The organism is Streptomyces yokosukanensis, from assembly GCF_001514035.1.
GTDB classification, from domain to species: domain Bacteria; phylum Actinomycetota; class Actinomycetes; order Streptomycetales; family Streptomycetaceae; genus Streptomyces; species Streptomyces yokosukanensis.
Map to the genome: position 1 here is coordinate 1 of NZ_KQ948221.1, position 114,693 is coordinate 114,693.

The 114,693-nt window shown below is 71.3% G+C and carries 98 protein-coding genes, 1 rRNA gene and 1 pseudogene (1 of these 100 only partly in view); 63 read left to right on the forward strand and 37 right to left on the reverse strand.

The genetic code is table 11. The features are described from left to right. The first annotated feature begins 74 nt into the window (after positions 1-74). Positions 75-191, forward strand: a 5S ribosomal RNA gene (gene rrf / locus AQI95_RS32950). Positions 192-1,153: 962 nt separating this feature from the next. Next, the gene (locus AQI95_RS45375; protein WP_208614328.1) at positions 1,154-2,014 is read left to right on the forward strand and encodes a tetratricopeptide repeat protein; all 861 of its coding nucleotides are present in this window, start codon (positions 1,154-1,156) and stop codon (positions 2,012-2,014) included. A 91-nt stretch (positions 2,015-2,105) separates the two neighbouring features. On the opposite strand, the gene AQI95_RS32960 is transcribed toward AQI95_RS45375, so the two are convergent. Then, positions 2,106-3,389: a DUF1015 domain-containing protein gene (locus AQI95_RS32960; RefSeq protein WP_067132474.1), complete on the reverse strand. Its 1,284-nt coding sequence runs from the start codon at positions 3,387-3,389 to the stop codon at positions 2,106-2,108. Between the two features lie 73 nt (positions 3,390-3,462). Here AQI95_RS32960 and AQI95_RS32965 point away from each other — a divergent pair, with 73 nt between their 5' ends. From AQI95_RS32965 to AQI95_RS32980, 4 genes are read left to right on the forward strand one after another with little or no spacing between them, the layout of a single operon-like run. Further along, complete coding sequence (locus tag AQI95_RS32965; RefSeq protein WP_067132477.1) at positions 3,463-4,491, forward strand: HAD hydrolase-like protein; 1,029 nt, start codon at positions 3,463-3,465, stop codon at positions 4,489-4,491. 58 nt (positions 4,492-4,549) lie between these two features. Next, positions 4,550-5,593 carry a FecCD family ABC transporter permease gene (locus tag AQI95_RS32970; RefSeq protein WP_067132481.1) on the forward strand — a complete coding sequence of 348 codons (1,044 nt, stop codon included), beginning with the start codon at positions 4,550-4,552 and terminating at the stop codon, positions 5,591-5,593. Positions 5,594-5,604: 11 nt separating this feature from the next. Continuing rightward, entirely contained in the window at positions 5,605-6,636 is a 1,032-nt protein-coding gene (locus AQI95_RS32975) for a FecCD family ABC transporter permease (RefSeq protein ID WP_107121827.1), read from the forward strand. After that, positions 6,633-7,490 (forward strand): ABC transporter ATP-binding protein, encoded by an 858-nt coding sequence (locus tag AQI95_RS32980; protein WP_107121820.1) that lies wholly within the window; start codon positions 6,633-6,635, stop codon positions 7,488-7,490. Before AQI95_RS32975 ends, AQI95_RS32980 begins: the two co-directional genes overlap by 4 nt. Before the next feature lie 6 nt (positions 7,491-7,496). Here the strand turns inward: AQI95_RS32980 and AQI95_RS32985 are convergent, their stop codons facing one another. Beyond that, positions 7,497-7,844 (reverse strand): sterol-binding protein, encoded by a 348-nt coding sequence (locus tag AQI95_RS32985; protein ID WP_067132488.1) that lies wholly within the window; start codon positions 7,842-7,844, stop codon positions 7,497-7,499. Positions 7,845-7,886: 42 nt separating this feature from the next. On the opposite strand from AQI95_RS32985, the gene AQI95_RS32990 reads away from it, so the two are divergent. The 8 genes from AQI95_RS32990 (at position 7,887) to AQI95_RS33025 (ending at position 15,686) form a co-directional block, all read left to right on the forward strand. Further along, the gene (locus AQI95_RS32990) at positions 7,887-8,174 is read left to right on the forward strand and encodes a hypothetical protein (RefSeq protein WP_067132491.1); all 288 of its coding nucleotides are present in this window, start codon (positions 7,887-7,889) and stop codon (positions 8,172-8,174) included. A gap of 7 nt (positions 8,175-8,181) precedes the next feature. Further along, positions 8,182-8,997 carry a TlyA family RNA methyltransferase gene (locus tag AQI95_RS32995; RefSeq protein WP_067132494.1) on the forward strand — a complete coding sequence of 272 codons (816 nt, stop codon included), beginning with the start codon at positions 8,182-8,184 and terminating at the stop codon, positions 8,995-8,997. Further along, positions 8,994-9,899 (forward strand): NAD kinase, encoded by a 906-nt coding sequence (locus AQI95_RS33000; RefSeq protein ID WP_067132498.1) that lies wholly within the window; start codon positions 8,994-8,996, stop codon positions 9,897-9,899. The genes AQI95_RS32995 and AQI95_RS33000 overlap by 4 nt, the downstream gene beginning before the upstream one ends. Positions 9,900-10,078: 179 nt before the next feature. Further along, a complete protein-coding gene (locus tag AQI95_RS33005; RefSeq protein WP_067132501.1) occupies positions 10,079-11,101 on the forward strand; it encodes a protease pro-enzyme activation domain-containing protein in 1,023 nt (340 codons plus the stop codon). Positions 11,102-11,115: 14 nt separating this feature from the next. Then, on the forward strand, positions 11,116-11,637 hold the full coding sequence (locus AQI95_RS33010; protein ID WP_067132504.1) for a S8/S53 family peptidase: 522 nt from the start codon (positions 11,116-11,118) through the stop codon (positions 11,635-11,637). Positions 11,638-11,809: 172 nt separating this feature from the next. Beyond that, positions 11,810-13,528 (forward strand): DNA repair protein RecN, encoded by a 1,719-nt coding sequence (gene recN / locus AQI95_RS33015; protein WP_067132507.1) that lies wholly within the window; start codon positions 11,810-11,812, stop codon positions 13,526-13,528. Beyond that, positions 13,525-14,283, forward strand: a complete 759-nt coding sequence (locus AQI95_RS33020; protein ID WP_067132510.1) for a hypothetical protein — start codon at positions 13,525-13,527, stop codon at positions 14,281-14,283. The genes recN and AQI95_RS33020 overlap by 4 nt, the downstream gene beginning before the upstream one ends. A gap of 266 nt (positions 14,284-14,549) precedes the next feature. After that, a complete protein-coding gene (locus AQI95_RS33025) occupies positions 14,550-15,686 on the forward strand; it encodes a glycosyltransferase family 4 protein (RefSeq protein ID WP_067132513.1) in 1,137 nt (378 codons plus the stop codon). Here the strand turns inward: AQI95_RS33025 and AQI95_RS33030 are convergent. Both AQI95_RS33030 and AQI95_RS33035 read right to left on the reverse strand, forming a co-directional pair. Then, a complete protein-coding gene (locus AQI95_RS33030; RefSeq protein ID WP_067132515.1) occupies positions 15,683-17,329 on the reverse strand; it encodes a PucR family transcriptional regulator in 1,647 nt (548 codons plus the stop codon). The genes AQI95_RS33025 and AQI95_RS33030 overlap by 4 nt on opposite strands. A gap of 69 nt (positions 17,330-17,398) precedes the next feature. Beyond that, positions 17,399-18,781, reverse strand: a complete 1,383-nt coding sequence (locus tag AQI95_RS33035) for an FAD-binding oxidoreductase (RefSeq protein ID WP_067132518.1) — start codon at positions 18,779-18,781, stop codon at positions 17,399-17,401. 158 nt (positions 18,782-18,939) lie between these two features. On the opposite strand from AQI95_RS33035, the gene AQI95_RS33040 reads away from it, so the two are divergent. Together AQI95_RS33040 and AQI95_RS33045 are read left to right on the forward strand one after the other, a co-directional pair. Continuing rightward, positions 18,940-19,530: a TetR/AcrR family transcriptional regulator gene (locus AQI95_RS33040; RefSeq protein WP_067132521.1), complete on the forward strand. Its 591-nt coding sequence runs from the start codon at positions 18,940-18,942 to the stop codon at positions 19,528-19,530. Then, a complete protein-coding gene (locus tag AQI95_RS33045; protein WP_067132530.1) occupies positions 19,527-20,237 on the forward strand; it encodes a response regulator in 711 nt (236 codons plus the stop codon). Before AQI95_RS33040 ends, AQI95_RS33045 begins: the two co-directional genes overlap by 4 nt. Positions 20,238-20,276: 39 nt before the next feature. Here AQI95_RS33045 and AQI95_RS33050 read toward each other — a convergent pair whose 3' ends face one another. Beyond that, positions 20,277-21,476 carry a sensor histidine kinase gene (locus tag AQI95_RS33050; protein WP_067132532.1) on the reverse strand — a complete coding sequence of 400 codons (1,200 nt, stop codon included), beginning with the start codon at positions 21,474-21,476 and terminating at the stop codon, positions 20,277-20,279. A gap of 272 nt (positions 21,477-21,748) precedes the next feature. Between AQI95_RS33050 and AQI95_RS33055 the strand changes: the two genes are divergently transcribed. Next, positions 21,749-23,965 (forward strand): MMPL family transporter, encoded by a 2,217-nt coding sequence (locus AQI95_RS33055; RefSeq protein WP_067132924.1) that lies wholly within the window; start codon positions 21,749-21,751, stop codon positions 23,963-23,965. 83 nt (positions 23,966-24,048) lie between these two features. Beyond that, a complete protein-coding gene (locus tag AQI95_RS33060) occupies positions 24,049-24,384 on the forward strand; it encodes a hypothetical protein (RefSeq protein WP_067132533.1) in 336 nt (111 codons plus the stop codon). On the opposite strand, the gene AQI95_RS33065 is transcribed toward AQI95_RS33060, so the two are convergent. Further along, the gene (locus AQI95_RS33065) at positions 24,372-26,174 is read right to left on the reverse strand and encodes a glycoside hydrolase family 15 protein (protein WP_067132534.1); all 1,803 of its coding nucleotides are present in this window, start codon (positions 26,172-26,174) and stop codon (positions 24,372-24,374) included. The genes AQI95_RS33060 and AQI95_RS33065 overlap by 13 nt on opposite strands. Before the next feature lie 568 nt (positions 26,175-26,742). Here AQI95_RS33065 and AQI95_RS33070 point away from each other — a divergent pair. The 10 genes from AQI95_RS33070 to AQI95_RS33115 all read left to right on the forward strand — a co-directional run bounded on the left by AQI95_RS33070 (position 26,743) and on the right by AQI95_RS33115 (position 38,427). Then, positions 26,743-28,410, forward strand: coding sequence for a CTP synthase (locus AQI95_RS33070; protein WP_067132537.1), 1,668 nt, complete (start codon positions 26,743-26,745; stop codon positions 28,408-28,410). Positions 28,411-28,493: 83 nt separating this feature from the next. After that, positions 28,494-29,120 carry an NUDIX domain-containing protein gene (locus AQI95_RS33075; protein WP_067132540.1) on the forward strand — a complete coding sequence of 209 codons (627 nt, stop codon included), beginning with the start codon at positions 28,494-28,496 and terminating at the stop codon, positions 29,118-29,120. A gap of 164 nt (positions 29,121-29,284) precedes the next feature. Then, positions 29,285-31,351, forward strand: a complete 2,067-nt coding sequence (locus AQI95_RS33080) for a tetratricopeptide repeat protein (protein ID WP_067132543.1) — start codon at positions 29,285-29,287, stop codon at positions 31,349-31,351. A 147-nt stretch (positions 31,352-31,498) separates the two neighbouring features. Further along, positions 31,499-32,614, forward strand: coding sequence for an alanine dehydrogenase (gene ald / locus AQI95_RS33085; RefSeq protein ID WP_159056622.1), 1,116 nt, complete (start codon positions 31,499-31,501; stop codon positions 32,612-32,614). 423 nt (positions 32,615-33,037) lie between these two features. After that, the gene (locus AQI95_RS33090) at positions 33,038-34,171 is read left to right on the forward strand and encodes a ParA family protein (protein ID WP_079071616.1); all 1,134 of its coding nucleotides are present in this window, start codon (positions 33,038-33,040) and stop codon (positions 34,169-34,171) included. Next, a complete protein-coding gene (locus tag AQI95_RS33095; RefSeq protein WP_079071619.1) occupies positions 34,156-34,707 on the forward strand; it encodes a hypothetical protein in 552 nt (183 codons plus the stop codon). Before AQI95_RS33090 ends, AQI95_RS33095 begins: the two co-directional genes overlap by 16 nt. Before the next feature lie 18 nt (positions 34,708-34,725). Further along, a complete protein-coding gene (locus tag AQI95_RS33100; RefSeq protein ID WP_067132555.1) occupies positions 34,726-35,754 on the forward strand; it encodes a segregation and condensation protein A in 1,029 nt (342 codons plus the stop codon). Next, positions 35,751-36,401, forward strand: coding sequence for an SMC-Scp complex subunit ScpB (scpB, locus tag AQI95_RS33105; RefSeq protein WP_067132558.1), 651 nt, complete (start codon positions 35,751-35,753; stop codon positions 36,399-36,401). The genes AQI95_RS33100 and scpB overlap by 4 nt, the downstream gene beginning before the upstream one ends. A gap of 12 nt (positions 36,402-36,413) precedes the next feature. After that, entirely contained in the window at positions 36,414-37,484 is a 1,071-nt protein-coding gene (locus tag AQI95_RS33110; RefSeq protein WP_067132561.1) for a pseudouridine synthase, read from the forward strand. 199 nt (positions 37,485-37,683) lie between these two features. Continuing rightward, positions 37,684-38,427 carry a nucleotidyltransferase domain-containing protein gene (locus AQI95_RS33115; RefSeq protein ID WP_067132568.1) on the forward strand — a complete coding sequence of 248 codons (744 nt, stop codon included), beginning with the start codon at positions 37,684-37,686 and terminating at the stop codon, positions 38,425-38,427. Here AQI95_RS33115 and AQI95_RS33120 read toward each other — a convergent pair. Together AQI95_RS33120 and AQI95_RS33125 are read right to left on the reverse strand one after the other, a co-directional pair. Continuing rightward, positions 38,353-39,096 carry a nucleotidyltransferase domain-containing protein gene (locus AQI95_RS33120; protein WP_067132571.1) on the reverse strand — a complete coding sequence of 248 codons (744 nt, stop codon included), beginning with the start codon at positions 39,094-39,096 and terminating at the stop codon, positions 38,353-38,355. The genes AQI95_RS33115 and AQI95_RS33120 overlap by 75 nt on opposite strands. A 22-nt stretch (positions 39,097-39,118) precedes the next feature. Next, positions 39,119-39,502, reverse strand: a complete 384-nt coding sequence (locus AQI95_RS33125) for a Rieske (2Fe-2S) protein (RefSeq protein ID WP_067132572.1) — start codon at positions 39,500-39,502, stop codon at positions 39,119-39,121. Between the two features lie 145 nt (positions 39,503-39,647). Between AQI95_RS33125 and aroH the strand changes: the two genes are divergently transcribed. The 5 genes from aroH (at position 39,648) to der (ending at position 44,215) form a co-directional block, all read left to right on the forward strand. Continuing rightward, complete coding sequence (aroH, locus tag AQI95_RS33130) at positions 39,648-40,010, forward strand: chorismate mutase (protein ID WP_067132575.1); 363 nt, start codon at positions 39,648-39,650, stop codon at positions 40,008-40,010. Beyond that, positions 40,007-41,092 (forward strand): prephenate dehydrogenase, encoded by a 1,086-nt coding sequence (locus AQI95_RS33135; RefSeq protein WP_067132578.1) that lies wholly within the window; start codon positions 40,007-40,009, stop codon positions 41,090-41,092. Before aroH ends, AQI95_RS33135 begins: the two co-directional genes overlap by 4 nt. Positions 41,093-41,195: 103 nt before the next feature. Next, positions 41,196-41,891 carry a (d)CMP kinase gene (cmk, locus tag AQI95_RS33140; RefSeq protein WP_067132580.1) on the forward strand — a complete coding sequence of 232 codons (696 nt, stop codon included), beginning with the start codon at positions 41,196-41,198 and terminating at the stop codon, positions 41,889-41,891. After that, positions 41,849-42,556 (forward strand): lysophospholipid acyltransferase family protein, encoded by a 708-nt coding sequence (locus AQI95_RS33145; protein ID WP_079071621.1) that lies wholly within the window; start codon positions 41,849-41,851, stop codon positions 42,554-42,556. The genes cmk and AQI95_RS33145 overlap by 43 nt, the downstream gene beginning before the upstream one ends. A gap of 165 nt (positions 42,557-42,721) precedes the next feature. Further along, positions 42,722-44,215, forward strand: coding sequence for a ribosome biogenesis GTPase Der (gene der / locus AQI95_RS33150; protein WP_067132581.1), 1,494 nt, complete (start codon positions 42,722-42,724; stop codon positions 44,213-44,215). A gap of 85 nt (positions 44,216-44,300) precedes the next feature. Here der and AQI95_RS33155 read toward each other — a convergent pair whose 3' ends face one another. Continuing rightward, the gene (locus tag AQI95_RS33155; protein ID WP_067132584.1) at positions 44,301-44,711 is read right to left on the reverse strand and encodes a hypothetical protein; all 411 of its coding nucleotides are present in this window, start codon (positions 44,709-44,711) and stop codon (positions 44,301-44,303) included. A 131-nt stretch (positions 44,712-44,842) separates the two neighbouring features. Next, the gene (locus AQI95_RS33160) at positions 44,843-45,634 is read right to left on the reverse strand and encodes a hypothetical protein (protein WP_067132587.1); all 792 of its coding nucleotides are present in this window, start codon (positions 45,632-45,634) and stop codon (positions 44,843-44,845) included. A 538-nt stretch (positions 45,635-46,172) separates the two neighbouring features. Between AQI95_RS33160 and AQI95_RS33165 the strand changes: the two genes are divergently transcribed. The 3 genes from AQI95_RS33165 (at position 46,173) to AQI95_RS33175 (ending at position 48,525) form a co-directional block, all read left to right on the forward strand. Beyond that, positions 46,173-46,898 (forward strand): transglycosylase family protein, encoded by a 726-nt coding sequence (locus tag AQI95_RS33165; RefSeq protein ID WP_067132590.1) that lies wholly within the window; start codon positions 46,173-46,175, stop codon positions 46,896-46,898. An 81-nt stretch (positions 46,899-46,979) separates the two neighbouring features. Then, on the forward strand, positions 46,980-48,005 hold the full coding sequence (locus AQI95_RS33170; protein WP_067132593.1) for a helix-turn-helix transcriptional regulator: 1,026 nt from the start codon (positions 46,980-46,982) through the stop codon (positions 48,003-48,005). Between the two features lie 304 nt (positions 48,006-48,309). After that, positions 48,310-48,525, forward strand: coding sequence for an I78 family peptidase inhibitor (locus AQI95_RS33175; protein WP_067132596.1), 216 nt, complete (start codon positions 48,310-48,312; stop codon positions 48,523-48,525). 119 nt (positions 48,526-48,644) lie between these two features. On the opposite strand, the gene AQI95_RS33180 is transcribed toward AQI95_RS33175, so the two are convergent. Beyond that, entirely contained in the window at positions 48,645-49,670 is a 1,026-nt protein-coding gene (locus AQI95_RS33180) for a phosphatase PAP2 family protein (protein WP_067132598.1), read from the reverse strand. Positions 49,671-49,908: 238 nt separating this feature from the next. Continuing rightward, positions 49,909-51,264 carry a mannosyltransferase family protein gene (locus AQI95_RS33185; protein ID WP_067132601.1) on the reverse strand — a complete coding sequence of 452 codons (1,356 nt, stop codon included), beginning with the start codon at positions 51,262-51,264 and terminating at the stop codon, positions 49,909-49,911. 259 nt (positions 51,265-51,523) lie between these two features. On the opposite strand from AQI95_RS33185, the gene AQI95_RS33190 reads away from it, so the two are divergent. Together AQI95_RS33190 and AQI95_RS33195 are read left to right on the forward strand one after the other, a co-directional pair. Beyond that, positions 51,524-53,131 (forward strand): MFS transporter, encoded by a 1,608-nt coding sequence (locus tag AQI95_RS33190; protein ID WP_067132604.1) that lies wholly within the window; start codon positions 51,524-51,526, stop codon positions 53,129-53,131. Between the two features lie 89 nt (positions 53,132-53,220). Continuing rightward, the gene (locus AQI95_RS33195; protein WP_067132607.1) at positions 53,221-54,414 is read left to right on the forward strand and encodes an acyl-CoA dehydrogenase family protein; all 1,194 of its coding nucleotides are present in this window, start codon (positions 53,221-53,223) and stop codon (positions 54,412-54,414) included. A gap of 36 nt (positions 54,415-54,450) precedes the next feature. Here AQI95_RS33195 and AQI95_RS33200 read toward each other — a convergent pair whose 3' ends face one another. Next, positions 54,451-54,888, reverse strand: a complete 438-nt coding sequence (locus AQI95_RS33200; RefSeq protein WP_067132618.1) for a cell division protein SepF — start codon at positions 54,886-54,888, stop codon at positions 54,451-54,453. A gap of 266 nt (positions 54,889-55,154) precedes the next feature. On the opposite strand from AQI95_RS33200, the gene AQI95_RS33205 reads away from it, so the two are divergent. Next, positions 55,155-56,336 (forward strand): DUF5685 family protein, encoded by a 1,182-nt coding sequence (locus tag AQI95_RS33205; protein WP_079071625.1) that lies wholly within the window; start codon positions 55,155-55,157, stop codon positions 56,334-56,336. A gap of 32 nt (positions 56,337-56,368) precedes the next feature. Here AQI95_RS33205 and AQI95_RS33210 read toward each other — a convergent pair whose 3' ends face one another. Further along, entirely contained in the window at positions 56,369-57,307 is a 939-nt protein-coding gene (locus AQI95_RS33210) for an ABC transporter substrate-binding protein (RefSeq protein ID WP_208614327.1), read from the reverse strand. 451 nt (positions 57,308-57,758) lie between these two features. Between AQI95_RS33210 and AQI95_RS33215 the strand changes: the two genes are divergently transcribed. From AQI95_RS33215 to AQI95_RS33255, 9 genes are all read left to right on the forward strand, one after another. Beyond that, entirely contained in the window at positions 57,759-58,616 is an 858-nt protein-coding gene (locus AQI95_RS33215) for an amino acid ABC transporter permease (RefSeq protein WP_067132624.1), read from the forward strand. Next, the gene (locus AQI95_RS33220) at positions 58,613-60,373 is read left to right on the forward strand and encodes an FAD/NAD(P)-binding protein (protein WP_067132627.1); all 1,761 of its coding nucleotides are present in this window, start codon (positions 58,613-58,615) and stop codon (positions 60,371-60,373) included. The genes AQI95_RS33215 and AQI95_RS33220 overlap by 4 nt, the downstream gene beginning before the upstream one ends. Beyond that, a complete protein-coding gene (locus AQI95_RS33225; RefSeq protein ID WP_067132630.1) occupies positions 60,370-61,131 on the forward strand; it encodes an amino acid ABC transporter ATP-binding protein in 762 nt (253 codons plus the stop codon). Before AQI95_RS33220 ends, AQI95_RS33225 begins: the two co-directional genes overlap by 4 nt. A 109-nt stretch (positions 61,132-61,240) precedes the next feature. Next, positions 61,241-62,305: an LLM class flavin-dependent oxidoreductase gene (locus AQI95_RS33230; protein ID WP_067132634.1), complete on the forward strand. Its 1,065-nt coding sequence runs from the start codon at positions 61,241-61,243 to the stop codon at positions 62,303-62,305. Beyond that, positions 62,302-63,546: an NtaA/DmoA family FMN-dependent monooxygenase gene (locus AQI95_RS33235; protein ID WP_067132637.1), complete on the forward strand. Its 1,245-nt coding sequence runs from the start codon at positions 62,302-62,304 to the stop codon at positions 63,544-63,546. Before AQI95_RS33230 ends, AQI95_RS33235 begins: the two co-directional genes overlap by 4 nt. Positions 63,547-63,830: 284 nt before the next feature. Beyond that, on the forward strand, positions 63,831-64,730 hold the full coding sequence (locus AQI95_RS33240) for a S1 family peptidase (protein ID WP_067132639.1): 900 nt from the start codon (positions 63,831-63,833) through the stop codon (positions 64,728-64,730). Positions 64,731-65,062: 332 nt separating this feature from the next. After that, complete coding sequence (locus AQI95_RS33245; protein WP_067132642.1) at positions 65,063-66,145, forward strand: S1 family peptidase; 1,083 nt, start codon at positions 65,063-65,065, stop codon at positions 66,143-66,145. Between the two features lie 202 nt (positions 66,146-66,347). Beyond that, complete coding sequence (locus tag AQI95_RS33250; RefSeq protein WP_067132936.1) at positions 66,348-69,803, forward strand: DNA polymerase III subunit alpha; 3,456 nt, start codon at positions 66,348-66,350, stop codon at positions 69,801-69,803. Then, the gene (locus AQI95_RS33255) at positions 69,800-70,774 is read left to right on the forward strand and encodes a DNA polymerase Y family protein (protein WP_067132645.1); all 975 of its coding nucleotides are present in this window, start codon (positions 69,800-69,802) and stop codon (positions 70,772-70,774) included. The genes AQI95_RS33250 and AQI95_RS33255 overlap by 4 nt, the downstream gene beginning before the upstream one ends. A gap of 54 nt (positions 70,775-70,828) precedes the next feature. Here the strand turns inward: AQI95_RS33255 and AQI95_RS33260 are convergent, their stop codons facing one another. Beyond that, the gene (locus tag AQI95_RS33260; protein ID WP_067132649.1) at positions 70,829-71,203 is read right to left on the reverse strand and encodes a cupin domain-containing protein; all 375 of its coding nucleotides are present in this window, start codon (positions 71,201-71,203) and stop codon (positions 70,829-70,831) included. Positions 71,204-71,290: 87 nt separating this feature from the next. Here AQI95_RS33260 and AQI95_RS33265 point away from each other — a divergent pair, with 87 nt between their 5' ends. Together AQI95_RS33265 and AQI95_RS33270 are read left to right on the forward strand one after the other, a co-directional pair. Beyond that, complete coding sequence (locus AQI95_RS33265) at positions 71,291-71,737, forward strand: MarR family winged helix-turn-helix transcriptional regulator (protein ID WP_067132651.1); 447 nt, start codon at positions 71,291-71,293, stop codon at positions 71,735-71,737. 179 nt (positions 71,738-71,916) lie between these two features. After that, complete coding sequence (locus AQI95_RS33270) at positions 71,917-72,780, forward strand: esterase/lipase family protein (RefSeq protein ID WP_067132654.1); 864 nt, start codon at positions 71,917-71,919, stop codon at positions 72,778-72,780. A 51-nt stretch (positions 72,781-72,831) separates the two neighbouring features. Here the strand turns inward: AQI95_RS33270 and AQI95_RS33275 are convergent, their stop codons facing one another. From AQI95_RS33275 to AQI95_RS45385, 3 genes are all read right to left on the reverse strand, one after another. Further along, positions 72,832-73,821, reverse strand: a complete 990-nt coding sequence (locus AQI95_RS33275) for a lytic polysaccharide monooxygenase auxiliary activity family 9 protein (RefSeq protein ID WP_067132657.1) — start codon at positions 73,819-73,821, stop codon at positions 72,832-72,834. 1,032 nt (positions 73,822-74,853) lie between these two features. Continuing rightward, complete coding sequence (locus tag AQI95_RS47530) at positions 74,854-75,030, reverse strand: hypothetical protein (RefSeq protein WP_159056620.1); 177 nt, start codon at positions 75,028-75,030, stop codon at positions 74,854-74,856. A 252-nt stretch (positions 75,031-75,282) separates the two neighbouring features. Then, positions 75,283-77,808, reverse strand: coding sequence for a tetratricopeptide repeat protein (locus tag AQI95_RS45385; protein WP_159056621.1), 2,526 nt, complete (start codon positions 77,806-77,808; stop codon positions 75,283-75,285). 551 nt (positions 77,809-78,359) lie between these two features. Here AQI95_RS45385 and AQI95_RS33280 point away from each other — a divergent pair. Beyond that, positions 78,360-78,893 carry a GntR family transcriptional regulator gene (locus tag AQI95_RS33280; RefSeq protein ID WP_425264937.1) on the forward strand — a complete coding sequence of 178 codons (534 nt, stop codon included), beginning with the start codon at positions 78,360-78,362 and terminating at the stop codon, positions 78,891-78,893. 118 nt (positions 78,894-79,011) lie between these two features. Here AQI95_RS33280 and AQI95_RS33285 read toward each other — a convergent pair whose 3' ends face one another. Beyond that, on the reverse strand, positions 79,012-79,812 hold the full coding sequence (locus AQI95_RS33285) for an FkbM family methyltransferase (RefSeq protein WP_067132663.1): 801 nt from the start codon (positions 79,810-79,812) through the stop codon (positions 79,012-79,014). Between the two features lie 374 nt (positions 79,813-80,186). Between AQI95_RS33285 and AQI95_RS45390 the strand changes: the two are divergent. From AQI95_RS45390 to AQI95_RS33300, 4 genes and pseudogenes are all read left to right on the forward strand, one after another. Then, positions 80,187-80,348, forward strand: a pseudogene (locus AQI95_RS45390) (IS5/IS1182 family transposase); the annotation flags it as partial. A gap of 1,376 nt (positions 80,349-81,724) precedes the next feature. Then, entirely contained in the window at positions 81,725-82,606 is an 882-nt protein-coding gene (locus AQI95_RS45400) for an IS5 family transposase (protein WP_079071650.1), read from the forward strand. 366 nt (positions 82,607-82,972) lie between these two features. Then, on the forward strand, positions 82,973-84,076 hold the full coding sequence (locus AQI95_RS33295; protein WP_067132669.1) for a glycosyltransferase family 4 protein: 1,104 nt from the start codon (positions 82,973-82,975) through the stop codon (positions 84,074-84,076). A 373-nt stretch (positions 84,077-84,449) separates the two neighbouring features. Continuing rightward, positions 84,450-86,441 carry a hypothetical protein gene (locus tag AQI95_RS33300; protein ID WP_067132672.1) on the forward strand — a complete coding sequence of 664 codons (1,992 nt, stop codon included), beginning with the start codon at positions 84,450-84,452 and terminating at the stop codon, positions 86,439-86,441. A gap of 715 nt (positions 86,442-87,156) precedes the next feature. On the opposite strand, the gene AQI95_RS49930 is transcribed toward AQI95_RS33300, so the two are convergent. After that, the gene (locus AQI95_RS49930; protein WP_107121823.1) at positions 87,157-87,291 is read right to left on the reverse strand and encodes a hypothetical protein; all 135 of its coding nucleotides are present in this window, start codon (positions 87,289-87,291) and stop codon (positions 87,157-87,159) included. A 111-nt stretch (positions 87,292-87,402) separates the two neighbouring features. Here AQI95_RS49930 and AQI95_RS33305 point away from each other — a divergent pair, with 111 nt between their 5' ends. Continuing rightward, positions 87,403-88,026 carry a class I SAM-dependent methyltransferase gene (locus tag AQI95_RS33305; RefSeq protein WP_067132675.1) on the forward strand — a complete coding sequence of 208 codons (624 nt, stop codon included), beginning with the start codon at positions 87,403-87,405 and terminating at the stop codon, positions 88,024-88,026. Positions 88,027-88,039: 13 nt separating this feature from the next. On the opposite strand, the gene AQI95_RS33310 is transcribed toward AQI95_RS33305, so the two are convergent. Further along, positions 88,040-88,543 carry a ribonuclease FAU-1 family protein gene (locus tag AQI95_RS33310; protein ID WP_067132678.1) on the reverse strand — a complete coding sequence of 168 codons (504 nt, stop codon included), beginning with the start codon at positions 88,541-88,543 and terminating at the stop codon, positions 88,040-88,042. Beyond that, complete coding sequence (locus AQI95_RS33315) at positions 88,524-89,489, reverse strand: GNAT family N-acetyltransferase (RefSeq protein ID WP_067132939.1); 966 nt, start codon at positions 89,487-89,489, stop codon at positions 88,524-88,526. The genes AQI95_RS33310 and AQI95_RS33315 overlap by 20 nt, the downstream gene beginning before the upstream one ends. Positions 89,490-89,560: 71 nt before the next feature. Here AQI95_RS33315 and AQI95_RS33320 point away from each other — a divergent pair, with 71 nt between their 5' ends. Further along, positions 89,561-89,929, forward strand: coding sequence for a GntR family transcriptional regulator (locus AQI95_RS33320; RefSeq protein WP_067132681.1), 369 nt, complete (start codon positions 89,561-89,563; stop codon positions 89,927-89,929). Positions 89,930-90,021: 92 nt separating this feature from the next. Here AQI95_RS33320 and AQI95_RS33325 read toward each other — a convergent pair whose 3' ends face one another. Together AQI95_RS33325 and AQI95_RS33330 are read right to left on the reverse strand one after the other, a co-directional pair. Beyond that, entirely contained in the window at positions 90,022-90,792 is a 771-nt protein-coding gene (locus AQI95_RS33325) for a DUF72 domain-containing protein (RefSeq protein ID WP_067132684.1), read from the reverse strand. Between the two features lie 15 nt (positions 90,793-90,807). After that, positions 90,808-91,902, reverse strand: coding sequence for a DUF5925 domain-containing protein (locus AQI95_RS33330; protein WP_067132687.1), 1,095 nt, complete (start codon positions 91,900-91,902; stop codon positions 90,808-90,810). Between the two features lie 130 nt (positions 91,903-92,032). On the opposite strand from AQI95_RS33330, the gene AQI95_RS33335 reads away from it, so the two are divergent. Continuing rightward, complete coding sequence (locus tag AQI95_RS33335; protein WP_067132690.1) at positions 92,033-93,451, forward strand: GH39 family glycosyl hydrolase; 1,419 nt, start codon at positions 92,033-92,035, stop codon at positions 93,449-93,451. 15 nt (positions 93,452-93,466) lie between these two features. Here the strand turns inward: AQI95_RS33335 and AQI95_RS33340 are convergent, their stop codons facing one another. From AQI95_RS33340 to AQI95_RS33360, 5 genes are all read right to left on the reverse strand, one after another. Beyond that, positions 93,467-97,435: a hypothetical protein gene (locus AQI95_RS33340; RefSeq protein WP_067132693.1), complete on the reverse strand. Its 3,969-nt coding sequence runs from the start codon at positions 97,433-97,435 to the stop codon at positions 93,467-93,469. Further along, positions 97,428-98,228 carry a polysaccharide deacetylase family protein gene (locus AQI95_RS33345; protein WP_067132696.1) on the reverse strand — a complete coding sequence of 267 codons (801 nt, stop codon included), beginning with the start codon at positions 98,226-98,228 and terminating at the stop codon, positions 97,428-97,430. Before AQI95_RS33345 ends, AQI95_RS33340 begins: the two co-directional genes overlap by 8 nt. Continuing rightward, complete coding sequence (locus AQI95_RS33350; protein ID WP_067132700.1) at positions 98,221-99,240, reverse strand: glycosyltransferase family 2 protein; 1,020 nt, start codon at positions 99,238-99,240, stop codon at positions 98,221-98,223. The genes AQI95_RS33345 and AQI95_RS33350 overlap by 8 nt, the downstream gene beginning before the upstream one ends. Then, entirely contained in the window at positions 99,237-100,058 is an 822-nt protein-coding gene (locus AQI95_RS33355; protein WP_067132703.1) for a glycosyltransferase family 2 protein, read from the reverse strand. Before AQI95_RS33355 ends, AQI95_RS33350 begins: the two co-directional genes overlap by 4 nt. Positions 100,059-100,463: 405 nt before the next feature. Beyond that, positions 100,464-100,778, reverse strand: coding sequence for a hypothetical protein (locus tag AQI95_RS33360; protein WP_244188924.1), 315 nt, complete (start codon positions 100,776-100,778; stop codon positions 100,464-100,466). 391 nt (positions 100,779-101,169) lie between these two features. On the opposite strand from AQI95_RS33360, the gene AQI95_RS33365 reads away from it, so the two are divergent. Continuing rightward, positions 101,170-101,976, forward strand: coding sequence for an SGNH/GDSL hydrolase family protein (locus AQI95_RS33365; protein ID WP_067132704.1), 807 nt, complete (start codon positions 101,170-101,172; stop codon positions 101,974-101,976). 18 nt (positions 101,977-101,994) lie between these two features. On the opposite strand, the gene AQI95_RS33370 is transcribed toward AQI95_RS33365, so the two are convergent. The 4 genes from AQI95_RS33370 to AQI95_RS33385 form a co-directional block, all read right to left on the reverse strand. Beyond that, positions 101,995-103,629: a serine/threonine-protein kinase gene (locus AQI95_RS33370; protein ID WP_067132707.1), complete on the reverse strand. Its 1,635-nt coding sequence runs from the start codon at positions 103,627-103,629 to the stop codon at positions 101,995-101,997. A gap of 44 nt (positions 103,630-103,673) precedes the next feature. Further along, positions 103,674-105,143 (reverse strand): nickel transporter, encoded by a 1,470-nt coding sequence (locus tag AQI95_RS33375; RefSeq protein ID WP_067132710.1) that lies wholly within the window; start codon positions 105,141-105,143, stop codon positions 103,674-103,676. Further along, complete coding sequence (locus AQI95_RS33380; RefSeq protein WP_244188925.1) at positions 105,140-106,672, reverse strand: tetratricopeptide repeat protein; 1,533 nt, start codon at positions 106,670-106,672, stop codon at positions 105,140-105,142. The genes AQI95_RS33375 and AQI95_RS33380 overlap by 4 nt, the downstream gene beginning before the upstream one ends. Before the next feature lie 103 nt (positions 106,673-106,775). After that, positions 106,776-108,320: a DUF4331 domain-containing protein gene (locus AQI95_RS33385; protein ID WP_067132713.1), complete on the reverse strand. Its 1,545-nt coding sequence runs from the start codon at positions 108,318-108,320 to the stop codon at positions 106,776-106,778. A 159-nt stretch (positions 108,321-108,479) separates the two neighbouring features. On the opposite strand from AQI95_RS33385, the gene AQI95_RS33390 reads away from it, so the two are divergent. From AQI95_RS33390 to AQI95_RS33400, 3 genes are all read left to right on the forward strand, one after another. Further along, positions 108,480-109,073 (forward strand): sigma-70 family RNA polymerase sigma factor, encoded by a 594-nt coding sequence (locus AQI95_RS33390; RefSeq protein WP_279617035.1) that lies wholly within the window; start codon positions 108,480-108,482, stop codon positions 109,071-109,073. Then, positions 109,070-109,918 carry an anti-sigma factor gene (locus AQI95_RS33395; protein ID WP_067132719.1) on the forward strand — a complete coding sequence of 283 codons (849 nt, stop codon included), beginning with the start codon at positions 109,070-109,072 and terminating at the stop codon, positions 109,916-109,918. Before AQI95_RS33390 ends, AQI95_RS33395 begins: the two co-directional genes overlap by 4 nt. Positions 109,919-110,044: 126 nt before the next feature. Then, entirely contained in the window at positions 110,045-110,314 is a 270-nt protein-coding gene (locus AQI95_RS33400) for a hypothetical protein (RefSeq protein ID WP_079071635.1), read from the forward strand. A gap of 366 nt (positions 110,315-110,680) precedes the next feature. Here the strand turns inward: AQI95_RS33400 and AQI95_RS33405 are convergent, their stop codons facing one another. Both AQI95_RS33405 and AQI95_RS33410 read right to left on the reverse strand, forming a co-directional pair. Beyond that, positions 110,681-111,460: an ABC transporter permease gene (locus AQI95_RS33405; RefSeq protein WP_067132725.1), complete on the reverse strand. Its 780-nt coding sequence runs from the start codon at positions 111,458-111,460 to the stop codon at positions 110,681-110,683. Continuing rightward, positions 111,457-112,413 carry an ATP-binding cassette domain-containing protein gene (locus AQI95_RS33410; protein WP_067132728.1) on the reverse strand — a complete coding sequence of 319 codons (957 nt, stop codon included), beginning with the start codon at positions 112,411-112,413 and terminating at the stop codon, positions 111,457-111,459. Before AQI95_RS33410 ends, AQI95_RS33405 begins: the two co-directional genes overlap by 4 nt. A gap of 63 nt (positions 112,414-112,476) precedes the next feature. On the opposite strand from AQI95_RS33410, the gene AQI95_RS33415 reads away from it, so the two are divergent. Continuing rightward, on the forward strand, positions 112,477-113,187 hold the full coding sequence (locus AQI95_RS33415) for a TetR/AcrR family transcriptional regulator (RefSeq protein WP_067132733.1): 711 nt from the start codon (positions 112,477-112,479) through the stop codon (positions 113,185-113,187). Positions 113,188-113,224: 37 nt separating this feature from the next. Here AQI95_RS33415 and AQI95_RS33420 read toward each other — a convergent pair whose 3' ends face one another. Next, positions 113,225-114,379: a type ISP restriction/modification enzyme gene (locus AQI95_RS33420; RefSeq protein WP_067132735.1), complete on the reverse strand. Its 1,155-nt coding sequence runs from the start codon at positions 114,377-114,379 to the stop codon at positions 113,225-113,227. Positions 114,380-114,404: 25 nt separating this feature from the next. After that, positions 114,405-114,693 carry the final stretch of a GntR family transcriptional regulator gene (locus AQI95_RS33425; RefSeq protein ID WP_067132738.1) on the reverse strand. Its footprint extends 461 nt past the window's final position, so only the last 289 of its 750 coding nucleotides appear in the window; its start codon lies off the right edge, out of view; the stop codon is at positions 114,405-114,407.

A 114,693-nucleotide genomic window follows, 5' to 3' on the forward strand; every position in this document is an offset into this window, starting at 1 on the left:
GGCAACGACCGTTGCCGGTTCAGAGCAGAACGCATAACTACAAAGTGTGCTTGTTCGCTCGAAACCATTAGGGTTTCGGTGGTCATAGCGTGAGGGAAACGCCCGGTTACATTCCGAACCCGGAAGCTAAGCCTCACAGCGCCGATGGTACTGCAGGGGGGACCCTGTGGGAGAGTAGGAAGCCGCCGAACAATCTTTGGAGGACCCCTGGTCCCAGCGTTCAGCTGGGACCAGGGGTCCTTTTGTTTTTACAATGCTTGAGGTACCGAAGACAGGAGTCACCATGTCCACCAACTCTCCCGACGAGCGACCGGAGCGCGACCAGCGGCGACGGGACAGTGGTGACCGCGGTGAACGTGGCGGCGGCTACCGAGGCGACCGTGGCGGCTTCCGCCGTGACAACGACCGTGGTGGCTACGGCCGTCGTGACGACAACCGTGGCGGTGGCTACGGCGAGCGTCGTGACGACCGCCGCGATGACCGCCGCGATGACCGTCGTGACGATCGGGGTGGCTTCCGCCGGGACGACCGCCGCGACGACCGGCGTGACGACCGCCGTGGTGCCGGTTACGGCGACCGTGGTGAGCGCGGCGGTTTCGGCCGCCGTGACGACCGCCGTGAGGGCGATCGGGGTCCGCGTCCGGCGTTCCAGCGGGACGACCGCGACCGTGGGCCGCGCCGCGACGACCGTCGGGACGATCGTGGTTTCCGGCGTGACGACCGTGGTGGCGACCGTCCCCCGTTCCGTCGTGACGACCGTGGTGGGGACCGTCCTGCCTTCCGCCGCGACGACGACCGTGGTGGCTACGGCCGTCGTGACGACAACCGTGGCGGTGGCTACGGCGAGCGTCGTGACGACCGCCGTGACGATCGGGGTGGCTTCCGCCGGGACGACCGCCGCGATGACAGGCGTGACGACCGTCGTGACGACAACCGGGGCGAGCGCGGTGGGTTCCGCGGCCGGGACGACCGTGGTGGCTACGGCCGCAGGGACGACCGCGACCGCGGGCCGCGCCGCGACGACCGCGGTGGCAGGCCCGGCGGCTTCCGGGGGCGCGACGACCGTCGTGACGACCGGCGGGACGACCGGCGTGGCGGTGGCCGCTTCCGTGACGAGCGGGACAGGGACCGCGACCGCGAGCCGATCAAGCGGCTGCCGATCCCGGAGGACGTCACCGGTGACGAGATCGACAGTGACGTCCGGCAGGAGCTGCTGAGCCTGCCCAAGACGCTCGCGGAGGACGTCGCCAAGAACCTGGTGATGGTCGCCCGACTCATCGACGAGGACCCGGAGGGCGCCTACGGCTACTCCAAGGTGGCCCTGCGTCTGGCGTCCCGCGTGGCCGCCGTACGCGAGGCCGCCGGGTTCGCGGCGTACGCCAGCCAGAAGTACAGCGAGGCCCTCGCGGAGTTCCGGGCCGCGCGGCGGATGACCGGCACCGTGGAGCTGTGGCCGGTGATGGCCGACTGCGAGCGTGGGCTCGGCCGGCCGGAGAAGGCGCTGGACATGGCCGGTGCCCCGGAGGTGCACAAGCTGGACAAGGCCGGTCAGGTCGAGATGCGGCTCGTCGCGGCCGGTGCCCGGCGTGACATGGGCCAGCTGGACGCCGCCATCGTGACCCTGCAGAGCCCGGAGCTGGCCTCCAACTCCGTTCAGCCGTGGACCGCGCGCCTGCGGTACGCCTACGCGGACGCCCTGCTGGCCGTCGGCCGGGAGGGCGAGGCGCGGGAGTGGTTCGCCAAGGCCGTGGAGGCCGACCGGGACGGCAGCACCGACGCCTCCGACCGGCTCGCCGAGCTGGACGGCGTGGAGTTCGTCGACGCGCTGGACGAGAGCGAGGGTGCGGCCGAGCGCAGCTCGTCGCAGGACGCGCCGCAGGACGACATCGACGGTGACGACGACATCGACGGCGACATCGACGGTGACGCCGACATCGACGCCGACGCCGACATCGACGGTGACGGCGAAGCCGACAGGGGCGGCGAAGGGGACCGGGACGGCGACAAGGGCTGACGCCTGGTCGATCGGGCGATCGGCGGGATGATGAAGAGGGCAGGCGCCTTGCGGCGCCTGCCCTCTTTCGCGTTCCGGGGAGCGGGACGGCTCAGATCTCCAGGGCCCGCAGCACAAGTCCGGACGCCGGCTTCGGGCCGAACGAGGTCGACTTGCGCGGCATCATCACGCCCTGGCGGGCCAGGTCGCGTACGACCTCCTCGCGGACGGGGTGCATCAGGACCGCCGTACCGCCGTCGCGTTCCGCCTTGGCGACCGTCGCGGCCGTGTCGTGGATGTAGGCGATATGGGCCGGGGAGTCCTCGGGGATGTGCCAGACGTGCTCCAGGAGCGCGGCGTGCAGGACCGTGGCGTCCAGGGAGCGCCAGGCGGCCGGGCGGTCGGCCGGGATCGTCCGGGCCAGCAGGTCCGGGTCCGGGTGGTCGAGCAGATGGAAGGCGCCGTCGCCGGCCAGCAGGAAGGCGTTGCCCGCGCAGGACGCGTCCGCCAGCACCGCCAGGGCCTCGGCGAGCGGCGTGTCCAGGCGCCGTACCCGGAACAGGCCCCGCACCGCCGTGAGGGCGTCCGCGACGGGCAGGCCGTGCAGCAGGCGGTGGATGGCGCGCACCCGCAACGGGTAGCGGACGGTGTCGACGAGCAGGACCAGGCCGTGGTCCCAGGGGCTGGGGGAGGGGTGCTCGGCGCGCAGTCGCAGGTAGGTGGCCCAGCGGTGGTGGCCGTCGGCGATCAGGGCCTGCTGATGGGCGAGGTCGGAGTGGATGCGGGCCAGGTCGGTGGGGTCGGTGATGGACCAGAGCTGGTGGTGGAAGCCGTCCTCGGTGGTCGTGGCCAGGAGCGGGGGCTTCTCCGTGGTGCGTTCGACGACCTCGGCCGCCGTTCCGTCGCCGCGGTAGGTCAGCAGCAGGGGCTCCAGGTTCGCGCGCGTGGCGCGCATCAGGGCGGCACGGTCGGCGACCACGGGCGGCATGACGTCCTCGTGCGGCAGCACCACGCCCTCGGCGGGCTCCGAGACCCGCAGCGCGCCGATGATTCCGCGCTGGAGCATGCCGCCCCCGTCCCGCTGCTCGTAGACGTACAGGCCGGGCTCCGGGTCCGCGGCGAGGATGCCCTCGTCCAGCCAGCGGCGCAGGGTGTCGGCGGCCTGCTCGGTGCCGGCGCTCGGGGTGCCGGCCTGGGGGAGGATCAGGCGGACGATGTTGTGCGGGTCGGCAGACTGGAGGTGGTGTACTCCGTCGGGGCGTACGACGACGTCGTACGGCGGAGAGGTGACGGCGGCGAGGCTGCCGACCCGGTCGGGGTCGTAGCGAAGGCCGCGGAACGTGGTGAGTTCCAGGCCTCGGGGCGCCGTTGCTTCCGAGTGACCTGCAGTGTTCATCCCGGCATCGTACGTGTGTCAGTGCTGTGCGGGATGATCGGGGGAAAGGCCTTCGAACGAGGAGCGATGTGGAATGAGCCAGGCGGTCAGGACGAGTCCCGAGGGCAGTGGGCAGCCCCTGAGCGAGGCGTACGACACGGCGCTGCTCGATCTGGACGGGGTGGTGTACGCGGGCGGTGACGCCATCGCGCACGCGGTCGACTCGCTGGCCCTGGCGCGCTCCGGCGGCATGCGTCTGGCGTACGTCACGAACAACGCGCTGCGGACCCCGGACACGGTGGCCGACCATCTGACGGAGCTGGGCATACCGACGGGCGCCGATGACGTCATCACCTCCGCGCAGGCGGTCGCGCGGCTGATCAGCGAGCAGGTGCCGGCCGGGGCGCGGGTGCTGGTCATCGGTGGCGAGGGGCTGCGGGTGGCGCTGCGCGAGCGGGGGCTGACCCCCGTGGACTCGGCGGACGACGATCCGGCCGCGGTCGTGCAGGGGTACGGCGGGCCCGATCTGACCTGGGGGCGGTTCGCGGAGGCGTCGTACGCGGTGGCGCGTGGGGTGCCGTGGTTCGCCTCCAACACCGATCTGACGATTCCGAGCGGGCGGGGCATCGCGCCGGGCAACGGCGCGGCCGTTCAGGTCGTTCGGATCGCGACCGGTGCGGAGCCGCAGGTGGCGGGCAAGCCGTTGCCGCCGATGCACAAGGAGACGATCATCCGTACCGGTGCCGAGCGGCCCCTGGTGGTCGGGGACCGGCTGGACACGGACATCGAGGGTGCCGGCAACGGCGGGGTGGACTCGCTGCTGGTGCTCACCGGCGTCACCGACGGCGCCCAGCTGCTCGCGGCGCCGCCGCGGCACCGGCCGACGTATGTGGACGCGGATCTGCGCGGCCTGCTCACCGGGCAGCCGGAGGTCGTCCGGCAGGGTGGCGGTTTCCGCTGCGGCGGGTTCACGGCGACGGCCGGGGCGGACCGTGTGGAGTTGGAGGGCGACGGGGAGGCGCTGGACGGGCTGCGGGCGCTGTGCGCGGCGGCCTGGACGGCGGCCGGGGAGGGCTCCTGCGAGCTGGACGGGGGGAAGGCGCTGGCGCGTCTCGGACTGTGAGGCGGACCGGGACCCCCAGGGATCGAATTCAAGAGCGAGGGTAGGCTAACCTAACCTCGTGTTGGTCGACAGTCCTCCGGAACAGTGCGCGGAGACCGCCCCCGCGCCCCCAACCCGCCGGGCGGCAAGGGCCTTTGGGCTCCTGCTCTCCGCCGCGATCCTGGTGCTCGTCGCTCTGGCGAGCATCGCGATCGGGGCGAAATCGCTGTCGCTGGACCAGGTCTGGCACGGCCTGTTCCACGGCACGGGCACCTACGGCGACGTCGTCGTCGACGAGCGGCTCGCGCGCACGGTCCTCGGCCTGCTCGCCGGTGCCGCGCTCGGCCTCTCGGGCGCGGTGCTGCAGGCGCTCACCCGCAATCCGCTGGCCGACCCCGGGCTGCTCGGGATCAACGCCGGAGCCTCCGCCGCCGTCGTCACCGCCATCACCTACTTCGGTGTCACCAGCCTCACCGGCTATGTGTGGTTCGCCTTCTTCGGGGCGGCGGCGGTCGGCGCGCTGGTGTGGCTCCTCGGCGGCAGCAGAGGCGCCACCCCGGTGCGGCTCGCGCTCGCCGGCACGGCGATCAGCGCCGCCCTGTACGGCTATCTCCAGGCCGTGATGATCACGGATGACGCGGCGCTGGGCACGATGCGCTTCTGGACGGTGGGTTCGCTGGCCTCGGCCACGAACTCGACCATCCTTCAGGTGCTGCCGTTCCTCGCGGTCGGCACGGCCTTGGCGCTCGGGCTGGCCCGGCCGCTGAACGCCGTCGCGATGGGCGACGACACCGCCCGCGCCCTCGGCGCCAACCTGGGCCGCACCCGGGCGCTCGCCATGCTGGCCGCCACCGTGCTGTGCGGTGCCGCCACCGCCGCCTGCGGACCGATCGTGTTCGTCGGCCTGATGGTCCCGCACGTCGTGCGCTCCTTCACCGGCCCCGACCTGCGCTGGATCCTGCCGTACGCCACGGTCCTGTCGCCCGTGCTGCTGCTCGGCGCCGATGTCGCCGGCCGGGTCGTGGCCCGCCCCTCGGAGCTTCAGGTCGGCATCGTCACCGCGATCATCGGGGGCCCGGTCTTCATCTTTCTCGTACGACGGCGGAGGACGGCCCAACTGTGAAGACCCGATCCATGAACCGGGCCGTACGCGCTCCCGGCGGGCTCTCCCTGCGCCTGGACCTGCGGGCCCTGATCGTCGTCGCCTTGCTGCTGGTCGCCGCCTGCGCGGCCGGCGTGGCGCTGATCGGCACCGGCGACGCGAAGATCCCGGCGGCCGACGTGCTCCGGACCCTCGCCGGGCACGGCACCGCCTACCAGGACTTCATCGTCAACGAGCTGCGGCTGCCGCGGGTCCTGGTCGGGCTGCTGGTCGGTGCCTCGCTCGGCCTCGGCGGCGCCCTGTTCCAGTCGGTCTCGCGCAATCCGCTCGGCAGCCCGGACGTCCTCGGCCTCTCCCAGGGGTCGACCGCCGGCGCGCTGGTCGTGATCGTGCTGATGTCCGGCAGCACGACGCAGGTCACCGTCGGCGCCCTGATCGGCGGCCTCGCGACCGGCCTCGCCATCTATCTGCTCGCGTGGAAGCAGGGCGTGCACGGATACCGGCTGGTCCTGGTCGGCATCGGAGTCTCCGCGATCGCCACCGCCGTCAACGGCTATCTGCTCACCAAGGCCGACATGGTCGACGCGGCGCGGGCCGTCGTGTGGATGACCGGCTCCCTCGACGGCCGTGACTGGGACCAGGTCTGGCCGCTGCTCGCGCTGTGCGCCGTCCTCGTCCCGGTGGTCCTCGCGGGCGCCCGCGGCCTGCGGATGACGGAGATGGGCGACGACGTCGCGAACGCCCTCGGGGTGCCGGTGCAGCGGGTGCGGCTGGTGCTGATGGTGTGTGCCGTCCTGCTCGTCGCGGCCGCTACGGCCGCCGCCGGGCCCGTCTCCTTCGTCGCGCTCACCGCGCCCCAGCTCGCCCGGCGCCTGACCCGCTCGCCGGGCCCCAACCTGGTGCCCTCGCTGTGCATGGGCGCCGCCCTGCTGGTCGCCGCCGACTGGGCCTCCCAGCGCGCCTTCGGCGCCGACCAGCTGCCCGTCGGCGTGGTCACCGGCGTCCTCGGCGGCGGCTATCTGCTGTGGCTGCTGGTCACCGAGCGCAGGGCGGGCCGGATATGAGCGCCGTCGCCGAGTCAGTCAGCAAGAGGAGCACTGTGAACCGCCTGTCCGCCGAGAACGTCACCCTCGCCTACGACCAGCGCGTCATCGCCGAGCAGTTGTCGGTGGAGATCCCCGACAACTCCTTCACGGTGATCGTCGGCCCGAACGCGTGCGGCAAGTCGACGCTGCTGCGGGCGCTGTCGCGGATGCTCAGGCCGAGCGAGGGCCGGGTGCTGCTCGACGGGCAGGTCATCCAGTCGATGCCCGCCAAGAAGGTCGCGCGCACCCTCGGCCTGCTGCCGCAGTCGTCCATCGCGCCCGACGGCATCACCGTCGCCGACCTCGTCGGCCGGGGCCGCTACCCGCATCAGGGGCTGCTGCGCCAGTGGTCGGCCGAGGACGAGCGGGTCGTCCAGGAGTCGATGCGGCAGACCGGCGTCGCCGAGCTGGCCGACCGGTACGTGGACGAGTTGTCCGGCGGACAGCGGCAGCGGGTGTGGATCGCCATGGCGCTCGCCCAGCAGACGCCGCTGCTCCTGCTGGACGAGCCGACCACCTACCTGGACATCCAGCACCAGATCGACGTCCTCGACCTGTGCGCCGAGTTGCACGAGACCCAGGGCCGCACCCTGGTCGCCGTACTGCACGACCTCAACCACGCCGCCCGCTACGCCACCCACCTCATCGCGCTGCGCGGCGGCGAGGTGATCGCCGAGGGCGCCCCGAACGACATCGTCACCGCCGAGCTGGTGGAGCAGGTGTTCGGGCTCCGCTGTCAGGTCATCGACGACCCGGAGACCGGTACGCCGCTGGTGGTGCCGGCCGCGCGCAAGGCACGCGCCGAGCGGCAGCGGCTCACCACGGCTTCCTGAGGAGGGTCACAGCAGCTTCCGGAGCCGGAACAGATCCAGCAGGCTCGCCTCCAGCTTCACCCGGCCCGTGCCCCAGGCGGTCGCGAAGTTCAGCTCTCCGCCCACCAGGGCCACCAGGTCGTCCCCGGCCATGGCGAGCCTGATCTGCGCCTTCTCCCGCGGCGGACCGGGGTGCGTGTCGTCGACGTCGATCCGCCCGCCCGTCATCCGGCCGGCGAAGGTGATGTCCAGATCGGTGATGTGACAGCTCACCGACCGGTCCAGGGCGGCGGCCGCGCCGACGTCGCCATCGGCCCCCTGCATATTGTCCGAAAGCTTTCCCAGTGCGGCGCGGCACTCCTCGATCGTGGCCATCGCCCACGACGGTACCCCAGCGGTTCGGGGTAGCGTCGGGGCATGAGCGACTCGGTTCCGCAGACGGCCGTCCAGGCGGAGGCGGCACAGGCCGCGGAGGCCTACGACCCCGCCGCGCCCGCCCCCCTGGACGTCCCTCGCACCCCCACCGGCAACGCCGACGTCGACGCCCAGCTGGAGCGGCTGGCCGACGCCGACCACCTCGCCGCCGACGGACACGTCGAGGTGTACGAGGATGTACACCGGGGGTTGCGTGACGCGCTCACCGCGCTCGACGCCCGCCCGGGACCCCCGGCCCCCACACCCTCGTACCACCGAAGCAGGAGCTGAACCGAACGTGGCAGGAGTCGCACGCCGCCGTCTGGACACGGAGCTGGTCCGCCGGAAGCTGGCGCGCTCGCGTGAGCACGCCAGCCAGCTGATCGCCGCCGGACGGGTCACCGTCGGCAAGACCGTGGCGACCAAGCCGGCCACCCAGGTGGAGACCGCCGTCGCGATCGTGGTCCAGGCCGACGACGGCGATCCCGACTACGTCTCCCGGGGCGGCCACAAGCTGGCCGGCGCGCTCGAGGTCTTCGTGCCGCAGGGGCTCGTGGTCGAGGGCCGGCGAGCGCTGGACGCCGGGGCTTCCACCGGCGGCTTCACCGATGTCCTGCTGCGTGCGGGCGCCACCCGTGTCGTCGCGGTGGACGTCGGGTACGGACAGCTCGCCTGGTCTCTGCAGAGCGATGAACGCGTCACCGTCAAGGACCGTACGAACGTACGCGAGTTGACGCTCGAAGCGATCGACGGGGAACCTGTGGATCTTGTCGTGGGCGATCTGTCCTTCATCCCGCTCGGGCTGGTGCTGCCGGCCCTGAAGCGGTGCGTGAAGCCCGACGCCGACCTGGTGATGATGGTCAAGCCGCAGTTCGAGGTGGGGAAGGAGCGGCTCGGCAGCGGGGGTGTCGTACGGAGTCCGCAGCTGCGGGCGGAGGCCGTGCGGGCAGTGGCCGAGAAGGCCTGGGAGCTGGGGCTCGGGGTGCGTTCGGTCACCGCCAGTCCGCTGCCCGGGCCCTCGGGGAACGTCGAGTACTTTCTCTGGCTGCGGGCGGGGGCACCCCAGGTGGACCCGGCCGAAGTCGACCGTGCAGTGGCGGAGGGGCCGCGTTGACACAGAACCTGGCGCGTACTGTTTTCCTGCTCGCCCACACCGGGCGGCCCGCGGCGATCCGCAGTGCGGAACTCGTCGTCAAGGGCCTGCTGCGGCATGGCATCGGGGTGCGGGTGCTGGAGGAGGAAGCGCGCGACCTGCCGTTGCCCGACGAGGTGGGGCTGGTCAAGGAGGCGACTCCGCAGTGCCTCGACGGATGCGAGCTGCTGATCGTGCTCGGCGGCGACGGCACGCTGCTGCGGGGGGCGGAGTTCGCACGGGCCTCCGGGGTGCCGATGCTCGGCGTCAACCTCGGCCGGGTCGGGTTCCTCGCGGAGGCCGAGCGGGACGACCTCGACCGGGTGGTCGACCGGGTGGTGGCACGGTCGTACGAGGTCGAGGAGCGGATGACCGTCGATGTCGTCGTGCATCGCAACGGCGACATCGTGCACACGGACTGGGCGCTGAACGAGGCGGCCGTGCAGAAGGCGGGCGCCGAGAAGCTGCTGGAAGTCGTGCTGGAGATCGACGGGCGGCCGGTGACGGGGTTCGGGTGCGACGGGGTCGTCCTGTCGACCCCCACCGGGTCGACGGCGTACGCGTTCTCCGCGGGCGGGCCCGTGGTGTGGCCCGAGGTCGAGGCGCTGCTGATGGTGCCGATCAGCGCGCACGCGCTGTTCGCCAAGCCGCTGGTCACCTCGCCGGACTCGGTGCTCGCGGTGGAGGTGCTGCCGCACATTCCGCCGGGCGTGCTGTGGTGCGACGGGCGGCGGACCATCGAGCTGCCGCCGGGGGCGCGGGTGGAGGTGCGGCGGGGGGCGGTCCCGGTGCGGCTGGCCCGGTTGCACCACTCGTCCTTCACGGACCGGCTCGTGGCCAAGTTCGCGCTGCCGACCACCGGATGGCGCGGGGCGCCGCACTGAGCCGTCGGTGACGGCCTTCGCGCGTACTCCATCCCGGGCAGGCCGTGCCCTGTCCGGGTGGACGGAGTCGGCTTGGCATATTTTTCCGGCATAGACCGGATATATCTCGCTGTGCATCGCAGTTCCGACCCGAGCTGGCAGGCCCGGCTGTGCGGCAGGCCGGCACCAAGGAGACGCCGATGAATCAGCAGCACGTGGCCTTGGCCGGCAGCACACGCCCGGCCAAGGCCGACGCGACCCGGCTGCGGGACGCCGACCCCCAGCACCGGGTGAACGTGACCATCACCCTCCGTGGCAAGGTGGCCCCCGCCGACCAGATCCCGGTCGAGCGGCGCCAGGACGCCGAGACGACGAAGGCGGTCCTCGAACGGTACGGCCTCACCGTCGACCAGGTCCGGCTCTCACCCGGCAGCATCGTGGTCAGCGGCCCCGTCGCCGCCATGGACGCCGCCTTCAAGGCGAACCTCGGCATCTACCACAGCGCCACCCAGGGCGACTTCCGCGGCCGCGAGGGCGAACTGCAGATCCCCGCCGACCTCGAGGGCATCGTGACCGGCGTCTTCGGCCTGGACGAGCGGCAGATGGCCCGGCGCAAGTCGGGCCGGGGCTCCGGCTTCCAGGGGGCGATGACACCGGACGACCTGGAGCGGCTGTACAACTTCCCGGCCGGTGACGGGGACGGGCAGGGCATCGGCGTCGCCGAGTTCGGCGGCTTCTACTTCCAGGAGGACCTGCAGGCCTTCTGCAGCGCGCACAACCGGCCGACGCCGCAGGTCGCGGTGGTGCCCCTGAGCTACGACCCGCCGAGGTCGGTGCAGGAACTCCAGCAGCTGCCACCCGACCAGCAGCAGTTCGCGGCCGAGGCGGGCGGCGAGGTGATGATGGACGTGCAGATCGTCGCCGGCCTCTGCCCGGCGGCCCGGATCTCCGTCTACTTCGCCATGTTCGACCAACGAGGCTGGATCGAGCTGCTCGACCGGGTCATCGCCGACCGGCCGGTGAGCGTGCCCATCAGCTGGGGCCTGACCGAGGACCACCCCAGCTGGTCGGCCAACGCGCTCCGGGAGATCAACAAGCGCCTCGAGGGGCGGCGGACGCGGGCATCACGGTCTGTGTCGCCTCCGGCGACGACGGCTCGGGCGACCAGATCCCGGACGGCCGGGCGCATGTCGACTTCCCCAGCTCCAGCCCCTTCGTACTGAGCGCCGGCGGCACGATGATCGACGAGTCCGGCCAGGAAGTCGCCTGGTGGCAGGCGCCCGGGCACCGCACCCGGCACGGGGGCGGCGCCAGCGGCGGCGGAGTCTCCACGACGTTCGACCGCCCGGCCTACCAGCGGAACATCAACATCGACTCCCTGAACCCGGGCAGTATCAAGGGGCGGGTCCTGCCGGACGTCGCGGCGCTCGCCGGGCCGCCGTTCTACGACCTGACGCTCCTCGGCAGGCCGGCGCCCAACGGCGGCACCAGCGCCTCCGCGCCGTTGTGGGGCGCCCTGATCGCCCGGATCAACGCCTTGCTGCCCTCGGACAAGCGCCAGCGTTTCCTCACACCGCTGCTCTACGACAGCGGCACCAACGGCCGCCCGCTCGGCGAGGTCGCCTGCCGTGACATCGCGGTCGGCCACGACAACGGCTCCCACCCGCCGGCGGTGGGCTACCCGGTCAAGGCGGGGTACGACGCGGTCACCGGGTACGGCGTGTGCGACGGTGTCGCCCTGCTCAAGGGGCTGCACTGAGGGCACCGCACTGAGGGCGCCGCGCAGGAGCATCGTGCGGACGGCCCTGCACTCGCCCGGGTGACACCGCGCGGCCCGGACGCCTGCGTCACCTGCTTCTTCACACAACCGGGCCGGGGCCCGTCGCACTCCCGGCCCAAGACCTCGTAAGGTCTTGTCCGTGTTGGAGGAGATGCGGATACGGTCGCTCGGGGTCATCGACGATGCCGTCGTCGAGCTGTCACCCGGGTTCACCGCCGTCACCGGTGAGACGGGTGCGGGCAAGACCATGGTGGTCACCAGCCTCGGGCTGCTGCTCGGCGGGCGGGCGGACCCGGCGCTCGTGCGGATCGGGGCCGAGAAGGCGGTCGTGGAGGGACGGGTCACCCTTCCCGCGGACGCCGGCGCCGTCGTACGCGCCGAGGAGGCCGGGGCGGAGCTGGACGACGGGACCCTGCTGATCAGCCGTACCGTTTCCGCCGAGGGACGGTCCCGGGCACATCTGGGCGGGCGGTCGGTGCCGGTCGGGCTGCTCGCCGAGCTGGCCGACGACCTGGCGGCCGTGCACGGGCAGACCGACCAGCAGGGCCTGCTGAAGCTGTCCCGGCAGCGGCAGGCGCTGGACCGGTACGCGGGCGACACCGTCGCCGTGCCCCTCACCAAGTACACCGAGGCCTACCGTCGGCTGCGCGCCGTCTCCGCCGAGCTGGAGGAGATCACCACGCGCGCGCGTGAGCGGGCGCAGGAAGCCGACATGCTGCGGTACGGGCTCGATGAGATCGCCGCCGTCGAGCCACGGGCCGGCGAGGACGTCGAGCTGGCCGAGGAGGCCGAGCGGCTCGGGCACGCCGAGGCGCTGTCGTCGGCCGCCACGGCCGGGCACGCCGCCCTCGCGGGCAATCCCGAGGACCCCGAGGGGATCGACGCCTCGACCCTCGTCGCCGGTGCCCATCGGGCCCTGGAGGCCGTGCGCTCGCACGATCCGGCGCTGGCCTCCCTCGCCGACCGGATCGGCGAGATCGGGATCCTGCTCGGCGACGTCGCCGGGGAGCTGGCCGGGTACGCCGACGATCTCGACGCCGATCCGCTGCGGCTGGCCGCCGTGGAGGAGCGCAGGGCGGCCCTGACCGCCCTCACCCGCAAGTACGGGGACGACGTCAACGCCGTGCTGGCGTGGGCCGAGCACAGCGCCGCCCGGCTCACCGAGCTGGACGGCGACGACGAGCGGCTCGGGGAGCTGACCGCGGAGCGGGACGCGCTCCGTACCGAACTGGGCGCACTCGCCCAGGCGTTGACGGACGCGCGGACCGAGGCGGCCGCGCGGTTCGCCGCCGCCGTGACGGCCGAGCTGGCCTCGCTGGCGATGCCCCACGCGCGCGTGTCCTTCGACCTCCGGCAGACCGAGGACCCGGAGGGCGTCGAGGTCGGCGGCCGGGCCGTCGCGTACGGGCCGTCGGGCGTGGACGAGGTCGAGCTGCTGCTCGCCCCGCACCCGGGCGCCCCGCCCCGGCCCATCGCCAAGGGTGCCTCCGGCGGTGAGCTGTCCCGCGTGATGCTCGCCGTCGAGGTCGTGTTCGCGGGCACGGACCCTGTGCCGACCTACCTCTTCGACGAGGTCGACGCAGGTGTGGGCGGCAAGGCCGCGGTCGAGATCGGGCGGCGGCTGGCGAAGCTCGCCAGGACCGCGCAGGTCGTGGTCGTCACCCATCTGCCCCAGGTCGCCGCGTTCGCCGACCGGCAGCTGCTGGTCGAGAAGACCAACGACGGCTCGGTCACCCGGTCCGGCGTGAAGGTGCTGGAGGGCGAGGAGCGGATCCGCGAGCTGTCGCGGATGCTGGCCGGCCAGGAGGACTCCGAGACGGCCCGCGCGCACGCGGAGGAACTGCTGGCGACGGCACGGGCGGACGGGTGAGGGGGAGGAGCAGGGCGGGCGCCTTCGTGCTGGCCGCCGCCGTCACCGGCGCGGGCCTGGCCGCCCTGCGCCGCAACGCGCCCGGTTCGCGGGCGGATTGGGAGCGGAAGAACCACGCCGGGCGGACCGTCGAGCTGTACGCCGGGCCCGCATCCGCCGTCGGCGTGGCGCTCTCCGCCGCCCGGGTGCATCCCGCCGCCGGCGCCGCCGTGCTGGCCGCCGGCGCCTGCGGGGCCTACGACGACGTCGCCGGGCATGTCCGCGGGGACACCCGGCGCGGCTTCCGGGCGCATCTCGGGGCGCTGAGGAACGGCGAAGTCACCAGCGGCGCCGTGAAGTTGTTCGGGATCTCGGCCGCCGGGCTGGTCGCGGGAGCGCTCATGAAGGAGCGCCCGCTCGACAAGCTCCTCGCCGGGATCGTGATCGCCGGTGGGGCGCACTTCGTCAACCTCGTCGACGTACGGCCCGGACGGGCCGTCGGCGCGGTGCTCGCGCTCGGCGCGCCGGGACTGCTGCGCAAGGGGCCCGGGGCCGAGCTGTCGGCCGCCGCGATGGGTGCCGCCGCGGCCGTCCTGCCCGAGGATCTCGCGGAGCGCATGATGATCGGGGACACGGGGGCGCACGCGCTCGGCGCGGCGCTGGGGGCGGCCGTCGTGGCCGGAAACCGGCGCCCCGGCCTGCTGGTGCACGCCGTCGCGGTGGTGGCCGCCGCCGTGTACGGCGACCGGGTGACCGCCTTTGCGCGCTCGCTGTGACCGTCTGACCTCGCGGGACGCGGTCGTACGGGGTTCGGCCGGGCCGTTTCGACTCACCCGTGTGGGTGACGTGCTCCGGCGCATTGCCCCGGCCCGCCGCACTGTGCGCCCTCCGGATTTCCCGTAACGGCCCGTCGCCCTGGCATGCTTGAGGGACCACGGTCCGCGCAGGAGGCGCGCGGGGTACGCCCGTCCGCCCCCGTGAGCCCGCTACCTTCTGTACGTTTCCTCGTGACCGCCCACGTCGAACCAGGAGCCCCGGCCCCGTGAGCCCCCTGAGCAGCAACGCGCCGCACGGCCAGTCGACGCTGCGCACCGTGCAGGTGCTGGGCGGAGGCAACGCCGGCAGCAGCGCGCATGTGCGCTCGCTGGCCGAGGGGCTCGTGGCAAGGGGCGTACGGGTCACGGTGTGCGCCCCCGTCGAGGCGGATCGCGCCTACGACTTCACCGGCGCCGGTGCCGAGCACGTGCATGTGCCGCGCAGCAGCGACCCGGCCTCCGTGGCCGCGCTGCGGGCGGCCTGCACCCACGCCGACCTGGTGCACGCGCACGGACTGCACGCCTCCTTCCGGGCCGTGCTGGCGCTCAGCGGCCGGCGCACCCCGCTGGTGGTCACCTGGCACGACCGGGCCCAGGCGCAGGGCGCGCGGGCGCAGTTCCTGCGGTTGCTGGAGCGGCGGGTGGTGCGCACGGCGGCCGTGGTCCTCGGCGCCAGCTCGGATCTGGTGGACCGGGCCCGGAGCACGGGGGCGCGGGACGCCCGGCTCGCCGCCGTCGGCCTGCCGGGGTACCGGCGGCCCGTCCCCCTCGACGACCCCGACCGGCTGCGCCCCAAGGTCCGGGCCGAACTCGGCGCCACCGGGCGTCCGTTGCTCATCGCGGTCGGCTCCCTCGACCGGCACCGCGGCTACGACGTCCTGCTCGACGCGGCCCGCGCCTGGCGGGACCTCGATCCGGCGCCGCTGGTCGTCATCGCCGGGGAGGGACCGCAGCGGCCGGTCATACAGCGGCGGATCGAGGACGAGGGGCTGCCGGTGCGGCTCATCGGCCGCCGCGAGGACGTGCCCGAACTGCTCGCCGCCGCCGATCTGGCGCTGCTGACGAGCAGTTGGGAGTCGCGCTCCGTCCTCGCCCAGGAGGCGATGTACGCACGCGTGCCGCTGGTCGCCACCCGGGTCGGCGGCATCCCCGACCTCGTGGGCGACGCCGCCGAACTCGTGCCGTACGGCGACCCGGAGGCGCTCGCGGACACCGTCGTACGGCTCCTCGCGGATTCCGCGCGCCGGGAGGCGCTGCGCGAGTCGGGGGTACGGCAGACCGCCGGCTGGCCGACCGAGGACGAGACGGTCGCCCAAGTGCTCAGCGTGTACGACGAGTTGACCCAGCCCCGCCCGCTCGCCTAGAGCACGTGACGGCGGGCCCGGAGGGCCAGGCTCAGTGCCAGGACCGTCTGCGGGTCGTCGAGGTCCGTGCCGAGCAACTCACCGATGCGGGCGAGCCGGTTGTAGAGGGTCTGCCGGTTCAGATGCAGTTCGCGGGCCGTCTCCGCCTTGCGCCCGGCGTGGGCCAGATAGGTCTCCAGGGTCGGCAGCAGCGGCGGCTTGGAGCGGTGGTCGTGGTCGCGCAGCGGGCCGATGGCGCGGTCCACGAACGCGGCGAGGTCCGGATGGTCGCGCAGCCGCCACAGCAGCAGGTCGATGTCGAGGCGGCGGGCGTCGTACCAGGGCCGGTCGGTCAGGCCCTGTGCGGCGGTCGCCGTCTCCGCCGCGTGCCGCAGCCCGGCCGAGGCGGCGGCCCAGCCGCCCGCCACGCCGACGACCACGACCGGCGGCGGCGAGCCCGGCCGGCGCATCCCGGCTCGCTCCACGCCCGCCCGCAGCGCCGCCGCGACCCGGTCGGCGACCGCCGAGCGCTCCGACTCCGAACGCAGTCCGAGCAGCACCAGCACCCGGCCCTCCACCGGCCGAACCCCCAGCAGCACCGGCACCCCCACCGCCGCCAGCTCCTCGGACACCGCCCGCGCCAGCACGGCCCAACCCCCGCCGGGGGAGAGGGAGTCGCCGATCCGCATCACCACCGGCAGCAGCGGGCTGTCACCGGGCTTGAAGCCGAGGACCCGGGCCTGCGCCGGGGCGTCCTCCGCGGTGATCCGGCCCTCGGCGAGATCGGTGAGGAAGTCACCGCGTCCGCGGGCCGCCAGCTCCTCCTCCTGGCGGGCCTGCATCAGCACCACGGCAAGGATGCCCGCGGCCCGCTCGGCGGCGATCCGGTGCACGGGCGCCAGCGGTGCGCGCACCGGCAGCAGAACGAGGCGGGCGCGGACCGAGCCCGCCGTACCGGGGCCGCCGCCGGGCACGTCCACCAGTACCGAACCGGTGGGCGGCGGCGCGTCCTTGTGCGGACCGCGCAGCCCCTCCCACACCTGGAGCGGATCCGCCCCCTGCGGCCCCTCCCCGGCGGCGTACAGCAGGCGGCCGTCGGCGGTCTCCAGGAACACCGGGTTGCCGCTGAAGTCCGCCAGGATGCCGAGCACCTGAGGCACCCCGCCGCCGCCCAGCAGCGCCTCGGTGCAGCGCCGGTGCACCTCCTCGGCCCGCTGGAGCAGCGCGTAGTGCCCGTTGACGATCTCGGTGTGGATCTCCTCGGTCACCGTCACGAACGGCACCTCGCGGTGCAGCTGGACCAGCGGCAGCCCCGCCGCGCGTGCGGTGTCCACCAGGGCGGCTGGCAGCCGGGTGAAGCGCGGTCCCAGCTCCACCACCAGGGCGGCGATGCCGCGCTCGGCGAGGGTGCGCACGAACGCCCGCTGCTCGGCCGGGCGGGTGCCGAGGCCGTAGCCGGTGGTGAGCAGCAGTTCGCCGCCCTTGAGCAGTGAGGCGATGTTCGGCACCTCGCCCGCGTGCACCCAGCGCACGGTGCGCCCCAGCCGGTCGGCACCCGCCACGATCTCCGGCAGCCCGCTGCGCAGCCCGGGCAGCTCCAGTGCCCGCTGCACGGTGATCCCGGCGCCCTGGGTGTCGAATCGGTGGTCCGTACGGCTGTCCATGCAGCGGACGCTACCTGCGGGAACGCCCGCAGGACAGCTCCGGGCGCGCACCCGGGAAACCTGTGCCGCTCACACCGGCCGGATGTTGTGGTTGAAGCGGAAGACGTTGTCGGGGTCGTAGTGGCGTTTCACCTTCGCCAGGCGCAGGGTGTTCGCCTCGCCCAGCCCCGCCCGCACCCGCTCCGGGCCCTCGTCGCCGATGAAGTTCAGATAGACGTCCCCGGTGCTCCAGGGCCGTACGTCGGCGCGGACGTCCCGGACCCAGGCGATCGCCCGCTCGTCATCGGCCGGGTCCGCCCAGATCCCGAACGGGTGCGCGGCCCAGGGCGCGTCCCGGTACGGCACCGGGTACGTGTGCGGACCGGCGGCGATCGCCCCGCCCTGCGGGAACAGGATCTGCTGGCTGCGGCTCGGCATCGGCATGCTGTCCGCGCGGGCGCAGAAGACGTCCACCAGCTCGTCCGGCAGACCGGTCAGATACTCCGCCGACCAGTAGTTCCGCATCCCCGTGGGATGGTCGAACATGCACTGCGCATCGGCGTACGGCACGGTGCCGGCCAGCTCCACCTCGTGCGGCAGCGCCAGCAGCGGTTCGGCGAGCCCTCGCATGCTCGCCTCGTCGCCCGCGTAGGTGAGCAGCAGCCCGCACAGCAGCGTGCCGACCAGGTGCGGGGGTACGAACGCCTCCGGTGGCGCGGCCGCGTACAGCACGGCGCCGCCGGCCTCGTCGGGTCCGCCGAGGACGACTTCGCGAAAGGCGCGGACCGCCTCGGGGCCGAGCCGCGGTTCGTACATCAGCAGCGCGATGGAGAACACCGGCAGCTCGTGCAGCTCCAGGGTGAGCGCGGTGGCGACGCCGAAGTTGCCGCCGCCGCCGTGCAGCGCCCAGAACAGTTCGGGGTTCTCGTCGACGTTCGCGTGCACCCGCTCGGCGTCGGCGGTCACCAGTTCCACGCCGACGAGGTTGTCCACGGCGAGGCCGAAGGCGCGGTCCAGCCAGCCGGTGCCGCCGCCGAGGACGAAGCCGCCGACACCGGTGGTGGAGACACGGCCGCCGGTGGTCGCGAGGCCGTACGGCTGGGTGGCCCGGTCCAGCTGGCTCATGGTGGCGCCGCCCCCGATCCGGACCGCCTCGGCCGCCGGGTCGACGGTCACCTCGTGCATCCGGCGCAGGTCCACCACGAGCGCGCCGTCACCGAGCGCCGCCCCGGCCACGCTGTGCCCGCCGCCGCGCACCGCGATCGGCAGATCGAGATCACGGGCGAAGCGCACGGCCCGGACGACATCGGCCGCGTTCGCGCACCGGGCGATCACGGCCGGGCGCCGGTCGATCATCGCGTTGAAGACCGCGCGGGCGTCGTCGTAGCCCGGGTCCCCCGGCGCGACCACCTCGCCGACCAGGTCCTCGCGCAGCCCGGCGAGGGCCGCGCCGGCCTTCGAAGGGGAAGCCATGGTCGTTCTCTTTCCGGAAAGCACCTTTCGTCCGATTACAGCCTAGGTGTGGGCGGTCGGAGGTGTGGACCGGGCGGCCTCGCGCGGAACTTCGGAAGCCGTACCGATTGGCAATACATTCCAATTGGGAAGAGTTCTCATTCTGCTACGGTTGCCGGGTGGGACTCCGGGAGAAGAAGGCGCAGAAGGTCCGCGAGGCGATCTACGACGCGATGCTCACGCTCGCCGAGCGCGACGGCTATGAGGCGGCCACGCTGGAGCAGGTGGCCGAGCGGGCTGAAGTGGCGATCTCCACCGTCTACCGGTACTTCGCGAACAAGGACGCGATCCTGCTCGACCCGGTCGAGCGCGGCGTCGGCGCACTCGCCGGCCTGTTCCGGGCCCGGCCCGAGGACGAGCACGCGGCGGTCTCCCTCGGCTGGACCGTGCGCGCCGCCCTGGACATCGGCCCCGAGCACCTGGCCCGGATCCGCCGGCTGCGCGCGCAGCTGGACCTCGCGCCGGGGCCGAGGGCGCGGTTGTGGGACCTCATGCACCGGGAGCGGCTGCTGCTGGAGGACGCGATCGCGGAGCGCAGCGGCCGCGATCACCTGTGGAACGCCGCCGCCGCGCATCTCACGCTCATGATCGTCGGGATGGCGTACGACCATGAGCGAGACAGCCTGGACGAGACGACGCCTGCCGACTACGCGGACCGCGTCATGGCAATGCTGCACGACAGCGGGAACCCCCTCCCGGTGCGCGCATGACGTCCGCCGCCGCCGACGACGTGACCGACGTGACCGACGTGATCGACGTGATCGACGTGGTGATCGCGGACGATCAGGAACTGGTGCGCGCCGGCTTCGAGATGATCCTCGACGCCCAGCCGGGCATCCGTGTCGTCGGGGTGGCCCGGGACGGTGTCGAATGCGTCGACCTGGCCCGCCGGCTGAAGCCCCATGTGGTGCTGGTCGACATCCGCATGCCCCGGCTGGACGGCCTGGAGGTCACCCGCACCCTCATGGGGGAGCGGACCGGCGACCGCGCGCTGAACGTGGTCGTCATCACCACCTTCGACCAGGACGACTACGTACGCGACGCGTTGCGGTACGGCGCCTGCGGCTTCCTGCTCAAGGACGCGTCCCCCGCGCTGCTGGCCGAGGCCGTGCGGGCGGCCTCGCGCGGCGACGCGCTCGTGTCGCCGGCGGTCACCGTCAGGCTGCTGCGGCAGCTGCGGGGCGCCAGCACCGGTGAACGGCCCCGGGAGGAGGCCGGGTTGAGCGTCCGGGAGACGGAGATCGCGCGGCTGGTGGCCGTGGGCCGCACCAACCAGGAGATCGGCGAGGAGCTGTTCCTGTCGCTGTCGTCGGTGAAGACCTACCTGGCCCGGATCCAGTCCAAGACCGATGCCCGCAACCGTGTCGAGGTCGCGGCCTGGGCGTGGGAACACGGCGTGGTCACCTCGCGGTCCTGAGCGGGCGCCCGCGCCCTCCCGGTTCGGCGCCGCCGTGCGTCAGGGGACCGGAGGGGCGCCCGCGGGGGAGCGGGGCACACTCGCCCGGACCTCCCACTGGCCTGCTGCCGTCGCACCGGACGAGAACGTCCCGTCGAGCGCCTCGACACGTTCCCGCAGCCCGATCAGACCGAGCCCGCTCCGGCCCCCCGCCGGGCTGCCGGTACGCCGCTGCGCCCCGCTGTTGGTCACCGTGACGTGGAGCCACTCCGGATCCGCGTCCAACCGCACGACCACCCGCCCGCCCGGAGCGTGTCGATGCACGTTGGTGAGGGCCTCCTGGACCACCCGGTACACCGACGTCTCGACCTCCGGGCTGAATCTGCTCGTACGGGCCGCCGCGGAGGCTTCCAGCCGTGCCGCGGGCGCGTCGGGCTGCCGCCGCGAGAACTCGGCGACGAGGTCCCCGAGTTCGGAGAGCAGGTCCACCGGGCGCAGGGCCGTGTGGCTCTCCTCGCGCAGCACCCGCACCAGGCGCCGCATCGACTCCAGGGTCTCCGTGCCGGACCGGGCGATGGCCGCCAGGGCCGGATCGACCTTCTCGGGCGCCGTCGCGCAGACCGTCCGGGCCGCGTTGGCCTGCACGATCATGCCCGTCATGTGGTGGGCGATGAGGTCGTGCAGATCCCGGGCCAGCGCAAGGCGTTCGGCGTACCGGACGTCTTGGACGGCGCGCTGTCTGCGGGCCTCCAGCGCGCGCAGGGAGCAGCCGATGAGGACGCACAGCGCGAGCGCGACCGTCAGCACGTAGCCGCCGCCCACGAAGGAGGACAGCGTACGAAAGCGCAGCGGCAGCATCAGCACACCGGCGGCCAGGACGGCACCGGTCCATGCCGCGGTGTGCGTGGGCTGCGCCTCGGCGAGCACCCGGACGATCAGGAACAGCAGTGCGAGGGTCTCCAGGAAGCCCCAGTCCGTCGTGTCCGGCGACACGAACAGGCACACGCCGGTCAGCGCGATGGACATGACCGCGACGCTCACCGACCGGATCGTGAGCGAGGGCGTCCAGCGGGTGTCGGGCAGCGCCAGCACGGCCAGCGGACCGGTGACGAAGACCGGCAGCCAGCGGGTGGGCGCGTTCGAAGGCACGGGTTGGCGCAGTACGGCGAGGTCGGCCACCCAGGTCAGGACCAGGGCCAGCACTGCGGCGGCGGAGATGAGGCGCCGTACCCCCGGCGAAAACGGAAGCTTCCAGTCCACGCCGGCCAGCGTAGAAAGCGGCCTGGCCCCGCGGTGTCGGCCGGATGACCGACACGGCGCGGCCCAGCCCATACCCACGTCTGACGCGGCCGCCGCGCGGGTCGACGCAGCATGGGTGCGGGGCATCGGCGTTCCCCCGGCGCCGGTGCCCCGAGACCCCGTCGACGGCGACGGGGTCCGCGCGAGCAGGCGCCGCCCCCGTACCTCGCCGATGCATGCGCTCCTTCCCCTCCCTCATCGCACGTGTCGACGTTTCGGAGCTTGTCTTCCTCATGGCTACATTCCTGCACCGGCTCGGCCGGGGCGCCTTCACCCGCCGTCGGCTGGTCCTGCTGCTCTGGGCGGTCGTGCTGGGCGTCGTGGGCATCGCCGCGGCCAACAGCAGCGGCAGCGGCAACTCGACCATCACCCTGCCCGGCATCGAGGCACAGAAGGCCTACGACCTGCTCGGCGAGAAGTTCCCCGCCGCCAACGCCGCCGGGGCGAGCGCCCGCGTCGTCATCAGGGCGCCCCACGGGGAGAAGCTGACCGGCGGCGGCCCCCGGGCCGAGGTCACCGCGCTGGTGAAGGGGTTGCGGCACTCCTCGTCGCGCGTCGCCTCGGTCACCGATCCCTTCGCCGCCAAGACCATCAGCGCCGACCGCGGCACCGGCTACGTCCAGGTCACCTACGCGGCCAAGGCGGCCGAACTGACCGACGCGGACCACCGGCACCTGGACGACGCCCTCGGCGCGGCACGCGACCAGGGGCTGACCGTCGAGGCGTCCGGCAGCGCACTGGCGCCCGCGAAGTCCGCCGGCTCCTCCGAGGCGATCGGGTTCGTGCTCGCCGCGGTGATCCTTGTCGTCACCTTCGGCTCCTTCGCCGCGGCCGGCATGCCGCTCGTGACCGCCCTGGTCGGCGTCGGCACCACCCTCCTCGCCGTGACCGCGCTGACCAGCGCCTTCGACCTCAACAGCAGCACCGCGGGCCTGGCGTCCATGCTCGGCATCGCGGTGGGCATCGACTACGCCCTGTTCATCGTCTCGCGCTACCGCTCCGAACGAGCGGCCGGCCACGACGCCCGAGAGGCCGCCGCACGCGCCAACGGCACCGCGGGCTCCGCCGTGGTCTTCGCCGGGCTGACCGTCGTCATCGCCCTGGTCGGCCTGGGCGTGGTCGACCTGCCCGTCCTCACCGCCATGGGCCTGGGCGCCGCCGGTGCCGTCGTCGTGGCCGTCCTGGTCGCCGTCACCCTGGTCCCCGCGCTGCTCGCCTTCGCACCCGAACGAGCCCTCGGCCGTGCCGGTCGCAAGCGGACCGCCGGCACCCCGCGCACGAGCGCGAAGCCGCCTCGTGGAGAGCGCTGGGCGGCCTTCGTCCTGCGTCGGCCGTGGAAGGTCCTGCTCGTCTCGGTCGCGGGCCTGGTCGTGATGGCCCTGCCCACCGCCAAGATCCAACTGGGTCTGCCCGACGACGGGTCCAAGCCCACCTCCAGCACCGAGCGCAAGGCCTACGACATGCTCGCCCAGTCGTTCGGCCCCGGCTTCAACGGACCGCTCACCGTCGTCGTCAGCGACACCGACCCGGCGGTGGCCGAGCAAGCCGTCGGCGAACTCACCGCCGGCATCACCGGAATGAAGGACGTGGCCACCGTCGCCCCGGCCACGTACAACCCGGCCGGTGACACGGCGATGGTCACCGTCGTCCCCAAGAGCGCGCCCGCGAGCGGTGCGACCAAGGACCTCGTCCGCGACATCCGCGCCCGGGCCGCGGACACCCGCGCCGCCACCGGCGCCGAAAGCCTGGTGACCGGCGCCACCGCGATGAACATCGACATCGCCCAGAAGTTCGGCAACGCGATCGTCCCCTACCTGCTGGTCGTCGTCGGCCTGGCCTTCCTCGTCCTGATGCTCGTCTTCCGCTCCGTCCTCGTACCGCTCAAGGCGGCGCTCGGCTTTCTGCTGTCCGTACTGGCCGCCTTCGGGGCCATGGTGGCGGTCTTCCAGTGGGGCTGGTTCAAGGGCCTGCTCGGCGTGCAGACCACGGGGCCGATCATGAGCCTCGTGCCGATCTTCACGGTCGGCATCGTCTTCGGCCTCGCCATGGACTACCAGGTCTTCCTCGTCACCCGCATCCGCGAGGCTTACGTCCACGGCGCCGGCCCCCGCGAGGCGATCACCGAGGGGTTCCGGCACAGCGCCAGGGTCGTCACCGCCGCCGCGCTCATCATGACCGGCGTCTTCGCCGGTTTCATGACCGGCGACGACGCCATGCTCAAGTCGCTCGGTCTCGGTCTGGCCGCCGCCGTCGTCTTCGACGCCTTCGTCGTCCGTATGACGATCGTCCCCGCCGTCCTCGCCCTGCTCGGCACTCGCGCCTGGACACTTCCCGGCTGGATCGACCGCAGGCTGCCCCATGTCGACGTCGAGGGCGAGGGACTCGCCCCCGCCGCACCCGCGGCCCGCGAACCCGTGGTGACGGAAGCCGGGGTCACCGGCGTTCGCTGAGCCGATCGATGCGCCCGCACGCGTGTGCGGGCGCATCGCCGCAAGGGGCCACGAAACCCCGACGAACCCCCGGGAGGGAATCCATGCGCAAAGGCCCGGTCCTCGTCGTCGCGGCGGTCGTCGCCCTGCTGCTCCTGTCGCGGCATGCCCGGCAGCAGACGGCCGGGCTTCCCGACCTGCGCGGGATGACCCTGCGCGGGGCGCAACTGGCGGCCCGAAGCGCGGGGTTCCGTCAGATCGCCGCCGAGGGCGCGCTCGGCCGCCACCGCGTCCCGCTGCTGAGCACGAACTGGACGGTGTGCTCACAGCGGCCGGCGCCCGCGCGCCACAGCCTGACCACTCTGGTCACCGTACGTGTCGTGAAGACGGACGAGGCGTGCCCGCGACAGCGGCCGACCCCGCGGGCTCAGCCGCCGTAAGCCCCCGAAGCCGTCAGGCGCAGGGCCGTGTCGATCAGCGGCACGTGGCTGAAGGCCTGCGGGAAGTTGCCGACCTGGCGCTGCAGCCGCGGGTCCCACTCCTCGGCGAGCAGACCGAGGTCGTTGCGCAGCGCGAGGAGCTTCTCGAACAGCTTGCGGGCCTCGTCCACCCGGCCGATCATCGCCAGGTCGTCCGCCATCCAGAAGGAGCAGGCCAGGAACGCGCCCTCGTCGCCCGGCAGGCCGTCGACGCCCTCGTCGCCGCCCGAGGTCGGGTAGCGCAGGATGAACCCGTCCGGGGTGGACAGCTCGCGCTGGATCGCCTCGATCGTGCCGATGACACGCTTGTCGTCCGGCGGCAGGAAGCCCATCTGCGGAATCAGCAGGAGCGAGGCGTCCAGCTCCTGGGAGCCGTAGGACTGGGTGAAGGTGTTGCGCTCCTTGTCGTAGCCCTTCTCGCAGACGTCCCGGTGGATGTCGTCGCGCAGTTCCTTCCAGCGCTCCAGCGGGCCGTCGGCGTCTCCGGACTCGATGAGCTTGATGGTGCGGTCCACGGCGACCCAGGCCATCACCTTGGAGTGGACGAAGTGCCGGCGCGGGCCGCGCACCTCCCAGATGCCCTCGTCCGGCTCCTGCCAGTGGTCCTCGAGGTAGCGGATGAGCTTGAGCTGGAGCAGGGAGGCGTAGTCGTTGCGGGCCAGGCCCGTCATGTGGGCCAGGTGCAGGGCCTCGGTGACCTCGCCGTAGACGTCGAGCTGGAGCTGGTGGGCGGCGCCGTTGCCGACCCGGACCGGGGCGGAGTTCTCGTAGCCGGGCAGCCAGTCCAGCTCGGCCTCGCCCAGCTCGCGCTCGCCGGCGATGCCGTACATGATCTGCAGGTTCTCCGGGTCGCCGGCGACCGCGCGCAGCAGCCACTCGCGCCAGGCGCGGGCCTCCTCGCGGTAGCCGGTGCGCAGCAGGGACGACAGGGTGATCGCGGCGTCGCGCAGCCAGGTGTAGCGGTAGTCCCAGTTGCGCACCCCGCCGATGTCCTCCGGCAGGGAGGTCGTCGGGGCGGCGACGATGCCGCCGGTGGGGGCGTAGGTGAGGGCCTTGAGGGTGATCAGCGAGCGGACCACGGCCTCCCGGTACGGCCCGTGGTACGTGCAGTGCTCGACCCACTCGCGCCAGAAGTCCTCCGTCGCCTCCAGCGAGGCCTCCGGCTCCGGCAGCGCCGGCGGCTCCTTGTGCGAGGGCTGCCACGAGATGGTGAAGGCGATCCGGTCGCCGGGGGCGACCGTGAAGTCGGCGTACGTCGTCAGCGACTTTCCGTAGGTCTCCGCCTCGGTGTCGAACCACACCGAGTCCGGCCCGGCGACGGCCACCGTGCGGCCCTCGTGCTTGTGCACCCAGGGCACGACCCGGCCGTAGGAGAACCGCATCCGCAGGGCCGAGCGCATCGGCACCCGGCCGGTGACGCCCTCCACGATCCGGATCAGCTGCGGCGCGCCCTCGCGCGGGGGCATGAAGTCGGTCACGCGGACCGTGCCGCGCGGGGTGTCCCACTCCGACTCCAGGACCAGCGAGTCGCCGCGGTAGCCGCGCCGGGCGGCCGTCGGCGGCTGGGCGTCGGCCGCGTGGGCCGGGCCGAGCCGCCAGAAGCCGTGTTCCTCGGAGCCCAGCAGCCCGGCGAAGATGGCATGCGAGTCGAAGCGGGGCAGGCACAGCCAGTCCACTGTGCCGTCCCGGCAGACCAGTGCGGCGGTCTGCATGTCTCCGATGAGTGCGTAGTCTTCGATGCGCCCGGCCACGTGCAACTCCAGTCGAACGGCCACGTCACCCCCGCGCAGGGGGCTGTCGCTAGTGCGGTCAAGGGGTCGTTGTTGTGCGTCGTTGAGCGGTGAAGCAAAGCAGCCCGCCGAGTCCTGAGGCAAAACGACAGTCTTTGCTCAACGAACTGCCGCGCTCTCGTTGTTCCGGGTGATGCAGGCGGGGGTGTGCCCTCGTTCCGGCCGGGCACGGCAGCGAATGTCCGAGCAGGATACGACGCACGTAGATGATCTGCGTGCCGCTCCGGGCAACCCGTGTAGGCCGAACGGGTGAGCAGCGGGTGATATCCGTGTGACCTGTGCGTGCCTGTGGTGACACATGAGGCGAGCCGTTCTCTGCCCGGATCCGGTGTCCGGCTCCGCCCGGACTCCGTGCCCGGACGAGTACGGAGCGTGGCCGGAAGCCATCCCCTCCAGGCGCTGATACCCTGGTAGCCCGTGGACCGGTGGGCGTGAAACCCCCGAACCGCAGCGACGGCACCCCCGGAGCCCTCCGGGCGGGCAGCCGCACCGCATCACAGACAGCGACCACGGGAGCCCCCTCTTGGCCATGCCGCCCAGTGCTTTTCGATCGAGCACAGCCACGACGACCAAGCACATCTTCGTCACCGGGGGCGTCGCCTCCTCGCTCGGCAAGGGCCTGACCGCCTCCAGCCTGGGCATGCTGCTCAAGGCCCGCGGCCTGCGCGTCGTGATGCAGAAGCTGGATCCGTACCTCAACGTCGATCCGGGCACGATGAACCCCTTCCAGCACGGTGAGGTCTTCGTCACCAACGACGGCGCCGAGACCGATCTGGACATCGGACACTACGAGCGCTTCCTCGACCGTGACTTGGACGGCAGTGCCAATGTCACCACAGGCCAGGTGTACTCGACCGTGATCGCCAAGGAGCGGCGCGGCGAGTACCTGGGCGACACCGTGCAGGTCATCCCGCACATCACCAACGAGATCAAGCACCGCATCCGGCGCATGGCGACGGACGAGGTGGACGTCGTCATCACCGAGGTCGGCGGCACGGTCGGCGACATCGAGTCGCTGCCGTTCCTGGAGACCGTCCGCCAGGTGCGCCACGAGGTCGGCCGGGACAACGTCTTCGTCGTCCACATCTCGCTCCTGCCGTACATCGGCCCCTCCGGCGAGCTGAAGACCAAGCCGACCCAGCACTCCGTCGCCGCCCTGCGCAACATCGGCATCCAGCCCGACGCGATCGTGCTGCGCTGCGACCGCGAGGTCCCGACCGCGATCAAGCGGAAGATCTCGCTGATGTGCGACGTCGACGAGGCCGCCGTCGTCGCCTGCCCCGACGCCCGCTCGATCTACGACATCCCGAAGGTCGTGCACACCGAGGGCCTGGACGCCTACGTGGTGCGCAAGCTCGACCTGCCCTTCCGCGACGTCGACTGGACGACCTGGGACGACCTGCTCGACCGCGTCCACAACCCCGACCACGAGATCACCCTCGCGCTGGTCGGCAAGTACATCGACCTGCCCGACGCCTATCTCTCGGTCACCGAGGCGATGCGTGCGGGCGGCTTCGCCAACAAGGCCCGCGTGAAGATCAAGTGGGTCACCTCGGACGACTGCAAGACCGCGGCGGGCGCCAAGGCGGCGCTCGGCGACGTCGACGGCATCTGCATCCCGGGCGGCTTCGGCGACCGCGGTGTGCTCGGCAAGGTCGGCGCGATCAAGTACGCCCGCGAGAACAAGATCCCGCTGCTCGGCCTCTGCCTGGGCCTGCAGTGCATCGTGGTCGAGGCCGCGCGGAACCTGGCCGACGTCCCGGACGCCAACTCCACCGAGTTCGACCCGGCGACCGCCCATCCGGTGATCTCCACCATGGCCGAGCAGATGGACATCGTCGCCGGTGAGGGCGACATGGGCGGCACCATGCGGCTCGGCATGTACCCGGCGAAGCTGGCCGAGGGCTCCATCGTGCGCGAGGTCTACGACGGCAAGGAGTACGTCGAGGAGCGCCACCGCCACCGCTACGAGGTCAACAACGCCTACCGCGCCGAGCTGGAGAAGAAGGCCGGCATCCGCTTCTCGGGCACCTCGCCGGACGGCAAGCTCGTGGAGTACGTGGAGTACCCGCGTGAGGTCCACCCCTACCTCGTCGCCACGCAGGCGCACCCCGAGCTGCGCTCGCGGCCGACGCGTCCGCACCCGCTGTTCGCCGGCCTGGTGAAGGCCGCCGTCGAGCGGAAGATCGCGAAGTAGTACAAGAGCTGTACGGTGGCCGGGGCGCGCGGATGCGGGAGCATCGCGCCCCGGCCGCCGGTGCACGTGTGGAGGGACAGGGCATGACGATCAAGGACAACCCCGAGGAGTGGGAGATCCGGGCGACGGAGACCCCCTTCGTGGGCAACAAGACCTCCGTCCGCACGGACGAGGTGGTCATGCCCGACGGCTCGGTGGCCCGCCGCGACTACCAGGTCCACCCCGGCTCGGTCGCCGTCCTCGCCCTGGACGAGGAGGACCGGGTCCTGCTCATCAAGCAGTACCGCCACCCGGTGCGGCAGAAGCTCTGGGAGATCCCGGCCGGTCTGCTCGACATCCCCGGTGAGAACCCGCTGCACGCCGCCCAGCGCGAGCTGTACGAGGAGGCGCACGTCAAGGCCGAGCAGTGGCGGGTGCTGACCGACGTCTACACCACGCCCGGCGGCTGCGACGAGGCCGTACGGATCTTCCTCGCCCGGGGTCTGTCCGAGGCCGAGGGGGAGCGGTTCGCGGCGGAGCACGAGGAGACCGACATGCAGTACGCGCGTGTGCCGGTCGAGGAGCTGGTGCGCCGGGTCCTGGCCGGTGATGTGCACAACAACTGCCTGGTCGTCGGCGTCCTGTCCCTGGTGGCCGCGCGCGGCGGCGACGGCCTCGACGCGCTGCGCCCCGCCGACGCCCCCTGGCCGGCCCGCCCCTTCGCGTCCTGAGAACGCACCCGTTCGGCGTACTGGTGTGACGATCGCCTGATCCGATCAGGGGATTCGTCCGCCGTGCTCCTCACGGCACGTCGCAGAGCGTGAACTAGGCTCTTGGACGCCCGTAGCGGAAGATCCGGCGGGCTTGCGCGTGCGGTGGGACGGGAGTGTGGCCCGTGACGGATCAGGTGGTGGACACAGGCGGGGTACGGCTACCGGCACACGAGGGCCCGGATGACCAATTCCTGGGCCGTACGCGGGAGTTGAAGGAGCTGCGCGCCGACATCGAGCGCGCGGGTCTGGACACCCTCTCCGGCCGCAAGGCGCCACGCGCGCGTGTGCTGCTCATCGCGGGCCGTCCCGGCTCAGGGCGGACCGCCCTCGCCGAGGAACTCGTGCGCCAGGTCGAGGACCGCTACCCCGACGGGGTCCTGCGGGTCCGGCTCAGCGAGCCCGACGGCACCCCCGTCCCGGTCGGGCGCGCCGCGCGTGAGCTGCTCGCCGCGCTGGAGCTGCCGGCCCCGGCCGGCGCCGCCGAGGACGAGCTGACCGAGGCGGTGCGCGCCGCCCTCGCCGACCGGCGCACGCTGCTGCTGCTGGACGACGCGGCCGGCGCCGAGCAGGTCGACGCGCTGCTGCCGGATGCCCCGGACTGCCTGGTGGTGGCCGTCTCCTCGGGCCCGCTCACCGGTATCGCGGACGTCCGCCCCTGCACCCTGGGCGGCCTGGACACCAAGTCGGCGGTGGAACTGCTGACCCGCTTCACCGGCGCGGTGCGCATCACGGTCGACCCGCGCGCCGCCGAGAGTCTGGTCGAGGCCTGCCACGGCCACCCGGCCGCGCTCGTCCTGGCCGGCGGCTGGCTCGCCGCCCGCCCCCAGGCCGCCGTCTCCGATCTCGCCAAGCGGCTGCGCACCGTCGCGGACGACGGCACGGACCCCACCCCGCTCGCCCGCATCTTCCGCCATACCCACGACGAGCTGCCCGTCCTCGCCGCCCGGATCCTGCGCCTGCTCCCGCTCGCTCCCGCCGGCCTGATCGACCCGCACACCGCCTCGTCCCTCGCCGGCTGCTCGGTGAGCGCCGCCCGCGCCGCCCTGGACGAGTTCGTCGCCCTCGGCCTGCTGCGCGCGGTGGACTCCCCACTGCCCCAGTACGACGTCCCCGGCTGTCTGCACCCGCTGCTGCGCGCCTGCGCCGACAGCCAGGAGCGGCCCGGTGAGCTGCAGCTGGCCCGGGCCCGGATGCTGGAGCGGACCGTACGGCTGCTGCAGTCCTGCCGGGCGATCACCGAGACGGACAACCAGCAGGCCCGGGAGAAGCTGAACGCGATGCCCCGCGAGGTGCGCTTCCCGAGCCCCCGGGCGGCCGCCGACTGGCTGCGCATCCGGCGGCCCGCGCTGCTGGCGTCCGCCCGGCTCGCGGTCGCCGACGGCGAGCTGGACACGCTCGCCCGCCGGCTGATGTCCCAGCTGGTCAGGGCCATGGTGGCGCACGAGGGCACACAGGCCGCGGCCCCCGACCTGTACGACGTGCACAGCCTGGTCCTCGATGTCGCGAGGCGGCGGGGCCTGCCCCGGGAGGAGGCCGCGGCCCTGCTCAACCTGGGCGACGTGGACGCGCAGACCGGCCGTACACAGGACGCGCTGGCACGATATCGATTGGCTTTGGAGGCCGGACGCAGAGCAAATGACCCGTATGCAGCCGGTCGCGCAATGGAATCCGTAGGTGGCGCGTATCAGGAGCTGGGCGACCACGACCGGGCCGCCGACTGGTTCGGCCGGGCCCTGGCCGAGCGGCTGGCCCGGGGCGAGCGCGAGCCGGCCGCCCGGCTCTACGGCCGGATCGCCACCGCCCACACCTATGCGGGCCGTTACGGCGAGGGCCTCAGGAACTGGCGGGCCGCCGTCGCCGGTTACCGCAGGAGCGGCGATGTCGCCGCCCGTGCGCGGGCGTTGAGCGAGCTGGCCCGGGTGCAGGAGTACGCGGGACGGTTCGCGGAGTCGCTGCACACGTGCCAGGACGCGGTGGAGTGGGCGCGGCGCGCCGACGACGTCCGGCTGCAGGCCGCGCTGCAGCTCAGGCTGGCCGACACGCTGGAGCGCCTCGGTGACCCCGCCGCCGCCCGTCTGCACCGCAGTGCGGCCGAGCGCATGCTGGACCAGGAGGCCCCGAAGGACGACGCAAGCCCCAAACAGGACGCGAATGCCTGCGAAATCCGTAGTACATCGAGTGAAGATTGATGCAATGAAAGGCTAGACACTCGGAACACCTTCATTAGACTGGCTCTGCCGCACGTTCTCCTGCGGTGTCTCCCGGTGTGCTCTGCATGCCTGGGTATGTCATGTAATGCACCCCCCATACCCTCTGAGCCAAGGACCGTGATCGACGTGAAGGTCGGCATCCCCCGCGAGGTCAAGAACAACGAGTTCCGGGTGGCCATCACCCCCGCCGGTGTGCACGAGCTGGTGCGCAACGGCCACCAGGTCGTCATCGAGCGGGCCGCCGGCGTCGGCTCCTCGATCACGGACGACGAGTACGTGGCCGCCGGTGCCCAGATCCTGGACACCGCCGACGAGGTCTGGGCCACCGCCGACCTGCTGCTGAAGGTCAAGGAGCCCATCGCGGAGGAGTACCACCGCCTCCGCAAGGACCAGATCCTCTTCACCTACCTGCACCTGGCCGCCTCCAAGGAGTGCACGGACGCGCTCATCGAGTCCGGCACCACGGCCATCGCCTACGAGACCGTCGAGCTGCCGAACCGCGCGCTGCCGCTGCTCGCCCCGATGTCCGAGGTCGCGGGCCGCCTCGCCCCGCAGGTCGGCGCCTACCACCTGATGCGCGCGGCCGGCGGCCGTGGCGTGCTGCCGGGCGGCGTCCCGGGCGTGACCCCGGCCAAGTGCGTGGTCATCGGCGGCGGCGTCTCCGGCTGGAACGCCACCCAGGTCGCCGTCGGCATGGGCTTCGAGGTGACCCTGCTCGACCGCGACATCAACAAGCTGCGCGAGGCCGACAAGATCTTCGGCACGAAGGTCAAGGCGATCATGTCCAACTCCTTCGAGCTGGAGAAGGCCGTCCTCGAGGCGGACCTCGTCATCGGCGCGGTCCTCATCCCGGGCGCCAAGGCCCCGAAGCTGGTCACCAACGAGCTGGTGGCCCGCATGAAGCCCGGCAGTGTCCTTGTCGACATCGCGATCGACCAGGGCGGCTGCTTCGAGGACTCCCACCCGACGACGCACGCCGAGCCGACCTTCAAGGTGCACAACTCGGTCTTCTACTGCGTCGCCAACATGCCCGGCGCGGTGCCCAACACCTCCACCAACGCCCTCACCAACGCGACGATGCCCTACATCGTCTCCCTCGCCAACAACGGCTGGGTCGAGGCGCTGCGCCGCGACGCCTCGCTCGCCAAGGGTCTCAACACCCACGACGGCAAGGTCGCTTACAAGGAGGTCGCCGAGGCCCACGGCCTGGAGCACGTCGAGCTGGAGACCCTGCTCGGCTGACCCCGACCGACCCTGTGACCTGGTGGGTCGCTAAGTCACCATCAGGTAAAAGGCGATTCGTCAACACGCATCGTCAACACCGCGCGCCCGGCCGGACCTTGCCCGACAAGGTCCGGCCGGATGTGTGTATGGTCACTTTGCGGCTCTCGGTCAACTCGCCTCGAACGTAACCCTTCGACCGATTCGCACACCGGTGAAACCTGCTGTGCGACGGCCGTACGCCCTTGACAGCGGGATGTTTCATTGCCGACACATCCTGCCGGGTCCGGCGGATTGTGTTGCTGCGGACCGCCGACACGCCATAGAGTCGCCAACCGTCGGCATGGTGCCACGCTGACCTTGTCTAGAAGTTTCCTGGTCACCAAGGAGGTAAGACGACTTGTGAATGAGTCGACATTTTCTCCCGGGGGTGGTCAACCAGGAATGCCGGTACGGAGCCAGGGCTCCGCGGGATTCGAGGCTGTCGGCTCCGTAGCTGTGCGCACCTTCGCAGCCCACCAGAGTCCGGGTCCGCAGACCGCCCGGACAGCACACCAGAGCATGGATGGCCATCACGTGAACGCCATGGCCGGCGACGGAAGTGGCGCGCCCCACAACCAATTCGCCGACTACGACGAACTGCCCCAGGGGCACTTCTACGACCCCGACGCCGAGTACGAGCCCGATCCGGAGTACGCGGCCACGCTCGCGCCCGACGCGGCCCGCCAGCGCCGCGAGCGCGTCGGCCCGACCGGACGCCCGCTGCCGTACTTCCCGATCCCGGGCCCGCTGACCGACCACGGCCCCGCGAAGATCATCGCGATGTGCAACCAGAAGGGCGGCGTCGGCAAGACGACGTCGACCATCAACCTGGGTGCCGCGCTCGCGGAGTACGGCCGGCGCGTGCTGCTCGTGGACTTCGACCCGCAGGGCGCGCTGTCGGTGGGTCTCGGCGTCAACCCGATGGAACTCGATCTGACGGTCTACAACCTGCTCATGGAGCGGGGCATGTCCGCGGACGAGGTCCTTCTGAAGACGGCGGTCCCCAACATGGACCTGCTGCCCTCCAACATCGACCTGTCGGCCGCCGAGGTCCAGCTGGTCTCCGAGGTCGCCCGCGAGTCGACGCTGCAGCGCGCCCTGAAGCCGCTGATGCCCGACTACGACTACATCGTGATCGACTGTCAGCCCTCGCTCGGCCTGCTCACCGTCAACGCCCTGACGGCGGCTCACAAGGTGATCGTGCCGCTGGAGTGCGAGTTCTTCGCGCTGCGTGGTGTGGCCCTGCTGACCGAGACCATCGAGAAGGTCCAGGAGCGGCTCAACCCAGAGCTGGAACTCGACGGCATCCTCGCCACGATGTACGACTCGCGCACGGTCCACAGCCGCGAGGTCCTGGCCCGTGTGGTCGAGGCGTTCGACGACCACGTCTACCACACGGTCATCGGCCGCACGGTCCGCTTCCCGGAGACCACGGTCGCCGGTGAGCCGATCACCACGTACGCGTCCAACTCCGTCGGCGCCGCCGCCTATCGCCAGCTCGCCAGGGAGGTGCTCGCCCGGTGTCACGCCGAGTGAGTCTGCCGGGGGCCGACGAACTCTTCCGTACGACAGGGGGGACGGCGCTTCAGCCGTCGAGTCCCCGGCGCGGGGCAGGCGGTGAGGCCCGGGTGCCGGCTCCCGCGGGGGAGAGCGACGACGCGGCCGCCGCCGAGGACGCGCCGCAGTCGGTGCCGGTCCAGGGCGGTGACGGAGAGGGCGCGGAGCACGTCGCGGCGGAGGCCGACCAGGCCGACGCCGGCGAGTCCCGCACCCGCCCGGCACGGAGCCAGACGACGCAGGAAGGTTCATCTGCGGCCGCGCAGCCGCGCAAGCGCGGACGGGCGGCGTCGCGGCGGCCCAGCGGGCGTGAACGGCACGACGAGAAGATCACGGTGTACGTCTCCGCCGAGGAGCTGATGGACCTGGAGCACGCCCGCCTGGTGCTCCGGGGCGAGCACGGGCTGGCGGTGGACCGCGGACGGATCGTCCGCGAGGCGGTGGCCGTGGTCCTGGCCGACCTGGAGTCCCGCGGGGACGCGAGCATCCTCGTACGACGGCTGCGAGGGCGGTAGGGGTAGCCTGCGAAGGCTATGACCTCGAACGACGTTTCCCTCCCTGGCGCCGGTGCCGGACGTCGGCGTGCGCTGGGGCGGGGGCCGGGGGCTGCGCCGGTCGAGCCGGTGGCCGAGGACGAGGTTCCGGTCGAGCCGGTGGCAGGGGCCGAGGCTCCGGCCGGCGCGAAGACCGAGCCGGTGGCACAGGCCGGGGTTCCGGCCGAGCCGGGTGGGCCGTTGCCCGAAGAGCCTCGTGACGGCATCTTCAAAGTCCGCCTCTCGAACTTCGAGGGCCCCTTCGACCTCCTCCTCCAACTGATCTCCAGGCACAAGCTGGACGTCACCGAGGTCGCCCTGTCGAAGGTCACGGACGAGTTCATGGCGCACATCCGGGCCATGGGACCCGACTGGGACCTGGATCAGACGACCGAGTTCCTCGTCGTGGCGGCCACGCTGCTCGATCTGAAGGCCGCCCGGCTGCTGCCCGCCGCCGAGGTCGAGGACGAGGCGGACCTGGCGCTGCTGGAGGCGAGGGACCTGCTGTTCGCGCGGCTGCTGCAGTACCGCGCGTACAAGCAGATCGCGGACATCTTCAACCGGCGCCTCGACGAGGAGGCCCGCCGCTGGCCCCGTACCGTCGGCCTGGAACCGCACCACGCCGAGCTGCTGCCCGAGGTCGTCATCAGCATCGGCCCCGAAGGGTTCGCCAGGCTCGCGGTCAAGGCGATGCAGCCCAAGCCCCGGCCGCAGGTCTACGTCGACCACATCCACGCCCCGCTGGTCAGCGTGCAGGAGCAGGCCGGGATCGTGGTCGCCCGGCTCAGGGAGCTGGGCGAGGCCAGCTTCCGGGCCCTGGTCGAGGACACCGACGACACGCTCACCGTCGTGGCCCGCTTCCTCGCCCTGCTGGAGCTGTACCGCGAGAAGGCCGTCGCCCTGGAGCAGGAGGACGCGCTCGGGGAGCTGCTGGTGCGCTGGACCGGCGGGGAGACGGACGCGGCGCCGATGGTCACCGACGAGTTCGACCGGCCGCCTGAGCAGCCCAAGGAGGAGAAGAAGGCATGAGCGAGGAGACCGCCGAGGTCCCGGCCGGGCTGCGGGCCGTGGCCGACCTCGACCTCAAGGGCGCCCTGGAGGCGGTGCTCATGGTCGTGGACGAGCCCGCGACCGAGGAGCGCCTGGCGAAGCTGCTGGAGCGGCCGAAGCGGCAGATCGCTGACGCGCTGCGGGAGCTGGCCGACGAGTACACGGTGCAGGGCCGCGGCTTCGAGCTGCGGTTCGTCGCCGGCGGCTGGCGGTACTACACCCGGGCCGCCTACGCACCGGCCGTCGAGCGCCTCGTCCTGGACGGCCAGACGGCCCGGCTCACCCAGGCGGCACTGGAGACCCTCGCGGTGGTCGCCTACCGCCAGCCGGTCAGTCGCAGCCGCGTCTCCGCCGTACGCGGGGTCAACTGCGACGGTGTGATGCGCACCCTGCTCCAGCGCGGTCTGGTCGAGGAGGCGGGCACGGAACCCGAAACAGGTGCGATCCTGTACAGGACGACGAACTACTTCCTGGAGCGGATGGGCCTGCGCGGCCTGGACGAGCTTCCCGAGCTGGCGCCCTTCCTCCCCGAGGCGGAGGCGATCGAGGCCGAGACCCAGGAAGGGGTCCCGTCGTTCGACCCGGACGCGCCCGACGCGCCCGGCGTAGAGGACGCAGACGACTAAGACGGAACTTTGATGCGAAGCAGCGGCAGCGGCAAGAGTGGCGGGCGCGGTAACCACCGCGGCGCCGGCAACAACCGGGACGAGCGGCAGGGGCAGGGTCGTCCCCGCAAGCCCCGCCCCGAGGAGCGCCGCTACGACGTGGGCCCCGGCGCCTCCCAGGACGGCCCCAAGTCGGGCCGCGGCGGAGCGGCGCGCGGCGGCGCCAAGGGCGGCCCCAAGCAGTCCCAGCAGGGCGGCGGGCAGGGCCGTACGGCCCCGGCCCGCTCGCGCGAGTACGAGACGCGCGTCGAGGAGCGCAACCGGGAGCGCTACGCCGGCAAGAAGGACATCAAGCTGCCGAAGACCTTCCCCGGTGCCGAGCAGGAGGGCGAGCGGCTCCAGAAGGTGCTCGCGCGCGCGGGCTACGGCTCCCGGCGCGCCTGCGAGGAGCTGATCGAGCAGGCCCGCGTCGAGATCAACGGCGAGATCGTGCTGGAGCAGGGCCGCCGGGTCGACCCGGAGAAGGACGAGGTCAAGGTCGACGGCCTGACGGTCGCGACGCAGTCGTACCAGTTCTTCTCGCTGAACAAGCCCGCCGGCGTCGTCTCCACCATGGAGGACCCCGAGGGGCGGCAGTGCCTCGGTGACTACGTCACCAACCGCGAGACCCGGCTCTTCCACGTCGGCCGGCTCGACACCGAGACCGAGGGCGTCATCCTGCTCACCAACCACGGCGAGCTGGCGCACCGGCTGACCCACCCGAAGTACGGCGTGAAGAAGACCTACCTCGCCGCCATCGTGGGTCCGATCCCGCGCGACCTCGGCAAGCGCCTGAAGGACGGCATCCAGCTGGAGGACGGCTACGCGCGCGCGGACCACTTCCGCGTCGTCGAGCAGACCGGCAAGAACTACCTGGTCGAGGTCACCCTGCACGAGGGCCGCAAGCACATCGTGCGGCGCATGCTGGCGGAGGCCGGGTTCCCGGTCGAAAAGCTGGTCCGCACCGCCTTCGGCCCCATCACGCTCGGCGACCAGAAGTCGGGCTGGCTGCGCCGCCTGTCCAACACCGAGGTCGGGATGCTGATGAAGGAAGTCGACCTCTAGGACGCTTCCGGGAGCCGCCTTCCGGGACATGCCGTGCGCTGATCACCGGCCCTTTGTCGTCAATGTGACGACGGAGGGCTGGTGTCATGTCCGGGCGCGTTGCCGCCGGAGCGCTGAGCCGCCGCGTGCTCCTGCGCCGGGCGGATCGAGTACCGAGGCGACCTTTTGGCCCCGGGGGCGCTCTGGGACGCTTAGGACCATGATCGAAGACCTCGACCTCGCGCCCGTGGTCGCCGAACAGCCCGACCCGCTGCTGTTCGCGACCGTCTCCGGAGCCCATCTGTACGGCTTCCCCTCGCAGGACTCGGACGTGGATCTGCGCGGCGTCCATCTGCTCCCGGCGGCCGAACTCCTCGGGCTCGACGAGCCGCAGGAGACCCGCTCGCGGGCCTGGGTGCGCTACGGCGTCGAGCTGGACCTCGTCACCCACGACCTGCGCAAGTTCGTCCGGCTGATGCTGCGCCGCAACGGCTATGTGCTGGAACAGCTGCTCTCACCGCTGGTCGTGCACACCGGCGACACCCACCGGGAGCTGGCCGCGCTCGCCCCCGGCGTCCTCACCAGCCACCACGCCCACCACTACCGGGGGTTCGCGGTGACCCAGTGGCGGCTGTTCGAGAAGACCGGTGAACTCAAGCCGCTGCTCTACACGTTCCGGGTGCTGCTCACCGGCATCCACCTCATGCGCAGCGGCGAGGTCCAGGCCCATCTGCCCACGCTCCTGGGGCAGATCGACGCACCCGGCTATCTGCCCGAGCTGATAGCCGCCAAGGCCGAGCGGGAGCACGGCACCGCCCATGTCCCCCACGCGCGCGTGGGGGACGACGTGGAGCGCCTGCACGCCGTGCTGGACGAGGCCCAGTCCGGCTCAGCCCTGCCCGACGCCCCCACCGCCCACGACGCCCTGAACGACTTCGTGATACGCGTACGTCTGCAGGGCTGAGCCCCGGCGTACCCGGTACAGGAAGTCGGCCACCCGGGTGTGGTCCGGTTCGGCCGGGAGCGGGGTGCCGTGCAGGGCCTGCTCCGTCTCCGCCCCCAGCCGGGCCATCCACGCCTCGACCTCGGTCCAGGGGACCTCGCCCCGCTTCACCGCGAGCAGCGCCCCGCGCCGGTCGCCCACGTCGATCCGCAGCTCCCCGGTGCGCAGCAGATCGCGGGCGCTCATCAGCAGGCGCAGCAGATGCATGGCGTGCTTCCAGCGCGGTGCGCCCGTCGTACGGACGTCGGCGTCGAGCTTCCTGCGCTGGCCGAGGGCGTAGCGGGTGAAGGTGTCGTAGGCCCGGCGGGACAGGAAGGCGCCGCGCAGGGACAGCAGTTCCCGGCCGACGTCGTCCAAGTGCTCCACCAGCGGGGAGTGCAGGCACTCCAGGATGTTCGGATTGCCGCGCAGCGCCAGCTCGCAGAACCGCTCCAGCTCCCAGGAGAACTGCTCCTCGCCCGGCCCCTCGACATGCGTCGGTGGCTTCTCGAACCGCCAGAACAGGGGCGTGGGGGCGAGGAACACCCCCCGCCGGTCGGTGTCGCTCGTGTCCGTCGCCAGACCGAAGGCCCGGGAACCCATGACGCAGGCGTAGACGGTGTGGTCGCGTACCAGGGTCTCGGGCTGCATGCCCGGAGCGTACGCGGACCTGTCACGTCAGACGGATCGAATTCTTCTCCACCTTGATCGACTTCGTGGGAAGCGGTCTGGTCGCGGGGCCGTGGGCCACCGAGCCGTCGGCGATGTGGAACTTGCTGCCGTGGCACGGGCAGTCGATCGTGCCGTTCGCGACGACGTTCACCGTGCAGCCCTCGTGCGTGCAGATCGCCGAGAAGGCCTTGAAGTCGTCCTTCTTCGGCTGGGTGACGACGACCTTCTGCTCCTTGAAGACCTTGCCGCCGCCCTCCGGGACGTCACTGGTGCTGCCCAGATCCTCGCCGGTGCCACTGCTGCCGCCGCCGCATGCCGCGACGGGTGCGACGAGCGCCGCCGCGCCTGTCGCCAGAACCGTGCGCCGGGTCGCGCCCTCGGTCATGCCAGCCTCCGCACAAATGTCGAAACAGGTGGATAACGGACTCCCCGCATCGTCTCAGCGATCGGGCGCCCCGCACCTCGCGCGCGCGGGCTGACTACGCTGGACGGACCAAGAACAGATCCGCATGTCAGCAGGGAGCAGCGCCGTGGCGGTACGAGCGGTCCGGGGGGCCGTCCAACTGGAGCGGGACGAGGCCAGGCACATGGACGAGCAGGTCGCAGCCCTGCTCGCGGCCGTCCTGGAGCGGAACGGGCTGAGCGCCGAGGACCTGATCAGCATCTGGTTCACGGCCACGCCCGATCTGCACAGCGACTTCCCGGCCGCCGCCGCCCGCAAGCTCGGCATCGTCGACGTGCCGCTGATCTGCGCGCAGGAACTGGACATCGAGGGCGCCATGCCCCGGGTCGTCCGGATCCTCGCGCACATCGAGACGGACAAGCGCCGCTCCGAGATCAACCACGTCTACCTCGGCACCGCGGCCGCCCTGCGCAAGGACATCGCCCAGTGAGAACCGCACTCGTCATCGGAACCGGCCTCATCGGGACCTCCGCCGCCCTGGCCCTCGCCCAGCGCGGCGTCACCGTCCATCTCGCCGACCACGACCCCGGGCAGGCCCGTACGGCCGCCGCGCTGGGCGCCGGCACCGACGAGAGCCCCGAGGGCCCCGTCGACCTCGTGATCGTGGCCGCCCCGCCCGCACACGTGGCAGGCGTGCTCGCCGACGCCATGCGCAAGGGCGTGGCCCGCGGCTATGTCGACGTGGCCAGCGTCAAGGGCGGCCCGCGCCGCGAGCTGGAGGCGCTCGGCCTGGACCTGTCGGCGTACATCGGCACCCACCCCATGTCCGGCCGGGAGAAGTCCGGCCCGCTGGCCGCGACCGCCGACCTCTTCGAGGGCCGCCCCTGGGTGCTCACCCCGACCCGGGACACCGACACCGAGGTGCTGAACCTCGCCCTGGAGCTGGTCTCGCACTGCCGGGCCGTACCGGTCGTCATGGACGCCGACGCCCACGACCGCGCCGTCGCCCTCGTCTCCCACATGCCCCACCTGGTCTCCAGCCTGGTCGCCGCGCGCCTGGAGCACGCCGAGGAGGCCGCCGTACGGCTGTGCGGGCAGGGCATCCGGGACGTGACCCGGATCGCCGCCTCCGATCCGCGCATGTGGATCGACATCCTGTCCGCGAACCCGGGCCCGGTCGCCGACCTGCTCGCCGACGTCGCCGCCGACCTGGGCGAGACCGTCGGGGCGCTGCGCGCCCTGCAGTCCGTGGACGAGGTCGAGCGCCGGGCGGGCACCGCGGGCGTCGAGGACGTGCTGCGCCGCGGGAACGCGGGCCAGGTGCGGGTACCGGGCAAGCACGGCAGCGCGCCGCGCCGGTACGAGACCGTCGTGGTCCTCATCGACGACCAGCCCGGCCAGCTGGCCCGCATCTTCGCCGACGCGGGACGGGCCGGGGTCAACATCGAGGACGTGCGCATCGAGCACGCGACGGGGCAGCAGGCCGGCCTGGTCCAGCTCATGGTCGAGCCGAAGGCCGCGGCCGCCCTGAAGGAGGCGCTGCGGGAGCGGGGCTGGGCGCTGCGGCAGTAGAGCACCCACGGGCGTCCGGACGAGTGACCCGCACCCAGTAACCTTGTGCAGGGCGCTCTCGCTCCCCGTACCCGCCCACACCGCACCAGGAAGGTGTCCCTCCGTGGAAAACGGCGCCGCCCCGACCGCCCAGCCCGTGATCGTCGCGATCGACGGCCCCTCCGGCACGGGCAAGTCGAGCACGTCGAAGGCCGTCGCCGCACAGCTCGGCTTGAGCTACCTGGACACCGGCGCCCAGTACCGGGCGATCACCTGGTGGATGGTGACCAACGGCATCGACCTGGAGGACCCGAGCGCCGTCGCGGCCGTCGCCGGCAAGGCGGAGATCGTCTCCGGCACCGACCCGGCGCACCCGACCATCACGGTCGACGGCACCGACGTGGCCGGCCCGATCCGTACCCAGGAGGTCACCTCGAAGGTCAGCGCGGTCAGCGCGGTGCCCGAGGTGCGCTCCCTGATCACCGAGCTGCAGCGCTCGATCGCCGCCGGCGCGGAGTACGGCATCGTGGTCGAGGGCCGCGACATCGGCACCACCGTCCTGCCGGACGCCGACCTGAAGATCTTCCTCACCGCCTCCCCGGAGGCCCGCGCGGCCCGCCGCAGCGGCGAGCTGAAGGGCGCCGACGTCCACGCCACCCGCGAGGCGCTGATCAAGCGGGACGCGGCCGACTCCTCCCGCAAGACCTCGCCCCTCGCCAAGGCCGACGACGCGGTCGAGGTGGACACCACCGAACTGACTCTCGCCCAGGTCATCGAGTGCGTCGTCACCCTGGTCGAGGAGAAGCGGGCCGGGCAGTGAGCCTTCCGTCAGCTGCTGCGCAGAAGCTCCCTTCGGGGCGGGGTGCCGAGGTCGGGCGGCGCATCGGCGTCGGCCTGATGTACGGGCTGTTCAAGCCGCGCGTGCTGGGCGCCTGGAAGGTGCCCGCGACCGGCCCGGTGATCTTCGCGGTGAACCACTCCCACAACGTCGACGGCCCGATGGTCATGGGCGTGGCACCCCGGCCGACACACTTCCTGATCAAGAAGGAAGCCTTCATCGGCCCCCTCGACCCCTTCCTGACCGGCATCGGCCAGGTGAAGGTGGACCGCACCGGCGCCGACCGCACGGCGATCACCCGGGCGCTCGGCGTGCTGGAGGCCGGGGGAGTGCTGGGCATCTTCCCGGAGGGCACCCGCGGCGAGGGCGACTTCGCCTCGCTGCGCGCCGGACTCGCCTACTTCGCGGTGCGCAGCGGTGCGCCGATCGTGCCCATCGCCGTCCTGGGAAGCTCCGCGAAGCGGGGACGGCTGGTCAAGGCGCTGCCCCCGCTGCGCTCCCGGATCGACGTCGTCTTCGGCGACCCCTTCGACGCGGGTGACGGAACCGGGCGTCGTACGCGCCGGGCGCTCGACGAGGCGACCGAGCGCATCCAGAAGCAGCTCACCAGCCACTTGGAAAGCGCCAGACGCCTGACCGGGCTCTAGCGCCCGCCCAGCGGATCATGCCGGAGACGCGGGGCCCGGTCGGATACCGTTGAATTCCTCCGACCTGATCCGCAGGACAGGCCCGGGCGACACTTCGAGTAGTGGATCGGCCCCCGCGGGGCTCCTCCACCGATCACCACGAATGAACGACGAGGTACGGACTTCATGAACGACCAGATCCAGCCCGACGGCTCGGGTGCGCACGAGGGTGCGCACGAGTACGACCACGGGGCGCTCGGCGACGCCGAGTACGCGGAGTTCATGGAGCTCGCCGCGGTAGAGGGCTTCGACGTCGAGGACGTCGAGGGCGCCATCGAGGCGGCGGGCCACGGTCCGCTGCCCGTGCTCGCGGTCGTCGGCCGCCCCAATGTCGGCAAGTCGACTCTGGTGAACCGGATGATCGGCCGCCGTGAGGCGGTCGTCGAGGACCGGCCGGGCGTCACCCGTGACCGTGTCACCTACGAGGCCGAATGGGCCGGCCGCCGCTTCAAGGTCGTCGACACCGGCGGCTGGGAGCAGGACGTCCTCGGCATCGACGCCTCCGTGGCCGCCCAGGCCGAGTACGCGATCGAGGCGGCCGACGCGGTCGTCTTCGTCGTGGACGCCAAGGTCGGCGCCACCGACACCGACGAGGCGGTCGTCCGGCTGCTGCGCAAGGCCGGCAAGCCGGTCGTGCTGGCCGCCAACAAGGTCGACGGCCCGAGCGGCGAGGCCGACGCGGCCTACCTGTGGAACCTCGGCCTCGGCGAGCCGCACCCGGTCTCGGCGCTGCACGGCCGTGGCACCGGCGACATGCTGGACGCCGTCCTGGAGGTCCTGCCGAACGCGCCCGCGCAGGGCTTCGGCACCGCCGTCGGCGGCCCGCGCCGCATCGCGCTCATCGGCCGCCCGAACGTCGGCAAGTCCTCCCTGCTGAACAAGGTCGCCGGCGAGGAGCGCGTCGTCGTCAACGAGCTGGCGGGCACCACCCGCGACCCGGTCGACGAGATGATCGAACTGGGCGGCAAGACCTGGAAGTTCGTGGACACCGCCGGCATCCGCAAGCGCGTCCACCTCCAGCAGGGCGCCGACTACTACGCCTCCCTGCGCACGGCCGCCGCCGTGGAGAAGGCCGAGGTCGCCGTCGTCCTGATCGACGCCTCCGAGAACATCTCCGTGCAGGACCAGCGGATCATCACCATGGCCGTCGACGCCGGCCGTGCGATGGTCATCGCCTACAACAAGTGGGACACCCTCGACGAGGAGCGCCGCTACTACCTGGAGCGGGAGATCGAGACCGAGCTGGGCCAGGTCACCTGGGCCCCGCGGGTGAACGTCTCGGCGTCCACCGGCCGCCACATGGAGAAGCTGGTCCCGGCGATCGAGACCGCCCTCGCCGGCTGGGAGACCCGTGTCCCCACCGGCCGTCTCAACGCCTTCCTCGGCGAGCTGGTCTCCGCCCACCCGCACCCGGTCCGGGGCGGCAAGCAGCCGCGCATCCTGTTCGGCACGCAGGCCGGCACCAAGCCCCCGCGGTTCGTCCTCTTCGCCTCCGGCTTCATCGAGGCCGGCTACCGCCGCTTCATCGAGCGCCGGCTGCGCGAGGAGTTCGGCTTCGAGGGCACCCCGATCCACATCTCGGTGCGGGTGCGCGAGAAGCGCGGCACGAAGAAGAAGTAGGAGAAGAGGCAGTAGAAGAAGTAGCGGCCGTACGACGTGAAGGGCGGCCCCTGGAGTCCAGGGGCCGCCCTTCACCGTTCGCCTGTCACACGCCCCGGCGCGGTCCCGGGGGCAGCGCCGCCGGAACGTGGTGCATACCGGTGTCCTCGTGGTGCCGCCCCAGCGTGCCGACCCGCTGCCACTGCGACTGCTGTCGCGCGTTGTACGCTCCCGCGCTGTAGGCGCTGTACGAGCTGCTGAACGACCCCGCCCGGTGGCCGCCGTAGGAGCCCGTGCGGTCCGGAAGCTGCCCGAACGGGCTGAATCGCAGCCCCTCCTCCCCGCTCCGGTCACCCGGCAGCGTACGGAAGGCCTTGACCCATTCCGTGTAGAGCATGTCGTAGATCGGCGTGGGTGAGGCCACACCGGCCCCTTCGTGCCCCGTCCGTGCGGACGGGATGGGGGTTGTGATGGGGGAGAACGATGACCGGCGGGGGGGAGTGTCGTATGCGTGCACGTATGTCCAAACGACCCGGGCCCCAAAGGGATGCGGTCACGGGATCGCGGGCGCGGGGAGCCGCGCGACACGCCGCGACGCGCCCGCGGGCGCCGATGCGCGGCGGCTTCCGCCTCTTCGGGGTGAAGAGATCACGTACCCGCGAGAGGAAGCGCCGCCCCGACGAGCTTCCCCCGCTTGGCCGCCTTGTCGAGAGAGTCCCGCAACAGGTCCTCACGCGGCTGCCGGCCGATCGACCCCACGGGCGCCGCGAACATCAGCACCTGCTGGTGCTTGTTCGCGGCGGCCCGCCAGCCGTCCGTCACCTGCAGCGGCTGATGCGCCTGCCACCAGGCCACCGGCTGCCCGCCGCTCACCGAGGGCTGCAGCACCGCGTGCAGCTGCCCCATGACCAGCAGCACCGACCAGCCGTGCAGCACCGACGGCACGGACGTCAGCTCGGTCAGCGGCATGAATCCCTGCTCGATGAGGAGCGGAAGGAAGTCGTCGCCGGTGCCGGTGGAACCCGGGCGCACGATCGGCGAGGTCGGCTCGACGACGAGCGCGGGGTGCAACTCGCCCTCGATCAGGACGAGTCCGCTGGTCACGCCGAGCACCGCCTGCTCGGGGGCGGTCGAGTGCGCCGTGCCCGCCGCGGCGTCGCGGGCCACGCCGCTGATGGACCGGACGGCGCCCTGCAACTGCGCCTCGGTGACCTCGACGACCTGCGAGGGCAGGCAGCCGGCGTGGGCGAAGGCGAGCACGGCGGTCTCTTCGCCGACGAACAGGACGGTGCTGGTGCGCTCCTGCTCGGAGTCGCCCGGGGTGCGGCAGGCGGTGCAGTCGTAACTGCCCGGGGTGTTCTCGCCGGCGAGCAGCCGGTCGGCTTCTTCGTCGCCGATCTCGGCGCGTACGGCGTCACTGACGTCGAGCATGCGCGGCACGGTGGCTCCCTCGGGATGCGGTGCTGGGTCGGCCGGGTGGCTCCCTGCCGATGAGTCCCGGGGTTCCGGGCTCATGAAGAAGACAACGGGCGTCCTGTGGTGGGAGTCACGCTCGGAGGGCAACCGGTTCGCACCAACCGGCGCACACGGTCACATCATGTGCGGAATTCGCCACTCTCGGTCAACTCGTCGCCGAGTCAAGGAACTTGAAGGGGTGAAGTGGCTCACAGATGACATGGGTGCCTGGTCGAAAAATCAGGAAATCACGGGATGTAGTGGGTGGCTGAAAATCGCCGATACCCGCGGTAACGGGCAACTGGCCTGGAATGACAGGGAGTTGGTTGATTCGGGACGCTCCTTCTCCCTACATTCCTCCGCCGTGTGCAACGAGCACCGCTCGGGTTCGTCCACCGCCCGGCACCGGCAGCACGATCGCCGGCACCGGGCACAGGGGACGGGGCGGGCGCGAGGAACCGCGGTCATCCGCGGCAAGGCGCGCTCCGCCCGGGGGAACCCGGGTTCGTGGAGAGGGAATTACATGTCCGAGTGTGCCGATACCACCCGCAACACCGCCCGTCAGGACGGCGCCCGCAAGGGCCGTACGACGGCCGCGCTCACCGGAGCCGCGCTGCTCGCCCCGCTGGGGCTGCTCGCCGCCACCGGCAACGCAGCCGCGGCGGACAACGGGGTGTGGGACCGCATCGCCCGGTGCGAGAGCGGCGGCAACTGGCACATCAACACCGGCAACGGCTACTACGGCGGGCTTCAGTTCTCCGCCGGCACCTGGCGCGCGTACGGCGGCACCGCCTACGCCCCGACGGCCGACCAGGCCTCCAGGAGCGCGCAGATCGCCGTCGCCACCAAGGTTCAGCAGGCGCAGGGCTGGGGCGCCTGGCCGGTCTGCTCGGCCCGCGCCGAAGCCGCCGGCGCCGCCCCCGCGGCGGACCGCACGGGTTCCTCCGGCACGACGGCCTCGAACGGCGGCGAGACGACGAAGTCCGCCCCGAAGACGTCCGCCCCGAAGACGTCCGCGCCCACGCGGTCCGCCGGGACGGACTCCGCCCCGACGACGCCGGCGCAGCGCCCGGCGGCCCACACCGGCCGCAGCGACTCCCGCGGTGACTACACCGTCCGCGAGGGCGACACCCTGAGCGCCATCGCCGCCCGGCACGGGACCACCTGGCAGCGGATCTACGCCGCCAACAAGAAGGTCGTCGGCGACGACCCGAACCTGATCGTGCCCGGCCAGCGCCTCGCGCTCTGAGCCCCGCCCGGTCCGCCCGCGACAGCCGCTGTCCCCATCGAGGACAGCGGCTGTCCGCGTCCCCCTGGCAGACTCGGCCCCATGTTGGAGACCTCGGCACGTCTGCTGCGTCTGCTCTCGCTGCTCCAGGCCCACCGCGAGTGGTCCGGCGCCGAACTCGCCGAGAAGCTGGGCGTCACCGCGCGCACCGTCCGCCGGGACGTGGACCGGCTGCGCGAGCTGGGCTACCCGGTCGACGCCAGCCCGGGCACCGGCGGCGGCTACCAGCTGGGCGCGGGCGCCGAACTCCCGCCGCTGCTGCTGGACGACGACGAGGCCGTGGCGGTGGCCGTGGGGCTGCGCACCGCCGCGGGCCAGGGCATCGAGGGCATCGGCGAGACCTCCGTACGCGCCCTCGCCAAGCTCGAACAGGTGCTGCCGAGCCGGCTGCGCCGCCGGGTGAGCGCCCTCGGCGCCTTCACCGTGCCGATGCTGCGCGGCGGTCCGCCGGCCGCCGCCGTCGACCCCGCGCTGCTCACCGAACTCGCCCACCTGTGCCGGGACGCCGAGCGGCTGCGGTTCGAGTACCGCACGCACGAGGGCGTGGACAGCCGTCGGACCGTCGAGCCGTACCGGCTGGTGTGCACCGAGCGGCGCTGGTACCTGGTCGCCTGGGACGTCGACCGGGCCGACTGGCGCACCTTCCGCGTCGACCGCATCACCCCCAGGCCGCCGCACGGGCCCCGCTTCACCCCGCGCGAGCCGCCCGCCGAGGATCTGGCCGCCTATGTCTCGAAGGGCGTCTCCACACACGCGTACGCCATGCACTCCGTCGTACGGCTGCTGGTGCCGCTGGACGAGGCCGCCGAGCGGATCTCGCCGTCCGCGGGGACGCTGCAGGCCGACGGCGCGGACGCGTGCGTCCTGCGCTCCGGTGCGGCGAACCTGGAGGTGATGGTCGTTCACATCATGATGCTGGGCTTCCCGTTCGAGGTGATCGAGCCCGTCGAGCTGACCGAGGCGATCAGGACGCTCCGGGACCGGCTCGATGCGGCGCTGGGGCGGGCGGCGGCCCCCGGTCCGCGCACACCGGCCGGGGGCGACGACCCCTGTGTGCGGAATCGGTGAATTTCCTATGCGATGTCAGCTGCCCCGGCATCGCCCCGGATTGCACGGGGAATCCCGCTTCCCGGGGCCCTTCCGGATCGCCGGCCGCAGGCCATTCCGCCGGGTAATTCGAAGGGGCGCCGTGCGGAGCTTGAATTTCGCTCGATTGCCCCGGTGGGCCCAACGGAAACCCCCGTACGTGTGACGGAGTTCGAGGGAAACGGGGGCCCGGAAGCTGTGACAGAAGTGTGACCGGAGTCGGATACGGCTCTTACCCGGCCGTGCCCGGCTTCCGTCACTGCGGGCCACGGCCTAGCGTGGCGGCATGGCACCGATTCCCGCTCCGCCAGCGGAGCCCCAGGACAGCCCGGAAGGGTACGTCGGCCTCGACGCCGCGCACGCCGAGCGGCTCGCCCGGCAGCGAGGATGGTCGACGGTGCGGTCGCTTCCGCCGGGCGAGATCATCACCATGGAGTACCGGGCGGGACGGCTGAACTTCGAGGTGAGCGAGGGTCGGGTGGCTCGCGCCTGGAAGGGCTGAGGGCTGAGGGCCGGTCCGTCCCGCCCACGGCGAAGGCCCCGCTTCCCGATAGAGGGAAGCGGGGCCTTCGCCGTGGCGCGGGCGGTTGTGCGTACCGGGCCCCGGCGCCGTGCGAGCCGTCAGCCGCCGGTCACGGGGCGGGCCGGCTGGGCGGTGCCGCGCGGGAGGCGGTCGGCGTGCGGCGGGCGGCGGCTGCCCGCCGGGGTGACCGGGGTGCGTTCCGAACGGGTCGTGTGCGGTCCCGGGGCCAGATGCGCCATCCCTCGGGAGGCGCGGGTCGAGGCGGCCGGCTCGCGGGCCGGGGTCGGCTGCTCGGCCGGTGCGCCGCGCGGCCGGAGCACCACCGGAGCCACCGGGACGGCCGGTTCGGGCACGGGCAGGCCACGGCGGTCGCGCCAGCGGTCGCGCAGATCGAACAGCGCGGTCTCGGTCTTGGCGATCAGCGGCTCGAACCACGGCAGGGCGAGCAGGATCAGCACGCCCGCGGCCCAGCCCAGCAGGACGTCGCTCAGCCAGTGCGTACCGAGGTAGACGGTGGTGAGGCCGACGCCCAGCGCCGTGATCGCGGACAGCGCCGACAGCCAGCGGCGCGCTCTCGGGGTCGAGGCCAGATAGGCCAGGATGCCCCAGGTCACGACCGCGTTGGCGGTGTGGCCGCTGGGAAATATATCGCCGCCCAGAGCCATCTCGTTCGAGCCGATCACGGTCGCGTAGTGCGGACCGAGGCGCCCCATCCCGAGTTTGGCGGCGCCGACCGTGATGTTCAGCAGGAGCAGGGAGGTGGCCAGGGTGAGCAGCGGGCGCAGTGTGTGCTGCCGCCAGGAGCGCCAGCCGAGCCAGGCCGCGACCATCACCGCGGTGGGGCCGCGCTGGCCGAGCACCACGTAGTAGTCGAGGAAGGCGTGGATCTGCGGCCACTGCTGGTACGGCCGGAAGAACATGACCTGCCAGTCGAGCCGGACCAGCCAGGACGTGATCACCACGGCCCACACGATCGCCAGGTAGAAAGCCAGGGTCGCGGTGAAGAGAACGACCCGGTGCCGGCTCATCCTTGGCACGTCGATGTGGGCCGGTCGTTCCGGTTCACGGTCGAGTCTGGCGAACACCCGGTCCAGACGCCGGGTGAGGTTTCGTTCGGTACGCACCCAATCGACGTTACAGCGAGTGAGCTGTGAACCCTGTCGAAACAGCGGCTTTGTGATGACGATGTGATGTGGCAAACCTCTCAAGGGCGGTCCGAATTCCAGGGATTCCGCAATCTTGTGAGGCCGATCCGTTCAATTCCTTTGATCATGCCGGGCGTTGTTTATATAGCGCTTATAGATGTGTTAACCCGCTCCTGGCGCGGAATTTTCCGGAGCGTCATCGGGCCGTCGATGTTGATCATGGAGGACCGGATCCGTTCAGCCAGAACGCTCCATAGATCGCCGAGGCGATCGCCAGCACGGTCGTGACCAGCACGGATCGACTCGTGCGCAGCCGGGCGAGGGCGCAGGCGAGCGGCAGCAGCACCGGGAACGCGGGCAGCAGCAGCCGCGGCTTGGAACCGAAGTAGCTCGAGGCGCACAGGGCGAGCGCGAGGACGACCCCCGTGTACACCAGCAGTTCGACGGGCTGGCGTCGGCGGATACCGGTCACGTACAGCCACAGCAGCAGGGCGACGCCGACGATCAGGCCGACGCCGGCGAGCGCGGACGGAAATGACGTGAACTTGTCGGCCACGAAGCGTGCGAACGCATAGCCGCCGTCGAAGCCGTTGCGCCATCCGGCCTGTACGTCCAGGTACCCGAGGAGTCCCTCGCCGGTGCGCCGTCCGACCCAGAGCACGTATCCGGCGGCCCCGAGCGGTGCGAGGACCATGCCGAGAGCGCGGCGCAGGGCCGGGGCGGGTGGGGCGAACGGTGTGCGGGGGGCGCCCGCGCCGGGAGTGGGGGCCGGGGCGTGTGTGCTGCCGGGTGTGCCGGGGGTGGGAGCCGAGGCGTGCGTGGCGTCCGGTGCGCCGGGAGCGCGAGTCGAGGCATCCATGTCGTCCGGTGCGCCGAGCGTGTGCGCCGGGGCGTGTGTGTCGTGGTGTGCGCTGGGCGTACACGTCGTGCTTCGGTCACGCACGAACGAGAGCACGCCCGCCACCCACACCGCGGCGACCACCGCCGCCCCCACCGGCCGGGTCAGCCCGGCCAGCGCGGCCAGCGTGCCGGCGCAGATCCACCGGCCGGTCAGCAGCGCGTACAGCGACCAGGCGGCCAGTGCCGTGAACAGCGACTCGCTGTACGCCATCGACTGCACGATCCCGACCGGCAGTACGGCCCACAGGGCGACGGCGCAGATGCCCACCCGGGGGCCGTACACCCGGTCGGCGACCGCGAAGATCCCGCAGGCCGCGGCGAGGGAGGCGAGGAGGCTGACGGCGAAACCGGCGTCCGCGTACGACAGCGGCGTGATCGCGTGCAGCAGCCGTTCCAGCCACGGCAGCAGCGGGAAGAACGCCAGATTGGAGTGGACGTCGCCGTTCGGCAGCCGGACCTCGTAGCCGTACCCCAGCTCGGCGACCCGGGCGTACCACAGCGAGTCCCAGCGGGCCGTCAGCACGGTGTACGCGCTCTTGCCGCGCGTGGCGCTCCACACCGCCAGCGCGACCAGCCCCAGGGCGCGGATCGCCGCATAGCCCAGAAGGGCCGGAGCCGCCCGGCGCAGAAGTGGGGCGCGAGAGGGGGTCACGCGCGTTTCAAGATCGGTCACGGACTCGATTATCGACCGGCGGTGGAACCGGGCCGGTCCCCGGGGCGCGGTCAAGAGGGAGCGGTGTGGCCTACGCCACAAGGGTTCCGTCCCGCGTGTGAGAGGTCCGCCACGTGCCCCGGTGGCGAACTCGCGTACGCTGACGAGTCACCCGCGTGGGTTCGCGCGGGCCGGAGACCCCGCTCCTCTCCGGCCGTACGACAGGGAGTCCCCACCCCGTCGGCCCGCCCCACGCGCGGCACATCTGGGAGGTACGTACATGTCCGGGACGACCGCGGCAGCCGTTCGGCCGCGCCGTCGGGCGGCCGGGGCCGGTGCGAGCCGCTGGGTCGTCCTCGTCGTCCTCTGCGTCAGCCTGCTGCTCGTCGCCGTCGACGCGACCGTGCTGCACGTGGCGGTCCCCGCCGTGACCGAGGACCTCAAGCCCGGTGCCGTGGAACTGCTCTGGATCGTGGACGTCTATCCGCTGGTCTGCGCCTCCCTGCTGATCCTCTTCGGCACCCTGGGCGACCGGATCGGCCGCAGACGCGTTCTCCTGCTCGGCTACGGCCTGTTCGGCATCGCCTCCGGCGCGGCCGCCTTCGCGCCCACGGCCGAGACGCTGATCCTCGCCCGCGCCCTGCTCGGTGTCGGCGGCGCCATGATCATGCCGGCGACTCTGTCGATCCTGCGCCAGGTCTTCCCCGACCGGCGCGAGCGGGCGCTCGCCATCGGCATCTGGAGCGCGGTGGCCGCCGTCGGCGCGGCCGTCGGCCCGCTGCTCGGCGGTTTTCTGCTGGAGCACTTCTGGTGGGGCGCGGTCTTCCTCGTCAACATCCCGCTGATGCTGGTCAGTCTGCCGGTCGGCCGGATCCTGCTGCCCGAGTCCCGCGGCGGGCAGGGCGGCCCCTGGGACGTCGTCGGCGCCCTGATGGCGGCCGGCGGTCTCTTCGGCGTCGTCCTCGGGGTGAAGCAACTGGGCGGCTCGGTGGGCCCGGCGAGCCCCTTCACCGTGCTGCCGCTGTCGGCCGGCGCAGCCCTGCTCCTCCTTTTCGTACGGCGGCAGCGGCGCCACCCGCATCCGCTGGTCGACCTGCGGATGTTCCGCCGGCCCGCGTTCAGCACCTCGGTGGGCTGCATCGTGCTGGCGATGCTCGCGCTCGTCGGCCTGGAGCTGATCGCCGCCCAGTATCTGCAACTCGTCCTCGGGCTCTCCCCGCTGCAGACCGGCACGAGGCTGCTGCCCCTGACCATCGCGGCGATGGCGGCCGGCCTGGCGGGCGCGCGGATGCTGCGCCTCTTCGGACCGCGCCGGATGGTGTTCGTCGGCTTCTGCCTCACCGCCGCCGCGGTCCTCACGCTCACCGCGATGGGCACCGCTGACAACGCGCCGCTGCTGCTGTCCGGTTTCGTACTGCTCGGCTTCGGCCTGGAGACCACGCTCTTCGGGGCGTACGAGTCGATGCTCAGCGAGGCCCCGGCCGAGCAGGCCGGCGGCGCGGCGGCGATCGGCGAGACGTCGTACCAGCTCGGCGCCGGCATCGGCATCGCGCTGCTCGGCAGCGTGATGAACGTGGCCTACGCCCCCAATCTGCGCTCCGTGCCGGGCGTCCCGCGGTCGGCCTCGGACGCGGCGGGGCACTCGCTCGGCGAGGCCTACGACGTGGCCGGACGCCTCGGCGGACCCGCCGGGGCCGCGCTGCGCCGGGCCGCGCGGGACTCCTTCGTGCACGGGCTGCATGTGACGCTGCTGGTGAGCGCGGGCCTGTTGCTGCTGGGCGCGGTGATGGCGCTGCGCCTGCCGCGGGTCATGCAGTGTGCGGAGCCCGTGGCGGCGGTGGAGCTGCCCGCGCCGAGGGAAGTGGCGGAGTCCCGCGTCTCGGCCTGACGTACTGGACGCGGGGGACATCGCGCCGTAACGTCGGCGGCAAAATCTTACTAGCGGTGCTAGTTTTCTTGCGTGCCGGAGGGTGTCCCATGTCCGCGTCCTCGAAGTTGCCCCCCTTCGATCCCACCGACCCGCTCGGGATCGACGACCTGCTGGAACCGGAAGACCTGGCCGTCCGGGACACCGTCCGCAGCTGGGCCGCCGACCGTGTGCTGCCGCATGTCGCCGACTGGTACGAGAAGGGGGAGCTGCCCGGCATCCGGGACCTCGCCCGTGAACTCGGCTCCATCGGTGCCCTCGGCATGTCCCTGACCGGATACGGCTGCGCGGGCGCCACCGCCGTGCAGTACGGCCTGGCCTGCCTGGAGCTGGAGGCGGCCGACTCGGGCATCCGGTCCCTCGTCTCCGTGCAGGGCTCCCTCGCCATGTACGCGATCCACCGGTTCGGCAGCGAGGAGCAGAAGCAGCAGTGGCTGCCGCGCATGGCGGCCGGCGAGGTGATCGGCTGCTTCGGACTGACCGAGCCCGACCACGGCTCCGATCCCGCCGCCATGCGCACCCGCGCCAAGCGCGACGGCGGGGGGGACTGGGTGCTCAACGGCCGCAAGATGTGGATCACCAACGGATCGGTCGCCGGGGTGGCGGTCGTCTGGGCGCAGACGGAGGAAGGGATCCGCGGCTTCGTCGTCCCCACCGACAGCCCCGGCTTCTCCGCGCCCGAGATCAAGCACAAGTGGTCCCTGCGCGCCTCCGTCACCAGCGAACTCGTCCTGGACGACGTACGACTGCCCGCGACGGCCGTCCTGCCGGAGGTCACCGGCCTGCGCGGACCGCTCAGCTGCCTGTCCCACGCCCGGTACGGCATCGTCTGGGGCGCGATGGGCGCGGCCCGCAGCAGCTTCGAGGCGGCGCTGGACTACGCGAGGACACGGGAGCAGTTCGGGCGGCCCATCGGTGGTTTCCAGCTCACCCAGGCCAAGCTCGCCGACATGGCGGTCGAACTGCACAAGGGCATCCTGCTCGCCCACCATCTGGGGCGGCGGATGGACGCCGGCCGGCTGCGCCCCGAGCAGGTCAGCTTCGGCAAGCTCAACAACGTCCGCGAGGCCATCGAGATCTGCCGCACGGCGCGGACGATCCTCGGTGCCAACGGGATCTCCCTGGAGTACCCCGTGATGCGGCACGCGACCAACCTCGAGTCGGTGCTCACCTACGAGGGCACCGTCGAGATGCACCAGCTCGTGCTGGGCAAGGCGCTCACCGGGTTCGACGCCTTCCGGTGAGCCCCGTCGGAGGCAGGGCCGGCGAGCGGCCCTGCCTCAGCTCTGGTTGAAGAAGCCGTCGTCGCGTTGGCCGGACCCCTCGCCGCTGATGATCTCGGTGTCGGCGGGCGTCAGCAGGAACACCCGGTTGGAGACGCGGTCGATCGAGCCGCGCAGACCGAAGATGAGACCCGCGGCGAAGTCCACCACGCGCTTGGCGTCGGAGGGCTCCATCGCCGTGAGGTTCATGATGACCGGGACGCCGTCCCGGAACAGCTCGCCGATGGCGCGCGCGTCCCGGAAGCTGTCGGGCGTGACCGTGCCGATCCGGCGCCCCTTCTCCTCGGCGGTATCCGTCGCCACCTTCACTCGGGGGTCCGTGACCCAGGCGCCCCCGGATTCGGAGCCCTCGGAGTACTCGTCGTCGTAGTAACGCTCGTCATCGTTGTCGTCGACGAGGCCGAGCCACGCACTCGCCTTGCGTACCGATCCCATGGACGCCTCCTCTCACACCGGTCCTTCTTGCTTCCGCATCCCTATGGTCATCCATGATGCGGACGGCGCGCCAAGCGGATAGGCGCCGCACGGGGGGTTTGTGACGGTACTGGTGCACAGCCGATCCGTCGAGAGTCCTTGTGTCCCAAGGGTCCCGACTCGTACGGCTGCTGACTGAGAGTGAAATATGATTGTCGGCGGCGGACGGGTGATGCCCAGCGCGTTCGGGTGAACGTCAACGTCGTACCACACCACGGGGGATCGTCGTGTTCGGAATCGTCAGACCGTGCTCTCATCGGCTCGGTGAAAGTCTCAAGACCGCGTGGATGGCGCATTTGTGCGGACTCTGTCTCGCACTGCGCCGCGATCACGGGCAGTTCGCACGGGTCGTGACGAACTATGACGGGCTCCTCGTCTCAGTCCTGACGGAGGCTCAGATCGGACCGAGCGCCGACGGCCGCCGTACGGCCGGGCCGTGCGCACTGCGCGGGATGCGCACCGCGTCCGTCGCCCAGGGCGAGGGCGCACGGCTCGCCGCGGCCGTCTCACTGGTGCTCGCCGCGGCGAAGGTCCGCGACCATGTCGCCGACGGGGACGGGCTGCTGGCCCGCAGACCCGTCGCCGCCGCCGCGCGCCGGGTCGCCGCGGGCTGGGGCCGGGCCGGCGCCCACAGTGGCGCCGCGGTCGGCTTCGACACCGGTGTCCTTGTCGATGCCGTCGAGCGGCAGATCGGGCTGGAGACCCTCGCCGGACACGGCACCGCGATCCTGACCGTCACCGAGCCGACCGAGACCGCGACCGCCGCCGCCTTCGCCCACACCGCGACGCTGGCCGGACGGCCGGGCAACGCGACGGCTCTCGCGGAGGCCGGACGGCTCTTCGGGCGGCTCGCGCATCTGCTGGACGCCGTGGAGGACCAGCACGCCGACGCGGCCTCGGGCGCCTGGAACCCGCTGACGGCCACGGGCACTTCCCGGGCCGAGGCCCGCCGACTCGCCGACGACGCCGTGCACGGCATCCGGCTCGCCCTGCGGGAGGCCGAGTTCGCCGACGGCAAGCTCGTCCATCTGCTGCTCGTGCACGAGCTGGGGCGGTCGGTGGACCGGGCGTTCGGCACGTCGTCGTGCGGCCACCCGCCCGAGGCCTCCTTCGGACCGCCACCGGGTCCGCACGCCCCCGGCGCTCCGGGGCACCCGTACGGCGATCCCTTCGGCGGGCAGCCGCCGCGCCCGGACAAGCGGGGCTTCTGGGCCGGCTGCGCGGCCGCCCTCGGCCTGTGCTGCACCTGCAAGGTGTGCTGCGCCGACGAGTTCGAGGGGCCCTGGTCGCGGAAGAGGCGCGAGGGCGCGTGCGCCACGTGCGACTGCAACTGCGACTGGTCCTGCTGCGAGGCCTGCCAGTGCTGCGAGTGCTGTGAATGCTGCTCCTGCTGCGACTGCGGGCTGTGACCGGGCGCTGAGACGGCGTCGCCCGGCGCCGCTCAGCTCTTCACCTCGGGCGGCGAGATCCGCGAGGAGGCGATCGCCGAGCCCGTCGTCCCCCACTTCCGCAGGATCCTGGTGTACGTGCCGTCGGCCAGCAGCCTGTTCACCGCCGCCTGGAAGGCGGGGGCCAGCGCGGTCCCCTTCTTGAAGGCGAAGCCCACGTCCAGGCGGTGGTATTCGTTCAGGAACCTCAGCCCCGGCTGGTGGGCGACGGCGTAGCGCAGGCCGTTGATCGTGGACATCACGATGTCGCTGCGGCCCTGCTGGACGGACGACCAGATCGCGCTCGGCTCGGCGTACGCCTGCACCTCGTACGGCTTCTTGCCCGCGTCGGTGCAGACGTGCCTGTTCTCCTCCAGCGTGGCCTCGAAGGTCGTGCCGGCGCCGGTCGCGACGTTCAGGCCGCACAGCTGCCCGAGGTCGGTGATCTTGGAGAGCTTGCTGTCCCCGCGGGTGGCGAAGCCCTGGCCGTCGTTGATGTAGGTGACGAAGTCGATGGTCTTGCGGCGCTCGTCCGTGACGCCGAAATTGCTGGCGCCGAAGTCGTACTTGCCGCTGTCCAGCGCGGGCAGGATCGCCTCGAAGCTCGCCTGTTCCACCGTGAGCTTGACGCCGAGCACCTTGGCGACCGCCTTGGTGAAGTCGACGTCCTGGCCGGTCAGCGTCCTGCCGTCGGAGAGATAGGTGGTGCCGGGCGGGGTGCCGCCGACGCTGATCGCGACCGTGAGGTGTGTCGTGCCGGCGGGCAGCAGCTTCGCCGCCGCCTCGTCCTTCCGCTCGGCCGAGAAGACGTCCGTGGTGGGCACTTCGCCGGATCCGGCCGCCGCCCCGGCGGCGTCCGCCGCGCCCGGACCACCGGAACCCGAGCCGCAGGCGGTCAGGAGCAGGGTGGCCGACGTGATCAGGGCGAACGGCAGCAAATGACGCGGGCGCATCGGAAAGCGGTCTCCTGTGGGCAGCGGTGAGCAGTGGGAGGCAGCGGTGGCATCAGGGTGCCAAGGCGCGAGGGGAGGGGTGCGCGTGTGAAGGCGTGGCGAAGAGCGCCGGACAGGCGGGGGAGAACGCGAGTACGCCTGCTTCCGGCAGGCGCGCGCAGGGGGTCAGCTCAACAGGAACAGGACCACACGCGACCGAAGTCGATGTGGGAGCGGGTGACCAGCCACTGCTGTGGATGCATGGGCCAAGTGGAACAGGCATCCGGTTCCGCGTCAACCGAGCCGAGACGCACGGCTCACAGTCCGGACAGCCTTGACAGGTACGGGAAACGCCCACGTACTCTCGACGGACGGCCCTGCTGAGGGGCTCGGCCGTACCGCGCCCCAGGGCGCGCCCGTGTGAAGGCACCACCTTCGTTCTGACGACTTCAACGCGTCACGGAGCCTTCGCATGTCATCCGACACCCTCGCCAAAGTCCCCACCGCACCGCAGACTCCCGGGCCCGCGGACACCCCGCGGATCGTCCCGCGGCGCCGGTACGGCCAGTGGGCGGCAGCCGTCGCCGTCCTCGCGCTGCTCGCCCTCGCCGCCGACTCCGTCCTGCGCAACAAGGCGTTCCAATGGGGCGTCGTCGCCGACTACTTCACCTCCGACGCCGTCCTGCGCGGACTCTGGCTCACGCTGTGGCTGACCGCGGTCGTGATGGTCCTCGGCTTCGCCCTCGGCACCCTGCTGGCCGCCTTCCGGCTCTCCGCCAACCCGGTGCTGCGGGCGGTCAGTTGGGGTTACGTGTGGCTGTTCCGGTCCATCCCGATCCTGGTGCAGCTGCTGCTGTGGTTCAACATCGGGGCGCTGTACCCGCAGGTGTTCGGCGTGCGGACCGTCGACCTGCTCACCCCGATCGCCGTCGCGATCGTCGGGCTCACCCTGCACGAGGCCGCCTTCGCCGCCGAGGTCGTCCGGGCCGGCATCCTCTCCGTGGACCGGGGGCAGATCGAGGCCGCCCAGGCGCTGGGCCTGAGCCGGTCGCGGCGCTGGTGGCGGATCGTGCTGCCGCAGGCCATGCGCTCCATCGTGCCGCCCGCCGGCAACATGCTCATCGGCACCCTCAAGGGCACCTCGATCGTCAGCGTCATCGCCGTCAACGACCTGCTGTTCTCCGCCCAGCTGATCTACCACCGCACCTACCAGGTCATCCCGCTGCTGATGGTCGCGACCCTCTGGTACGCGGCCGTCACCTCGCTGCTCGGCCTCGGCCAGCACTTCGTCGAGAAGTACTACGCGCGCGGCACGGAGCACGCCCGATGAGGCCGCAGCTGGTGATCGTGGGAGCCGGGCCGCGGGGGACCGGACTGCTGGAGCGGATCGCCGCCAACGCGCCCGAGCTGTACGCCGGTTCGGGCCTCGACATCCATCTGGTCGACCCGTATCCGCCGGGCGGCGGCCGGATCTGGCGCCAGGCGCAGTCGCCGCTGCTGTGGATGAACTCGCACGCCGAGGACGTCACCATGTTCACCGACGAGACCGTGACCATGGCCGGCCCGGTGCGTGAGGGCCCCACCCTGCACGAGTGGGCCGCGCTGGACGCCGGCACCTTCGCCGACCGGCAGCTCCAGGGCCGCTATCTGCGCTGGGTGTACGAACGGGCCCGCGCCGACCTGCCGCCGGAGGTCACCGTCCACCACCATCCCCAGCGCGCCCTGCGCGTCAGCGGCCCGCGCGAGGGCCGCCAGCAGGTGTGGCTGGAGGGCCGCCCGCGCCCCCTCCTGGCCGACCTGGTCATCCTCGCCCTCGGCCATCTCGACTCCGAACTCGACCCGGAGCAGCGCGCGTTGGCCGCCTACGCCCGCGAGCACGACCTGGTGCACCTGCCGCCCGACTTCACCGCCGACAGCGACCTGTCACCGCTCGGACCCGGTGAACCCGTGCTCGTCCGGGGCTTCGGGCTGGCCTTCGTCGACCTGATGGTGCTGCTCACCGAGGGGCGCGGCGGGCGGTACGAGGGCGACACCTACCACCCCTCGGGGCGGGAACCGGTGCTCCACGTCGGCTCGCGGCGCGGAGTGCCGTACCACTCGAAGATCGGCTACGGCTGGACCGGCGAGCGGCCCCCGCTGCCCCGCTTCCTCGGGCCGGCCGAGATCGAGCGCCTGTCGGCCCGGCCGGACCGCGTCGACTTCCGGCGCGACGTGTGGCCGCTGGTGGCGAAGGAACTGGGCTTCGCCCACTACCACCGGCTGTTCACCGCCCACCCCGAGCGTACGGCGATGGACCGGGCCGACTTCGAGGCGAAGTACGCCGCCGCCGGCGACCCCGCAGAGCTGCGGGCGCTCGTCCTCGCCGCCGTACCCGACCCGGCCGACCGCCTCGACCTCGACGCGCTCGACCACCCGCTGGACGGTGTGCGCCACACCTCACCCGAGGCGTTCCAGGAGGAGCTGCGGGGGTACATCGAGGCCGACCTGAGCCGCCGCCACGACCCCTCCCGCAGCGCGGACCTGAGCGTCTTCCTCGGGCTGCTCTCCGTCTACGGACAGCTCGTGCGGCTGGGGAACATCGGCCCCTGGTGGCACGGCTTCTTCAGCTACCTGGCGTCCGGGCCGCCCGGCCCCAGGCTGCGGCAGATGCTCGCGCTCTCCCGGGCCGGACTGCTCCGGTTCGTCGGCGCCGACATGACCGTCAGCGCCGAGAACGGGGTGTTCCGGGCCGCCAGCCCCACCGTGCCGGGCTTCTTCGTCGAGGCGCGTGCGCTGGTCGAGGCCCGGCTGCCCGAACCCACCCTCGGCCGGGCCCGCGACCGCCTGCTGCGCGAACTGCACGCCGACGGCGCCGCCGAGACCCCCGACGGACTGCTGCGGACCGACCCCGCCGACGGCCGGATCCTCGACGGCCGCGGACGGCCGCATCCCCGGCTCTTCGCGCTCGGCCCCTACACCGACGCCCGCACCCCCGGCGCCTTCACCCGGCCACGCACCGGCGGGGCCGCGTTCCGGCAGAACGACGCCACCGCCCGGGCGGTACTGGCCTTCCTCGGCACCTCACTCGTAAAGGAACTCGCGCGATGAGCGTCATGGTCGACATCAGATCGGTGCACAAGAGCTTCGGCTCGCTGCACGTCCTCAAGGGCGTCGACCTGCGGGTGCGCACCGCAGAGGTGACCGTCGTGCTCGGCCCCTCCGGCTCCGGCAAGTCGACCCTGCTGCGCACCGTCAACCATCTGGAGAAGGCGGACCGGGGCGAGGTCAGCGTGGACGGTGCGCTGATGGGGTACCGGCGCGTCGGGAACAGGCTGTACGAGCTGCCCGAGCGCGAGGTGCTCCGCCAGCGCACCCGGATCGGGTTCGTCTTCCAGAACTTCCGTCTCTTTCCGCATCTCACGGTCCTGGACAACGTCGTCGAGGCGCCGGTGTCCGCGCTGAAACGGCCCCGGAAGCAAGCGGTGGCGGACGCGCGCAGGCTGCTGGAGCGGGTCGGGCTGGGCGACAGGGCCGAGGCCTATCCACGGCAGTTGTCGGGCGGGCAGCAGCAACGGGTGGCCATCGCGCGGGCCCTCGCACTGGAGCCGAAGCTGCTGCTGTTCGACGAGCCGACCTCGGCACTCGACCCCGAGCTGGTCGGCGAAGTCCTCGACGTCATCCGGGACCTGGCCGCCCGGGGCACGACGATGATCGTCGTCACGCACGAGATCGCGTTCGCCCGTGAGGTCGCCGACACGGTGGTGTTCATGGCCGACGGCAGGATCGTCGAACAGGGCCCGCCGGCCGAGGTGCTGGGCGCTCCGCGCGAGGAGCGGACGCGGGCGTTCCTGGCGAAGGTGCTGTGAGCGTGGGCACGGAGGCCGGTCGCGCAGTGCTCGGCACCGCCGGTCCGCGGCGCCGTGGCCGCTCGCCGGCGCGGCGGGGACGGGGAGCGCGGCCGGGGAGGCGTCGGACATGAGCGGTCTGCTGCATCTGGCCGCCGCCGTCGATCTGCCGGGCTGCTTCGACGCCGAGCCGTACGTCGAGCTGGTCCGGCTCGCCGAGCGCGGCGGGCTGGACTTCGTGACGCTGGACGACTCCTTCGGCCGGCCCGGGCCCGACGCCCTCGGCGTGCTGTCCCGGGCCGCGCCCGCGACCCGGCGCATCGGTCTGGTCCCGACCGTCACCACCACCTACACCGAGCCCTTCCGGGTGCAGGCCGCCGTCGCGACGCTGGACCGGGTCAGCCATGGCCGGGCCGGCTGGCGGATCGAGGTGTCCACCGGCGAGGACGAGGCCCGGCTCTTCGGCCGCCGTCCCGCGGCACCGCTCAGGGCGCTGTGGCAGGAGGCGGGGGAGGTCGCCGACGTGGCCGCGAAGTTGTGGGACAGCTGGGAGGACGACGCCGAACTGCGGGACGCGCCGGGCGGACGCTTCCTGGACCGGGACAGGCTGCACCACGTCGACTTCACCGGGACCGCCTTCTCGGTGCGGGGCCCCTCGACCGCACCCCGGCCGCCGCAGGGCCACCCCGTCCGCGTGGCCGACGCCACCGGAAGCCAGGCCCGTTCCGTCGCCGCCCGGTACGCGGACGTGGCCCTGGTCCGCGCCGCGACCCCGGCACAGGCCACCGCCGTACGCGACGAACTGCGCGCTCTGGCCGCCGGGGCCGGACGGGACCCGGACGGTGTGCGGGTCCTGGTGAGCCTGCTGGTCGACCTCGGCGACGGAGAGCGCGCCGCCGAGCCCGGACACGGTGGCGGGGGACCGCGGCCCACCGCGCGCGGGCCGCTGTACCGGGGCGGCCCGGTCGATCTCGCCGAACTGATCGCCGGCTGGCACGCCGACGGTGTCACCGACGGCTTCCACCTCGTGCCCGTCGAGCCGCGCCGTGACCTGGAGCGGCTGGTCAACGGCACGGTGGCGCTGCTCCAGCACCGCGCGCTGTTCCGCACCTTCTACCCGGGCAGCACCCTGCGCGAGCACCTGGGCCTCGCCCGGCCCGCCAACCGGTACGCCGGGACCGGGGGAGCGTCATGAGCCCACGGCGGCAGGTGCATCTCGCGGTCCTCGCCCCGGGCACCGACGAGACCACCGGATGGGCGGACCCCCGCACGGACCCGTGGACCTCGTTCGCCTCCTTCGAGCGCCTGGCCCAGGTCGCCGAGCGCGGACTGTTCGACTTCCTGCTGCTCGACGAGGGGCTGCGGCTGCCCGAGCACCGAGGCCGCATCCACGACCTCGAACCGGTGGGCCGGCCGGAACCTGCCGCGCTGCTGAACGCGCTCGCCGGGAGCACCGCACGGCTGGGGCTCGCCGCCACGGCGGACACCGCCTTCGGCGAACCGTACGAACTCGCCCGCAGGATAGCCACGTTGGACCACCTGAGCGGGGGGCGGGCGGCGTGGCGGGTGACGGCCACGCCGGACGCCGCCGAGAACTTCCGCCCCGGCGCAGACTCGGAGCACTCCGCGCGGACCGCCGAATTCGTCACCGTGGCGAGGCTGCTGTGGGACTCCTGGACAGCTGACGGGACGCCCCGGCCGTTCGCGCACCGGGGCCGGCACTTCGACATCGCGGGCGAGTTCGGGCTTCCGCGTTCACCGCAGGGGCGGCCCGTGGTGATCCACACGGGCGAGTCCGAGGAGATCGGGGAGCTGGCCGCGGCCACGGCCGATGTGCTCCTGACCCGGCCCGGCCCGCTGGAGGCGGCCCGCCTGCGCTACGCCCGCGCCCAACGGCGGCTCGCCGCGTACGGCCGCGCACCCGAGGGCTTGAGAATCATGCCCGGCGTCACCGTCGCGCTCGGGGACACCGCCGCCGAGGCGCAGGAGCGGGCCGCCGGGATCCGACGGCAACGGGTCACTCCGCGGTACGCGTTGTACGTGCTGGAGCGGCTGTGGGGCGTGGACCTCTCCGGGCACGACCCCGACGGCCCGCTGCCCGCGATCGCCCCTCGAGGCCGGGACGCGGACACCCTGGCGCGCGTCGCGAGATGGCGGGCGCTGGCCCAGGAGAAGGGGCTGACCAGCCGGGAGACCGTGATCGAGGCGAGCGGCAGGCCGTCCTTCGTCGGCACGCCCGACTCGGTCGCCGCCGAGCTGCACGCCCATGTCCGCGAGGGAGCCGCCGACGGATTCCTGCTGGCGGCCGACGGGCTGGAGGAGTTCGTGGACCGGGTGGTGCCGCTGCTGCAGGTCCGTGGCGTGTTCCGCACGGAGTACGAGGGCGCCACTCTCCGCTCCCATCTCGCGCTGTCCCACCCGGTGGGGGAAGGCTGATCACAGATGAGAGGAACGACGGGGGCGACTTCCGGACACTCCCGGGACTTGGGTGGCCGATGGGGAAGGCGTGTGTCGGGCCGGTGTCAAGGGCTGATGCGTAAGGGTGGTTTAAAGTCCTACGGCCGAAAGGCCCCCTTGTGGCGACCGGTCGTTCGGCCGAATACTCCCCCTCAGCGCTTGTCAGGGGGCATGCGTGTTCGGAACCCGGCCGTTCCCCTGGCTGCGCCTCACCGGCCCCGACCCCACGCGGGCCCCCGACTTCCCCTGGGAGGGAACGAAAAGTGAGGAACAAGCGCACCACTCCCCGCAACGGCAACGCGAGACGGACCCGGCTGATCGCCGTGGCCACCGGCTTCCTGGCCGCGGCCGCGTTCGCCGCCCCCACCGCGAACGCCAGCGACAACCACACCTTCAGCGCGGCCCAGCTCGGCACGGCGAGCAAGTCCGTCGGCAAGGCCGATGTGCCCGGTACGGCCTGGGCGGTGGACGGCAAGTCCAACCGCGTCGTCGTCACCGTCGACAGCACGGTGTCCAAGGCCGAGATCGCCAGGATCAAGCGGCAGGCCGGCGCGAACGCGGACGCGCTGACCATCAAGCACACCTCCGGCAGGTTCAGCAAGCTCATCAGCGGCGGCGACGCCATCTACGGTGGCCAGTACCGCTGCTCCCTCGGCTTCAACGTGCACAGCGGCAGCACGTACTACTTCCTCACCGCCGGTCACTGCGGCCAGGTCGCCTCCACCTGGTACAGCAACTCCGGCCACACCACGGTGCTGGGCACCAACGTCGGCTACAGCTTCCCGGGCAACGACTTCGCGCTCGTGCGGTACACCAACTCCTCGATCGCGCACCCGAGCGCGGTCGGCAACCAGAGCATCAGCAGCGCGGGCACGCCCAGCGTGGGCCAGACCGTCTACCGGCGCGGCTCGACCACCGGTACGCACAGCGGGCGGGTCACGGCGCTGAACGCCACCGTCCACTACGACAGCGGTGAGACCGTCAGTGGCCTGATCCAGACTTCCGTGTGCGCCGAGGGCGGCGACAGCGGCGGTTCGCTGTACGCGGGGTCCGTGGCCTACGGCCTGACCTCCGGCGGCAGCGGTGACTGCACCTCCGGTGGTACGACGTTCTTCCAGCCGGTCACCGAGGCGTTGAGCTACTACGGGGTCACGCTGCCCTGACGGCTCCCGCCGCGGCACTCGATTGCGGTTCGGCCCCCGTACGCCTTTGGGTGTGCGGGGGCTCTTTGTTGGCCGGGGCAGGCGAAAACAAGCCAAGAGCTGTCGTCACGTTCCGCTGAGGGCTACTTGCACGTTGTATTTGCAGTGCGAATTTCCTGGCGTGACCGTGGTCAGTCACGTGCGGAGGGGGGTGCGAAGCCTCCGCGCGCGCGTCCTGAAGTCAACCTTGTGTGCTCCCTGTGTCGTTCGGAAGAGTGGGCCCCCGTCAACCAGCCTTCCGGTCCGTCGGGTCCCCACAACTCGCGGACCATCCCCCCACAGGAGGACGTGAGTTGAAGCACCGACGCATATCCCGGCGGCGGGTCGCCGTGGCCGGTGCGGGAATCGCCGCACTGGTCGCCGCGGGTGTCACCTTGCAGAATGCGAACGCCAGCGAGCCGGTGAAGTCCGCTCCGCAACTGAAGGTCCTATCCGCTCCGGCGGCCGGAAACCTCGCTTCCACGCTGCTGAAGAACCTCGGCTCGAATGCCGCCGGCAGCTACTACGACGCCCAGGCCAAGAGCCTCGTCGTCAACGTGCTCGATCAGAGCGCGGTGAACACCGTCGAGACGGCCGGGGCCAAGGCGAGACTCGTCGCCAACTCGCTCGCCGCGCTGGACGGCGCGCGGACGACGCTGAAGAAGGACGCGACCATCGCGGGGACGTCCTGGGCGACCGATCCGGTGAGCAACAAGGTCGTCGTGACCGCCGACAAGACGATCTCCGGCGCGGAGTGGACCAAGCTGAGCAAGGTGGTCGACGGGCTTGGCGGCAAGGCCGAACTGAAGCGATCGAAGGGGGAGTTCAAGCCCTTCATCGCCGGAGGCGACGCGATCAGCGGTTCCGGTGGGCGCTGCTCGCTCGGCTTCAACGTGGTCAAGGACGGGCAGCCGTACTTCCTGACCGCCGGGCACTGCACCGCGGCGATCTCCACCTGGTCGGACTCCAGCGGCAAGGAGATCGGGCAGAACGCGGAGTCCCACTTCCCGGGGACCGACTTCGGACTGGTCAAGTACACGGCGCAGGTGGACCACCCGAGCGAGGTCGATCTGTACGACGGGTCCACCCAGAAGATCACCGGTGCCGCCGAGGCGACGGTGGGGATGAAGGTGACGCGCAGCGGGTCGACGACCAAGGTGCACGACGGCACGGTCACCGGGCTGAACGCCACGGTGAACTACCAGGAGGGCACCGTCAGCGGTCTCATCCAGACCGATGTGTGTGCCGAGCCCGGTGACAGCGGGGGCTCGCTGTTCTCGGGGAGCAACGCCGTCGGGCTGACGTCCGGGGGCAGCGGCGACTGCACCTCCGGTGGGGAGACGTTCTTCCAGCCGGTCGCTGCCGCGCTGTCCGCCACGGGGACGCAGATCGGCTGAATTCACTCGTTCCATGGAGTCCCGTCCCCGGCGTGTGCGGGGGGCGGGACTTCGTGCGTACGGCGGCTGCCGGGAGTCCGGGCGGGCGAGGAGCGACCGAACAACGGGTCGCACATGCGTTCGAGAAAGGAGTATGGTGGGGGTGGGGAGATTGGGAACTGATGTTCGATACCCCTCGGGGTCATGAGTGCGGGAGGTGCGGATGCCGGGCTTCACGCATCTGCACACCGCCTCCGGGTACTCCCTGCGCTACGGCGCCTCGCACCCGGAGCGGCTGGCCGAGCGCGCCTCCGAGCGGGGTATGGACGCCCTCGCCCTCACCGACCGTGACACTCTGGCCGGCGCGGTCCGCTTCGCCAAGGCCAGCGCGAAGGCGGGCATCCGGCCCCTCTTCGGGGTGAACCTCGCGGTGACCCCGGCGCAGGCGCCGCAGCGGGAGAAGCGCCGCACCCCGGTCCGCGGGGGTGCCTTCGTGGACGAGTCGGTACCCCGGGTCACCTTCCTCGCCCGGGACGGCGCCCGGGGCTGGGCCGACCTGTGCCGGATCGTCACGGCGGCGCACCGGAGCGGGGCCGCCTGCCGGCTGCCCTGGCCCGACGCTCACGGCGCCGGCCTGACCGTCCTGCTCGGCCCCGGCTCCGACGTCGGCCGGGCCCTGGCCGCCGGCCGCCCCGACCGCGCGGCCGGGCTGCTCGCCCCCTGGCGTGAGGTCTACGGCGACGCGCTGCGCCTGGAGGCCGTCTGGCACGGTCGTACGGGTACGGGGCCCGGTTCCCTGCGGCTGGCCGCCCGTACCGTCGGCTTCGCCGCCGAGCAGGGGGTGCGGCCCGTGCTCAGCAACGCCGTCCGGTACGCCGACCCCGGCCAGGGGCCGGTCGCCGACGTGCTGGACGCGGCCCGCCGGCTGGTCCCGATCGACCCGACGAAGGAGCTGGACTCCGACGAGGCCTGGCTCAAGGACGCGACCGCCATGTTCCGGGCGGCCGAGCGGATCGTGGAGGCTGCCGGGTATCGGCGGGACACCGCCCACCGGCTGCTGGAGCAGACCCGGGCGACGGCCGCCGAGTGCCTGGTCGACCCCGAGGGCGACCTCGGCATCGGGACGGTGCGCTTTCCCGAGGCGCATCTCGTCGGCGCCGGCCGCCGCACCGCCCAGCGGGCGCTCGCCTCGCGGGCGGTGGCGGGGATGGTGCGGCTCGGGTACGGCGGCAGGCGTGCGTACTGGGAGCGGATGCACCACGAGCTGGACATCATCGGCCATCACGGCTTCGCCTCCTACTTCTTGACCGTCGCCCACGTCGTGGACGACGTGAAGGCGATGGGAATCCGCGTCGCCGCCCGTGGCTCCGGCGCCGGGTCGTTGGTGAACCATCTGCTGGGCATCGCGAACGCCGACCCGGTCGAGCACGGGCTGCTGATGGAGCGGTTCCTGTCCAAGGAGCGGGTCGTGCTGCCCGACATCGACATCGATGTGGAGTCCGCGCGGCGGCTGGAGGTGTACCGGGCGATCATCGGGCGGTTCGGGCAGGAGCGGGTCGCGACCGTCTCCATGCCGGAGACCTACCGGGTCCGGCACGCCGTCCGGGACGTGGGTGCCGCCCTGTCCATGGACCCGGCCGACATCGACCGCATCGCCAAGTCCTTCCCGCACATCCGGGCGCGCGACGCCCGTGCGGCGCTGGAGGAACTGCCCGAGCTCAAGCGGCTCGCGGGGGAGAAGGAGAAGTACGGGAAGCTGTGGGAGCTGGTCGAGGGGCTGGACGCGCTGCCGCGCGGAGTCGCCATGCATCCGTGCGGGGTGCTCCTCTCCGACGCCTCCCTGCTCTCCCGTACGCCGGTCGTGCCGACCAGTGGCGAGGGGTTCCCCATGTCGCAGTTCGACAAGGAGGACGTGGAGGACCTCGGGCTGCTCAAGCTCGATGTGCTGGGGGTGCGGATGCAGTCGGCGATGGCGCACGCCGTTGCCGAGGTGGAGCGGGTGACCGGGGAGCGGGTCGATCTGGACGCGGTGCCGGCGGGCGATCCGGAGACGTACCGGTTGATCCGGTCCACCGAGACGCTCGGGTGCTTCCAGATCGAGTCGCCCGGGCAGCGGGACCTGGTGGGGCGGCTGCAGCCGAGCACTTTTGACGATCTCGTCGTGGACATCTCGTTGTTCCGGCCCGGACCCGTCGCCGCCGACATGGTGCGGCCGTTCATCGAGGCGCGGCACGGGCGGGCGCCGGTGCGCTGTCCCCATCCGGATCTGGAGGAGCCGCTGAAAGGGACGTACGGCGTCGTCGTCTTCCACGAGCAGATCATCGACATCGTCGCCATCATGACCGGGTGCGGACGGGGCGAGGCCGACCGGGTGCGACGAGGGCTGTCCGACCCGGAGTCGCAGGGGCGGATCAAGGTGTGGTTCGCGCAGCAGGCCGCGGTCCGGGGGTATGGCGCGGAAACGATTCAGCGGACCTGGGAGATCGTGGCGGCCTTCGGGTCGTACGGGTTCTGCAAGGCGCATGCCGTCGCCTTCGCCGTGCCGACGTATCAGTCGGCCTGGCTGAAGGCCCATCATCCGGCCGCCTTCTACGCCGGGCTGCTCACGCACGATCCGGGGATGTATCCGAAGCGGCTGCTGCTCGCCGACGCGCGGCGGCGCGGGGTGCCGATCCTGCCGTTGGACGTGAACGCGTCCGGGGTCGCCCATCGGATCGAACTGGTGTCCGAGTCCGGGGCGTGGGGGCTGCGGCTCGCCCTTTCCGATGTGCATGGGATCAGCGGGGCGGAGGCGGAGCGGATCGCGGACGGGCAGCCGTATTCCTCCCTGGTGGACTTCTGGGAGCGGGGGCGGCCGAGCCGGCCGGTGGCGGGACGGCTCGCTCAGGTGGGGGCCCTGGACGCCTTCGGTGCCAACCGGCGGGATCTGCAGCTGCATCTGACCGAGCTGCACCGGGGTCTGCGGGGCGGTGGCGGTGACCGGCTTCCTCCCCCGCTGCTCGACGCGTGGGAGGCGCCCCCGGCGGACGGCGGGAAGACCGCGTCGGCGGGACTGCCGGACCTGACGTCGGCGGAACGGCTCAGCGCCGAGCTGGGTGTGCTGTCCATGGACACCTCACGCAATCTGATGGACGACCACCGGGAGTTCCTGGAAGAGCTGGGCGTGGTCTCCGCGCGCCGGCTGCGCGAGGCGCGGCACGGTGAGACCGTGCTGGTCGCGGGCGCCAAGGCGGCCACCCAGACCCCGCCGATCCGCTCCGGCAAGCGGGTCATCTTCTCCACCCTGGACGACGGCACGGGCCTGGTCGACCTGGCGTTCTTCGACGACTCGCACGACGCCTGCGCCCATACCGTCTTCCATTCGTGGCTGCTGCTGGTGCGGGGAGTGGTGCAGCGGCGCGGTCCGCGCAGTCTGAGCGTGGTGGGGTCCGCCGCCTGGAATCTCGCCGAGCTGGTGGAGCTGCGTGCCGAGGGCGGTCTCGACGAGGTGGCGGCGCGGCTCGCGGAGCCGGTGCCCGAGGACGCGGACGGCGATCCCACCGGTGGGCGGCGGATCCGGCTGTCGACCGGATACGAGATGCATCCGTGGGCCGATCTGCGGCCCGCGGGGCAGGAGGCCGCACAAGGGCCTGCTGCCGTACGGAAGTTGTGGCACCAGAGTCCGGGGAGTGCGGGATGACCATTCTCTGCGTACGTTTCCAGCTGCCGCCGATGTACGAGGCGGCCCTGCCGGGACTGCTCGGGTTGCTGGAGGACTTCACCCCGGTCGTCGAGGCGCTGCCTCCGGACGGGGCGCTGGCCGATCTGCGCGGTGCCGAGCGGTACTTCGGGCGCAGCGCGGTGGAGCTGGCCTCGGTGATCCGGGTGCGGGCGCTCGCGCGGTACGGCGTCGACTGCATGATCGGTGCCGGTCCGGGGCCGATGCTGGCTCGCGTGGCGCTGCGCGACGCCCGGCCCGGGGTGACATGTGCCGTGCCCGAGGGCCCGGGCGGCAGCGCGGAGTTCCTCGCCGCGCGGCCCGTGTCCGCGCTGCCCGGCGTCGGCGCGGCGACCGCCCGGACCCTGGGCGAGTACGGCCTGGACACCCTGGGTCTGGTCGCCGGTGCGCCGCTGTCCACGCTCCAGCGGCTGATCGGCGCGCGGGCGGGCCGCGAGCTGCGCGAGAAGGCGAGCGGCATCGACCGGGGCCGGGTCGTGCCGAACGCCGTCTCACGGTCGCTGATGACGGAGCGGGCCTTCGACGTCGACGAGCTGGACCCCGACCGGCACCGCAGGGCGCTGCTGTCCGCCGCCGAGGAGATCGGCGGGTGCCTGCGCGCGGTGGAGGAGATCTGCCGCACCCTGACCCTCACCGTGCGCTACGCCGACGGCTCCTCGACCACCCGCAGCCGCACTCTGCGGGAGCCGACCGCGCACTCGGCGGCCCTGACGAAGGCGGCCTACGGCATGTACGAGGCGCTCGGCCTGCAGCGTGCCCGGGTTCGCGCCCTCGCCCTGCGCGCCGAGGGCCTGGCCTCCGCCGACCAGGCCTCCTACCAGCTCACCTTCGACCCCGTGGACGAGAAGGTCCGCCGGATCGAGGAGGTCGCGGACCGCGCGCGGGCGAAATTCGGACCGAGGGCGGTGATGCCGGGCGCCCTGGCGGCGTGACCGCACTCGGACGGGCGCCGGCCGGCCCGGGGCGGGGATGCCTTCGGACGGGCGTCAGCTCGCCCAGGGCGGGGTGATACGGGTGCCGTCCGCCAGCTCCGCCTCGAGGCCGACGGAGGTGGTGACCCAGGAGAGCGCGGTGTGATCGGTCGGGTTCTCCACGGCGAAGGGCGTACCGGGGGTGACGATCACGGTGTCGCCCGCCCCGATGCGGTCGGTCCGGCCGTCGAGGGTGATCAGCAGCTCGCCCACCAGCAGATGGAAGATCTCCTCGCGGTTGACGGTGTGGGCGGGCGCCTTGGTGCCCGCCGGGATCTCCCCGCGCCAGGCGCACAGCTCCTTGCTGCCGGTGCGCGGGGTGGCGTACGAGACGAAGCGGGCGCCGTGGAGCTCATGGGTCGTGGCCTGTGCTGCGCGGACGACGGGCATGGCGGTGGTCTCCGATCAAGTGGTCAAGTGGATTGACTATATAGTCAAGCTGCTTGACCATCATGTCAAGGGTGTTTCAATGCCTCCGTGCAGAACTCCGAAGCCATGGCCCTGTCCGCCGCCCTGCTCGCCGTCGCCGGTGACCTCACGCAACGCATCCATGAGGGGGTCGTCGCGCGGGGGTTCGCCGATCTCCGGCCGGTGCACGGCTTCGCCTTCACGAGGCTCGCCCCGGGCGGGGCCACGGTCACCGATCTCGCCGCGCATCTCGGGGTGACCAAGCAGGCCGCGAGTCAGCTGGTGGACGAGATGGTGCGCAAGGGGTACGTCGAGCGCCGGCCGCATCCGCAGGACGCGCGGGCCCGGCTGGTCGTGCTGACCGAGCGCGGCTGGGCCTGCACCCGGGCGGCGGAGGAGGCGGCGGCCGGGGTGGTGCGGGCGTGGGGCGATCTGCTGGGTGAAGGCGAAGTGCGCCTGTGGGGGGAGCGGTTGGCGAGGATCGCTCCGCATGGACCGATCCGGCCCGCCTGGTGACGGTCTGTCAGGGTTCCATGGGGTCCAGTGATGCCGTGGTTATCACTGGAAGTTTTTACTGACGCGTAACTTCACACTTGCACTACTCGCCCGTAACTTGACGAGTGAACAGCATCCTCGTGATCCGGATCACAGGGTAAGGCCGTCGTACCTCCCTTGAGCCGCAAGGAGATCACCCGATGCTGCCCTGGAAGCGAGTGCTCAGACCCCTCGCCGCGCTGCTCCTCACCGCCGCCGTCGCCACCGTTCCCGCCGCCGCGGCGCATGCCGCCGACGCTGCTCCGCAGAGCGGCTGGAACGACTTCTCCTGCAAGCCCTCCGCCGCCCACCCCCGTCCGGTCGTCCTGGTGCACGGCACCCTGGGCAACTCGGTCGACAACTGGCTGTCCCTCGCCCCGTATCTGAAGGACCGCGGATACTGCGTCTTCTCCCTCGACTACGGTCAGCTGCCCGGCGTCCCCCTCTTCTACGGCCTCGGCCCCATCGACAAGTCGGCCGAGCAGCTGTCGGCCTTCGTGGACAAGGTGCTCGCCGCGACCGGAGCCGCCCGGGCCGACCTGGTCGGGCACTCCCAGGGCGGCATGATGCCCCGCTACTACCTGAAGTTCCTCGGCGGAGCCGCCAAGGTGAACGCCCTCGTGGGCCTCGCCCCCGACAACCACGGCGCCACCCTGAGCGGCCTCACCAACCTGCTGCCGTACTTCCCCGGCGCCGCGGACCTGATCAAGGCCACCACCCCCGGCCTCGCCGACCAGATCCCCGGCTCGGCCTTCCTCGCCAAGCTCAACGCGGGCGGCGACACCGTCCCCGGGGTGCACTACACGGTCATCGCCACCAAGTACGACGAGGTGGCCACGCCGTGGCAGAGCCAGTACCTGAGCGGCGCGGACGTCCACAACGTGCTGCTGCAGGACCTGTGCCCGCTCGACCTCTCCGAGCACGTCGCGATCGGCCTGTTCGACCGCATCGCCTTCCACGAGGTGGCCAATGCGCTCGACCCCGCCCACGCCACCGACACCACCTGCGCGTCGGCCTTCAGCTGACGTGCCGCCGGGGCCTGTCCGACCTGAGCCGCCGGACAGACCCCGCACCCCTCAGCGGCGGTGGGCGCCGCCCGCCGCGCGTCGCCGCACCGACAGGAACAGCGCCGTCGAACCGAGCGCCAGCGCCGCGGCGCCGCCCATCGCGAGGTACGAGGTGCCGGAGGAGGCGCCGGTCTCCGCGAGATTCTTCGCGGTACCGGCCGCCTTCGGGGCGTTGGGCGCGCCGCTCGGCCGCTGTGCGGGCTGCTGTGCGGGTTCCTGGGCCGGCGGCGTGCTCGCGTCGTCGCCGCCGTGGCCGTGGTGCTGCATCGTCGACTTGTCGGCACCGTCCGCGATCTGCCGGTCCGAGGGCGCGGAGGCCGTCGGTGCCGGGCTGTTGCCCGTGCCGGCCGAGCCGGCGCCGCCGAAGTCCACGTCCGAGCAGGAGTAGAACGCCTCCGGGCTGTCCGAGCGCTGCCAGATCGCATACAGCAGCTGCTTGCCCGACCGCTGCGGAAGCGTGCCGGAGAACGTGTAGAAGCCGCCCGAGGCGACCGGGTCGGTGGCCGTCGCCACCGGGTGCGCCAGATCCAGCTCGGACCAGGACAGCGGCTCGGCCGGGTCGTAACCGGGCTTCGTGACATAGACGTTGAACGTCCCCTTGTGCTGCGCGGTCACCCGGTACTTGAAGGTGTACGACCCGCTGTGCACACTCGTCGCCGGCCAGTCGGCGCGGGCCAGGTCCAGGCCCTTGAACTCCTCGCTGTTCGCACTGCACAGCTTGCCGTCCGGGATCAGCTTCTGGTGCTGTCCGGCGGCATCGCCGATCCGGATGCCGTTCCAGTCGTACAGCGCCTGCGTGCCGCCGGCCGCCACGGCCGCCTTGCACGCGGCCGACTTCGGGCTCTCCGGCCCCTCCGCGTAGCACTGCGAGACACGGCTGACCGGATCCCCCATCGAGCCGTGCGCGGACGCGGGCGCCGCGGCGAGCACGGTCAGGGCGAGCGACGGCAGACCGAGCACGGCGCCGACGGCGGCCGTGCGGCGGGCACGAGCGGGCATGCGGAACTCCTCGAAAGACGGATCTTCGGCGGGGCTGGATCCCGTGGGGGTGTTCAGAACCTAGCCCCGGGAAACCGCGAAATCGCCTGCTGGAGACGGGGGGAGGAGATCCTTATGGTGCCGTTAAGACCGGACTAACCGGGGGCTCAGGAAGAGGGGGAGGGACCCTTTAGCCGACCTGCGTCCGAGCAGGGCTACTGTCCGTGGCGGTCCGTGTTCGTCCGCAGCCGGACGCCTTGGTTGGCTCCCGGATTGGCTCCCGGCTGCACCTGGGTATCTTGCGTCGGGAAACTACGCACATGGCTCCGGAGGCCAAGCGAGATCGCACCTCCGAGATACCTCTGAGCTGCTGAAACACTCTTCTGGGTGGTTCCACCCGCTCATCTCACGCGCCACTCACGCACGGGCCGACCGATGCTGGGCACGCGGGGAGCGACGTGGTCCGTGCCTTGATGGGCGGAGAGGCTGGCTGCCCCCGCAGTGTTACAGCCCAGACCCGAACAACCGGACACTGACATTGCGAGGGTGTCCGGCCTATCTACCCAGGTCAGAGCCATGACCGGACAGTTGGACACATGGGACAGGTCCGTTCTCCACGACTGCGTTGTGCCGTGCAGGTAGTTCAGCGGGTCCCGTGCGGGATCCCATACGAGGAGCACCGCCTTAGGAGAGAGGCTGGGCTGTCCTGCCGCTGACCAGGGGCTTCCAAAACTGGTGAGATGCCCAGCAACTCGACTGCCAGACACCTTCGTTGACCGTAACTGACCGCTGCATCTGGCACGGCAGTGGCACGAACCTCAGCCAACGACAGCCAGCCACGACGGCGGGTGCGCCGGCCGACCAGGCACGCGTATGCCTCGCTGTACCCCCACTGGCCTCAGCCACGTTACTGGCTTGTGTCGTCGACCAGAGCCCAAAGCGAGGTGGGTGAACGGTCTCCGTTTCATTATTGGGCCCGACCGCTGTCATCGTGATTACCCTGCCCGACCTGGTTGCAATAACTCCGCGCGTTTCTGCGCCCCCTGCACACCGTCAGAAACTGACGTCGCCCCGGACGCTCTTTATCTGGACAATCTTGCCCACGTTAGCGTTGTCGGATACTGCGATGCGATTGTTTTGCACCTCATCGCGGCTGTACCCTTCAGCTTCGAGAGTTGACAACAAAGCCTCCTGGAACTGGCTATCACCATCCAGGTAACGGTCAAGCACCGCGCGAAGATTGTTTCTTACTGACTCGTCAGAGGGTGCTTCTTCGCACTCCTGCAGAGCCTCAATGGCCCCCTGATCCCTCCCGAATTTCCGCCTCAAAAAGTCAGCTACGTGGGTCGCAGTTCGCCAGGTCCCGCTGCCAGCCTCGGCTAGGAACCCCCCGGCAATGAGACTTACTACTGTCAGGGAAATAGGTTCAGTCATTGTGGTGCCCCACTTTCTTTGAGCTATCACGCTTGATGAAAGGGTGGACTACTTTTCTGTTTCTTCTCTCGCAGAATACTCTGATGCGATAGTGTCATATTTTTCCGCCTTGACTACATCCCCCAATTCGACCCAAGTCAACGAAAGCTCGTTAGCGGCCTTGCGGGCTGATCCCCACTGCTGCATGAGAACCTCTAGGCGAAGTTGTTCATCGTAGACGTCTGCAGCGACTCTGAAATTTTCAAGTTTTTTGAGCACCCTTCCCTCATTCCTGAGGCAATCTGCCAAAATTCTTGCTGAGCCATAAGAGCGTGCTACTTTCACTGCCTCTTGTACATGGAAGAGAGCGGAAGGAATATCGGCCTTCTTTTCCCCGACCCGGCTCCGACAGAGCAAAATCTGCATTAGATCCTGCTCCTTTTCGGTCCGGCGAGCAGCTAGCGCCGCTTGCTCGAGTAGCTCAATAGCGTGATCAAAATCTCCGCGTTTCGTGTACGAATCTCCCCAGCAGTGAAGTGTGCTGATGAGCCCTTCTGGATCATCTTCCAACTCCGCAGCTGTAAGCGCTTCGGCGTAGAGCGCGTCGGCCTTCTCGATTTCATTCTGCCGCGCGAGCGCATCAGCCAATGAGTGCTTAGCCCAGGTGATCGCGTTGTCGTTCTGTTCCTCGCGAGCTTTTTCTAGAGCCTCTTGATATGCCGCATTAGCTTCCGCTATGCGCCCCAAATTCTCAAGCACCTTAGCTTTTCGGACAAGCCGAATGCGCAATCCTTTAGTGTCGCCAGTCTCTCTTGCTAGCGTGATCGATTTCTCGTAGGAATCGACCGATTGCTCAGCCATGCCACTGGAATCTAGGCAGGCGGCCATTCCTTGGTAAGCGACGCCGCGGCGGTGAGCGTTAGCGCCATTCTCTGCAGCAAGTTGCAATTCTTTCTCGTACCACGCTAAAGCTTCATCGTGACGACCGATGCCGCTATACAGATGCCCTAGAGCATGGAAGGCGCGCGCGACGTAAGACGGACGTTTGATTGCTTCGAAAATGTCTATCGACTCAGTGTAAGCGGAAATGGCTCGTGCGATATCCCACTGCTCGCTTGCAGTTTTCCCTATTTCCCAGAGAATCTCAGCGCAACGGTGCTGGTCATCTATTTCACGGAAAGCTTGCAAAGACTGTTCAAGATAGGATCGCGCGTCGTTGAGTTTGTCGAGTGCTCTTGAAGCCTGACCCAGCCCGCCGGCCATAAGGGCTTGACCCTCGCGTGACCGGCAATTCTGTGCAGCTTTTAATCCGGCTTGATTGCAGGTAATCCAGTCGACGTAGTCGCTGTCCAATGAATTGTAGGTGGCCAACTCGTTGGCCGTTCGCCAGCAGATCTCGTCCCATCCATTTTCACCGGCAATGAGCACGCCAGTCACGAGACTCCGCCTTTCTAGGCGCACCCACGTGCGGATTGATGGACTGTCACCCTCCAGCACTCGCAAATGCCACTCTAGGAGGCGCCGCAGGGTGGCAATTCTTTCTTCGGACGGCTCCTCGTCGTACGCTCTCTCTTTTGCGAAAAGTCGCATAAGGTCGTGAAGTTGATATCGGCCAGGAACCTCGTCTGGGCTAATCAGGTGGCGATCCGCAAGGTCTTCCAGAAGATCCTCGACCGTATACTCGTCCTCATCGGCCATTATAGCGACCGATTCTATGCTGAAAGTCGAACCGAGGGTTAGTCCCACTATACGGAATAGGTGTGCTTGATCAGGTGTGAGAGATTCATAGGCCGTGGCAAAAACAGAGCGAATCGCAATGTCGTCTGCCCTTAGGACTTCGAGCCTTCGCTGTTCATCGCGAAGCCGGGACACCATGCGAGCGAGGGGCCATAGGGGCCTTCGTATCAGTTGAGCTCCGATGATCCGCAGAGCAATTGGAAGGCGCCCGCAAATCTCCGCGAGTTTAATTGCCTCGTCGCTTGCGCTTTGTACCCGTGAAGCTCCGAGTAGGACTTGGAGGAATTTGATGCACTCGTCCGCTGTCCAAACATCAATGGGGATACTCTGTGATCCTGGAAGGGTCGCGAGTGGTCGGCGGCTGGTAATTAGGGCTGCACTCAGTGGCGACGTGGGGATGAGGTCGTTTACTTGCGCCGTGTCGGCCGCGTCATCGAGCACGACGAGGATCGCCTTAGTGGCGATCAATGTCCTGTAGGCAGTTACTAAACTTTCGTAACCACTGGGAAGTTCTCCGACGGAGACCCCAAGATCTTTGAGGAAGCGATGCAATATCTCCGTGGCATCAGTGGGCTTAGCGCTAGCTCCGGCTAGGTTGGCATAGAGGATGCCGTCTGGGAAATTATTGGGAAACTTATTCGCTATTCTGATCGCTATTGAAGATTTCCCTACACCGGCCATACCGGATAGAACCCAAACTGCGGGCGCGCCCCGATCGCTGAGTAGTGACGCTTCGACCTGTTTGATTATCGCCTGGCGGCCCGTGAATTCTGGAATATCGCGCGGAGCCTGAAGCGGTCGTCGTCGCTGCTTGAGCTCTCCACCGGAAAGCGATACGTGGCCAGCATGTTCAATCACTACGGCTTTGTCGACAGACGCGTGGTCTGATATCCGGAGATGGTTTCGCTCGTCCCCCTGCTGCATGCGACCCCCGAGCTGATCTGCCCTGGCTCATGTGGATGAGCACCTCTCCAAGCAGCGTACCGAGAAAGTGCTACGCAGGCTGGGGGATCTGGCTAATGAGGCACGTAGGGCTCGGGCTGTGGTGTCCCTGCGTACGAGTACGATCTGGGGCTCGTGGTGGCAGGCAAGGCCCCCTGACCTGGTCGTACGAGGGAACTGTCGAGTAGGGATTCCAAAGCTTTGGAGGGTAGGTTGCTGCCCGATGCGCCCTCCTCTGGCTGAGTACCGTGCGCGGCTCGGGTGGCGGCCGGGTTGGAGCGGGGCGCAGACAGGAGCGCAGACCCGGCCGGGGGCCGGGCCGCGCGCGGTGAGCGGAGCGAGCCGCCTTGATGGGAGTAGGGAAGGTTCTCTCAGCCGAACACTCGGAGACTGGTGTTTTGTGGTCTCCGGCGTGCTGATGCAGGTCAGGGCCTCAACCGGACAGCCGGACACGTGGGACGCCTCAGATGCAGACACGGCGTGGGAGGCTTGAGGCCGGCGACGGGTTGAGGGAGGGAGAGCGAGTGTCGCAGGAGGCGAGCCCGCGGGGGACCTTTCAGAGGATCGCGGAGCAGCTGAAAGCGGAGATCGATGCGGATCCGGCGATGGCGGAGCTGCCGTCGGTCGCGGAACTCATCGACAAGTACGAAGTCTCCCGTGGTGTCTTCCTCCGAGCGTTCGGCGTGCTGCGCAAGGAGGGGGCTGCCGAGTCGGTGCCGGGTGGGCGCTGGCGCGTGATCCGGACGGGGCAGCCGACGGACCGTAGGCCACTGGCAGAACGGCTTGTCGATGTGTTCGTGGATGACGGCTTGGTGGTGGGGGCAGCCTTCCCCAGTGCTTCCGCGCTGTCCGTAAGGTTCGGCGTCTCGCGGCCCACCGTGACCAAGGGGCTGGAGAAGCTGGAAGCCGCTGGATGGCTGTCCGCAGGCGGGCAGGGCAAGGTGCGGACGGTCCGTGCTGTGCCGAATGCTAGAGGAGCGTTCGTAGCTTGTCGAAGCTGACGGAGTGGGCCTATCCCCTCGCCGAGTCGTTGCTCGCCGACCGGACTAACCGGGGACTCAGGAAGAGGGGGAGGGACAGTCCTGCCCAGCTGCGCCCGGCCGGGGGTGCTGCGCGTGGTCAGGGCCTGACCGCGAACACCATGCCGATGTCGCCGGCCTGCTGCACCGGGTCCTGCTCGGTGACGACCGTGAAGCCGCGCGTGAGGAGGAGGTCGCGGACCGCGTCGCGGTTCTGCTGCCAGCGCTCCACCTCGACGACCGTCTGGCGGACCAGCGGCCAATGCCGCTCCTCGATGCCTCTGAGCACATCGAGTTCGGCGCCTTCCACATCGACCTTGAGCAGGTCGATGTGGTCGATGCCCTGCTCGTCGAGTACTGATGACAGGGGCTTGACCGTGACCCGGTGCGTCTCGAGCTGCCGCATCACCCGCAGCTTGCGGCTGACGAGAAGGGTGAGGACGGGGGCGGGTACGCGGCGCAGGGCCGGTCCCAGGCCGCCCCGGCGGATCATTTCGACAATGCTGGCGGTGACCCGCCGCCGCTCGGCCTCGATGTTCCCCTGATCCCGCGATGAGGACGAGAAGATCGTGGCGGCCGGAACGTAGCTGAAATCGAGCTCGTCGTCACGGGACGCCAGGCCGTAAGGGAGCGCGATCAGACGTCCGTTGAAGAATTCGCGGGCATTGCGTTCGAGTGTCGCGTGGAGTGGCGGCACCGGCTCGAAGGCGTAGATCCGCACGTCCCCGTCCAGCCGCTCGTAGACGGCCGCCGAGAACACGCCGATGTTGGCGCCCACGTCGAGTACTGTCGCGCCCGGCGTGCACTCGACGCCGTGCGTGAAGTAGCCGCCCACCTCCTCGCGCAGGAAGGACGTCTCCCAACGATTGATACTGTGCAGTTCAATCGCGCTCATGGCCATGACAAGTGATGTATCAGGGCTGGAGTCAACAATCCAGCCCGCAGGCGTCACTTCGGCGGCGGCCCCTGATCCACAGGGTTTGCCACCACCCCATTGTCATCACGGTGACAGGTGCCCTGGCGAGGGAGGCCACTAGCCGGTGACCTCAGTAGTACCGGGCCGTCACTGTCTGCCCCTGTCCGCTGGCGTTGACGTCAACGCGGCTGCCGTCGACCACTTCTTCAGGAGAGAGGGCGGGGCGTCTGGCCAGTGACTTGCTGGTTCGCCGGCCGGTGGCGGGCATGGAGGTACCTGTCGGCCGCCCTTGTTGACCGCTGTTGACCCCTGCATCTGGCGCGGCTGCGGCACGGAGACCTCCGCGTCCCGCAGCAACGTGGCGGAACGCCTTCCACCGACTCGCACGCTGCTGCGAACGCCGGATCAACGTCATCGAAGCCTCCTTCGACCTCACCGACACGATCATCACCGTCCGCAATCTCATCCGCCGAGCCTGGACCACCCACCGCAGGGTCACACGCCCCCGCCGCCGAACATGATCGACCACCTGGCTGCGCGACCTCCTGGCGGAACGCGTCGGCGTGGTCCGCCACCCAGGCGCGGAACGGACGGGGCGGGTGTCCCGTGATGTGTTCGAGGTCCGGCGACGGAAGCTCGGGCTCGGTGACCTCCAAGGCCATGTTGGCGAGCACGGCGTCGGCCAGCTTGCGCGGCCGGGTCCAAGGGTTGGATGGAAGCCTGGTACCTTCGACGCTTCTCACGGTCCAGCCGTTGTCTTCTTTGAAGGTGATGTCGTCGTTGATGACTTCGATGCCGCAGACGGTGCCCTGCTTCATGAAGTACGACGCGGCGCCATCCTGGCAGACGTAGTCGCCTTTGTGTGAGTAGGCCACACTCGTGACGGGAACATAGCCGCTGGATTCGCTGGCGTCAGCGTTGATGTCAGCGCCGATGAGCTCTTCTGCATCCCAGCCGGAGGAGACTCCACTTACGGTTCCGACGTAGTTGCCCTTGGTGCCGTTCAGTCCGTCATAGAACTTGCCGAAGGAAGGAGTGGATCCCGCTCCGGTGTAGACCCTCTCGGGCTGGGAGAAGCAGTGTCCTGCGGTCACCATGACGCGGGTGTTGTCGCTCATGCGGACAGCGGGAAGGCCGGCTGAACAGTACGAGTTCCCGTCTGTGATCACGTCTCCGCCGATGAAGGGAGAGTGATCGTGCCACTTCGCTTCAGCCCAATTGGAGCGTGTGATCCTCTGTCCCTGGGTGAAATGCAGCGGGACTTCGGTGGTGGCGAGCGTCTGGGCAATGCTGGCGTTGGCTTTGGTCGGCGTATCGACGGCCACGTCCAGCGAGGATGTTTCGGCGTCGACCGCCACGGAGTAGATCTTGTACGGGAGACGCTTGGCGTTGGCCTCGGAAAGTAGCTTGCTGCGAGCGTCGTGGAGCGCGTCGAGTGGGTATCGGACCTTCTCTACGACGATCCTCGCCGGATCAATGGTGGCGTCCGCCTTCCGGGCTGCCGCAATGAGTTCGGGCGCGTCGGACGGATTGGTCACATACACATGCACTTTGTCCTGCGGGGCATCGATGCGCAGACCCGCGTAGATACCCGACTGCCCGCCCTTGCCCGCCCTTGCCCACCCGGTCGACGGCGTTGGCGATTCGACGAAGCGGATCCAGTAGCTTCGCCTGCTGTATCGGATCCATTGTTGTGATCTGTGTTGCGGAGTACCTGACGTGAGCGGGTTCGGCGTTTGCGTCGGTCGACGTCATGGCAAGTAGTGCCACGCCAGCCGAGCCAGCCGCCAACGCCGATCTCGCGTTTCTCTTCACTGATCCCCCCAGTTGAAAGAGTTCTCCTAGGGCCTGTCTGATAGGTCAGTGACGAGCAGGGATGCCGATCGTTCAGGGCGGTGTGGGACGGGGCGATCTGAGCGATTCTGAATGGACGCAGTTGAAGCCGTACTTACCGAAGAACGCTGGTCGAGGCAGGCGGTGGAAGGACCACCGGAAGATCATTAACGGGATCCTTTTCCGCATACGGACCGGCATTCCGTGGCGGGATCTTCCACAGAGGTTCGGAAGCTGGCAGACCTGTTATGACCGGCACCGGCGCTGGTCCGCAGACGGCACATGGGAGAGGATCTTCCGGGTTGTCCAAGCTGATGCCGACGCGGCCGGCCTTGTCGACTGGTCCATGGTGAGCGTGGACTCCACCGTGTGCCGTGCTCATCAGCACGCCGCCGGCGCACGCAAGCAAGCGCCGCAATGGCCCGGCAGGCGTTCCCGGCCCGTTGAGCACCGACCGGATGAAGCCCTCGGCCGTTCACGTGGCGGTCTGACGGCAAAGATTCACTTGGCGGGTGAGGGCGGACGGCGGCCGTTGGCCATGCTGCTCACCCCAGGACAGTGGGGCGATGGCCCGCAGATGATCCCGGTCCTGGAACGCATTCGCGTGCCCCGGCCGACCGGTGGCCGTCCGCGCAGCCGACCGGACCATGTGAGCGGCGACAAAGCGTACTCGTCACGCCGAAACCGCCGTTACCTACGGCGTCGACAGATCAAGCACACCATCCCCGAACGCCGTGACCAGCAGGCCCACCGTAGGCGTCGCGGCAGCAACGGCGGCCGGCCCGTCGGCTTCGACCGAGCACGCTATGTCCGCAGGAACGAAGTCGAGCGACTGATCGCCCGATTGAAGATGAACCGGGCGGTGGCCACGCGCTTCGACAAGAGGGCGTATGTCTTTCACGGCACCGTGACTACCGCAGCCCTTCGGCTCTGGCTTTGTAGATAGCCCGCCAGGCAGAACCCGCGTAGCGGCCCTGGGGGTGATGAACAGGGCTGATGCGAGGCGCACGCGAGCCGCTCGCGCGGTCAAGTGACGTACGTGGCAGCGCCGTTGAGTACTTCCGTACGCTGACCCACACGGCGGACACGCAGTGTATTCAGCTGAGTGCGAAGGGTAGTTGCATGGAGGTGTTGGCGTTCTCGCCGACGGTATGGGTGTCGCCCGGCTCGAAGTCGATGCGGGGCGTAGCCAGCCCTGTTGCGCCTGGTGCGCCGACGCTGTCGTTTCGACCCGTGGGGAGGGAGTTTTTTGCAGGTGGACTCAGTGGCATCCCGCCCGTACCGGCTGGCCGTGGCATCTCCGGGGCGGAGCATGTCCATCGTGGCCCGGGTGTACGGGTATCCGCCGGACCACAACGCGGGCTCGGAGTGGATGCTGCACTCGATGCTCCGCCCTCTGGCCGGGCGCGGTCACCAGGTGGAGGTCTGGCTCTCGCACCCCGGAGGGACCGAGAAGAGCTACGAGATCGACGGGGTGCAGGTCGTCCCGTATCAGGAAGGCATGGACTTCGCTGCCCGCGCGCAGAAGGCGGACGTGCTGCTGTCCCACTTCGAGAACGTGCCCCTGCTGGCGGGGCTCGCGCGGGACCGGCGGATTCCCCTGGCCGTGATCTGTCACGACAACTTCGCCACCAGCTTTCACAACGCGGCGGGCGCTGACCTCGTCGTCTACAACAGCGAGTGGATCCGGCGGGACGGTGAGATCTTCTACGCCCGCTACCCACGCGAGTTCCTGCCCCGGCACAGCATCGTCGTCCGCCCACCGGTGCTCGCCGAGGAATACCGCACCCAGCCCGGCGACCGCGCGACCCTCGTCAATCTCAACCCGGACAAGGGTGGCGAGGTGTTCTGGCAGATCGCCGCCTGGACCCCGGAATGGAACTTCCTCGGGGTGCGCGGCGCCTACGGGCAGCAGATCATGCCGCCACCGCGGCTGCCCAACTGCGAAGTGGCCGACGGTGTGCCGGGACAGCAGATGCGCGAGCACGTCTACAGCCGCTCGCGCGTGATGCTCATGCCGAGCCTGTACGAGTCGTGGGGGCGGGTGGCGGTGGAGGCGTTCGCCTCCGGCATCCCGGTCATCGCCCATCCCACCCCGGGCCTGGTCGAGTCCCTCGGCGAGGCCGGGATCTTCGCCTACCGCGACGACCTGAACGCCTGGATCCACGCGTTGGCGTCCCTGCGGGACCCGGGCACCTGGGAGCGGGCCTCCCGCCGGGCCAGGGCCCGCTCCATCGAACTGAGCGCGGCGCCCGACCTCGACCTGTGGTGCGACGCCGTCGAATCCCTGAGCAGGACCAGCCCACGCACCAGCCTGCGCCGGCGCGCGCTCGGCACGCTCGTCGACGCCGGCGAGATGAGCCGCAGCTCTGTCGACGTCGTGGCCACCGAAGCCGAACGACGCACATGTCCCTGACGGTCCGGGGCGGCGGACCCGGATCACGACGTCGCTGCTGCGGGCAACGGCATCACCTTCGCTGCACCAGCCCGGCAAGAACTCCCAGCGCACTCTGGGTAGTTGCCCCCCAGCAAAACGACCTGCCTGCAATGCACACCACTGGAAATCACCTCGGTCCGCAGCGAAAGAACGCCACGTCATAAGCCTGGACATCTTTCCCTCCGCCCGGGAGTCCGCAGGCCGGATCGATGCCGGTGAGACGGGCTGTGTTCCCGGCGACGACGCGGCGGGCGCGAGGGCCGAACCGCGCCCCTGACCGTCGCGGTGCACCGGTACACCGGCGGCCCGCGGCTGCTCCTATCGATCGCACGTCAACGAAAGGACGTACGTCATGAGTAAGGCAAATCTCGCCACCCAGCGCTTCACCTACACCGGCGCCGACCAGTTCGCCACCGTGCCCGCGGGCGTGACCCATGTCGAGATCAAAGTCTGGGGCGCCGGTGGCGGCGGTGCAGGGGACCCCGGAAATTCTGGGCGCGGCGGCGGAGGCGGTGGTTTCAGCACCGGGACCGTTGCCGTGGCGCCCGGGCAGAGGCTGCTGGTCGTGGTGGGCCAGGGCGGACAGGCCGGGTCAGCCGCGCGCACGTACGGCCAGGGCGGGGCGGGCAGCCGCTCGGACTACCCGGGTGGCTCCGGGGGCGGCTTGTCGGGCGTGTTCAGGGACTCTCTCGCGCAGGCCCAAGCACTGGTGATCGCCGGTGGCGGCGGTGGGGCCACCGGGACTCGCAATCCCGGCGTGGGTGCCGGCGGCGGGGGCGGTCTGTCCGGCTCCACGGCCGGACGCGACGCCCGTGACGGCAGCCCGGGAACGCAGACTGCAGGGGGCGTGGGCGGCACCGGGGGTGTGGCACCCGGTGTGGCCGGCGCCGCGCTGTGGGGAGGCAACGCGGGCCAGAACGCCGGCAAATTCACCATGAGCGGTGGCGGTGGCGGTGGCGGCTACTGGGGTGGCGGTGGAGGAGTGAGCCAAGCCAATTCCAACGACGCCCATCAGATCCCCGGCGTCGGAGGCGGGGGATCCGGCTACCTAGCCTCCGCCGTCAGCGGGGGAGTCACCACCGCCGGTCAGGCCGCTCCCGCCAAGTCCACCGGCGGTCTCGCCGCCGGAAACGACAATCCGGACTACCAGCCCGGCGTGGGCAACGGCGGCGGTTCCCACAACGGCGGCCACGGGCTGGTGGTGTTGCAGTGGCAGGTGACTGTCGGGCTGCTGCAGGTGGTGTCGGGTGACGGCCAGACGACCGAACCGAGTGAGAAGTTCGCCGATCCGCTTGTGGTAAAGGCGTGCTCGGCCGACGGGAAGACACCTATTGCGGGCACGGTGGTCACGTTCACGGTGACCGAGGGGGACGCTTCGTTCCCCGGCGGTGGCCGGTCGGTGTCGGTGACAGCGAACGGCAACGGACTGGCCACGGCACCGGCACTGACGGCCGGGGCAGGCCAGGGCCCGGTGAAGGTGACCGCTCAGGCGGGTGGCGTACGGGCGGTGTACTCACTGAAGGTGACACCGGCGTTCGAGGTAGGGCCGGGCGGTCCGCCGGATGTGCGACTGGTCCAGGGCGCGGACGTCGGCTACCCCGGGGTCCGGGTCCGGGCCACCAACAGCACGGGCCCCATCGGACTGCAGAAGGTCGAGGTGCGCCTGCCAGCAGGTCAGGGCTTGCGGTGGGGCACCGAGGGCATGCCGGACTACCAGCTGACGGTGCTCGGCGGCGACGTGTACCAAGGGCAGCTCTCCGCGGACCGGATGACGCTCACGTTTGACGACGTCGACTTGGACAAGGCGCCCGGCCAGGAGAAGGTGATGTGGGTCGCGGTCAGTGCCGACCACGACGCCTCGCTCGGTACCACGAGCCTCACCTTCACCGTGGGAGCGAAGTCCACTGCCTCCACCCCAATCGTCGTCACACCGGACTTCACCGTCTCGCCCGGCGGCAGCCCGGTGACCGCCGAGCGGGCAGGCGCGGTCGTGTACCCGGGTGTGGAGGTGCGCAGCAACGGATCACAGTCCATCCCGCTGCAAACGGTCACCGCAGTGCTGCCGGCCGACGCCGCCCTGCGGTTCGGCACGCCGGACAGCCCCGACCACCAGCTCACCGTCTGGGGCGCCGACGGAAACGAGACCTTCTACGTGGGAAGCATCTCCGACGACGGCCAGACCCTGTCCTTCTCCGACGTCGACCTCGCCATCCCCGAGGACGGATCACAGTCGGTCATGTGGGTCTGCGTGAGCGCCTCCGACGACACACCCCACGGCACCACCAGCGTTCAGTTCACGGTCGGCGACCGCATCTCACAGTCCACCGCCATCGACGTCATCTGAGGACCGATCGGTACCACTGGCCGCCGATGCCTCTGACACCTCGGTGGAGAACTCCCGCGCTCCCGCCCTGGCCGACACCGGGGGGAAGACCGCCATGGGGATGCGCCTGCCAGAACTGACACCACATGCTCGGGGCACTCCGCGTAGCGCCCCGAGCATGTTCAGCCACGCCGTCGTGGAAGCCATCCGCACCGGCGGCGGCGCGGGCACACCACAGATGCCTCAGTGCTGGTCCACTGGCGGAGCACAGAAAATCACGCGATCGAAGATCATATGCTTCAGTTCGAATGTGTGTATGAGGGCGTGGTGAGTTCCTGCTCGCATACGGCTGGAAGGTGGCCTTAGCTGACCGAAAGCTGGCCTCCCGGCGTCTTGGACGGTCCCAAGGCCGGTGGAGCGATTCCGGCGCGTCGGACAGCCGGTGGATCTGCTGTTAAGGCCGAGCCAACTGATCGCTGAGGAAGGCGGCTTCAGCGACGGTTCTGGCCTTCGAGTACAGCCATCGGAATCCAAGCTGGACCATCGACCTGATCAACACCACCCAGTCCAACCGGCAGTCATGGAGCAGTGCATCCCGCCCGGCGCCGGTCCCATAACCGTGCGTCCATGCGGTTGACGGTACGAGGCGTCGGACATCGCCGGAGGTTGATCCGTACCGACGGCCCCTACGACCGGATTCACCACCGCAAGCGGCTGGACCGACCGACCGGCGGGATCAGCCGTCGGGCCACCAGGTGCGTGCGATGTCCTTGCGCACCTCGGGGCGGGCCGCGGGGCGTTCCTCCGCCTCTTCGCGGATCCTGCGGCTGTCCGTCTTCTTCAGGGGCTTGTGCACGGTCACGCGGCGCATGGCTGCCTCCTTCAGTGCCTACCGGATCCCGCGGTGTCACGGAGGTAGACGCTTGGGGGGAGAGTTCCTCATCGGAGCCGGGTTGTCAGTGGCGGGTGTCACTCTGTGGGAATGACGCACGCGAACGATCACACGGTCGCCCCGGCCGGGGCGGACATCGACTGGAACGCCGCGGCCGACGGTTTCGACGACGAGCCGGACCACGGCCTGCGCGACCCCGAGACCCGCGCGGCCTGGGCGGACAGGCTCCGTTCCTGGCTGCCCGGGTCCCCCGCCGACGTCCTCGACCTCGGCTGCGGCACCGGCAGCCTCTCGCTCCTCGCGGCCGAACAGGGACACCGTGTCACCGGCGTCGACTCCTCCCCGGCGATGGTCGACCGGGCCCGCGCCAAGCTCGCCGGGCGCGACGCGGCGGTCCTGTGCGGGCAGGCCGCGGAGCCGCCGGTGGGGGAGCGGCGCTTCGACGTCGTCCTCGTACGGCATGTGCTCTGGACCCTGCCGGATCCGGGCCGGGTGCTGCGGCACTGGCGGGACCTGCTGCGCCCCGGAGGCCGTTTCGTCCTGGTGGAGGGCGTCTGGGGCACCCTCCACCCCGTCGGCATACCCGCCGGCCGCCTCACCGCCCTGCTGGCACCGCTGAGCGCGGACGTACGCGTGGAGCGACTGTCCGACGACCCGGTGTTGTGGGGCAAGGCGGTGGAGGACGAGCGGTATGCCGTGGTGGCGAGCGTGTGAGGGGCGCGGGGCGTCAGGTCAGCAAGTGCGTGAAGCCGTCGTCGGCGCGGGCCAGTCCCTCCAGCTCCGCGAGGGCGGCCAGGGCGGCCGACGCGGCCTCGGGATCCGTCTCCGCCAGCCCGCTCTCGGCGAACTCGTCCTCGTCCAGCCGCCGTACGTCCGTGCCGTCGGCGGAGCGCCACAGGTCCAGGTCGAGGTCCTCCACGACCAGCTCGGCACCGCTGCGCACCGCCGGGCGGGCGATGTCGCAGTACCAGCCCTTCACGGTGCCGTCGATGCCGCGGACCTCCTTCACCGAGTACCAGCGGTCCCGCCAGTAGTACTCGGTGAAGAGGTCACCCGGCTCGAAGCGGACGAAACCGAAGTCGCGGACGCCGGCGCCCGCCCAGGGCGCGCGCACGGCGATGCGGGTGCCGTCGTCCTGGAGCAGCTCGGCCGGATAACGGATCTTCGTCCGGCCGGCCTTGACCAGGACGACCTCCACCATCCGCGGTGCGTCAGACGAGTTCACGGACATGGCGTACCTCCGTCGCGCAGATCTCGTACCCGAGCCACTTGTTGATCGCGAGCATCGGGGCGTTCTCGGCGTCGTTGCCCGTGAACGCCTCGGTGACGCCGGCCGCGCGGGCCCGGTGCAGGGAGTGGATCTTGGTGAGCTTGGCCAGGCCGCGCCCGCGGTGGGCCTGGGCGGTGCCGGTCATCGCCGTGGCCATACGGGTCCCTTCGCGCGAGTGCGTTCGAGCGTGCGGGAGGGTGCCGCCGTCGGTGTAGGCCACGCTGAAGGCGACGGGACGGCCCTCGACACACGCGGCCACCGTCAGGTCGCGGTCCAGCAGCGGATGCTTCCAGTACTGCTCGACCCAGGCCTCGTAGTCGGTCAACTCGTAGTCGACGTCGCCCGGTTCGTCCAGCATCGTCTCGGCGTCCAGCTCGAACAGCGGGCGCGGGTCGTCCGCGAAGTCCGCGGCCGTACGCAGTTCGATGCCCGGTGGGGCCTTCGGGACGGGCGGGAGGGCCGAGCCCGCGAGGTCCAGGCGCAGGAAGTGGGCGCAGCGGCTGCCTCGATAGCCGTGCCGTTCCGCGAAGGCGTGGCTGGCCGGTTCGTCGAGCACCCAGCTGAGCAGCCTGGTCGCGCCCTGGGCGGCGAGGTGCTCCTCGGCCGTCCGCAGCAGCAGCCCGCCGGCACCGCGACCGGTCCGGTCCGGCCGGACGTAGATGTTCAGCAGGCCCTGGCCCGGCTCGGCGCTGTCGTGGGCCAGATGGACCTGGGCCGTGCCGATCACCTCGCCGTCCTCCTCCGCGATCAGCGGGCGGTAGCGCGCCTCGGGCGGCATGTGGAGGGCGGCGTGGCGGACCGAGTCCGACGTGAACAGGATGTACGGCAGGGCGAGCCGGCGTACCCGGGCGAAGCCCTCGGTGTCAGCCGGGACGTCGGGGCGGAGATCCCGCACGATCACAGTCATGGGCATGGACCGTACGGTGATCCGTGCAGGGGGTGCCTCTCATTTTCCTTCGGGTGCGGGACAATCGGCCCGTGAGCCTGAAGATCCGCATCGATGACAGCGCACCCCCGTACGAGCAGGTGCGGGCGCAGATTTCCGAGCAGGCACGGTCCGGGACGCTGCCGGTCGGGTACCGGCTGCCGACCGTGCGGGGGCTGGCCGAGGCCCTCGGTCTCGCGGTGAACACGGTGGCCAAGGCATACCGGGCGCTGGAGGGTGACGGGGTGATCGAGACGCGGGGGCGCAACGGCACGTTCGTGGCCGCCGCCGGCTCGGCCGCGGAACGTGAGGCTTCGTTGGCCGCTCAGGCGTACGGCGAGCGTGTCAGGCGGCTCGGGCTCACCGAGGACGAGGCGTTGGCGGCCGTTCGGGACGCCCTGCGGGCGGCCTACGGGGGATAGCGGGTTGCCGCGTCTCGGCCGATGGGGGTTTGGGGGGTTCGGCACCGCCCCGCTGCCTCGAAGGTGTGGGGAACTCCCGGGCAACGCCGTCGTCAAGACCGTTTCAGCGGCTCAGGGAATCGTGTCACCGGCAGTGCCGCCCGCTGCGCCGTCCGCCCGAACGTCACCGCGTCCTGGACCGCCGCACCGCCCGGATCGTTGTTGAAGTACGCGTACACGTCCTCCCCCTCCCGCCATGTCGTCGCGATGCGGTCCACCCAGGTCTCCAGGGAGCGCCGGCCGTAGCGGGGCCAGGGCTCGGCGCGGCCCTCGTGGAAGCGGACGTAGCCCCAGTCGGTGGTGCGCCACAGCGGGGTGACCGGGCGGGCCCGGACGTCCGCCCAGCACAGGGCCGCGCCGCGGGCCGCCAGCACCTCGCGGACCCCGGGCGTCCACCAGGAGTCGTGGCGGGGCTCCACGGCGACCCGCGTACCGGGCGGGAAGCAGGCCAGGCAGGTGTCGAGGAGGGCGGGGTCGGCGCGCAGGGTCGGCGGGAGCTGGAGGAGGACCGGGCCCAGGCGGTCGCCGAGGCCCGCCGCGTGACTCATCAGGCGATGGACCGGCTCTTCGGGGTCCTTCAGACGCTTGATGTGGGTCAGATAGCGGCTGGCCTTGACCGCGACCACGAAGTCCGCCGGGACCCGGTCCCGCCACGCGGCGAAGTTCTCGCGGGACGGCAGCCGGTAGAACGCGTTGTTGATCTCCACCGTCACGAAGAGCCGGGTGTACTCCTCCAGCCACAGCCGCGTCGGGACCCCGGTCGGGTAGACGAGGTCCCGCCAGTCCTTGTACTGCCACCCCGAGGTGCCGACGAACAAGGTCACGACACCATCAAAGCACTACAGATACAGGCCCGCGTCCGCGCCGTCGCGCGCCCCCGGCACCGAGGTCGGGGCGGTGCCCCGGCGCAGCGCGTACAGCTCGGCCAGTGTCGCGCCCTCGCGGCCGACGCCCTCCTCGCTGCCCAGCCAGTCCACCGCCTCGCGGCGGGTCAGCGGGCCCACCTCGATACGGGCCAGACAGCGGCCGGGGCGGACCACGGCCGGGTGCAGGCGCTCCAGGTCCTCGTTGGTGGTGACCCCGACCAGGACGTTGCGGCCCTGGCCGAGCAGGCCGTCGGTGAGGTTCAGCAGCCGGGACAGGGCCTGGCCCGCCGTGTGCTTGGCCTCGCCGCGGATCAGTTCGTCGCAGTCCTCCAGCAGGAGAAGGCGCCAGCGGCCCTTGCCGGCGCTGTCCTCCTCACCGATCGCGATGTCCATCAGATAACCGACGTCGGAGAAGAGGCGCTCGGGGTCCAGGACGCAGTCCACCTGGCACCAGTCGCGCCAGGAGCGGGCCAGTGTGCGCAGGGCGGAGGTCTTGCCGGTGCCGGGCGGGCCGTGCAGCAGGAGCAGCCGGCCGGCGATGTCCTGCGGGGTCGTCCCCATCAGGCGGTCCATGGCGTCCGCCACCGGTGCCGTGTAGTTGGCCCGGACATCCTCCCAGGTCCCGGCGGAGATCTGCCGGGTGGTGCGGTGCGGGCCGCGCCTGGGGGAGACGTACCAGAAGCCCATCGTCACGTTCTCGGGCTGCGGCTCGGGCTCGTCGGTCGCGCCGTCGGTGGCCTCGTCGAGGACCGTCTTGGCCAGTTCGGCGCTGGTCGCGGTCACGGTGACGTCCGCGCCGCGGTTCCAGCGGGAGATCAGTACGGTCCAGCCGTCGCCCTCGGCGAGGGTCGCGCTGCGGTCGTCGTCGCGGGCGACCCGCAGCACGCGGGCGCCGTCGGGCAGCAGGGTGGCGCCGGAGCGGACACGGTCGATGTTCGCCGCGTGCGAGTACGGCTGCTCGCCCGTCGCGAAGCGGCCGAGGAACAGCGCGTCGACGACGTCGGACGGCGAGTCGGAGTCGTCGACGTGGAGCCGGATCGGCAGAGCGTCGTGTGGGTTAGCAGACATGCCGCCATGATCGGGCAAGGGCGGTCCACGTGCACGGCATTTCCGTCGCTTGTTCCGGGTGTTCCAAGACTGTTCCGGGTCTTCCCAATAGCTGCCGGACGCGCCGCCTCCGCCGTTAATGTTGCCCTTGATGGGACGACATGGGTGGGATTCGGATACTCGGCGGTGGCGGCTCACCGCCCTGCTCGGCGTCGGCGCGGCCGCGCTGGCCCTGGTGGTGACCCTGTTCAGCACGCTGTCCGGCGGGCCCAGCACGGTCGGCACCACCCGCGACGGAGACAAGGTGCACGGCACCCCCGCGAGCCCCGGCGGGACACCGGAGCCGAACGTGGGCTGGGGCTTCACCCACACCCAGTACAGCGCCGACGAAGGCGCCGACACGGCCGACAGGAGCGCGGAACGGCTGCTGGGGCAGAACGGCGGGCTGGCGCAGAACCAGCACATCATGGGCTGGGGCGCCGACAATCCCGAACCGGTCGAGGGGCACTACGACTTCGGCGCCCTCGACCGCCGTATCGACTTCATGCGCGCCTCCGGGGGCACCCCCGTGATCACCCTGTGCTGCTCGCCGGACTGGATGAAGGGCGGCAGGGCCGGGGCCGACCGCACGGACTGGAGCCGGGCGTCCCTGGAGAAGGCCCCCGCCCCCGACCACTACCAGGACTTCGCCGACCTGGCCGCGACCGTCGCCCGCCGCTACCCGGACGTGAAGCACTTCATCGTCTGGAACGAGTTCAAGGGCTTCTGGAACGACGCCGAGTCCCGCTGGGACTACGAGGGATACACGAAGCTGTACAACCTCGTGTACAGGGCGCTGAAGAAGGTCGACAAGGACATCATGGTGGGCGGCCCCTACCTGGTCATGGACAGTGTCGACCCGCGCGACGAGAACGCCTCCACCGCGCTGAAGGGGCCCTGGGGCGCCATGGACCAGCGGGTGCTCGACGCGTTCTCCTACTGGAACGCCCACAAGGCCGGCGCCGACTTCACCGTCGTCGACGGCTCCAGCTACACCCGCGACGACGACCTGCTGCCGAACGAGTTCGCGGCCACCGACAAGCTGACGGCGGTCGGCGAGTGGCTGCGACGGCAGACCCACGACCTGCCGCTGTGGTGGGCCGAGTACTACGTGGAGCCCGGCGACGGCAACGGCAACCGCACCGGCTGGACCGAGCCGCACCGCGTCGCCGTGCAGGCCACCGGCATGATCGCCATGGTCGAGGGCGGCGCGTCCTCCGGCTTCTACTGGAACCCGGAGGACAGGACCGGCACCGACTGCGCCGGCTGCCTGTGGACGCCGACCGACAGCGCCGGCGGCGGCAAGGCCCTGCCCATGTACGACCTGGTGTCCCGGTTCGCCCGGGCGTTCCCGCCCGGCACCGCCTACGAGACGGTCCAGGTCGCGCCGGACGACGTGCCCAACGTCCGCGTCCTGGCCGGCGCCAGGACGGTGCTCGTGGTCAACACCCTCGACCGGACGATCAGCGCTCAGGTCGACGGCAAGCGGTTCGACATGCGGCCGTACGAGGTGAAGTGGCTCGACCGCTGAGCCACCCCACGCCCGTCACTTCATGGTCAGAAACCGTTGCACCAGCGAGGCCAGCACCACTGCCAGCAGCGGCAGCGCGAACCAGAACGTGCCCTGGAGCAGCCGCTGTTGGCGTACCCCGGGACGGGCGGCGACCCGGACCACCTCCCGGGCGGCCAGCAGCAGGATCAGGACGACGGCGGCCAGCGCGCCGACCACCGACCACGGGGTCCAGGTCACCTGCGGCCCGATCGGGCCCGGGTGCGGCTTCGGCACGGCGCCCGCCGGCTGCCTCCGCAAGCCGAACACCGTGACGTCGTCGTTGACGAGGACCTTCGTCAGCTCCTGCCGGTCGTCCAGGTTCTCGACCAGCCGGGGCTCCCAGGTCGCGGAGTAGCCCGCGTCCAGCCGCAGATACGTCACCTGACTCCGGTTGATCATCAGATACGAGTTCGGACCGGCGTCCTTCAACGCCTTGACCAGCCCGGACACCAGCACCGGGTCGGTCGGGGCCAGAGTGGGCACATAGTCCACCCGCTCCATGTCCCTCGACCCCCACGGCATCGCCGGGGTCACGTCGTTCACCGGATCCTGGGTCAGCCACAGCAGCCGTACCGTCGGCTTGTCGTGGGCGTACACCCAGTTCATGGCGGCGACCTCGCCGGGCCGGGTCCGCTCGAACGGCTCGTTGCCCCAGCGGGCCACCAGGAAGCCGCCCATCAGGAACAGCCCGGCGAGCAGCGCGGCCAGCGGGGCGAGGCTCGCGCGGTCCTTCGCGCGTTCCTTCGCGGTGGCACCGGTGCGCGGGAAGAGGGCGAGCGCGCCGAGCAGGGCCGCGCCCGGCACCGCGAACATGAAGACGCGCAGTGCCATCTCACCGCCGTACGACTGCATGCCGAAGCCGAAGAACGGCACGAAGGTCAGTACCAGCAGCGAGCGTTCGCGGTAGCGGTGGAAGCGGCGCCGCCACCAGCCCCAGCAGGCGAACGCCAGCACCGAGCCGGCCAGCAGCACCCGGGTGTACAGCACCAGCTTGTGGGTCGAACTGCCGCCCTGGATCCGGCCGGAGACGGAGGTGGAGACATTGCTGCCGACCCCGCCGACCCCGCCGAACAGGTCGTTGAAGTGCCCGGACCAGTACGGCTCGGCCATGAAGCCGACCCACACCGCGACCACTACCGCGAACAGCAGCGGCAGCCCGCGCGGCTCGGACCGGCCGAGCAGGACCAGGGCGGTGAGCACTCCGAGCATGATGAACGGGGTGAGCTGGTGCGCGGGCACGCTCGCCGCGTACAGACCGATCAACACCAGCAGCAGGACCGCCCGTTGGCGGCGGTCGGCCGGTTCCACCTCGGCCTCGCCCGGCCGGAACCTCGTCCAGATCACGCGCGACGGGCGGAACCAGACCAGCAGGATCGCCACGAACATCAGATACAGCAGATAGGTGAAGCCCTGCGGCGAGAAGTAGTCCTGGCCGACCCAGCCGCACAGCACGAAGAGCCAGACCCCGGTCCACTTCGCCCGCCAGCTCGCCCGCAGCGACCGGGTGAGCAGGAACATCGGTGCCAGATAGGCGAGCTGGACGGCCGTCGGCCACCAGCGGATGACCTCGGTGAAGTCGGTGACCCCGCAGGCCCGGCCGACGAACGCGGCCACCGCGAAGAAGCCGGGCCAGCTCCAGCGGGCGTCCAGGCCCGGTACGGCCGACCCGGTGCGGTCGATGTAGTCGATGAACCCCAGATGCTGCCAGGCCGTCGGGAACCGTGGCTCGGTCTCGATCACGGCGGGCAGCGCGTGCAGTGACACCACGGTCGCCACCAGCGTGAGCAGCAGCAGCGCCCGGTGCTCGCGGCGCAGCCAGAGCAGCGCGGCGAAGACGACCACCAGCAGGGCCGCTCCGACGAGGGTCGGCAGCGGCAGCACGGAGACCAGCCCGAGGCCGCCCATCCGGTCCAGATCGCTCTCGCCGAGCCGCAGCGCGGGCACCCAGTACAGCAGCAGCGCGGCGATCAGCAGACAGCCGAGGACGACACCGGAACGGGTGGGCGGCAGCCGCCTCCTGAGCGACTCGGGCGGCGGTGGTTCGTCGGGCACGGTCCCGTCCGGTACGGCGGTGTCGAAAGCGGCCTGCGCGAGCGGGGCCTCGGCCCGCGCGAGCGAGGCGCCGGCCCGCGCCCGCGCCGGCGGCGCGTCGGGTACGGGGACCGGCGCGTCGGCCCCGGACGACGGCGCGTCGGCGATCCTGCCGAAGGACGCCTCCAGTTCCTCCTGCGAGAACGGGGCGTCGACCTCGGCCGCCTCCGCCTCGCGCAGCAGTTCGGCCTCGGCCGGGCCCAGCGAGGCCTCGGCTCCGGGCTCCCGCTCCTCCACCGGGAGCGGCACCGCGAGCCCGAGCGGGGGCAGCGGTGTACCGGCCGGCGGGGTGCCGGGGCCCGGGCGGACGTCCGGGCGGCGCTCCGCGTGGTCGAAGTCGACGTGGATCCCGAGGGCGAGCGTGTCGGAGTCCAGTGCCCAGGCCGGGCCGTGCCGGCGGACCGGGGCGGCGTCGCCCACGGGGGTCCCGACGCCCGAGTGGGGCCGGGCGTGGGGAAGGCGCCGGGAGCGGGAGGGCGTCCCCAGGTCGGCGAGGTCCCCGTCGGGAGCCGCCGCCTCGGGCAGGGCGGCGGGCGCGTTCCGGATCGTCCGCCACAGCCTCGGCGCGGCGATCGCCGCGATCACCGCGAGGCTGCCGGCCTGGGCGACACCCGCGCCGGTCAGCCCCGTCCGGGGCAGGAGCAGCAGGGTCAGGCTCAGTACCAGTACGCACAACATGCCCTGGAACAGGGCGAGTCCGCCGGTGCGGCTGCGGGCGCGCAGCACCGCGAAGTACGTCTCGATGACGACCCGCAGCACCGAGCCGACCGCGAGCCAGCGCAGCAGCGGGGTCGCCGCGTGCGCGTAGCCCGCGCCGAACACACCGAGGATCCAGGGCGCGCCGATGATCAGCAGGCCCGCGATCGGCAGCATGATCCGGGCCATCCGCTTCAGCGCGGCGCGGGTGTGGGCGGCCAGGCGGTCGGGGTCGTGCGAGCCCTCGACCGTGAGGGACGCGCCCATGTTGATGGCGAGGAGGTCGGTCGTGCCGCCGATGGTGCTGGCGATGTAGAAGTACGCGTTCTCGGCGGAGCTGACCTGGGCGGCGACGATCACCGGCACGAGGTAGATCACGGCGAGCGAGAACAGCGAGCCGGTGTAGTCCCCGGCCAGGAACCTGCTGACCTGCTTCAGCGTCGGCGCCACCGCACGGTCCTTAGTCGCCTCGACGTGCCGGGGCACCAGCCGCCGGAACACCAGCCAGCCCAGCGGCACCACCGAGGTGGCGATCGCGGCCACCCAGGAGACGAAGACGCCAAGGGTGGGGACGGCGGCGGCGAACGCGACCAGCAGGGCGAGCTTCACGGCCGAGAACACGGTGTTGCCCACCGGCACCCAGGTCGCGCTGCGCAGCCCGGTCAGCACCCCGTCCTGCAGGGTGAGCAGGTTCCAGGCGATGACGGCCACGACGAAGCCGAGGCCGGTCGCCGCCCCGTGCAGGAACCGGTACGACGGCCCCCAGACGTCCAGGGTCAGCAGGAAGACGCCCGCGGCGAGCGCCACCACCAGCGAACTGCCCGCGTAGGTGCGGAAGATGAGCTTGCCGGTGCGTTTGCCGGAGACCGGGATGAAGCGGGCCAGGGCGCCGGTCAGGGTCACCGCGGTCAGCCCGGCGAGGAACTTCATCGCGGCGATGGCGGCCGAGCCCTGCCCGACCGCCGATTCGGAGTAGTAGCGCGCCGCGGCCAGCCAGAAGCCGAGCCCGAGGACGGCGGAGATGCCGGTGTTGAGCATCAGCGCGTAGGCGTTGCGGAACAGCGGGCTGCCGTCGGAGGACCGGCCCGTGCCGGGCAGCCGCAGACGGCGCCCGGACTTCTCGGGCGCCGCGGCGTCGGTCGTGGCGGCCTCGGTGGTGGTGGTCGTGTCAGACACGGGAACGGATGGCCTTCCGGCGGACCTGGCGGGCTCTGCGGACGAGGGCGTACCCCTTGGTCAGGGCACGGTCCCTGGCGAAGGCGCGGGCGATGGCACGGCCGTGGAGCAGCCGCTCGAACTCCTCCACGCCCGTGCTGCGGCGCACCGTGACGCGGTGCAGGGCGTACGGCCCCTGGCATCGCCGGGCGAGGGCGTTGCCGACGGCGAGGGCCTGGGCGTACCCGTCCGCGCGCACGGCCTGCCGGACCCGGCGGCTGGAGTAGCCGTAGGGGTAGGCGAACGACACCGGGCGGGTGCCGAGTTCGTCCCCGACGATCTCCGTGCAGCGGGCCAGTTCCGTGCGCAGCACGCCGTCGCCGAGCTGGTCGAGCTGCGGATGGGTGTGGCTGTGCCCGCCGATCTCGACGCCCGCGGCGGCCAGTTCGCGCACCTGCCGCCAGTCGAGCATGGTGTCGAGGCCGCCTCCGGTGTCCTCGGCGCCCCTGAGCCAGCCGGTGGAGACGAACAGCGTGGCGGGGAAGCCGTGCCTGGCGAGCACGGGCAGCGCGTGCCGGTGCACCCCCTCGTAGCCGTCGTCGAAGGTGATCAGCACCGGCCGGGCGGGCAGCGGTCGGCCGGTGCGCCAGCGGGTCGCGAGGTCGGCGGTGGTGACCGGGGTCAGCCCCTGGTCGCCGATCACCGCCATCTGCTCCGCGAACGCCTCCGGCGCGACCGACAGGGCACGGGTGGCGTCGTTGGGCGCGGTGGCCACGGAGTGGTACATGAGGATGGGCACGGGTGCGTCACTCATGGCTGCCCCCTCCGGAACCCGGTCGGGCCTCGGGGGCCGGCTGGATCGGCGCCGCCGAGAACGTCCTACCGCCCCGTCGCGCCCGCACACTGCCCACCACGTAGCCGCCCGCCGCGGTGAGCACCCCGGCGACGATGGCGCCCGCGCGTCCCGCGCCGCCGGGCCGGGCCAGCAGTGCGTCCCGCAGGCCGCGGGCGACCCCGGCGGGCAGGACGCGAGTGGTGTACCGGCGTTCGGACTCGAGCCCCTGGCTCGCGCCGACGCTCCGGGCGACCAGCGCCTTGGACAGTCCCTCGGCGTAGGTGCGGGTGCGGAAGTAGGCGAAGTGCTCGCGGGGCGCCGGCACCCGGTGGTGGATGACCGCGCGGTCGTCGATGAGCAGCAGGGCGTCGGGGCGGGCCCGGGTGAGCCGGATGCACAGCTCCGTCTCCTCGCAGCCCAGCGGGCGGCGGTCGCCGTCGCGGCCGATGCCGGTCGCGAAGCCGCCCGCCGCCTCGAACGCCGTACGCCGGAAGGAGGCGTTTCCGCCGAGCACGTTGCGGACCCTGACCCGGCCCGGCGGCAGCCCGCGGTAGGTGCAGCCGACCACCCAGTCGAACTCCTCCGGGAACCAGGCCGGCCGCCGGCCCGACGCCCAGACGGGCTCCGTACGGCCGCCGACCGCCATGACGCGCGGGTCGGCGTACCCCTCGGCGAAGCGGCGCAGCCAGTCGCGTTCGGCCACGGCATCGTCGTCGAGGAAGGCGATGACCTCGCCGTGGGAGGCGGTGATGCCGGTGTTGCGGCCGGCGGACAGGCCGCGCGGGCCCGCGTTGGGCAGCACCCGGATGCCCTCGGTCTCCTTGTACTCGCGGGCCAGCCGGTCTTTGAGGGCCGGGTTGTGGTCCACGACCAGGAGCGTCTCCAGCGCCGGGTACGACTGCGCGCGCACCGAGGAGACCGCCGCGAGGATGTCCTCCCAGCGGTCCTCGGTGTACACGCAGATCACGACGGAGATGCCGGGATCTGTCAAGACACCTCTCCCCGGAACGTGTCGAGCATCGGCGAGTGGTGTTCCTGACGGCGCAGTGCGCGCCGGTTGGAGCGTTCCTTGAGGATGACCTTGAGCACCCGGATCCCGTCGCGCACGGCCCGCAGATTGCTGGTGCCGTGGATGCGGAGGTACTCGTGACTCGGGATCTCCTGGACCTTCAGACCGGCCTTGACCACTCTGATGTTCATCAGTGTCTCGACCTCGAAGCCGGTGCAGTCGAGGTCGATCTTGTCGAGGCAGTGCCGCCAGAAGGCGTTGTAGCCGTAGCACAGGTCGGTGTAGCGGGCGCCGAACTTGCGGTTGACGATGGTGCACAGCGCCCAGTTGCCGAGCTTGCGTATGAAGGTCATGTCGTCCGTGCCGCCACCGTTGGCGAAGCGCGAGCCCTTGGCGAAGTCGGCGCCGGAGACCAGCGCGGAGACATAGCTGACGATCTCGCCGCCGTCGGCCGAGCCGTCCGCGTCGACCATCACGATGATGTCGCCGCTGCACGCCTCGAACCCGGTGATCAGGGCATCCCCCTTGCCCTTGCCGTGCTGATCGACGACCTTGACGCCCGGCCACAGGGAACGGGCCACCTCGACGGTGTCGTCGGTGGAATTGCCGTCCACCAGAACGACTTCGTGTATCCAGCCCGGAAGTGTCTTGAAGACGTAGGGAAGATTCTCCGCCTCATTCATGGCGGGAATCACCACGCTCACCGGCGGAGTGATCGCCAGATGAGAGGAGATCGGCCGATAGTGCGTGGCGATCAAAGGATCTTGTCCCGAACTCGGCGGGCGCAGAACAGAACTCATGAGTCTTTTCCCTCTCGTCCGGTGGACCGCCCACCCCCGGGCGGCCCGGCTCTGTGTCCGGTTCGAAAGGGGGGTTTCTCATCTTCGGCACGGGAAATCGATCTGCGCATCGATCTCCGTGCACGCCGATGAGCTGGCAAAGCTGGCCGGTCTGCCAGAGAGAGACGGCAGCCGGTCGCGCGGCACGGCTCGGTCACAGTTGTGGTCACCGAGCACGGCACCCCCCTACCGCGCCCCGCGCCGGTGGACGCCGCGGCCCTGAGCCCTCCCCTGGAGCCGTGTGCCGACGTGCCGGTGCGGGTGAGATGTACGACGGTATTGACGATTGAACCCGAATGGCAAGCCCTGTAAGGCTGCCTCACACTTTTGTTGGTTTGGCCGTTACACAACTTTGGCCGCTGTTGCTCAGCGTTGAGTGCATTTTCCGGAAATTTGTTCCCGGAGTATCACCGGAATCAGCAGCAGCAGACTCAACAGGGTCACCACGACGACTCCGCCGTGGACCGACCAGCGGTGGACCGCGAGCATTCCCTGGGCCACCAGCATGTTGACGACGACCGAGCCCGCAAGTGCGGACAGCGCGCGGCCGTAGGGTTCCAGCCCGCGCAGTGCCGCGGCGAATGCCACGGCCGGTGCCGAGAGCAGGAAGAGCAGGGTGCACGGACCGCGCAGCGGAGAGGCGGAGTCGGTGAGCGCGAGCAGCGCGCCGACCGCCGCCACGGCGGTCGCGGCCCCCGCGAGCAGCGGCGACAGGCCCCTCCCCGGACCTGTTCGCGCTCCCTCGGCGTCCGCTGACGAGCCGTCTGACGAAGGTGTCTTGATACGCAAGGTCTGCATTGGCGACTTTGCCCCCCGACGCGCCGGATGCCGGGCTTCAATGTGGCGCAGGCCCGGGGAGGGCGTCAAGACGGCGACCTCGCGTCGAACGCCAGTGCCCAACGGTCAGGACCGGGGTGGCGTCAACTTGCTTGGCATGTACGCGCAATAGATGAACGGTGAATGTTTCTGGTTGATCCTGTTGAGACCACAAAAGTCTTGGCATGAACACTTCCCGTCAACACGCGTAGTTGCTACGACAGTTGCGGCAGAGATCCTGCTAAAGGGAGGTTCCATGAGACGTTCCCGACTTACCGGACTCATCACCTCGCTCCTCCTCGCCACCGGCCTCGGTCTCACCGGAGCCGCGTCGGCGCAGGCCTCCTCGACGGCCGCGACCGGCGGCTACGTCGCGCTCGGCGACTCCTACTCGTCGGGAGTCGGCTCGGGCAGCTACATCAGCTCCAGCGGCAACTGCGACCGCAGCACGAAGGCGTACCCGTACCTGTGGAACGCCGCCCACGGCCCGTCCTCGTTCGCCTTCAACGCCTGCTCCGGCGCCACGACGGACGATGTGATGGCCAATCAGCTCGGCTCGCTGAACTCCTCCACCTCACTGGTGTCCCTCACCATCGGCGGCAACGACGCCGGCTTCTCCGACGTCATGACGACCTGTGTGCTGCAGTCCGACAGCGACTGCGTCAACCGGATCAACACCGCCAAGGCGTACGTCGACTCCACGCTCCCCGGCAAGCTGGACACCGTCTACAACGCGATCAGCGCCAAGGCCCCCAATGCCAAGGTGGTCGTCCTCAGCTACCCCCGCTTCTACCTGCTGGGCCAGAGCTGCCTCGGCCTCTCCGACACCAAGCGGTCCGCGATCAACGGCGCGGCCGACTACATGGACGCCGCCATCCAGAAGCGCGTGCAGGCCCACGGCTTCGTCTTCGGCGACATCCGTTCCGCGTTCTCCAGTCACGAGATCTGCTCCAGCGACTCCTGGCTGCACAGCGTCAACTGGCTCGACATCGGTGAGTCGTACCACCCCACCGCGGCCGGCCAGTCCGGCGGCTATCTGCCGGTGTTCACGAACAACGCATGACCCGGAGGGGCTCGCCCCTCAGGGTGAACTTCCCGGTGAGCCCGACGCCGAAGCGGAGGCCCCGTCCGACGGGGTCTCCGTCGGCGTCCCCGACGCCGTCCCCGAGCAACTCAGCGCGAACGCCACGGCGTTCGACACGGACTCCACGGGAGCGCGCACCTGCACGCTCATCCGGTCCTGTGCCGTCCCGCTGCCGGAATCCACCGTCAGGGTCACCCGCGCCCTGCGGACCTTCCCTCCGCCGTCCGGGAAGGACAGCGTCCGCCACCCCGGATCCGACACCGACCCGCGCGTCGCCACCCACCGGTACTCCACCCGCGCCGGCAGCCGCCCCACCGTGAACGTCGCCGTGAAGGCGGGCGCCTGCCCGGCCGGCGGAGGACAGGTCCCCGTGTACGCCGTGTCCGCGCCGACCACGGTGACCTGCACCGACTGCGCCGGCAGCGGGCTCGACGACGTGCCGGCGCCGGTGGCCGGCGGTGTCCCGGTGCCCGCGCCGGTGCCTCCGTGCCCGGTCGGCGTCCGCGCCCGGCCGCTCGCCGAGGCGCCGCCCGCGTTCCCCGCGCCGCCGCTGCCGCGGTGCAGCAGCGCGTACGTCAGCCCCGCCACCGCGAGCACGAGCGCGAGCAGGCCCGCCACCAGCACCGCACCGGCCCGCCGGGTGCGCGGTGGCGCCGCGGACGTCGTGGTGCCGGGCTGCGCCGCCGGCGGGGTGGGGGAGGGGCGCGGGTACGGGGCGGGTCGCTGCCGGTCCACGGCCGCCGGGGCGGTGTACGGCCGTGGCGGCGCCGTGGCGGCACGCGGCGTTCCTCCCTCGGAGGGGTCACCCCCGGCGGCGACGATCCGCAGCTCGCGTTCCGCCCGCTCGGCGTCCAGCCGCTCGACGGGGTCCTTGCGCAGCAGCCCCGCGATGACCACGGCGAGCGGCCCGGCCCGGTACGGCGGCGGCAACTCCTCGTCCACGACGGCCCGCAGGGTGGACAGCGGGGTGTCGTACCGGAACGGCGAGGTGCCCTCCACGGCCGCGTAGAGCAGTACGCCGAGCGACCACAGATCGGACTCCGGCCCCGGCGTCCGCCCCAGCGCCCGTTCCGGCGCGAGGAATTCCGGTGAACCCACCACCTCGCCGGTCATGGTCAGCGTGGCACTGCCCTCGACCGAGGCGATCCCGAAGTCCGTCAGCACCACCCGGCCGTCGTTCGCGAGCAGCACATTGGCCGGCTTCACATCCCTGTGCAGTACTCCGGCGGTGTGCGCGGCGCGCAGCGCGGACAGCACCTCGGCACCGATGTGCGCCGCCCGCCGGGGCGGGAGCGGGCCCTGCGCCTCCACCTCGTCGGCGAGCGACAGCCCGCGCACCAGCTCCATCACGATCCAGGGCCGCCCGCCCTCCAGCGCCACGTCGTACACCGTGACCACATTGGGGTGCGCCACCCGGGCCGCCGCCCATGCCTCGCGCTCCAGGCGCGCGTACATGCGCTCCATCTCGGCGGCCGGCAGCCCGGCCGGGGCCCGCACCTCCTTGACGGCCACCTCGCGGTGCAGCACCTCGTCCCGGGCGCGCCACACGGTGCCCATGCCGCCCTCGCCCAGCGGGGACAACAGGCGGTAGCGGCCCGCGATCACACGTTCACGGCCCGGTTCTTCGGACACGGGCGCCCCCAAGGCATGTCGCGTGATTCCTCCACAAAAGTAGCTCAGCCCCACGCGGATGCGGCCCCCTTGAGCACCAATCCGGCGCCCAGGGCCATGACGACCAGCGCGGACGCGAGGGGCACCGAGCGCCGTAGGAGCGTGGCCACCGGGTGGGCGGTCCAGCGTGGACGCCGCTCCAGCACCCGGGTCATCCCCGAGCCCAGCCGGACCACGGCGAACCCGGCCGCCGTGAGCGTCAGGGCGAGTCCGGCGCCGTAGGCCACGACGAGCAGCAGCCCGAACCAGGCCTTCCCGAGCGCGGCGGCGCCGACGAGGACCACCACGGCGGACGGACTGGGCACGAGCCCACCCGCGAAGCCGAGCAGGATCGTGCCGCGGAGGGTGGGGGCCGTGGGATGCGTGTGGGTGTGGCCCCCGTGGGTGTGGCTGTGGGCGTGTCCCCCATGGGTGTGGCCTCCATGGGTGTGGTCGACATGGTGAGGAAGGTGATGGTGGCGGGCGGACCACACCTTCCGTACGAGGCCGGCGCCGGTCGCGAGGACCAGCGCGCCGCCGGCGATGCCCAGCCAGGCGATCACCGAGGGCGTGGCGGCGGATCCGGCCGTGACGAGCATGCCCAGAGCGACCACGCCGAGCGTGTGGGTCACCGTGACCGAGGCCGCCAGCGGCAGCACGTCGCGCGGCCGGGCCCGGCTTCCGCGTGCCGCCGCGGCCGCGGCCATCAGGGTCTTGCCGTGGCCCGGCGCGAGCGCGTGCAGTGCGCCGAGGACGACCGCGACGAGCAGCGCGAGCGCGGCGAAGCCGACGGTGAGGTCGCGGCGGGCCACGAGGTCCTCCAGTGCGCGCGTCCAGCGGTCGGCGCCCCGTGGCAGGACGGCGGCCCCCGGCCGCGCCGCCGGCTCCTCTGCGAGGGCCGGGCCGCCGGGGCGCAGCCGTACGGAGGCGGCGGTGGTGTCGGCCGGAGAGGTCAGCAAGTCCTTCGGATACGCGGTCAGTTCGTCGGATGCCGACGTCTTCGGTACGTCCGTCGCGGTGAGCGTCATACGGTCGCCGCGCGCGGTGATCTCGCGCCAGCCGGTCCCGTCGGCGGCGCCCGCGCTGCGGAAGCCGACGGTCACGGTGGCGCCGCGCGGGAGCGGGGCGGTCAGCCGGCACTCCACGCGGAGGGTGTGCAGCCCGGCCTGACCGGGACGCAGCCGTGCCACCCCGCCGACAGCGGTCAGCGCGGTGGTGCGGCCGTCGACCGTGAGCCTGCTGCCCTCGGCGGCCCGCGCACACCGCTGCCGGGCCCACCGCGTCGCGCCGAGCCGCCGCAGATCGGGCTCGGCCTGGGTCGCCGGGATCTCGGCGAGGTCCTCCACGTGGTCGACGCGGAGCCGGCCGGGGGCGGCGACCAGGCCGTCGTAGCGGTTGACGGTGAAGTTGCCGAGCGGGTGCGCGCCCGCCGTGCCGCCGGCGAGGAGGACCAGGGCGCCCGTGGCGAGCAGGACGGACGGGAGACGGAGCCTCACTTCGCGCCCTCCAGGGCCGTGCGGGCCGCGGCCGCGCCGAGCGGGGAGAAGCCGGGGTTCAGCCGCAGGGCGGAGGCGAGCGAGGCGCGTCCGTCGGTCCGGTGGCCCGTGGCCAGCTCGATCATGCCTCGGTGGTACAGGAGGACGGCGTTGCGGTAGCCGGTGGCGGTGGCCCGGCGGGCGTACGGCAGGGCCTGCGTGTCACGGCCGTTGACATGCAGCGCCCAGGCCAGCGCGTCCGCGGTGTGCACGGTGTGCCGACGGCCCCATTCCGCGCGGGCCGCGCGCAGGGCGGCGCTCCTGTCGCCGTGGTCGGCGGCGGCCAGCGCGGTGTCGAGATCGACGTCGACGCCGCCCGCGCGGGCGAGCGCGATCCAGGTGTTCACGAGGGCGTACTGCCGCCTGGCCCTGTCCCGGTCGCCGGCCGCGCCCCGGGCCTCGTACAGCTCACCCAGTTCGACCAGCGGGCCGGGCAGCGGCCAGCGGGACACCACCGTCTCCATTCCCTTGACCGCCGCCGCGCGGTCGCCGCTCGCCGCCTGCGCCCGCGCCCGGCCCTCCAGCGCCGGGAGGTAGGTGTCGTCGGCGGCGAGGGCACGGGCGTAGCGGGCGAGCGCGGCCTTGTAGTCGCCCTGGTTCCAGGCGAGTTGGCCGAGCTGGGTGGACACGTACGCGATGTCGCCGGGCGACGTGGCGCTCGCCAGGGCCTGCGCGAGGACCCGGCGTGCCGTGGCCACGTCGCCGCGCAGTTCGTGCACATAGGCGTACCGCGTGAAGACGGGTACGCCCGGCTTGCGGTCGTCGGCGGTCTCGGCGGCCTTGGACGCCTCGGCGTACCGGCCGAGTTCGACCAGGGCGTCGATACGGGAGGACAGCGCGCGTTCGCTGTACGGGTTCTGGCGCAGTGCCGCGTCCGCGTAGGTCAGGGCGTCCGCGAAGTCGTGGCGGGCGGCGGCGAGGGCGGCGCGGCCGGCCAGGGCCTGGTCGTCGTCCGGGGCCAGTGACAGGGACCGCTCCAGCGCCCGCTGCGCCTGCGGGTACCGGGCGGGGTCGCCCTTGGTCCGCGCCTGCTCGACATAGGCGAGGCCCAGTGTGGCCCAGCTGTCGGCGTCCTTGGGCTGGGTGCGCAGATGCGTCTGGAGCGCGGCGACGGAGGTGTCCAGGTCGCCGCCGCCCAGGGCACCGGGATCCACGGCGCTGGAGGCGACCGGCACCGGGCCCGGCGCCCGCCCCGCGCCGACGGCGATCGCCCCACCGGTGAGCGCGACGGCCAGCAGCCCCGCACACCCTGCGAGGCGCAGCGCCCGCCCGCGCCGCCCCGCGGCGCCGAACCGCCGCCCCGCGGCCACACGGTCCTCGGGGCCGGGGCCGGAGGCAGGGGGCTCCTCGGGACCGGAGGCCGGCAGGTCCGCCTCGGCGGCGGGTGCGCGAGCAGGCGGCCGTGGCGATGTCTCCGGGTCCGTGGTCCCCTGCCGTCGGCCGCTCTCGTCCCGTCCGCCGGTCTCGTCGTCGTTCGTGCGCGGAGACATGGGCTCTCCTCGGTCGCCTGGTGCTGGTGGGAATCGAAGGGGAAGGCGCGGCCCGCCGTGGGGGAAGGGATACGGGCCGCGCCGGTCTGGGGTGGGTGCGGGGTCAGTACGGGCGCCGGATGCGGCGGCGCCACCAGCCGACGGCGGTGCCGATCAGCAGGATCCCGGCCGCGCCCGAGGCCGCCGACGCGGCGATCAGCACCGTGTCGCCGGAACCGGAGCCGCCGGAGGAGTCGGCCGGGCGCAGGGCGTCGCCCAGCTGGCTGCGCACGTCCGTACCCGCCGTCGTCCCCCTGGCGAGCGGGCCGCGGGAACCGGAGGCGGGCTCGGCGACGTACGGGAAGTACTTCTCGAAGCCCTTGTCGTTCTTGTCCACCGCGTCGCCCAGGTCGTTCTTCGAGCCGACCAGTTCGCCCTCGACGACCTGCAACGCCTCGTCGATCACGTCGTCGGTGAGCCGGCGCCCGTTCGGGAAGCCCGCGTTGTCGCCGTCCAGGACGCCCAGCCGCTTGGGATGCGCGCTCGGCTTGACGGAGGTGTTCAGGCGCAGTTCCTCCGAAGGGCGCACGTTCGGCGGCTGGTTGAGGCCCTTCACGCCCTTCAGGAACACGTCGACCAAGTCGTTGCGCGGCTCGGCGGGCGCCTTGATCTTGTAGATCGACTCGATGAGCTTCGGCAGTTCGGGGTTGGTGACGTTCTTCAGGAACTGGGCGTCGTACCAAGGCTGCGACGCGTTGAACCTGTCCTTGTCCTTCTGCGGGTTGACGACCTCGTTGACCAGCGGGTTGCCCAGCCGCGAGACCTGTGTCCAGGAGCCCTGCGCGTTGCGGCGCTGGGTGGTCGACCAGACGCCGACGACCGGCTGGCCGGCGGACTCCCGGATCAGGTCGTTCGGCACCTGCAGGGCGATCGTGTTGACGTTGTAGCCCTTGAGCGTGTCCCGGCCGACCTCGCTGAGGTTGCCGCCGTACAGCAGGTCGAAGACGCGCAGGTCGGCGAAGAACGGGTCGTCGGCCTGCCCGGCGAAGGTCGCGGCGCCGCCCGCCGTCCTGTACACGGCCTGGGCGCGCAGCTTGCCGTAGTCCGGCATGGACGCCTTGCCGACGTCCGAGGGCGCCACCGGTACGTCGTCCGCGAGCTTCGTGTCCGACACCACGTGCTGGTTCTTCAGCCGGATCAGATCGATGTCGTACGTCTGCGTGACGTTGAGGTCGGGGTCGTCCAGGCTGGTGACGGGACCGGTGTTGTAGAGGAACGTGTTGCCGTTCTTCGTGTGCGTCTTGAAGGTGTAGCGGAAGAGCAGCTCGCCCTGGGCGTCGCCGTTGTTGTCGACATGGATGTCGTACTGGGCGTCGTCGGCGAACGTGTAGAAGTTCGGCCCGCCCGCCGGCTCCTCGAAGGGGATCCAGTCGGCCACGATCGTCGTCGTGTCGGGCTTGTCCGGGCTGACGAACGCGTACAGGTCGGTGTTGTCGTACTGCGGGGTCCCCGAGATCAGCGGGGCCTCCCGGTGGGAGGAGGCCGAGGCCGCCCCGGGCGCCAGCGCGGCGACGCCGGCGGCGGTGAGCCCTCCGGCGGCCAGCGCACCGCAGATCAGCGTGGCCAGGCCGGTACGTCCCGAGCCGCGCCTGGAGAAGAGAGGTGTCATGCCGTCCGTCCTCAGTGCCGACTTGCCTTTGACGGACGGGTCTTCGGAGCCGGCTCGCCGACCGGATTGGTCGGCCGGGGAAAATCTTTCGGCCCCGTCCCGACCCGCGTTTTCGGCCCGCCGATCCGTATCACCCGCCGGAGGTGTGCGTTCGTGCGGATGCGTGGAGTGCGCAAGAGAGCCGGCTGCGGCCGTCGAGAGGGGGCCCGCGTGGAGGCGGACGAGCTGCTGCTGCTCGTCGCGGGCGGCGACCAGAGAGCGTTCGAGGATCTGTACGCACTGGTGTCCGGGCCGGTGTACGGACTTGTCCGACGGGTGGTGCGCGACCCCGCCCAGTCCGAGGAGGTGGCCCAGGAGGTGCTGCTGGAGATGTGGCGCTCGGCCGCCCGGTTCGACCCCGGCCGGGGCAGCGCGCTGTCCTGGATCCTCACCCTCGCCCACCGCCGGGCCGTGGACCGGGTGCGCAGCGCCCGCGCGGCCGGCGAACGCGAGCAGCGGGAGGCCCTGCGCGCCGGGGAGCCCGCCTTCGACCAGGTCGCCGAGGAGGTCGAGGCCGGGCTGGAACGCGAATGGGTACGCCGCTGTCTGAACCGGCTGACGGCCCTGCAACGCCAGTCCGTGACCCTCGCCTACTACGACGGCTACACCTACCGTGAGGTGGCCGAGCGCCTCTCGCTGCCGCTCGGCACGGTCAAGACACGGATGCGCGACGGGCTCACCCGGCTCCGCGAGTGCCTGGGAGGCGCGGCATGAGCATCCTCGGCAAGCTGCTGCGCCGGGAGGACCTGCACTCCCTCGCCGCGCCCTACGCGCTCGACGCCCTGGAACCCGGCGAGCGGCGCCGGTTCGCCACACACCTGCGGGGCTGTGAGCGCTGCGCCGCCGAGGTGCGGGGGCTGGCCGAGGACGCCGTGCGCCTCGCCTGGTCCACAGCGGCCCCGGCGCCCGCCGCCCTGCGCGAGCGGGTACTGGCCGCCGTACGCACCACCCCGCAGGAAGCCGTGCACGCCCGCGCGCAGGAGCAGACCGCGGACCAGGCGCCGGCGCGGGGGCGCATGCCCCGGCTGCCGCCGCACGTCTGGGGCACCCAGCCTCCGCCGGGACGCACCCGTACGCCCCGCACGCGCCCGCTCTTCGTGCCGTTCGCCACGGCCACCGCGGCGGGGGCCCTCGTCGTCGCCTCTCTCTTCGCGGTTCAGGCGCATCGCACTCAGGACCGGCTCGACGCGGAGCGGTCCCGGGCACGTGAGATCGCCCACGTTCTGGCCGCGCCCGACGCCCGCGCCGTCACCGGCAAGGACGCTCGGGGCCGTGGTATCGGAGTGATCGCTTCCGCCTCGGCCGGGGAAGCCGTCGTCACCCTCAGCGGATACGACAGCCCGCCCGACGGCCGCGTCCGCCAGCTCTGGCTCATGCGCCCCCGTGCGCAACCGCGCTCCCTCGGGCTCTTCGCGGGCGACACGCCCTTGACCGCGAAAGGCCTTGACGCCTCCTCGACGTCACTCGCGGTGACCGTCGAGCCTGATGGCGGCTCAGCGCAACCCACCAGCCAGCCCCTTGTCCAACTCACCCTGAAATCGGTCGGATTCGGAGAGTAGTCAAAGTGGGATGGTCAACAGCCTTGCAGGGAAGGTGAATCCTGTGGCCGAGATACACGCGTGCCCCGGTGGGGCGATAGGGTTACCCTGCCCGGGCCGGGTGGACTCGTACGGGTGGGGAGTGACATGGATCAGATAACAGTGCGCAGCAGGGCCAGGGTCCCTGCGATCACCTGCGGGAGCAGCGCGACCAGTTCGCGCCTGGACCGCCATCTGTCGGTGCTGGCGGGCCCCGCCATACCGCAGCGCGAGACGGTCGAGGCCACCTCGCTGATGCTCGAGCTGACCGCGCGTGACACCGCACACCAGCGCAGCGACCGGGGCAAGCGGGTCAGCCGCGTCTCCCTCTTCGCACCGCTGCGCCGACTGCGGCGCTCGCTGTTCGGCGGCCACTGAGCGGCCCGTGGGCGGCCCTCGAGCCGCCACTGACCGAGCAGTCGGCCCTCTGAGCCCTTCCGGGGTGCCCGTGCTCAGGTCGGCACACTCTCCGGCGTATCGCTGCGCTCTCGTCGTCCGTCATCCCCACGGCACGCAGCGGTGCTCCGGTGTGCTGTCCGAGCACGGGCGCATCACCTTTCCGCGCCTCGTCCCCGCCCGGCACCGACGGGGTCCCTCCGCCCGGAATTCCGGGCGCCGCACGACCCGCTCATCGGGCAGGCGCCGTACGCCGCGACGCGGCGTGCGCGAGGCCGGTGCGCGCCGGGGGCTCACCCCTGTGCATCGCATGGCGCGAGAGCGCTCCGGCCTCCCCGCCGCGTTGCGTCACTCGCCGCGGCTGTACCGGCGCACGGCCAGCGGCAGGAACACGGCGACCAGGGCGAGGCTCCAGGCGAGCGCCCCGGCGATCGGATGCGCCACCGGCCAGGCGGCACCCCGCGGCACGGGCGCGTTGCCGAAGAGGTCCCGCAGGGCGGTCGTGACCGCGCTGATCGGGTTCCACTCGGCGAGTGTGCGCAGCCAGCCCGGCAGGCGGTCCGTCGGGATGTAGGCGTCGGACAGCAGCGGCAGCACGAACGAGGAGGCGCCGAGCTGGCCGGCGGCGTCCTCGCTGCGGGTCAGCAGCCCCAGGAAGATCCCGGCGCAGGTGCAGGCGAACCGGAAGAGCAGCAGCAGCCCCACCGCACCGGCCGCGTCGAGCGCGGACCCCTCGATCCGCCAGCCCACCGCGAGCCCCACCAGCAGCAGCGGCACCGTACCCACGGCCGTGACGACGAGGTCGGCGACCGCCTGTCCGAGGGGTACGGCGGCCCGGCTCACCGGCAGCGTGCGGAACCGGTCCATCACGCCCCGGTGCGTGTCGGCGGCGGCCTGGAACATGCCGGTCATCACTCCGCCCGCCGCGGTCGCGACCAGGAGCCCCGGCAGCAGGAAGGCGCGGTACTCGCGGCCGGGTGTCGCCAGCGCGCTGCCGAACACATAGCCGAAGAACAGCAGCATGTTGATCGGCATCATCTGGGTCAGGATCGCCAGCCCCGGGCTGTTGCGGACCCGCCGCAGCTGCCGGCCGGTCATCGCCAGGCCGTCGTACGCCCATGCGCTCATGCGGCACGCTCCTTGTCCTGCGCCGGCTCTCCCGTGAGTCGCAGGAAGACGTCGTCGAGTGTGGGTGGGCGCAGGCTCGCGTCCAGCAACGGCACGCCCGCCGCGTCGAGTTCGCGCACCAGGCGAGGCAGCGTCAGCGTCGGATCGGTGGAGGCGGCGCCCACGGCATGGCGCTCCCGGTCGAACACCGGCTCGTTGCCCGTGAGTTGGTCGAGCACGGCGGCCGCCCTGGGCAGCGCGGCGCCGTCCGCGACCACCGCCTCCGCGTACGAGCCGATGAGCGACTTGAGTTCCGCCGGTGAGCCGGTGTGCGCGACCCGGCCCCGGTCCATCAGGGCGATGTCGTCCGCGAGTTGGTCGGCCTCCTCCAGGTACTGGGTGGTCAGCAGCACGGTCGTACCGCCCGCCCGCAGATCGAGCACCGCCTGCCGGATGCCGGCGCGGCTGGCCGGGTCGAGTCCGGTGGTCGGTTCGTCGAGGAAGAGCACGTCGGGGCTGCGGACGAGACTCGCCGCGAGGTCCAGCCGGCGCCGCATACCGCCCGAGTAGGTGGCGGCCTTGCGGCCGGCGGCCTCGGTCAGGCCGAAGCGTTCGAGCAGGTCGTCGGCGCGTGCGGCGGGGGAGCGCACCCGGTGCAGCCGGGCGAACAGCCGCAGGTTCTCGCGGCCGGTGAGGTCGCCGTCGACCGAGGCGTACTGCCCGGTGACCCCGATCCGGCTCCGTACGGCGGCGGCCTCCCGCACCAGGTCGTGCCCGGCGATCCGGGCCGAACCGGCGTCCGGCCGCAGCAGCGTGGCCAGCAGCCGTACGGCCGTCGTCTTGCCGGCGCCGTTCGGGCCGAGCAGTCCGCAGACGGTTCCCTGCGGCACGGCCAGATCGAGCCCGCGCAGGGCGTGGACGGCGCCGAAGCGCTTCTCCAGACCCTCACTAAGTACAGCGTACGTAATTGTCATGCGACGACCGTACCGCACTGCGTACGCTGTACGTAACTAGGATGGTGGTCGAGGTGATGACCGATGGCAGTCCGAGGGGCCGTCCCCGAAGTGATCTGGGCGCGCCCCGAGCGCACCGGACGGGGCCCGAGACCGGCGTACACCCGCGACGACGTCGCGGCCGCCGCCGTGCGCGTCGCCGACGAGCGCGGGCTCGACGCGGTGTCCATGCGGCATGTCGCGGCGGAGCTGGGGTGCGGCACCATGTCGCTGTACAACTACGTCCCCCGCAAGGAGGACCTGTACGAGCTGATGGTGGACGCGGTCAGCGCGGAGCACGTCCCGTGGGACGCGAGCGGTGACTGGCGGGCCGACATGCTCAAGGTGGCGGGCGAGACGCGCGCGCTGATGCACCGGCACCCGTGGGTGCCGCGCCTGATGTCCCCGGTCTACGGCTTCAGTCCGCACGCGCTGCGCTATCTGGAGCACTGCCTGGCCTGCCTGGATCCGCTGGCGGCGAGCCACGGCACCAAACTGGAGCTGATCGCGATGCTGAACGGCGTCGTCACCACGTACGTCCGCAACGAACTCGACACGGCGGAGCGGGTGCGGGCGCTGCCGTGGTCCGAGGCCGAGGAGAACGCGGTGCGCGGGGCCTACCTGGGCCGTCAGGTCGCCTCCGGCGCGTATCCGAGGATGGCGGCAGCGTTCGGGGAGGACGCGGGACCGATCGATCTGGAGGCGGTCTTCGCACGCGCGCTGGGGCGGGTCCTGGACGCGTTCGCGCCCCGCTAGCCGGGCGGCCGCCGCGGCGAGTGCGGCGTGCGGAGCGCTAGAGGAGCGCGAACTGGCCTTCCGGGCCCTCCTCGTGGTGGTCCAGGACCGAGGCGGGGCGCCGGGCCGCCTCCGGGGCGGGCAGCACGCCCGCCGCCCGCAGCTCGGTCGCCGTGATGGCCGAGTCCGGCTTCGACTCGTGCCGCCGAGGGTGCAGTTCGGCCAGCAGGGCCAGCACCGTGATCAGTTCCAGCAGCTCGGACGTCCAGGTCTGCGACCAGGTCGCCGGGCGGATCGCGGCGAGGGTGCCCGGCTCGGCCGGAGCCGTACGGGCCGTGAACCAGGACTCCAGGACCCGGACTCCGGCCACCTCGTACTCCCAGGCCTGCGGGGGGACCGGGGAGATGCGGCCCTCGTCCAGCAGGAGGGCTTCCCCCTCGGGGTCGTAGTCGAGGGTCGCGGGGCGGCTCGGGAGGGGCGAGCGGACGTAGGGGCGGCGGCCCCCGGGCAGCTTGGGGCGCTCGCCGTCGCGGCGCATCAGCCACAGCATGCGCCGGCCCAGCTCCACGCCCCCGTCCCACACCTCGGGGTCCTCGGCGAGCGGGACGGTGAGGTCCGGGCGGGTCGCCGCCAGGATCCACGCCAGCATGTCCACCGGCGCGGGGCGGGTGCCGAGGCGGTCCGCCAGGTGGTCCAGCAGACCGGGGGCGAGGTTCGGTTCCGTGCCGCGAGGGCGGCGGTACAGCGGGCGGATGCGAGGCGTGCGCAGGGTCGGCAGGAGCGAGGTCGCCAGCAGGGGGACGGTCTCGTCGGCCGTCTCCAGGACGAACACCTGCCGTTCGTCCGCCACCCGCCACAGCTCCGGCCGGGCGGTGTCGATCAGCCGGTGGTCCGGGATCAGCCACTGCGCGTCGAAGGGCGCTGCCAGCACCCGGACCGGCTCCGCGCAGGGGCTCTCGGCGCGGGCCAGCCGCTCCGTGCCGCTCGGCCGGCCCGGGAGCTGGCCCACCGCCGAGTCGAGGGTGCGGGCGCGGGTCGGCTCGAACAGGGCCCGGCGGTCCGGGCCCTCGGCCTTCAGCAGGGCGTCCCAGCGGGCCTTCAGGGAGCCGGGGTCGGGCGCCGTCGGCCAGGCGCGGCCCGGGCGCAGCGGTGCGACGGACCACGGCATGAGGTCCGCCAGCGGCGGAGCGTCGTCGTACGTCACGCAGGGCATGGTACGGGCTGACCCCGGGGCCGGGTCAGGTGGCGTCCAGGGTCACCGTGAACGAGAAGCGGTCGCCGCGGTAGTGGATCACCGCCACGTCCAGCACCCGGTTCCCGGCGTCGTACGTCACACCGGTGTAGTGCAGGATCGGGCTGAGCAGCGGCACTTGGAGGAGACGGGCGGTCTCCGGGTCGGCCAGCCTCGCCTCCACCGTGTCCGTGATACGGCTGATGTCCGCTTTGACGACGTCCCGCAGCACCTTGGTCATCGGCCAGCGGACCAGGTCGTCCAGGTCGATCAGCGCGGCGAGTTCGGGGCGGATG

What these genes read in the sequence shown, in the direction of transcription:
- AQI95_RS33035 (WP_067132518.1), bottom strand. Translation starts at nt 18,781, where the DNA reads ATGGCTTCCCCTTCGAAGGCCGGCGCGGCCCTCGCCGGGCTGCGCGAG.
- AQI95_RS33175 (WP_067132596.1), top strand. Translation starts at nt 48,310, where the DNA reads ATGGCACCGATTCCCGCTCCGCCAGCGGAGCCCCAGGACAGCCCGGAA.
- AQI95_RS32960 (WP_067132474.1), bottom strand. Translation starts at nt 3,389, where the DNA reads ATGAACACTGCAGGTCACTCGGAAGCAACGGCGCCCCGAGGCCTGGAA.
- AQI95_RS33010 (WP_067132504.1), top strand. Translation starts at nt 11,116, where the DNA reads ATGATCGACGAGTCCGGCCAGGAAGTCGCCTGGTGGCAGGCGCCCGGG.
- AQI95_RS33055 (WP_067132924.1), top strand. Translation starts at nt 21,749, where the DNA reads ATGGCTACATTCCTGCACCGGCTCGGCCGGGGCGCCTTCACCCGCCGT.
- AQI95_RS33165 (WP_067132590.1), top strand. Translation starts at nt 46,173, where the DNA reads ATGTCCGAGTGTGCCGATACCACCCGCAACACCGCCCGTCAGGACGGC.
- AQI95_RS33060 (WP_067132533.1), top strand. Translation starts at nt 24,049, where the DNA reads ATGCGCAAAGGCCCGGTCCTCGTCGTCGCGGCGGTCGTCGCCCTGCTG.
- AQI95_RS33400 (WP_079071635.1), top strand. Translation starts at nt 110,045, where the DNA reads ATGGATCAGATAACAGTGCGCAGCAGGGCCAGGGTCCCTGCGATCACC.
- AQI95_RS33345 (WP_067132696.1), bottom strand. Translation starts at nt 98,228, where the DNA reads ATGAGTGACGCACCCGTGCCCATCCTCATGTACCACTCCGTGGCCACC.
- AQI95_RS33280 (WP_425264937.1), top strand. Translation starts at nt 78,360, where the DNA reads ATGCAGACACGGCGTGGGAGGCTTGAGGCCGGCGACGGGTTGAGGGAG.
- AQI95_RS33115 (WP_067132568.1), top strand. Translation starts at nt 37,684, where the DNA reads ATGATCGAAGACCTCGACCTCGCGCCCGTGGTCGCCGAACAGCCCGAC.
- AQI95_RS33170 (WP_067132593.1), top strand. Translation starts at nt 46,980, where the DNA reads ATGTTGGAGACCTCGGCACGTCTGCTGCGTCTGCTCTCGCTGCTCCAG.
- AQI95_RS32980 (WP_107121820.1), top strand. Translation starts at nt 6,633, where the DNA reads ATGAGCGCCGTCGCCGAGTCAGTCAGCAAGAGGAGCACTGTGAACCGC.
- AQI95_RS33005 (WP_067132501.1), top strand. Translation starts at nt 10,079, where the DNA reads ATGAATCAGCAGCACGTGGCCTTGGCCGGCAGCACACGCCCGGCCAAG.
- AQI95_RS33390 (WP_279617035.1), top strand. Translation starts at nt 108,480, where the DNA reads ATGCGTGGAGTGCGCAAGAGAGCCGGCTGCGGCCGTCGAGAGGGGGCC.
- AQI95_RS32985 (WP_067132488.1), bottom strand. Translation starts at nt 7,844, where the DNA reads ATGGCCACGATCGAGGAGTGCCGCGCCGCACTGGGAAAGCTTTCGGAC.
- AQI95_RS33250 (WP_067132936.1), top strand. Translation starts at nt 66,348, where the DNA reads ATGCCGGGCTTCACGCATCTGCACACCGCCTCCGGGTACTCCCTGCGC.
- AQI95_RS33100 (WP_067132555.1), top strand. Translation starts at nt 34,726, where the DNA reads ATGACCTCGAACGACGTTTCCCTCCCTGGCGCCGGTGCCGGACGTCGG.
- AQI95_RS33315 (WP_067132939.1), bottom strand. Translation starts at nt 89,489, where the DNA reads ATGACTGTGATCGTGCGGGATCTCCGCCCCGACGTCCCGGCTGACACC.
- AQI95_RS33295 (WP_067132669.1), top strand. Translation starts at nt 82,973, where the DNA reads ATGTCCATCGTGGCCCGGGTGTACGGGTATCCGCCGGACCACAACGCG.
- AQI95_RS33235 (WP_067132637.1), top strand. Translation starts at nt 62,302, where the DNA reads ATGAGCCCACGGCGGCAGGTGCATCTCGCGGTCCTCGCCCCGGGCACC.
- AQI95_RS33335 (WP_067132690.1), top strand. Translation starts at nt 92,033, where the DNA reads ATGGGACGACATGGGTGGGATTCGGATACTCGGCGGTGGCGGCTCACC.
- AQI95_RS33030 (WP_067132515.1), bottom strand. Translation starts at nt 17,329, where the DNA reads ATGGACAGCCGTACGGACCACCGATTCGACACCCAGGGCGCCGGGATC.
- AQI95_RS33270 (WP_067132654.1), top strand. Translation starts at nt 71,917, where the DNA reads ATGCTGCCCTGGAAGCGAGTGCTCAGACCCCTCGCCGCGCTGCTCCTC.
- AQI95_RS33365 (WP_067132704.1), top strand. Translation starts at nt 101,170, where the DNA reads ATGAGACGTTCCCGACTTACCGGACTCATCACCTCGCTCCTCCTCGCC.
- AQI95_RS33305 (WP_067132675.1), top strand. Translation starts at nt 87,403, where the DNA reads ATGACGCACGCGAACGATCACACGGTCGCCCCGGCCGGGGCGGACATC.
- AQI95_RS33285 (WP_067132663.1), bottom strand. Translation starts at nt 79,812, where the DNA reads ATGGCCATGAGCGCGATTGAACTGCACAGTATCAATCGTTGGGAGACG.
- AQI95_RS33075 (WP_067132540.1), top strand. Translation starts at nt 28,494, where the DNA reads ATGACGATCAAGGACAACCCCGAGGAGTGGGAGATCCGGGCGACGGAG.
- AQI95_RS33385 (WP_067132713.1), bottom strand. Translation starts at nt 108,320, where the DNA reads ATGACACCTCTCTTCTCCAGGCGCGGCTCGGGACGTACCGGCCTGGCC.
- recN (WP_067132507.1), top strand. Translation starts at nt 11,810, where the DNA reads ATGCGGATACGGTCGCTCGGGGTCATCGACGATGCCGTCGTCGAGCTG.
- AQI95_RS33410 (WP_067132728.1), bottom strand. Translation starts at nt 112,413, where the DNA reads ATGACAATTACGTACGCTGTACTTAGTGAGGGTCTGGAGAAGCGCTTC.
- AQI95_RS49930 (WP_107121823.1), bottom strand. Translation starts at nt 87,291, where the DNA reads ATGCGCCGCGTGACCGTGCACAAGCCCCTGAAGAAGACGGACAGCCGC.
- AQI95_RS33215 (WP_067132624.1), top strand. Translation starts at nt 57,759, where the DNA reads ATGTCATCCGACACCCTCGCCAAAGTCCCCACCGCACCGCAGACTCCC.
- AQI95_RS33210 (WP_208614327.1), bottom strand. Translation starts at nt 57,307, where the DNA reads ATGCGCCCGCGTCATTTGCTGCCGTTCGCCCTGATCACGTCGGCCACC.
- AQI95_RS33190 (WP_067132604.1), top strand. Translation starts at nt 51,524, where the DNA reads ATGTCCGGGACGACCGCGGCAGCCGTTCGGCCGCGCCGTCGGGCGGCC.
- AQI95_RS33200 (WP_067132618.1), bottom strand. Translation starts at nt 54,888, where the DNA reads ATGGGATCGGTACGCAAGGCGAGTGCGTGGCTCGGCCTCGTCGACGAC.
- AQI95_RS33255 (WP_067132645.1), top strand. Translation starts at nt 69,800, where the DNA reads ATGACCATTCTCTGCGTACGTTTCCAGCTGCCGCCGATGTACGAGGCG.
- AQI95_RS32990 (WP_067132491.1), top strand. Translation starts at nt 7,887, where the DNA reads ATGAGCGACTCGGTTCCGCAGACGGCCGTCCAGGCGGAGGCGGCACAG.
- AQI95_RS33125 (WP_067132572.1), bottom strand. Translation starts at nt 39,502, where the DNA reads ATGACCGAGGGCGCGACCCGGCGCACGGTTCTGGCGACAGGCGCGGCG.
- scpB (WP_067132558.1), top strand. Translation starts at nt 35,751, where the DNA reads ATGAGCGAGGAGACCGCCGAGGTCCCGGCCGGGCTGCGGGCCGTGGCC.
- AQI95_RS33045 (WP_067132530.1), top strand. Translation starts at nt 19,527, where the DNA reads ATGACGTCCGCCGCCGCCGACGACGTGACCGACGTGACCGACGTGATC.
- AQI95_RS33420 (WP_067132735.1), bottom strand. Translation starts at nt 114,379, where the DNA reads ATGCCCTGCGTGACGTACGACGACGCTCCGCCGCTGGCGGACCTCATG.
- AQI95_RS33260 (WP_067132649.1), bottom strand. Translation starts at nt 71,203, where the DNA reads ATGCCCGTCGTCCGCGCAGCACAGGCCACGACCCATGAGCTCCACGGC.
- AQI95_RS33310 (WP_067132678.1), bottom strand. Translation starts at nt 88,543, where the DNA reads ATGTCCGTGAACTCGTCTGACGCACCGCGGATGGTGGAGGTCGTCCTG.
- AQI95_RS33070 (WP_067132537.1), top strand. Translation starts at nt 26,743, where the DNA reads ATGCCGCCCAGTGCTTTTCGATCGAGCACAGCCACGACGACCAAGCAC.
- AQI95_RS32975 (WP_107121827.1), top strand. Translation starts at nt 5,605, where the DNA reads ATGAACCGGGCCGTACGCGCTCCCGGCGGGCTCTCCCTGCGCCTGGAC.
- AQI95_RS33110 (WP_067132561.1), top strand. Translation starts at nt 36,414, where the DNA reads ATGCGAAGCAGCGGCAGCGGCAAGAGTGGCGGGCGCGGTAACCACCGC.
- AQI95_RS32965 (WP_067132477.1), top strand. Translation starts at nt 3,463, where the DNA reads ATGAGCCAGGCGGTCAGGACGAGTCCCGAGGGCAGTGGGCAGCCCCTG.
- AQI95_RS33120 (WP_067132571.1), bottom strand. Translation starts at nt 39,096, where the DNA reads ATGCAGCCCGAGACCCTGGTACGCGACCACACCGTCTACGCCTGCGTC.
- AQI95_RS33090 (WP_079071616.1), top strand. Translation starts at nt 33,038, where the DNA reads ATGCCGGTACGGAGCCAGGGCTCCGCGGGATTCGAGGCTGTCGGCTCC.
- AQI95_RS33405 (WP_067132725.1), bottom strand. Translation starts at nt 111,460, where the DNA reads ATGAGCGCATGGGCGTACGACGGCCTGGCGATGACCGGCCGGCAGCTG.
- AQI95_RS33330 (WP_067132687.1), bottom strand. Translation starts at nt 91,902, where the DNA reads ATGTCTGCTAACCCACACGACGCTCTGCCGATCCGGCTCCACGTCGAC.
- AQI95_RS33195 (WP_067132607.1), top strand. Translation starts at nt 53,221, where the DNA reads ATGTCCGCGTCCTCGAAGTTGCCCCCCTTCGATCCCACCGACCCGCTC.
- AQI95_RS33230 (WP_067132634.1), top strand. Translation starts at nt 61,241, where the DNA reads ATGAGCGGTCTGCTGCATCTGGCCGCCGCCGTCGATCTGCCGGGCTGC.
- AQI95_RS33300 (WP_067132672.1), top strand. Translation starts at nt 84,450, where the DNA reads ATGAGTAAGGCAAATCTCGCCACCCAGCGCTTCACCTACACCGGCGCC.
- AQI95_RS33380 (WP_244188925.1), bottom strand. Translation starts at nt 106,672, where the DNA reads ATGTCTCCGCGCACGAACGACGACGAGACCGGCGGACGGGACGAGAGC.
- AQI95_RS33275 (WP_067132657.1), bottom strand. Translation starts at nt 73,821, where the DNA reads ATGCCCGCTCGTGCCCGCCGCACGGCCGCCGTCGGCGCCGTGCTCGGT.
- AQI95_RS33220 (WP_067132627.1), top strand. Translation starts at nt 58,613, where the DNA reads ATGAGGCCGCAGCTGGTGATCGTGGGAGCCGGGCCGCGGGGGACCGGA.
- AQI95_RS33355 (WP_067132703.1), bottom strand. Translation starts at nt 100,058, where the DNA reads ATGAGTTCTGTTCTGCGCCCGCCGAGTTCGGGACAAGATCCTTTGATC.
- AQI95_RS33225 (WP_067132630.1), top strand. Translation starts at nt 60,370, where the DNA reads ATGAGCGTCATGGTCGACATCAGATCGGTGCACAAGAGCTTCGGCTCG.
- AQI95_RS33415 (WP_067132733.1), top strand. Translation starts at nt 112,477, where the DNA reads ATGGCAGTCCGAGGGGCCGTCCCCGAAGTGATCTGGGCGCGCCCCGAG.
- der (WP_067132581.1), top strand. Translation starts at nt 42,722, where the DNA reads ATGAACGACCAGATCCAGCCCGACGGCTCGGGTGCGCACGAGGGTGCG.
- AQI95_RS33395 (WP_067132719.1), top strand. Translation starts at nt 109,070, where the DNA reads ATGAGCATCCTCGGCAAGCTGCTGCGCCGGGAGGACCTGCACTCCCTC.